The sequence below is a fragment of the Peribacillus sp. SIMBA_075 genome (assembly GCF_046534585.1).
Genome location: NZ_JAWRYN010000004.1, coordinates 57,672 through 173,014, shown reverse-complemented (window position 1 = coordinate 173,014; position 115,343 = coordinate 57,672). Strand labels below are relative to the sequence as shown.

General features: G+C 39.9%; 118 protein-coding genes, 1 tRNA gene, 3 pseudogenes and 2 riboswitches (2 of these 124 cut by a window edge). Of the genes and pseudogenes, 40 read left to right on the top strand and 82 right to left on the bottom strand.

All coding sequences use genetic code 11. The features are described 5' to 3' along the window. Together SB775_RS05660 and SB775_RS05655 are read right to left on the bottom strand one after the other, a co-directional pair. On the bottom strand, positions 1–910 hold the 5' portion of the coding sequence (locus SB775_RS05660; protein ID WP_061462189.1) for an ABC transporter ATP-binding protein. It extends 17 nt beyond the left edge of the window; only the first 910 of its 927 coding nucleotides appear in the window; the start codon lies at positions 908–910; its stop codon lies off the left edge, out of view. Further along, positions 888–1,913 carry an ABC transporter ATP-binding protein gene (locus SB775_RS05655; RefSeq protein WP_410860796.1) on the bottom strand — a complete coding sequence of 342 codons (1,026 nt, stop codon included), beginning with the start codon at positions 1,911–1,913 and terminating at the stop codon, positions 888–890. Before SB775_RS05655 ends, SB775_RS05660 begins: the two co-directional genes overlap by 23 nt. Before the next feature lie 493 nt (positions 1,914–2,406). Here SB775_RS05655 and SB775_RS05650 point away from each other — a divergent pair, with 493 nt between their 5' ends. Next, positions 2,407–3,042: a Bax inhibitor-1/YccA family protein gene (locus SB775_RS05650; RefSeq protein ID WP_089364152.1), complete on the top strand. Its 636-nt coding sequence runs from the start codon at positions 2,407–2,409 to the stop codon at positions 3,040–3,042. Positions 3,043–3,235: 193 nt separating this feature from the next. Here SB775_RS05650 and SB775_RS05645 read toward each other — a convergent pair whose 3' ends face one another. The 6 genes from SB775_RS05645 to SB775_RS05620 form a co-directional block, all read right to left on the bottom strand. Continuing rightward, complete coding sequence (locus SB775_RS05645) at positions 3,236–3,778, bottom strand: acyl-CoA thioesterase (protein WP_061462186.1); 543 nt, start codon at positions 3,776–3,778, stop codon at positions 3,236–3,238. A 124-nt stretch (positions 3,779–3,902) separates the two neighbouring features. After that, positions 3,903–4,442: a M15 family metallopeptidase gene (locus tag SB775_RS05640; RefSeq protein WP_410860795.1), complete on the bottom strand. Its 540-nt coding sequence runs from the start codon at positions 4,440–4,442 to the stop codon at positions 3,903–3,905. 74 nt (positions 4,443–4,516) lie between these two features. After that, positions 4,517–4,906, bottom strand: a complete 390-nt coding sequence (locus SB775_RS05635; RefSeq protein WP_410860794.1) for a hypothetical protein — start codon at positions 4,904–4,906, stop codon at positions 4,517–4,519. Further along, a complete protein-coding gene (locus SB775_RS05630; RefSeq protein ID WP_410860827.1) occupies positions 4,831–4,992 on the bottom strand; it encodes a DinB family protein in 162 nt (53 codons plus the stop codon). The genes SB775_RS05635 and SB775_RS05630 overlap by 76 nt, the downstream gene beginning before the upstream one ends. 381 nt (positions 4,993–5,373) lie before the next feature. Next, positions 5,374–5,682, bottom strand: coding sequence for an MFS transporter (locus SB775_RS05625; protein WP_410860793.1), 309 nt, complete (start codon positions 5,680–5,682; stop codon positions 5,374–5,376). 126 nt (positions 5,683–5,808) lie between these two features. After that, on the bottom strand, positions 5,809–6,510 hold the full coding sequence (locus SB775_RS05620) for a DUF459 domain-containing protein (protein WP_410860791.1): 702 nt from the start codon (positions 6,508–6,510) through the stop codon (positions 5,809–5,811). 223 nt (positions 6,511–6,733) lie between these two features. Here SB775_RS05620 and SB775_RS05615 point away from each other — a divergent pair, with 223 nt between their 5' ends. Further along, a complete protein-coding gene (locus tag SB775_RS05615) occupies positions 6,734–7,240 on the top strand; it encodes a GNAT family N-acetyltransferase (RefSeq protein ID WP_061462182.1) in 507 nt (168 codons plus the stop codon). 70 nt (positions 7,241–7,310) lie between these two features. On the opposite strand, the gene SB775_RS05610 is transcribed toward SB775_RS05615, so the two are convergent. Together SB775_RS05610 and SB775_RS05605 are read right to left on the bottom strand one after the other, a co-directional pair. After that, positions 7,311–7,505: an aspartyl-phosphate phosphatase Spo0E family protein gene (locus SB775_RS05610; protein WP_125160892.1), complete on the bottom strand. Its 195-nt coding sequence runs from the start codon at positions 7,503–7,505 to the stop codon at positions 7,311–7,313. Positions 7,506–7,756: 251 nt separating this feature from the next. Beyond that, a complete protein-coding gene (locus SB775_RS05605; RefSeq protein WP_061462181.1) occupies positions 7,757–7,945 on the bottom strand; it encodes a Fur-regulated basic protein FbpA in 189 nt (62 codons plus the stop codon). Between the two features lie 176 nt (positions 7,946–8,121). Continuing rightward, a riboswitch (SAM riboswitch) is annotated at positions 8,122–8,226 on the bottom strand. 159 nt (positions 8,227–8,385) lie between these two features. Next, positions 8,386–8,490, top strand: a riboswitch (TPP riboswitch). Between the two features lie 94 nt (positions 8,491–8,584). Here SB775_RS05605 and tenA point away from each other — a divergent pair. From tenA to thiE, 5 genes are read left to right on the top strand one after another with little or no spacing between them, the layout of a single operon-like run. Next, positions 8,585–9,274 (top strand): thiaminase II, encoded by a 690-nt coding sequence (tenA, locus tag SB775_RS05600; RefSeq protein WP_089364158.1) that lies wholly within the window; start codon positions 8,585–8,587, stop codon positions 9,272–9,274. A gap of 14 nt (positions 9,275–9,288) precedes the next feature. Continuing rightward, positions 9,289–9,810 carry an energy coupling factor transporter S component ThiW gene (thiW, locus tag SB775_RS05595; RefSeq protein WP_410860826.1) on the top strand — a complete coding sequence of 174 codons (522 nt, stop codon included), beginning with the start codon at positions 9,289–9,291 and terminating at the stop codon, positions 9,808–9,810. Beyond that, positions 9,779–10,585, top strand: coding sequence for a bifunctional hydroxymethylpyrimidine kinase/phosphomethylpyrimidine kinase (thiD, locus tag SB775_RS05590; RefSeq protein ID WP_410860790.1), 807 nt, complete (start codon positions 9,779–9,781; stop codon positions 10,583–10,585). The genes thiW and thiD overlap by 32 nt, the downstream gene beginning before the upstream one ends. Continuing rightward, a complete protein-coding gene (gene thiM, locus SB775_RS05585) occupies positions 10,582–11,397 on the top strand; it encodes a hydroxyethylthiazole kinase (RefSeq protein ID WP_061462177.1) in 816 nt (271 codons plus the stop codon). The genes thiD and thiM overlap by 4 nt, the downstream gene beginning before the upstream one ends. Continuing rightward, positions 11,378–12,010 carry a thiamine phosphate synthase gene (gene thiE / locus SB775_RS05580; protein ID WP_061462176.1) on the top strand — a complete coding sequence of 211 codons (633 nt, stop codon included), beginning with the start codon at positions 11,378–11,380 and terminating at the stop codon, positions 12,008–12,010. The genes thiM and thiE overlap by 20 nt, the downstream gene beginning before the upstream one ends. Before the next feature lie 35 nt (positions 12,011–12,045). Here the strand turns inward: thiE and SB775_RS05575 are convergent, their stop codons facing one another. Continuing rightward, positions 12,046–13,251, bottom strand: a complete 1,206-nt coding sequence (locus tag SB775_RS05575) for an MFS transporter (RefSeq protein ID WP_089364160.1) — start codon at positions 13,249–13,251, stop codon at positions 12,046–12,048. 274 nt (positions 13,252–13,525) lie between these two features. Here SB775_RS05575 and SB775_RS05570 point away from each other — a divergent pair, with 274 nt between their 5' ends. Continuing rightward, complete coding sequence (locus tag SB775_RS05570; protein ID WP_061462174.1) at positions 13,526–15,013, top strand: aldehyde dehydrogenase family protein; 1,488 nt, start codon at positions 13,526–13,528, stop codon at positions 15,011–15,013. A gap of 413 nt (positions 15,014–15,426) precedes the next feature. Beyond that, positions 15,427–16,659: an aminopeptidase gene (locus SB775_RS05565; RefSeq protein ID WP_061466007.1), complete on the top strand. Its 1,233-nt coding sequence runs from the start codon at positions 15,427–15,429 to the stop codon at positions 16,657–16,659. Between the two features lie 512 nt (positions 16,660–17,171). On the opposite strand, the gene SB775_RS05560 is transcribed toward SB775_RS05565, so the two are convergent. Continuing rightward, on the bottom strand, positions 17,172–17,459 hold the full coding sequence (locus SB775_RS05560; RefSeq protein ID WP_089364723.1) for a hypothetical protein: 288 nt from the start codon (positions 17,457–17,459) through the stop codon (positions 17,172–17,174). Positions 17,460–17,843: 384 nt separating this feature from the next. On the opposite strand from SB775_RS05560, the gene SB775_RS05555 reads away from it, so the two are divergent. Next, complete coding sequence (locus SB775_RS05555) at positions 17,844–18,011, top strand: hypothetical protein (RefSeq protein ID WP_164855016.1); 168 nt, start codon at positions 17,844–17,846, stop codon at positions 18,009–18,011. A gap of 124 nt (positions 18,012–18,135) precedes the next feature. On the opposite strand, the gene cspC is transcribed toward SB775_RS05555, so the two are convergent. Continuing rightward, positions 18,136–18,336, bottom strand: a complete 201-nt coding sequence (cspC, locus tag SB775_RS05550) for a cold shock protein CspC (protein WP_010331195.1) — start codon at positions 18,334–18,336, stop codon at positions 18,136–18,138. Between the two features lie 330 nt (positions 18,337–18,666). On the opposite strand from cspC, the gene SB775_RS05545 reads away from it, so the two are divergent. Then, positions 18,667–18,927, top strand: coding sequence for a hypothetical protein (locus SB775_RS05545; RefSeq protein WP_089364722.1), 261 nt, complete (start codon positions 18,667–18,669; stop codon positions 18,925–18,927). Between the two features lie 55 nt (positions 18,928–18,982). On the opposite strand, the gene SB775_RS05540 is transcribed toward SB775_RS05545, so the two are convergent. The 3 genes from SB775_RS05540 to SB775_RS05530 form a co-directional block, all read right to left on the bottom strand. Continuing rightward, positions 18,983–19,549, bottom strand: coding sequence for a YdcF family protein (locus SB775_RS05540; RefSeq protein WP_089364727.1), 567 nt, complete (start codon positions 19,547–19,549; stop codon positions 18,983–18,985). Positions 19,550–19,706: 157 nt separating this feature from the next. Further along, a complete protein-coding gene (locus SB775_RS05535) occupies positions 19,707–20,492 on the bottom strand; it encodes a serine hydrolase (protein ID WP_410860789.1) in 786 nt (261 codons plus the stop codon). Between the two features lie 179 nt (positions 20,493–20,671). Beyond that, complete coding sequence (locus tag SB775_RS05530) at positions 20,672–20,836, bottom strand: YezD family protein (RefSeq protein ID WP_081108733.1); 165 nt, start codon at positions 20,834–20,836, stop codon at positions 20,672–20,674. A 522-nt stretch (positions 20,837–21,358) separates the two neighbouring features. Here SB775_RS05530 and SB775_RS05525 point away from each other — a divergent pair. After that, positions 21,359–22,747, top strand: a complete 1,389-nt coding sequence (locus SB775_RS05525) for an amino acid permease (protein WP_061462169.1) — start codon at positions 21,359–21,361, stop codon at positions 22,745–22,747. Between the two features lie 41 nt (positions 22,748–22,788). Here SB775_RS05525 and SB775_RS05520 read toward each other — a convergent pair whose 3' ends face one another. The 20 genes from SB775_RS05520 to SB775_RS05425 form a co-directional block, all read right to left on the bottom strand. Further along, on the bottom strand, positions 22,789–23,766 hold the full coding sequence (locus tag SB775_RS05520) for an aldose 1-epimerase (RefSeq protein ID WP_410860788.1): 978 nt from the start codon (positions 23,764–23,766) through the stop codon (positions 22,789–22,791). Between the two features lie 484 nt (positions 23,767–24,250). Continuing rightward, positions 24,251–24,550, bottom strand: coding sequence for a YxcD family protein (locus SB775_RS05515; protein ID WP_089364719.1), 300 nt, complete (start codon positions 24,548–24,550; stop codon positions 24,251–24,253). Then, positions 24,538–24,984, bottom strand: coding sequence for a hypothetical protein (locus SB775_RS05510; RefSeq protein WP_410860824.1), 447 nt, complete (start codon positions 24,982–24,984; stop codon positions 24,538–24,540). The genes SB775_RS05515 and SB775_RS05510 overlap by 13 nt, the downstream gene beginning before the upstream one ends. Positions 24,985–25,191: 207 nt before the next feature. Continuing rightward, a complete protein-coding gene (locus SB775_RS05505) occupies positions 25,192–26,574 on the bottom strand; it encodes a C40 family peptidase (RefSeq protein WP_410860787.1) in 1,383 nt (460 codons plus the stop codon). 514 nt (positions 26,575–27,088) lie between these two features. Continuing rightward, complete coding sequence (locus tag SB775_RS05500; protein WP_410860786.1) at positions 27,089–28,153, bottom strand: sulfate/molybdate ABC transporter ATP-binding protein; 1,065 nt, start codon at positions 28,151–28,153, stop codon at positions 27,089–27,091. Between the two features lie 10 nt (positions 28,154–28,163). Then, the gene (cysW, locus tag SB775_RS05495) at positions 28,164–29,030 is read right to left on the bottom strand and encodes a sulfate ABC transporter permease subunit CysW (RefSeq protein ID WP_410860823.1); all 867 of its coding nucleotides are present in this window, start codon (positions 29,028–29,030) and stop codon (positions 28,164–28,166) included. A gap of 29 nt (positions 29,031–29,059) precedes the next feature. Next, positions 29,060–29,890 carry a sulfate ABC transporter permease subunit CysT gene (gene cysT, locus SB775_RS05490; protein WP_375166307.1) on the bottom strand — a complete coding sequence of 277 codons (831 nt, stop codon included), beginning with the start codon at positions 29,888–29,890 and terminating at the stop codon, positions 29,060–29,062. Positions 29,891–29,966: 76 nt separating this feature from the next. Then, positions 29,967–30,998 (bottom strand): sulfate ABC transporter substrate-binding protein, encoded by a 1,032-nt coding sequence (locus SB775_RS05485; protein WP_410860785.1) that lies wholly within the window; start codon positions 30,996–30,998, stop codon positions 29,967–29,969. Positions 30,999–31,279: 281 nt separating this feature from the next. Beyond that, the gene (gene nadD, locus SB775_RS05480) at positions 31,280–31,933 is read right to left on the bottom strand and encodes a nicotinate (nicotinamide) nucleotide adenylyltransferase (protein WP_410860784.1); all 654 of its coding nucleotides are present in this window, start codon (positions 31,931–31,933) and stop codon (positions 31,280–31,282) included. Positions 31,934–32,408: 475 nt separating this feature from the next. Beyond that, entirely contained in the window at positions 32,409–33,254 is an 846-nt protein-coding gene (gene kynA, locus SB775_RS05475; RefSeq protein ID WP_089364713.1) for a tryptophan 2,3-dioxygenase, read from the bottom strand. Positions 33,255–33,271: 17 nt separating this feature from the next. Beyond that, positions 33,272–34,633 carry an amino acid permease gene (locus tag SB775_RS05470; RefSeq protein WP_089364712.1) on the bottom strand — a complete coding sequence of 454 codons (1,362 nt, stop codon included), beginning with the start codon at positions 34,631–34,633 and terminating at the stop codon, positions 33,272–33,274. A 1-nt stretch (position 34,634) separates the two neighbouring features. Then, the gene (locus SB775_RS05465) at positions 34,635–34,844 is read right to left on the bottom strand and encodes a kynureninase/PvdN C-terminal domain-containing protein (RefSeq protein WP_141133703.1); all 210 of its coding nucleotides are present in this window, start codon (positions 34,842–34,844) and stop codon (positions 34,635–34,637) included. Positions 34,845–35,321: 477 nt separating this feature from the next. Continuing rightward, positions 35,322–35,636, bottom strand: coding sequence for a hypothetical protein (locus tag SB775_RS05460; protein WP_410860783.1), 315 nt, complete (start codon positions 35,634–35,636; stop codon positions 35,322–35,324). A gap of 6 nt (positions 35,637–35,642) precedes the next feature. Next, positions 35,643–37,157, bottom strand: coding sequence for a carboxylesterase/lipase family protein (locus SB775_RS05455; RefSeq protein WP_410860782.1), 1,515 nt, complete (start codon positions 37,155–37,157; stop codon positions 35,643–35,645). 227 nt (positions 37,158–37,384) lie between these two features. Next, a complete protein-coding gene (locus SB775_RS05450; protein ID WP_410860781.1) occupies positions 37,385–37,798 on the bottom strand; it encodes a MerR family transcriptional regulator in 414 nt (137 codons plus the stop codon). Between the two features lie 84 nt (positions 37,799–37,882). Beyond that, a complete protein-coding gene (locus SB775_RS05445) occupies positions 37,883–39,523 on the bottom strand; it encodes a SulP family inorganic anion transporter (RefSeq protein ID WP_410860822.1) in 1,641 nt (546 codons plus the stop codon). A 625-nt stretch (positions 39,524–40,148) separates the two neighbouring features. Continuing rightward, a complete protein-coding gene (locus tag SB775_RS05440) occupies positions 40,149–41,558 on the bottom strand; it encodes a glycoside hydrolase family 1 protein (protein WP_410860780.1) in 1,410 nt (469 codons plus the stop codon). 477 nt (positions 41,559–42,035) lie between these two features. Beyond that, entirely contained in the window at positions 42,036–43,157 is a 1,122-nt protein-coding gene (locus SB775_RS05435; protein WP_410860779.1) for an NADH-dependent flavin oxidoreductase, read from the bottom strand. Between the two features lie 21 nt (positions 43,158–43,178). Next, positions 43,179–43,487, bottom strand: coding sequence for an iron-sulfur cluster assembly accessory protein (locus SB775_RS05430; protein ID WP_061462152.1), 309 nt, complete (start codon positions 43,485–43,487; stop codon positions 43,179–43,181). Between the two features lie 109 nt (positions 43,488–43,596). Beyond that, positions 43,597–44,583 carry a Gfo/Idh/MocA family protein gene (locus tag SB775_RS05425; RefSeq protein WP_061462151.1) on the bottom strand — a complete coding sequence of 329 codons (987 nt, stop codon included), beginning with the start codon at positions 44,581–44,583 and terminating at the stop codon, positions 43,597–43,599. 205 nt (positions 44,584–44,788) lie between these two features. Here SB775_RS05425 and SB775_RS05420 point away from each other — a divergent pair, with 205 nt between their 5' ends. Together SB775_RS05420 and SB775_RS05415 are read left to right on the top strand one after the other, a co-directional pair. Continuing rightward, the gene (locus SB775_RS05420) at positions 44,789–45,574 is read left to right on the top strand and encodes an SDR family oxidoreductase (protein ID WP_089364705.1); all 786 of its coding nucleotides are present in this window, start codon (positions 44,789–44,791) and stop codon (positions 45,572–45,574) included. 262 nt (positions 45,575–45,836) lie between these two features. Next, positions 45,837–46,244: pseudogene (locus SB775_RS05415) on the top strand (transposase); the annotation flags it as partial. A gap of 148 nt (positions 46,245–46,392) precedes the next feature. Here SB775_RS05415 and SB775_RS05410 read toward each other — a convergent pair. Further along, positions 46,393–47,616, bottom strand: a complete 1,224-nt coding sequence (locus tag SB775_RS05410; RefSeq protein ID WP_410860820.1) for a multidrug effflux MFS transporter — start codon at positions 47,614–47,616, stop codon at positions 46,393–46,395. A 400-nt stretch (positions 47,617–48,016) separates the two neighbouring features. Further along, positions 48,017–48,994 carry a 2-hydroxyacid dehydrogenase gene (locus SB775_RS05405; protein WP_410860778.1) on the bottom strand — a complete coding sequence of 326 codons (978 nt, stop codon included), beginning with the start codon at positions 48,992–48,994 and terminating at the stop codon, positions 48,017–48,019. Between the two features lie 342 nt (positions 48,995–49,336). Here SB775_RS05405 and SB775_RS05400 point away from each other — a divergent pair, with 342 nt between their 5' ends. The 3 genes from SB775_RS05400 to SB775_RS05390 all read left to right on the top strand — a co-directional run bounded on the left by SB775_RS05400 (position 49,337) and on the right by SB775_RS05390 (position 52,436). Then, complete coding sequence (locus tag SB775_RS05400) at positions 49,337–50,293, top strand: MBL fold metallo-hydrolase (RefSeq protein WP_410860776.1); 957 nt, start codon at positions 49,337–49,339, stop codon at positions 50,291–50,293. A 290-nt stretch (positions 50,294–50,583) separates the two neighbouring features. After that, positions 50,584–51,786 carry a M14 family zinc carboxypeptidase gene (locus SB775_RS05395; RefSeq protein ID WP_410860774.1) on the top strand — a complete coding sequence of 401 codons (1,203 nt, stop codon included), beginning with the start codon at positions 50,584–50,586 and terminating at the stop codon, positions 51,784–51,786. 440 nt (positions 51,787–52,226) lie between these two features. Then, the gene (locus SB775_RS05390; protein WP_410860773.1) at positions 52,227–52,436 is read left to right on the top strand and encodes a DDE-type integrase/transposase/recombinase; all 210 of its coding nucleotides are present in this window, start codon (positions 52,227–52,229) and stop codon (positions 52,434–52,436) included. 214 nt (positions 52,437–52,650) lie between these two features. On the opposite strand, the gene SB775_RS05385 is transcribed toward SB775_RS05390, so the two are convergent. Both SB775_RS05385 and SB775_RS05380 read right to left on the bottom strand, forming a co-directional pair. Next, positions 52,651–53,622 carry a TRM11 family SAM-dependent methyltransferase gene (locus SB775_RS05385; protein ID WP_410860772.1) on the bottom strand — a complete coding sequence of 324 codons (972 nt, stop codon included), beginning with the start codon at positions 53,620–53,622 and terminating at the stop codon, positions 52,651–52,653. A 157-nt stretch (positions 53,623–53,779) separates the two neighbouring features. After that, a complete protein-coding gene (locus tag SB775_RS05380; RefSeq protein WP_410860771.1) occupies positions 53,780–54,871 on the bottom strand; it encodes a CotH kinase family protein in 1,092 nt (363 codons plus the stop codon). 151 nt (positions 54,872–55,022) lie between these two features. On the opposite strand from SB775_RS05380, the pseudogene SB775_RS05375 reads away from it, so the two are divergent. Next, positions 55,023–55,076 (top strand): annotated as a pseudogene (locus tag SB775_RS05375) (hypothetical protein); the annotation flags it as partial. Positions 55,077–55,098: 22 nt separating this feature from the next. Further along, entirely contained in the window at positions 55,099–55,542 is a 444-nt protein-coding gene (locus tag SB775_RS05370; protein ID WP_410860832.1) for a hypothetical protein, read from the top strand. A gap of 124 nt (positions 55,543–55,666) precedes the next feature. On the opposite strand, the gene SB775_RS05365 is transcribed toward SB775_RS05370, so the two are convergent. Genes SB775_RS05365 through SB775_RS05355 form a run of 3 tightly spaced genes read right to left on the bottom strand, consistent with a single transcriptional unit; the run spans position 55,667 to position 58,409 of the window. Further along, the gene (locus SB775_RS05365) at positions 55,667–55,978 is read right to left on the bottom strand and encodes a DUF3870 domain-containing protein (RefSeq protein ID WP_410860770.1); all 312 of its coding nucleotides are present in this window, start codon (positions 55,976–55,978) and stop codon (positions 55,667–55,669) included. Between the two features lie 23 nt (positions 55,979–56,001). Next, positions 56,002–57,207: an acyl-CoA dehydrogenase family protein gene (locus SB775_RS05360; RefSeq protein WP_410860819.1), complete on the bottom strand. Its 1,206-nt coding sequence runs from the start codon at positions 57,205–57,207 to the stop codon at positions 56,002–56,004. Between the two features lie 14 nt (positions 57,208–57,221). Next, positions 57,222–58,409, bottom strand: coding sequence for a CaiB/BaiF CoA transferase family protein (locus SB775_RS05355; RefSeq protein ID WP_410860769.1), 1,188 nt, complete (start codon positions 58,407–58,409; stop codon positions 57,222–57,224). Positions 58,410–58,878: 469 nt separating this feature from the next. Between SB775_RS05355 and SB775_RS05350 the strand changes: the two genes are divergently transcribed. After that, positions 58,879–59,817 (top strand): DHH family phosphoesterase, encoded by a 939-nt coding sequence (locus SB775_RS05350; RefSeq protein WP_410860768.1) that lies wholly within the window; start codon positions 58,879–58,881, stop codon positions 59,815–59,817. 155 nt (positions 59,818–59,972) lie between these two features. Here the strand turns inward: SB775_RS05350 and SB775_RS05345 are convergent, their stop codons facing one another. From SB775_RS05345 to SB775_RS05330, 4 genes are all read right to left on the bottom strand, one after another. Then, the gene (locus SB775_RS05345) at positions 59,973–60,986 is read right to left on the bottom strand and encodes an aliphatic sulfonate ABC transporter substrate-binding protein (protein ID WP_061462139.1); all 1,014 of its coding nucleotides are present in this window, start codon (positions 60,984–60,986) and stop codon (positions 59,973–59,975) included. Between the two features lie 35 nt (positions 60,987–61,021). Next, positions 61,022–61,780 carry an ABC transporter permease gene (locus tag SB775_RS05340; protein ID WP_061462138.1) on the bottom strand — a complete coding sequence of 253 codons (759 nt, stop codon included), beginning with the start codon at positions 61,778–61,780 and terminating at the stop codon, positions 61,022–61,024. Beyond that, the gene (locus SB775_RS05335) at positions 61,713–62,555 is read right to left on the bottom strand and encodes an ABC transporter ATP-binding protein (protein WP_061462137.1); all 843 of its coding nucleotides are present in this window, start codon (positions 62,553–62,555) and stop codon (positions 61,713–61,715) included. Before SB775_RS05335 ends, SB775_RS05340 begins: the two co-directional genes overlap by 68 nt. A gap of 297 nt (positions 62,556–62,852) precedes the next feature. Beyond that, on the bottom strand, positions 62,853–64,955 hold the full coding sequence (locus SB775_RS05330; RefSeq protein WP_410860767.1) for a YhgE/Pip family protein: 2,103 nt from the start codon (positions 64,953–64,955) through the stop codon (positions 62,853–62,855). A gap of 577 nt (positions 64,956–65,532) precedes the next feature. On the opposite strand from SB775_RS05330, the gene SB775_RS05325 reads away from it, so the two are divergent. Next, a complete protein-coding gene (locus tag SB775_RS05325; protein WP_410860765.1) occupies positions 65,533–66,225 on the top strand; it encodes a YetF domain-containing protein in 693 nt (230 codons plus the stop codon). 110 nt (positions 66,226–66,335) lie between these two features. Here SB775_RS05325 and SB775_RS05320 read toward each other — a convergent pair whose 3' ends face one another. From SB775_RS05320 to SB775_RS05305, 4 genes are all read right to left on the bottom strand, one after another. Beyond that, positions 66,336–66,860: a type 1 glutamine amidotransferase domain-containing protein gene (locus SB775_RS05320; RefSeq protein ID WP_061466002.1), complete on the bottom strand. Its 525-nt coding sequence runs from the start codon at positions 66,858–66,860 to the stop codon at positions 66,336–66,338. A 110-nt stretch (positions 66,861–66,970) separates the two neighbouring features. Further along, positions 66,971–67,708 carry a tRNA pseudouridine(38-40) synthase TruA gene (truA, locus tag SB775_RS05315; RefSeq protein ID WP_089364811.1) on the bottom strand — a complete coding sequence of 246 codons (738 nt, stop codon included), beginning with the start codon at positions 67,706–67,708 and terminating at the stop codon, positions 66,971–66,973. 965 nt (positions 67,709–68,673) lie between these two features. Then, positions 68,674–68,745: transfer RNA gene (locus SB775_RS05310), tRNA-Val, on the bottom strand. 457 nt (positions 68,746–69,202) lie between these two features. Next, on the bottom strand, positions 69,203–69,760 hold the full coding sequence (locus tag SB775_RS05305; protein WP_410860763.1) for a phosphatidylglycerophosphatase A family protein: 558 nt from the start codon (positions 69,758–69,760) through the stop codon (positions 69,203–69,205). A 192-nt stretch (positions 69,761–69,952) separates the two neighbouring features. Here SB775_RS05305 and SB775_RS05300 point away from each other — a divergent pair, with 192 nt between their 5' ends. From SB775_RS05300 to SB775_RS05280, 5 genes are all read left to right on the top strand, one after another. Beyond that, positions 69,953–70,675, top strand: coding sequence for an alpha/beta hydrolase (locus SB775_RS05300; protein ID WP_089364810.1), 723 nt, complete (start codon positions 69,953–69,955; stop codon positions 70,673–70,675). A gap of 90 nt (positions 70,676–70,765) precedes the next feature. Then, a complete protein-coding gene (locus SB775_RS05295; RefSeq protein ID WP_089364809.1) occupies positions 70,766–71,281 on the top strand; it encodes a YjcG family protein in 516 nt (171 codons plus the stop codon). Positions 71,282–71,285: 4 nt separating this feature from the next. Next, a complete protein-coding gene (locus SB775_RS05290; protein WP_061462129.1) occupies positions 71,286–71,714 on the top strand; it encodes a GNAT family N-acetyltransferase in 429 nt (142 codons plus the stop codon). Positions 71,715–71,873: 159 nt separating this feature from the next. Beyond that, entirely contained in the window at positions 71,874–72,137 is a 264-nt protein-coding gene (locus SB775_RS05285) for a hypothetical protein (RefSeq protein ID WP_061462128.1), read from the top strand. 234 nt (positions 72,138–72,371) lie between these two features. Then, positions 72,372–72,860 (top strand): spore coat protein, encoded by a 489-nt coding sequence (locus SB775_RS05280; RefSeq protein WP_410860762.1) that lies wholly within the window; start codon positions 72,372–72,374, stop codon positions 72,858–72,860. 55 nt (positions 72,861–72,915) lie between these two features. Here the strand turns inward: SB775_RS05280 and SB775_RS05275 are convergent, their stop codons facing one another. Beyond that, on the bottom strand, positions 72,916–73,212 hold the full coding sequence (locus SB775_RS05275; protein WP_410860760.1) for a hypothetical protein: 297 nt from the start codon (positions 73,210–73,212) through the stop codon (positions 72,916–72,918). A 150-nt stretch (positions 73,213–73,362) separates the two neighbouring features. On the opposite strand from SB775_RS05275, the gene SB775_RS05270 reads away from it, so the two are divergent. Next, entirely contained in the window at positions 73,363–75,636 is a 2,274-nt protein-coding gene (locus tag SB775_RS05270) for an ATP-dependent helicase (protein ID WP_410860759.1), read from the top strand. 344 nt (positions 75,637–75,980) lie between these two features. Beyond that, a pseudogene (locus SB775_RS05265) lies at positions 75,981–76,244 on the top strand (transposase); the annotation flags it as partial. 83 nt (positions 76,245–76,327) lie between these two features. On the opposite strand, the gene spoVIF reads toward SB775_RS05265, so the two are convergent. The 9 genes from spoVIF to SB775_RS05220 form a co-directional block, all read right to left on the bottom strand. Continuing rightward, positions 76,328–76,582, bottom strand: a complete 255-nt coding sequence (gene spoVIF / locus SB775_RS05260; RefSeq protein WP_061462124.1) for a sporulation-specific transcription regulator SpoVIF — start codon at positions 76,580–76,582, stop codon at positions 76,328–76,330. A 112-nt stretch (positions 76,583–76,694) separates the two neighbouring features. Continuing rightward, positions 76,695–76,847, bottom strand: coding sequence for a YjcZ family sporulation protein (locus tag SB775_RS05255; protein WP_410860758.1), 153 nt, complete (start codon positions 76,845–76,847; stop codon positions 76,695–76,697). Positions 76,848–76,949: 102 nt separating this feature from the next. After that, entirely contained in the window at positions 76,950–77,306 is a 357-nt protein-coding gene (gene spoVAE / locus SB775_RS05250; RefSeq protein WP_061462123.1) for a stage V sporulation protein AE, read from the bottom strand. Between the two features lie 16 nt (positions 77,307–77,322). Beyond that, a complete protein-coding gene (gene spoVAD, locus SB775_RS05245; RefSeq protein WP_089365068.1) occupies positions 77,323–78,348 on the bottom strand; it encodes a stage V sporulation protein AD in 1,026 nt (341 codons plus the stop codon). Between the two features lie 3 nt (positions 78,349–78,351). After that, positions 78,352–78,822, bottom strand: coding sequence for a stage V sporulation protein AC (spoVAC, locus tag SB775_RS05240; RefSeq protein ID WP_061462121.1), 471 nt, complete (start codon positions 78,820–78,822; stop codon positions 78,352–78,354). 18 nt (positions 78,823–78,840) lie between these two features. Next, positions 78,841–79,338 (bottom strand): sporulation protein, encoded by a 498-nt coding sequence (locus SB775_RS05235; protein WP_410860756.1) that lies wholly within the window; start codon positions 79,336–79,338, stop codon positions 78,841–78,843. A gap of 286 nt (positions 79,339–79,624) precedes the next feature. Further along, a complete protein-coding gene (locus SB775_RS05230; protein ID WP_089365066.1) occupies positions 79,625–79,990 on the bottom strand; it encodes a DUF1360 domain-containing protein in 366 nt (121 codons plus the stop codon). Next, positions 79,991–80,575: a hypothetical protein gene (locus SB775_RS05225; RefSeq protein ID WP_410860755.1), complete on the bottom strand. Its 585-nt coding sequence runs from the start codon at positions 80,573–80,575 to the stop codon at positions 79,991–79,993. Between the two features lie 11 nt (positions 80,576–80,586). Then, positions 80,587–80,907, bottom strand: coding sequence for a hypothetical protein (locus SB775_RS05220; RefSeq protein WP_061462117.1), 321 nt, complete (start codon positions 80,905–80,907; stop codon positions 80,587–80,589). Between the two features lie 165 nt (positions 80,908–81,072). Here SB775_RS05220 and SB775_RS05215 point away from each other — a divergent pair, with 165 nt between their 5' ends. The 3 genes from SB775_RS05215 to SB775_RS05205 are packed head-to-tail and all read left to right on the top strand — an operon-like array spanning position 81,073 to position 84,918. Next, positions 81,073–82,251 (top strand): GerAB/ArcD/ProY family transporter, encoded by a 1,179-nt coding sequence (locus tag SB775_RS05215; RefSeq protein WP_410860753.1) that lies wholly within the window; start codon positions 81,073–81,075, stop codon positions 82,249–82,251. Next, entirely contained in the window at positions 82,211–83,734 is a 1,524-nt protein-coding gene (locus SB775_RS05210; protein ID WP_410860751.1) for a spore germination protein, read from the top strand. The genes SB775_RS05215 and SB775_RS05210 overlap by 41 nt, the downstream gene beginning before the upstream one ends. Then, positions 83,731–84,918 (top strand): Ger(x)C family spore germination protein, encoded by a 1,188-nt coding sequence (locus SB775_RS05205; protein ID WP_410860750.1) that lies wholly within the window; start codon positions 83,731–83,733, stop codon positions 84,916–84,918. Before SB775_RS05210 ends, SB775_RS05205 begins: the two co-directional genes overlap by 4 nt. Before the next feature lie 33 nt (positions 84,919–84,951). Here SB775_RS05205 and fabI read toward each other — a convergent pair whose 3' ends face one another. Both fabI and mgtE read right to left on the bottom strand, forming a co-directional pair. Next, entirely contained in the window at positions 84,952–85,725 is a 774-nt protein-coding gene (fabI, locus tag SB775_RS05200; protein WP_410860748.1) for an enoyl-ACP reductase FabI, read from the bottom strand. 135 nt (positions 85,726–85,860) lie between these two features. Then, positions 85,861–87,201 carry a magnesium transporter gene (gene mgtE / locus SB775_RS05195; RefSeq protein ID WP_410860818.1) on the bottom strand — a complete coding sequence of 447 codons (1,341 nt, stop codon included), beginning with the start codon at positions 87,199–87,201 and terminating at the stop codon, positions 85,861–85,863. A gap of 145 nt (positions 87,202–87,346) precedes the next feature. Here mgtE and prpE point away from each other — a divergent pair, with 145 nt between their 5' ends. After that, positions 87,347–88,090, top strand: a complete 744-nt coding sequence (gene prpE / locus SB775_RS05190; protein ID WP_410860746.1) for a bis(5'-nucleosyl)-tetraphosphatase PrpE — start codon at positions 87,347–87,349, stop codon at positions 88,088–88,090. Positions 88,091–88,181: 91 nt separating this feature from the next. Here prpE and SB775_RS05185 read toward each other — a convergent pair whose 3' ends face one another. The 3 genes from SB775_RS05185 to yjbM are packed head-to-tail and all read right to left on the bottom strand — an operon-like array spanning position 88,182 to position 90,575. Then, positions 88,182–89,096 carry an RluA family pseudouridine synthase gene (locus SB775_RS05185; protein WP_410860744.1) on the bottom strand — a complete coding sequence of 305 codons (915 nt, stop codon included), beginning with the start codon at positions 89,094–89,096 and terminating at the stop codon, positions 88,182–88,184. Positions 89,097–89,113: 17 nt separating this feature from the next. Further along, positions 89,114–89,908 carry an NAD kinase gene (locus SB775_RS05180; RefSeq protein ID WP_089363683.1) on the bottom strand — a complete coding sequence of 265 codons (795 nt, stop codon included), beginning with the start codon at positions 89,906–89,908 and terminating at the stop codon, positions 89,114–89,116. Between the two features lie 46 nt (positions 89,909–89,954). Continuing rightward, the gene (gene yjbM, locus SB775_RS05175; protein WP_061462108.1) at positions 89,955–90,575 is read right to left on the bottom strand and encodes a GTP diphosphokinase; all 621 of its coding nucleotides are present in this window, start codon (positions 90,573–90,575) and stop codon (positions 89,955–89,957) included. Positions 90,576–90,898: 323 nt separating this feature from the next. Between yjbM and SB775_RS05170 the strand changes: the two genes are divergently transcribed. From SB775_RS05170 to SB775_RS05155, 4 genes are all read left to right on the top strand, one after another. After that, positions 90,899–91,477, top strand: coding sequence for a CYTH domain-containing protein (locus tag SB775_RS05170; RefSeq protein ID WP_089363682.1), 579 nt, complete (start codon positions 90,899–90,901; stop codon positions 91,475–91,477). 32 nt (positions 91,478–91,509) lie between these two features. Further along, positions 91,510–92,160, top strand: a complete 651-nt coding sequence (locus SB775_RS05165) for a lytic transglycosylase domain-containing protein (RefSeq protein WP_410860742.1) — start codon at positions 91,510–91,512, stop codon at positions 92,158–92,160. A 233-nt stretch (positions 92,161–92,393) separates the two neighbouring features. Further along, complete coding sequence (locus SB775_RS05160) at positions 92,394–92,798, top strand: globin domain-containing protein (protein WP_061462105.1); 405 nt, start codon at positions 92,394–92,396, stop codon at positions 92,796–92,798. Next, positions 92,795–93,685, top strand: a complete 891-nt coding sequence (locus tag SB775_RS05155) for a ClpXP adapter SpxH family protein (RefSeq protein WP_081108725.1) — start codon at positions 92,795–92,797, stop codon at positions 93,683–93,685. The genes SB775_RS05160 and SB775_RS05155 overlap by 4 nt, the downstream gene beginning before the upstream one ends. Before the next feature lie 1,038 nt (positions 93,686–94,723). Here SB775_RS05155 and SB775_RS05150 read toward each other — a convergent pair. The 7 genes from SB775_RS05150 to SB775_RS05120 all read right to left on the bottom strand — a co-directional run bounded on the left by SB775_RS05150 (position 94,724) and on the right by SB775_RS05120 (position 102,999). Beyond that, positions 94,724–94,924: a helix-turn-helix domain-containing protein gene (locus tag SB775_RS05150; RefSeq protein ID WP_410860740.1), complete on the bottom strand. Its 201-nt coding sequence runs from the start codon at positions 94,922–94,924 to the stop codon at positions 94,724–94,726. A gap of 206 nt (positions 94,925–95,130) precedes the next feature. After that, on the bottom strand, positions 95,131–96,948 hold the full coding sequence (pepF, locus tag SB775_RS05145) for an oligoendopeptidase F (RefSeq protein ID WP_089363678.1): 1,818 nt from the start codon (positions 96,946–96,948) through the stop codon (positions 95,131–95,133). Positions 96,949–97,126: 178 nt separating this feature from the next. Beyond that, complete coding sequence (locus tag SB775_RS05140; protein WP_410860738.1) at positions 97,127–98,338, bottom strand: competence protein CoiA; 1,212 nt, start codon at positions 98,336–98,338, stop codon at positions 97,127–97,129. Positions 98,339–98,438: 100 nt separating this feature from the next. After that, positions 98,439–99,947 (bottom strand): cardiolipin synthase, encoded by a 1,509-nt coding sequence (gene cls, locus SB775_RS05135; RefSeq protein ID WP_410860736.1) that lies wholly within the window; start codon positions 99,945–99,947, stop codon positions 98,439–98,441. 114 nt (positions 99,948–100,061) lie between these two features. Next, the gene (gene mecA / locus SB775_RS05130; RefSeq protein ID WP_061462101.1) at positions 100,062–100,730 is read right to left on the bottom strand and encodes an adaptor protein MecA; all 669 of its coding nucleotides are present in this window, start codon (positions 100,728–100,730) and stop codon (positions 100,062–100,064) included. A gap of 467 nt (positions 100,731–101,197) precedes the next feature. Continuing rightward, complete coding sequence (gene spxA, locus SB775_RS05125) at positions 101,198–101,593, bottom strand: transcriptional regulator SpxA (RefSeq protein ID WP_061462100.1); 396 nt, start codon at positions 101,591–101,593, stop codon at positions 101,198–101,200. A gap of 824 nt (positions 101,594–102,417) precedes the next feature. Further along, complete coding sequence (locus tag SB775_RS05120) at positions 102,418–102,999, bottom strand: GNAT family N-acetyltransferase (protein WP_061462098.1); 582 nt, start codon at positions 102,997–102,999, stop codon at positions 102,418–102,420. A 98-nt stretch (positions 103,000–103,097) separates the two neighbouring features. Here SB775_RS05120 and SB775_RS05115 point away from each other — a divergent pair, with 98 nt between their 5' ends. After that, on the top strand, positions 103,098–103,286 hold the full coding sequence (locus tag SB775_RS05115) for a hypothetical protein (protein WP_061462097.1): 189 nt from the start codon (positions 103,098–103,100) through the stop codon (positions 103,284–103,286). Positions 103,287–103,342: 56 nt separating this feature from the next. On the opposite strand, the gene SB775_RS05110 is transcribed toward SB775_RS05115, so the two are convergent. After that, on the bottom strand, positions 103,343–104,521 hold the full coding sequence (locus SB775_RS05110) for a putative glycoside hydrolase (protein WP_410860735.1): 1,179 nt from the start codon (positions 104,519–104,521) through the stop codon (positions 103,343–103,345). A 531-nt stretch (positions 104,522–105,052) separates the two neighbouring features. Here SB775_RS05110 and trpS point away from each other — a divergent pair. Continuing rightward, positions 105,053–106,039, top strand: a complete 987-nt coding sequence (trpS, locus tag SB775_RS05105; protein ID WP_061462096.1) for a tryptophan--tRNA ligase — start codon at positions 105,053–105,055, stop codon at positions 106,037–106,039. Between the two features lie 35 nt (positions 106,040–106,074). Here trpS and SB775_RS05100 read toward each other — a convergent pair whose 3' ends face one another. The 4 genes from SB775_RS05100 to SB775_RS05085 form a co-directional block, all read right to left on the bottom strand. Further along, positions 106,075–106,830, bottom strand: coding sequence for a YjbA family protein (locus SB775_RS05100; protein ID WP_410860734.1), 756 nt, complete (start codon positions 106,828–106,830; stop codon positions 106,075–106,077). A 109-nt stretch (positions 106,831–106,939) separates the two neighbouring features. After that, positions 106,940–107,710, bottom strand: coding sequence for a DUF2268 domain-containing putative Zn-dependent protease (locus SB775_RS05095; RefSeq protein ID WP_061462095.1), 771 nt, complete (start codon positions 107,708–107,710; stop codon positions 106,940–106,942). A 132-nt stretch (positions 107,711–107,842) separates the two neighbouring features. After that, complete coding sequence (gene fabF / locus SB775_RS05090; RefSeq protein WP_061462094.1) at positions 107,843–109,081, bottom strand: beta-ketoacyl-ACP synthase II; 1,239 nt, start codon at positions 109,079–109,081, stop codon at positions 107,843–107,845. Positions 109,082–109,133: 52 nt separating this feature from the next. Continuing rightward, positions 109,134–110,069: a beta-ketoacyl-ACP synthase III gene (locus tag SB775_RS05085; protein ID WP_061462093.1), complete on the bottom strand. Its 936-nt coding sequence runs from the start codon at positions 110,067–110,069 to the stop codon at positions 109,134–109,136. 201 nt (positions 110,070–110,270) lie between these two features. Between SB775_RS05085 and SB775_RS05080 the strand changes: the two genes are divergently transcribed. Next, positions 110,271–110,492, top strand: a complete 222-nt coding sequence (locus SB775_RS05080) for a hypothetical protein (protein ID WP_410860733.1) — start codon at positions 110,271–110,273, stop codon at positions 110,490–110,492. A gap of 42 nt (positions 110,493–110,534) precedes the next feature. On the opposite strand, the gene SB775_RS05075 is transcribed toward SB775_RS05080, so the two are convergent. The 3 genes from SB775_RS05075 to SB775_RS05065 all read right to left on the bottom strand — a co-directional run bounded on the left by SB775_RS05075 (position 110,535) and on the right by SB775_RS05065 (position 112,649). Next, on the bottom strand, positions 110,535–110,717 hold the full coding sequence (locus tag SB775_RS05075) for a ComZ family protein (RefSeq protein ID WP_061462091.1): 183 nt from the start codon (positions 110,715–110,717) through the stop codon (positions 110,535–110,537). Between the two features lie 273 nt (positions 110,718–110,990). Further along, positions 110,991–111,824: a Rossmann-fold NAD(P)-binding domain-containing protein gene (locus tag SB775_RS05070; protein ID WP_410860731.1), complete on the bottom strand. Its 834-nt coding sequence runs from the start codon at positions 111,822–111,824 to the stop codon at positions 110,991–110,993. A gap of 102 nt (positions 111,825–111,926) precedes the next feature. Further along, complete coding sequence (locus SB775_RS05065) at positions 111,927–112,649, bottom strand: hydrolase (protein WP_410860729.1); 723 nt, start codon at positions 112,647–112,649, stop codon at positions 111,927–111,929. A 296-nt stretch (positions 112,650–112,945) separates the two neighbouring features. On the opposite strand from SB775_RS05065, the gene SB775_RS05060 reads away from it, so the two are divergent. Further along, on the top strand, positions 112,946–113,137 hold the full coding sequence (locus SB775_RS05060) for a YjzD family protein (protein WP_061462088.1): 192 nt from the start codon (positions 112,946–112,948) through the stop codon (positions 113,135–113,137). A gap of 80 nt (positions 113,138–113,217) precedes the next feature. Here the strand turns inward: SB775_RS05060 and clpB are convergent, their stop codons facing one another. After that, positions 113,218–115,343, bottom strand: the 3' portion of a protein-coding gene (gene clpB, locus SB775_RS05055) for an ATP-dependent chaperone ClpB (RefSeq protein WP_410860727.1). It continues 466 nt past the right edge of the window; the window shows 2,126 of its 2,592 coding nt (coding positions 467–2,592); its start codon lies off the right edge, out of view; its stop codon occupies positions 113,218–113,220.

The following is a 115,343-nucleotide window of genomic DNA, read 5'->3' as shown; positions in this document are numbered from 1 at the left end:
TATGTGTTGCCGAGATTGGCTTCAAATCGTAAGCACGTCCATTCTCATCGAAATATTTCGAGTAGGTTGACTCATATTCTGAAGTGAGTTTTTTTCTAAGCCGCACTTTATCCTCACGAACTTCTGGCTCTAAATCCGGAATGGCGGCAATCAGGCGTTTCGTATAAATATGTTGGGGATTTTCATAGATTTCCTCACTTTTACCTTCCTCTACCAATCTACCTCGGTACATAACACCCATCCGGTCACACATATGCCGGATTACGCCTAAATCATGCCCGACAAATAAATAAGTCAAATTGAACTCCTGTTGGAGATCCTGAAGGAAATTCAAAACTTGTGCCTGAACGGAAACATCCAGGGCTGATACCGGTTCATCAGCAATGATCAGCTTAGGCTTCAATGTCAATGATCTGGCTATTCCAATCCGCTGGCGCTGGCCCCCTGAAAATTCATGAGGATACTTGTGAATCGATTCAGGACTAAGCCCGACTTTGTCCAAGAAGTCCTGGACGATTTTCTTTTCCTCCGCTGGTGATAACCGTTCGAAGTTCCTCAGCGGTTCGGCAATGATGTCCAGCACCCTCTTCTTGGGATTCAATGATGAATACGGGTCTTGGAAAATCATTTGGATATCTTTTCTAAATGGTTTAATCTCTTTTCTACTTAATGATGCTAAATCCCTGCCTTCAAACAGGATTTGTCCGGATGTCACATCATTCAGCTTAACCACTGCCTTGCCTGTCGTGGACTTGCCGCTACCGGATTCTCCTACCAAACCATATGTCTCCCCTTGCTGCAGTTCAAAGGAAACACCGTCCACAGCCTTTACGTGATCGACCACCCTTCGGAAAAAACCGCCCCTTATTGGAAAATGCACTTTTAAATTATCTACTTTGAGTAATGTCATGTGTCGATGCATCTCCTTCAGCTTGAAAATAAAATTCCTTATAGCAGGTACATCGTACAAAATGATTGTTGCCCACATCGTGAAGTCGGGGCGCCTCTTCATGCGCATGTTTTGGTATCCAAGGGATTCTATCCTGGAAACGGCAACCTATCCTATCCATTTTCGCTATCGATGGGACGATTCCCTCAATAACGTGCAAACGGTTTTTCTCATTTGTAGCCGAAGGAATCGAATTTAATAACGACCTCGTATATGGATGCAGCGGATTATTGAATATCTCTTTAACAAATCCCGTTTCCACTACCTGTCCGGCATACATGACAACGATCCTGTCAGCGACCTCTGCAACGACGCTCAGATCATGTGTAATTAAGATGATCCCCATTTTTGTCCTGCTTTGGATATCTTTCAGCAAATCAAGTATTTGCGCTTGAATCGTAACATCCAGTGCCGTCGTGGGTTCATCGGCAATGACCAGTGCAGGGTTGCAAGCAATGGCAATCGAAATCATCGCCCTTTGCCGCATTCCACCCGAGAGCTCATGTGGATATTGCTTGTACGTCCGTTCAGGATAAGGAATTCCGACTTGTGTCAAAAGCTCTATTGTCCTGTTCTTTTTTTCATCCCTGGAAAGTTCAGTATGGTAATCAAGATTCTCCTCGATCTGTTTTCCAATGGTCATGAGCGGGTTCAAAGCCGTTAAAGGTTCCTGGAATATCATGCCCATTTCCTTACCACGGACTTTATTCATTTGCATATCATTCAACTTTAGTAGATTTTGGCCTTTATAATTTATGGTTCCTTCGGATTTCGTTCTCTGCTTATTATGTAATTGCATGATAGATAAGGCCAATGCACTCTTTCCACAACCTGATTCACCAACAACTGCAACAATTTCATTTTCATTCACCGTAAATGAAACATCATCCACCGCTGCATGATATTTGTTACGGATTCGAAATGAGGTAGTTAGGTTCTCTATTTGCAAAATAGCTTTCTTCATCCTTGATCCCCCTAAACTATTTTATCGAGAAAATAACTAATCTTCTGATAATTATTTAAAATTTTAATCAATTTTTTACATTTATACAATAGTTTTCATCCAAAATAATCACATTTTTTTCATATTTTATAACTACAGGAATATTTTTCTGCAATAAAAAATCATTTTCTTTATGACTGTTATACAGTAAAGTTATGAAGCCCGGTTATTTGTGCAGAACGATTATTTAAAAATTTATTATTCTTAAATAACTATCGATAAGTTTATATCTATTTATTGAACATATCGATTTACATACCTTAATATGATTTAGAATAAAAATATTTTAATATTTCAGAAAAGTTAGTTTAATTGTAAGGATATCATAAAATAGGTAATTATTTCATATATATTTCGATACTTTCGAAAAAACAACTAAATTTATTAAATGTAATGAAACCTTTTTAAAACAGATCCGTAGAAATCGGTAGCAAATAAATGATGAGGTGATTGAATGTATTCACAAACTGTACAAACATATATGCCTTCCGTGATGAGGACGTTCGCGTTATCTCTAGCAGTTTCCGTTTTAGGGATGGCTCTCGGCACTTTTATTCCGCCATCCTTGTTTCTTCCCTTAGCGATCCTCGAGATCGCCATGTTGATTGGAGCATTCATCATGCGGAGGAAAAAATCTATCGGGTACACATTCTTGTATAGTTTTACGTTAATTTCAGGAATAACCACCTATCCGATCATTGCACACTACTTAGCAGCTGCAGGGGCAAATGTGGTAATCTTAGCCGGTGTTACGACGACAGTTGTATTTGGAGGACTGGCGGTTTATGCGACAACCACCAAAAGGGATCTTTCTTTCTTGGGAGGCATGTTATTTGCAGCCTTGCTGGCTTTAGTGGTCATTAGCCTTTTCAACATTTTCTTTCCATTAAGCTCTACAGCCATGCTGGTCTTTTCATTTATTGGTATTTTAGTTTTCAGTGGTTATATTTTATATGATTTCAATCGAATGAAGCATTACGGGGTAACAGCCGAAGAAGTACCACTCATGGCCCTGAATCTATATCTTGATTTCATTAACCTTTTCATTAACATCTTACGTTTCTTTGGTATTTTAGCAAGTGATGACTAAAAGGATGGTATCCAATCCTACATGGTAACAGAAAAAGACGCTTGGCTGTCCAAGCGTCTTTTCACGTATGTGCCCCATTTGGGTAAAAAAGCATCTATCAGGTATTTTATATAAATCACTGTATAAAACCAATTCATGAGAGTTCCCCAAAAATTTTGAACCCCTGGCAATGAACTGCTGAAGGTACTGTATCTTATTTATATAATCCTGGATTTGATTGATCGGTCCATGGCAGTTTCACACCGAAGGTACTTGCAATGAACTGTGTATCTTCTCTTCTTTTTTTCCTTATTTGGGCCCGTTGTTTTGCCGATTCATTTAAATTCATTTCCATCTCTGTTTCGGGAACCAAACGCGGAACCGGAATTGGTTTACCTACTTCATTAATGGCAACAAAGGTCAAAAAGGAAATGACGCATAAATTCCGATCTCCTGTAACTAAATCCTCCGCAATCACCTTTACGATGATTTCCATTGATGTTCTGCCCGTATACGTCACGAAGCTTTCAAGGCAAACTGCATTTCCTTCGTGAATAGGGTGCAGGAAATCGACAGAATCAGTTGATGCCGTCACGACGTTGCTTCTCGCATGCCGCATGGCGGATATAGCCGCTACATCATCAATGTATGCCATTAATTTGCCTCCGAACATCGTACCAATATTATTTGTATCCGGCGGGAGGACAAGGCTTGTTTTTATGACCAAAGAATCCCGGCAATGTTTTATTTCTTCCATGGTGACTGCACTCCTTTTTGTCTGATTTCTCACTAGTCCACTTTATCGAATTCTTACCTGTAAAGCAATATACATGCTTATTTTCCTGCTATTAGTCAAAATTATTCGGCCTTAAAATAACCTTTCACTGCCCTTTTGGTTGCTTGCCTTGTTGCAGCTCACGCAGGCTCAAGCCAAATGTCATTTGTAAATGAGGATAATCCTTAAACCCTGCCCAATCCCCGCCCCAATCAAAACCTAACCCTTTAGCGATGGTTACGACTTCCATCCAATCCGACTTCCCATTATGATTGCCATCATAACCCATATCCCAAATGGCCTCGCCTTGTTTGTTAAGGAGGGCAAAATCTATCGCCAAACCGAAATTATGAAGCGACTCCCCTCCTTTTGCATTCGTTACGACTTTGCCCTTGGTTAATCGGCCTTTTTCATAGAGTTCATTTTGCTCGGCTACTGACCGGAACCCCGCTGTAATGATTACCGGGATGCCTTTGTCATTAGCCTGTTGAATGAGCTCATCTTTTTTTTCGGCGACGATCGGATTAAGCTCGTCAGTCAGTTTGATTTCATCTAGATCAGGCGGCAGCATATACTTGAACAAGAGCCCCAACAATAATCCGAAAAAGCCCAATACCAAACATGTCCTTACCCAAGTAGCTTTCACTGAAAAATCCTTCCTTTACGAATAACAGTCAGAAAGTGAAAAACTCAACCAAAGAAGGATGAGTTTTTCTTCTATTATAACTTTGATTTCAATTCTTCTATTTGCATTAAATGCCGTTTTTCATGAAGTCCCACGAAAGTAACCCATTGCTTCAAGCCTAATTCTTTAAACAAAGGGTGAGGAAAAGACTTTTGTTCGAGATCATTTCGTTTTGCATGATCAACGACTTGTATAAAGGCTTTGCGGGATTCGGACAACTTATCCTTAACCTTGCTCAAAGTTTGGAATGATTCTGACGGAATGACAAATGGCGGGGCCAGAACCTTCAATTCTCGATTTAAAGTAAGCTCGATTGGTTTATCCACAGCTGGAATGCTTTCATCGCTTTTCAATTTATCGGCAATATCCTTGTTATGGCCCTCTCCATTAAATATAAATGATCCAATATCTGAATGATGCTCCAACGTCCTTCTTCAGGATGGGCGTCCAGTTGTTCATCCGATAGTCCTTTGACCCCAATTAAAAGTTCTCCCCTGATATTTTCATTTATAGCATCTCCTCTTATGGCCTAGCTAATCTCCTTTAATTATTCCATTTTCTATATGAATGTGTAAAATAATAATGCTTTTTGACGAAACGAACCGATTTATAGTTGTCTCTTTTTCAAAAAGCTCTATGATAGTCATAAAGGTAAAATTTACCTAATACAAATAACTTCCGAAATTCCATATAGCTCCAAATAGCAATGACTTTGCGATGTTGTAAGCAATAATAAAGAACATAAAGAAAAATTATTACAGCTCACATACTATATATACAAAACTATAGGTAGTATGTGAGGAGACAATACCTATAGTGAAGGAACCTAATGCCACACCTAAATCATTGAATAAAAAAAACGTTGAAGTTGCTAACCCTTTTCGCTCAGTATTTACTGACTGAACAGAAGAGTTTGCATAGCAGGTTGAAGAACACCAAACTCTTCCCCTATGATTGCTCCCGCACTTAAAAATGCATTCATGGAATGTGCTTGACTCAAAATGATCATACCTATGATAAAAATTAATACGAATGGATAGACTATATGATTTGCTCCATTACGATCAAATAGTTTTCCAACAAATGGACGTGACAGTTTTATAAAGAGTGCGAAGATTACAAAGAAATAACTTGTAATAGATGTCATACCTAATGCCTCAGCATAAATAGGGATAAAAGTAAAATACGCCCGCATAAGCAAAAGTAAGAACAGCAGCCATTAAATCAATGGGAACAGTCTCAATCTCAAAAAAACCCGGATAAGGGACACTTTTTTATGTATGTCCGTTATCCGGGGTATAATTCAGCCTTCTGTGCATTTTTACTTTCATTTGAAATGATAACTTTCCAAAATCCGATTCGTAATGAGCTGATATCCCTTTTCATTGGGATGAATCTTATCACTGAAATACTCGGTTTTCTTTTTATTCTCAAAAAGATCATTTGTAGGAATGAATACCATCCTTTTATCCTTTTTCGATATTCCCATTATTGATTGGTTATAATCTTGGATGTGCTTTTCAAGTTTTTGATTATCTTTAATCGGATTATACAGTCCCACTACAAGTATATCCGCTTTATCGTTTGCCTTTATCAGTGTCGAAGTAATCTTATCAAGATGGTTGATATACTCCCGTTTACCCTCATCGATTTTTCGATCACTTATTTTCTTCAAGTCACCGCCGTTACTATTGATCAAGTCATTGGTTCCAATATAAACGATGAAAGTATCGGCTTTATCAAGTTTCGATTTAATGCGGTAATCATCAAGCTGATTCATGATCCCATCCGTTTCCTGACCTTTTATCCCGTAATTCCAAAAACTCACTTTTTGTTCCGATTCCGGATTATTCAATTCATCCTCCAGACCTTCTACATATCCCTCCCCGTCCTTATCCCCTTTTCCATAGGTTAACGAATCTCCAAAAGCCATTACCCTTTGCACATCTTTCGACTCCGAGGCCTGAAATTTATATGCAGCAAAACAAATAACTAGTACAATAATTAACAAACCTGCTACTTTTTTCATTGGTTTCTCCTTTTGTCTATTTACTATGAAGTATTTCATCATTTTAAATACCCAAAAATCTGTAGTTTTAACATACAAAAATGAATTGTCAGATAAATAGTAAAGAGTGTATGATAATATAAAACTTTCAATGGATTGGGCTTCATTCTCCGGCCTTTATGTAAGCGGGATGATACCCATTATTCTGGAGATTGAATATAAATGATAGATAGGAGTTTAAATGATGGCAGAGCACATAGAGTTTAGGGAGGCAGCACTTTCGGATTTACCCAGAATCGTTGAAATATATAATTCGACAATTGCTTCAAGAATGGTCACGGCAGATACGGAACCTGTATCCGTACAATCGAGGGTTAAATGGTTTGAGGAACATCATTCAGAAAGTCGACCGCTATATATCATTACTATAGAAGGGCAAACTGCAGGATGGATGAGCTTTCAATCTTTCTATGGCCGGCCAGCTTATGATTCTACGGCCGAAATCAGCATTTATATCGATGATTATTTCCGGGGAAAAGGAATCGGACAAATTTCGATTCAAAAGGCAATTGAAGTGAGCCCTAAATTAGGGGTGAAGACTTTATTAGGTTTCATTTTTGCCCACAATATACCTAGCCTGAAGCTTTTTTCAAAATTTGGGTTTGAAAAATGGGCAAATTTGCCTCGAGTTGCAGAGCTCGATGGCATTGAAAGAGATTTGATTATACTTGGGAAACGTGTCGATAATTAAAATATTCATTTAAAAGCTATTGCCTTGAGCAGTAGCCTTTTTCAGATTAAACGAGGCCGAAATGGAGAATTTAGAAATACCTATATACTTTCTTAAGGGAAAAATATTCAGAATCTCTTTTATTTGTTAAAGCATTCAACAGCGTATCCAATTCTTGGCTTGCTTGAACAGTTAGAAGACTTGTTAAACCATAAATTGCCGCCAATTTAATCATTTCTTGTCTCTTCTCTTCTACTTTTTCTACAGTTACCTTCTGGCAAAGCATCAAGCCACCTCCCATTTATTCAATTTTTTTACACCTTCATCATAATGAAACTTATAGTTAAAATCAACTATTTTTTTGAAATTAAATGTGTAATTTTACAGTTTAAATGTGACAAAAAGCCTATTTCATTTTCTAAATATGTATATATTGTGTCATCCCCTATATAAACATAAATAAAAAAAGCATCCACAAGTATAGACTGCGAATGCTTACATCATATTCCTTATCCCAAGATTATAGCCTATCGGATACTATGTCATCCATTCCGAAGGAGACTCATTATTTGGTCTATTTATTACAATCTTATATTCATTTTCAAGTACTTTTAACGGGGCATCATAAAGGTGCCTTTCATCAGAGGTTTTGTATACTCCATTGGCCAATAACTCTTCAATAAGCATTGCCTTCCTCTGTTCAATCCTCTTAAATAATTCTGCCATGTAAATGGCTCCTTTCCTAGTCATCATAGAGCCCGCTTCTAGTTGAGCTAAACTGTATTAACCGGTTTGATTTCACCAAATTATATATACCTTTTCTAGTATGCCACTAAACGTTATTCCGCAAAAATAAAAGCCTCTTCTAATTCAAGAAGAGGCTTACAGTGTCCGTACGGCTCTTCTTATCTTCCAAGCAAATGCTTGTTGGATTTAGCACAGTTCCCAAAATGGGTCTGCTGCCGAGGTTTCTTTGGGCCAAGTCCCTCCACCTCTCTGGATAAGAATTCAATATATAAATGATGTAGAAATGATTTTATCCCAATAAACATCAAAAGTCAATTACCTGGTTCTTCCTTTTCCACTTGCCATAAATGGGTTTCCCCTTTCAAATGTGGGTTGCATTTTCTTGTCTTTCTGATATGATGTCAGTAATTACATACAATTCACACCACTAGGGGAGTCTTTTTTTAGACTGAGATGGAATTAGTTCCGGACCCTTTGAACCTGAACCGGCTCATACCGGCGGAGGGAAGTGGATGATATCGTCCATTTGCAGACTTTATCCATCTACCCCGTTCCGTATTCAGGAGCGGTTTTTTTTATGGATGTAAATAGGGGATCTATTCTAAAGGAGGATGAACAATGGAGAATACTAAATTAGAAACCTTCAGTGAAAGACTTCATGGACGGGCAAAAGAAATTTGGAAAAGGAACCATTCACATCCCTTTGTCCAGGCAATTGGAAACGGCACGCTACCTGAAAAGAAGTTTTCTTATTATTTGAAGCAGGACTATATCTATCTCATGGAATATTCCAAGCTTTTTGCTCTAGGTGTCATCAAAGCTCATAATATCGAAACCATGGCAAGATTTTCCAGTATTTTAAACGAAACTCTTCAAGTGGAAATGGATATCCATCGGCAATATGCTTCGGAATTCGGAATCAGTACCAAGGAATTGGAAGAAACAGAACCTACGCCTACCACTTTAGCCTATACGGGTTACATGCTAAATGCAGCTCAGCATGGGACTTTGGCAGACCTCATCGCTTGTCTCCTACCATGTGCTTGGGATTATTACGAAATCGGTTTGATATTAAAAAAACAAAATGGTGAAGCATTGGAAAACAACCGCTACGCAGATTGGATAAGGTCCTATTCATCTCCTGAATTCGGTGAGGCACACAAGTGGCTGATTGCTTTATTGGAAGAATTAACAAGAGGCATGCCTGAAAAGGAACTTCTGAGATTAGAAAAGCACTTTTTGGTGACTTCCCGATATGAATATTTATTCTGGGATATGGTTCAAAATGAACAGGATTGGCCACTGTAGGTATTGACATGATGATGAATCCAATCAAGAAAATGACGTTGACTGCCATGATCACGGGTATAACGACTCTGACCAGTTCAATTATTTTCATCCCTGTCGGATTTGCTAAAATCTTCCCGATACAGCATCTGGCAAATGTCCTGACAGCCGTTTTATTGGGACCTGCCTATTCGGTAACACAAGCTTTATTAGTTTCCATCATTAGAAACATGTCTGGTACCGGTTCAATTTTCGCCTTTCCTGGCAGCATGATAGGTGCACTATTGGCTGCCGTCCTTTATCGAAAAACACAAAGCTTGAAATTCGCCTGTCTAGGGGAAGTGATTGGGACCGGCATTCTCGGATCCCTGGCCTGTTATCCACTTGCACTCCTCCTATTGGGGGAAAAAGCTGCTCTTTTTGGTTTTTTACCAGCTTTTATGCTTAGTTCATTCGCAGGTGCGCTTTTAGCTTTCATATTACTTAACATACTTCTAAAAAATAATTATATGAAGGGGATTTTTTATGAAAACAGCATTAACCATCGCAGGCTCTGATTCAGGGGGCGGTGCTGGAATACAAGCAGATTTAAAAACATTTTCTGCACATGGTGTCTTTGGAATGTCTGCCATTACAGCCGTTACTGCACAAAACACAATGGAAGTGCGTTCAGTTCAGGCCATCGAAACAGCTATCATCTCGGATCAAATTGCTGCCATCTTTGAGGATATTCATGTCGATGCAGTAAAAATAGGAATGCTTGGATCAAAAGAAATAGTGAAAACAGTCGCTGCGTCCATTAAAACCTACTTACCTTCCATCGTTATCCTTGACCCAGTCATGATTTCAAAAAGCGGCCACCATTTGCTAGACGAAAAAGCTGTCACTGCCTTAAAAATGGAATTGCTTCCGCTTGCAACACTTGTAACCCCGAATGTACCAGAAGCGGAAGTCCTTACTGGCTTGTCGATTCGAACGAAACAAGATTTTTACAGGGCATGCATATCCATACATGAACTAGGTTCTAAAGCCGTTTTACTTAAAGGGGGCCATGCAGCAGGAAATCCAAACGATCTTTTTTATGATGGAACTGACTTCCAATGGATCAAGGGAGAACGCATTCATACACAAAACACACATGGTACAGGCTGTACCCTATCATCCGCCATTACATCCAACCTGGCAAATGGACTGCCATTGAAAGAGTCGATTGAACAGGCCAAAACCTATATTTCCGAAGCGATACGTAATAGCTTTTCAATCGGTAGGGGGCATGGACCTGTCCATCATTTTCATTCATTTTCAAAAAAAGAACGGAGTGACTTAATATGAATGTTGCTGCAGCCGATTTATTCGTGAAAGTACGAGAAAGAAAACCTCTCGTTCACCAAATCACCAACTTTGTTACGGTCAACGACTGTGCCAATGTCACCCTTGCCATCGGTGGCTCACCTGTAATGACATCGAGCCCCAGTGAAGTGGCGGATATGGTCAAATTAGCGAATGCATTGGTCCTGAATTTCGGTACGATTGATGATAAAGCCTTAGAAGCAATGGAGATTGCCGGCAAGACGGCAAATGCCCTGAATATCCCAGTCATTTTGGACCCGGTGGGAGTGGGTGCCACCTCCTATCGGACAGAGAAAGTCACAGAGCTCCTAAGTAAGGTTACTTTCCAAATCATTCGCGGAAATGCGAGTGAGATCCTTCGATTGATGGGGGGGGATATCGTTACACGCGGAGTGGATTCAGGGGAACTAGCGATTAGCAATGCAGAGCTGGCTGCACAAGCAGCAAATAAATTGAATAGTATCATCGTGGTCAGCGGGGCTAAGGATGCGGTCAGCGACGGAAAACATACGTCAATTATCGACAACGGGAATCTCCTTTTAACTAATGTTACTGGTACCGGATGCATGGCCACTGCTCTTATCGGCACCTTTTCCGGAGTCACGGACGATTTCTATTCTGCGGCAATTGCTGGTATCTCGACCATGAGCATTTCAGGGGACCTGGCAGCTGCAAAACTTCAAGAAGATGAAGGGACAGGAACGTTTCGAGTGCGATTAATGGATGCAATATCAAGAATGGATAAGGAAATTTGGATGCATGAGGTGAAAATAAATGAAGAAGTCCCAAATTGATTTAAGTCTATATTTAGTTACGGAAGAGTCGATAGCAATAGAAGAATTGACCAAAATCATTGCAGAATCGGTTTCAGGAGGAGTTTCGATCGTACAACTTAGAGAGAAAAACAATTCCTCTCTCTCCTTTTATAAAAAGGCTTCTGCATTAAAACAGTTATTGAGCGAGCTGTCCATTCCCCTTATCATTAATGACCGGGTAGATATAGCACTCGCTGTTGAAGCGGACGGAATTCATATTGGGCAAGATGATCTTCCACTGCCTGTCATCAAACAAATGGTTCCTGACGATATGATTGTCGGTGTTTCAGTCTCCACACTTGAAGAAGCTCTCGAAGCCGAACAAAATGGAGCAGACTATATCGGAGTCGGTTCCGTTTTCCCGACGAAGACCAAACAAGATGCAACGCTAATGGCCATTGAAGATTTGGAGGAAATTTGCCGCAGCGTATCGATTCCTGCCGTAGCAATCGGGGGTATCACAGCCGATAACATTTCCTCACTTTCAGATAGCGGGCTATCCGGTACCGCAGTCGTTTCAGCCATCATGAATGCAGATAGTCCAAAGATTGCCTCCGAACTCCTTTTAAAAATAATAAAAGACTTTAAGTAAAGAAAAGAGGGGACTGATTGGTCCCCTTCCTTCGTTTATGTCAAAACGGTATTCTTTGTTTCCTTCCCAAAAGCCACAGCAGCGGCTCCCACTAGAATAGCAATTGTAAATATGGTGAAAATCGTTGAAATCGGGGTACCGGCAGCAACTAAATACCCTACAAGCAATGGCCCCAGGACACCGCCAATCCTGCCAATACCAGCAGCTAGCCCTGTACCGGTTCCACGAACTGCAGTTGGATACTGCTCAGGTGTATACGCATAAAGCGCACCCCATGCCCCTAAGTTGAAGAAAGATAGGAACATTCCAGAAACTATCAGCAGTGCCAACCCCTCTGCCGATCCAAAGAAAAAGGCACTGATGGCTGTTCCAATTAAGTATGTGATCAAAACGAATTTACGACCCATCTTCTCTATCAGCCATGCAGCTGAAAAATAGCCCGGAAGCTGTGCAAGCGTCATGATCAAAACATATTCAAAGCTTTGAATCATACTGAATCCTTTTAAGACCATCACACTTGGCAGCCATAAAAACATCCCATAATAAGAAAAGACCACGCAAAACCAAAGAATCCACAAAACAAGGGTCTGGCGAGAATATTCCTTTTTCCAGACACTTTTCATGTTGCTTATTACTGTTGGTCTCTGCTTCTTTTCAAGTTCCGTAAATTTCGGTGAATCTGGTAGCTTCAAGCGCAGATACAGTGCATATAAAGCGGGAACTGCACTTAATATCAACGCAACCCTCCAACCATAAGCCGGAATGATGAAATAGGAGATGAGTGCTGCCAATATCCAGCCAACCGCCCAAAAACTTTCAAGGAGGACGACAACCCTTCCCCTTTTACTAGCATCAACACTTTCAGAAACCAATGTCGATGCAACCGGAAGTTCGCCTCCAAGTCCCATTCCAATCAAAAATCGCAATATCAAGAACAAGCTGAGTGTACCGACTGCTGCAGACAGGCCACTTGCGATTGAAAACAATAATAATGTAATGATAAAGACATTCTTGCGTCCGACCCTGTCAGCCATCGCACCAAAGAAAACAGCTCCGACAGCCATCCCTATAGAGTTTATGCTCCCTATCCAGCCAACCTGTTCACTGGTTAAGTTCCATTCCTGTTTCAAAGCAACTATAATGAAAGAAAGCATACCGACATCAAGTGCATCGAACATCCACCCAAGACCCGCAACACCTAATAATTTACGCTGCGATATCGTTTTAACATCATTTCCCATATATTCCTCCTGAAGAACTTTAGACCTTCTAGTTATTTTATCCCTATTCATTTTAACTATTAACTTTAATTTCCGCTATAGTATTTACACATGTCATGACAAAAAACTTCATCGTTAATAAAAGAAGAATGACTCTTGATTGGGGTATTATGTCGAATGATAAAGATTGAATATTCCCTTTTTTTCATTTATTATAAAAATTGGCATAGATCATAGCGTTATCAAATAAGTCATCATGTTTTGCCCAAGATATTCATTATTCAGGAGGGTACTAATGACAAATCTAACGTTAGAAGTAAGTGGAAAGCTGCAAAAATTTTTAACAGGACCAAAAAAGCTTTATATTAATGGTCAGTTTGTAGAAAGTGCTTCAAAAAAAACCTTCTCCACTCCTAATCCTGCTACAGGACAAAAACTTGCCGAAGTATATGAAGCAGATAAAGAAGATATCGACTTAGCCGTCAAAGCTGCACGCAAAGCATTCGATGAAGGTCCTTGGTCAAGGATGAGCGCCGCTACCCGCAGCAGGCTTATGTATAAGCTGGCAGATTTAATGGAAGAAAACAAAACTGAACTTGCTCAATTGGAAACGCTGGATAATGGGAAACCAATCAGTGAAACTACCAATGCTGACATTCCTTTAGCTATAGAACATATGAGATATTTTGCTGGCTGGTCCACCAAGATTGTTGGACAAACCATTCCGGTAAGCGGAAATTACTTTAACTACACAAAACACGAGGCTGTTGGTGTTGTGGGACAAATCATCCCATGGAACTTTCCGCTTCTTATGGCGATGTGGAAACTTGGAGCGGCACTTGCTACAGGCTGTACGGTCATATTAAAGCCTGCTGAACAAACACCGCTTTCCGCACTTTATTTGGCTGAATTGTTCGCTGAAGCCGGTTTCCCTGATGGGGTGGTCAATATCGTTCCCGGCTTTGGTGAAACCGCGGGACAAGCACTTGTCGACCATCCGCAAGTAAATAAAATTGCATTTACCGGGTCGACTGAAGTTGGAAAATTGATCATGCGTTCCGCTTCATATTCATTGAAACGGGTCACATTGGAACTTGGTGGGAAATCCCCAAACATCATCCTACCCGATGCGGATTTCTCAAAAGCCATACCTGGAGCTTTGAATGGGGTCATGTTTAACCAAGGGCAGGTATGCTGTGCCGGATCCAGGGTTTATATTCAAAAGAAACATTATGACAACGTTGTTGCCGATATGGCCAGCCATGCAAAAAATATCAAACAAGGGGCAGGTTTAGATCCAAGCACACAAATTGGACCGCTTGTTTCCCAGGAGCAGCAAAATCGGGTAATGGGCTATATTGAAAAAGGGAAAAACGAGGGCGCGGAAGTTCTTGTCGGCGGTAACAAACCGGGTGAACAAGGCTACTTTGTTTCTCCTACCATATTCGCTGGTGTTGAAGAGGAAATGACGATCGCTAAAGAAGAGATTTTCGGGCCGGTCATTGCCGCAATGCCATACGAGGATTTAGACGATGTCATTAACCGCGCAAATGCCAGTGAATATGGATTGGCTGCTGGCTTATGGACAAGCGATTTAGCCAATGCCCATTATGTTGCAGGAAAACTCCGTGCTGGTACAGTGTGGGTGAACTGTTATAACGCTTTCGACGCGGCTTCCCCGTTCGGCGGTTACAAACAATCAGGAATCGGACGTGAAATGGGATCTTATGCACTTGATAACTATTCGGAAGTGAAAAGCGTCTGGATCAATTTGGGTAAGTGATTTTTTGAATATTAGAAAGGGGGTCTCAAAGAGACCCCCTTTCTTTCAGTCCGTGATGAACTGAGAAACAACAAAATATTGCGACTGCTCAAACCTTTCCGATAGTCTTTCCTTCTTTAGTTTTGGTAGGTTGCAACATGGACAAAAAGAATGTTGAAGGCACCTTTACTGCTGGAGCTAGCGCGGGTGTACGTGTTCAAACCCCGGTGATGGTGTTGAGGCGGCCATTAATCACCTAAGTGAAATTAATTGGGAATGTTATGTGGACCATGATTTACTGAAAAGTTGTTTTTGATCTTATAATCTTTCATTGAACTATAAAGTTTTTCCATACAACGATGTAAAAAGTTTCTTTTTTATCTGACAATAAGTACAATTATAGATGTAGAAAATGGAAAAGGAGTTTTTAAATGATGAGTGATTTTCAGACGAATTTAGAAAAATATGCAGAGCTGGCCGTTAAGGTCGGCGTTAATATCCAAAAAGATCAAACCCTGGTTGTAAACACTACATTAGAGGGAGCTGACCTTGTGCGTCTCATCGTAAAAAAAGCATATGAGAACGGCGCGCGGAATGTCATCGTTAATTGGAATGATGATATCGTTGCACGTACCAAATATGAACTGGCTCCGGATGAGGTGTTCCACGAGTATCCAAAGTGGCGGGCAGAAGAAACGATCGAACTTGCGGAAAACGGAGCTGCGTATCTGTCCGTCATCTCCTCAAGCCCTGACTTATTGAAAAGTGTACAACCTGAAAGGATTGCCAACTTCCAAAAAGCATCCGGGACTGCTCTGAAGAAGTGGCGTCAGTATATGCAATCGGATAAAGTAAGCTGGTCCATAGTCGCCGTCCCTTCAAAGGCTTGGGCTGATAAAGTATTTCCTGAAGAAGCAGAAGGAAAACGCGTTGATATGCTATGGGAAGCCATTTTCAAGGCAGTTCGTGTTGATGTGAAGGATCCTGTAGAGGCTTGGAAAAAACACGATGATACCCTGCATGAAAAGGTTGATTATTTAAATGATAAGCATTACCAAAAATTGCATTACACGGCTCCTGGAACCGACCTGACAATCGAGTTGCCTGACAAACACCTCTGGGTCGGAGCAGGAAGCGTTAACGTACAGGGTCATGAATTCATGGCTAACATGCCAACCGAAGAAGTGTTTACGGTTCCATTGAAAACAGGTGTTAACGGTACGGTTTCCAGTACGAAACCCCTTAGTTATGGCGGCAACATCATTAATAATTTTTCCGTAACCTTTAAGGAAGGACGGATCATTGAAGTAAAAGCTGAAGAAGGGGAAGAAATCCTAAAACAATTGGTTGAAACGGATGAAGGTTCACACTATCTTGGGGAAGTGGCACTCGTTCCATTCAACTCACCGATTTCCCAATCGAATGTTTTATTCTTCAATACATTATTCGATGAAAACGCGTCAAACCATCTCGCTATCGGCAGCTCCTATGCTTTCTGTATTGAAGGCGGAAAAAATATGAGTCCAGAAGAGCTTGCAGAAAATGGGCTGAATGAAAGCCTTGCACATGTCGATTTCATGATTGGATCCGTGAAAATGAACATCGACGGCATCAAACAGGATGGCACTTCAGAACCTGTCTTCCGTAATGGGGATTGGGCGTTTTAATTAAAGCGTTGATATAGAGGGGTTTTTAAGGTCCATAGCCTTGAGTTGTCAAAGAATTGGTCACATCACATTTCATTAGATTTAAACAAATTATCCATCTCATTGGCCACGTGTTTCTGCATACTAGGAAGCACGTGGCTATAAAGTGTACAGTTTATTTTGGAAGTCCCTTTAAATAGTCACCTGTTGATGCTCTTTAATTAATTTGTCTAGTGTTGGTCTTGATCCACCTAATTCCTTTGCAAGCTGAGAATTCTCGAATGGTATATCTTTTATATTGCTTGTCGAAGTCTGGAATCAATACTTCTTTCCTTCCTTACAACTTTCCTGCTGCTTTACCTATATGATACTCATGGAAAACAAGCCATTTATATACAGGTTATGAATAAAATTTTGTATATAAACAGCTTATTAAATATTTGTGTTATTGAACTCAAACCAGCGTCTAATAAGGCAAATGTTCATTTTAAATTAACGTCATGTGCAAAATTAACTAATATTACTTAATGAGGCTAGTAACAACCATGTCCATGATGACCGCCATAACCCATACCGTATCCAGAATGACCGCCATAACCCATACCATAACCAGAATGACCGCCATAGCCCATACCATATCCAGGATGACCGCCATAGCCCATACCATAACCATGATAACCACCATAGCCCATACCGTATCCAGGTTGACCGCCATAACCCATGCCATAACCGCCTAAACCGCCATAACCCATGCCATAACCGCCTAAACCACCATAACCCATACCATAACCAGGATAACCGCCAAAGAATTGTCTTTCCATTTATATCTCCTCCTCAAATTGCTTCAAAAATAGTGTATGTGTCCATATTCAAAAGGGAATAGACATTTGCCTATATTAAAAATTCACAAGTGTTTACAGACAATTAGCCAGTCAAAAAAGGTATGGGGAGAATATGAAGAAGCATTTAGTGGGCAATGGATTAATATTTATTTTCCCGATCCTAAAATTAGTTTTAGGCATCCTCATTCCTTTTATAATATCCGAATGTGCAGAACCTTTTTAAATATGCTCTGTTCAAGGCAAAAGATCTCACAATACGTCCACTTATCACGTTTAGGAAGCTACATAATATATCATTGGAATATCTTGAACACATTTTTTATTCCCAAATATGTTATACTATTAATAAAGAGGGTGCATAAATTGAAAAGCAATAAGTATAATACTGGCGAAACAGTAACTATTCAGGATACTAATGAATCAGTAACCATTAATAAATGGGCATACGTAAAGAACATGAAAAGATATTCTTATACGGTAAAAGAACATCCAACTACTTTTTTCTTTGAAGAAGAATTAAAAAAAGCTTAATAACACGTCCCTAAAACCCTACTCCGCTCAGAGTGGGTTTTTTTATGCCTTCATTTTTTAAAACAATAAAAAACAGACTCCAGTAGAGGAGTCTGTTCATATAGGTTACGATTTAATTTTAAAATTAAGCTTTTTGAACGTTAGCAGCTTGAGCTCCACGAGCACCTTGCTCAACGTCGAAAGTTACTTTTTGACCTTCGTCTAAAGATTTGAAGCCTTCGCTTTGGATAGCTGAGAAATGTACGAATACGTCGTCTCCGTTTTCACGTTCGATAAATCCAAAACCTTTTTCTGCATTAAACCATTTAACTGTACCTTGTTCCATTTTTGTTGCCTCCTAGTGCATAACACACATGTTATTACTATTTTTAACCATTTGGAAAATAACTAGTATCCTCTTCCACAATCAAAAACAATTCTTTATTAGATTAACATGAAATGATTAATATAGCAAATTATCTAGAGATATTTTAAAAATACAAGGATTACATCTTCTTCGCCTTCCTATTGGATAGATTTTTTCAATTGCCCATTTCCCTCTTTCCTTTATTTACTTTATTTATCCAATAGAATGATTCAGATAATGATGAAAGGGTATATCAAATAAGAAACAGTACCATTTCACTTAAAGAGTAAACAGCAAGGAGGTCAATCAATGAAATATTACAAAGTTTCCAATAGCGGTTTTGAAAGCAAGGTTATTGTAGCCTATAGCGGGTATGAGGCACTTGGATTCTATTTAATGGAAATCAATGATCAACTTGGTTTTGTTGATGATATAGATGTGGAAGAAGTAGATCCTGATGAACAAGTCGAGATTTCCTACACCGGGTATCCCGTCTATAAGACACTTAAGGAAATATATCAAGAAAACGATTTTTGGGAAATTCCCAATGTTGTCGTGGAAGTCGAATAATAAAAGAATCCCCCGTCTATAAGGAAAGGGAATTCGGATTATGCCCCTGGGATGGTTATCTCCCAATTAATTCAGTCAAATAATATTTGGTAATAGCAAGATATTCACGGGTATACGATTTCAACAATACCACTTTTGGTGTCTTTGCCGGTATTCCCTTCATGTCCAAGCCTTCTTTTTTTGCTATTTCAACTGCCCGGTAGATATGAAAATCATTACTGACAATCAATCCGGAAGCAGCTTTATCAGGAATGAGTTCTTTTGAGAAAACAATATTTTCGTGAGTTGTTGTAGATTTGTCTTCCATCATGATACGCGCTGCTTCTATTCCATGCGCGATTAGCCCCTGTTGCATTGCCTTTGCTTCCGAAATATCTTCCCCCGGACCTTTGCCGCCAGATACAATAACCACAGTATGTTCATTCGCCGATAAATATTCTGCAGCTTTATCAATCCGGTATTGTAAAGATAATGATGGAACCGAACCTTTGACCCTTGCTCCAAGAATTATGAGGTAATTGGCATTTTCCGGAATTGGCTGGTGAATGCTTTGTTGAATTTTCATATGTAAAAAACCAAAATAACCCAGTAACACCACAAATCCAATTACGCCAAATTTCATCGTCCTCTTCAATGTTTTTCCCCGCTTCGTTTTACTTTCATTATATACCACTTTCCCCTCATTTCCCCTTATAACTAATAATATGGAAGAGCGGGAATCATAATTGACTTCCCGCTCTTCTTCTTATTATAGTGATGACCATTCCAAATCGGATAATCTATTCTGAGACCATATCATCATATATCAACTTTCCAATTTTACTTATTACTTGACGGCTTTCTTCCTCTGATTTCATATCTTCAGTTAGAACTGCAGCATAAACTGTTTGTGTTTCTGACCGAATGATTGCACAATCATGGGCAACTCCCCGAATTCCGCCCGTTTTGCTTGCGACCTTAACTCCTCTGCCCATCAGTGATGGAAGTTTATCCCGTATTTGCTGATTATCAAATACACGCATTATTCTTTCCTGGCTTTCTTTCGTTAAAAAGTCGCCTGTATGTATGGCTTTTAAGCAGGTAATCGTATCTTCCGCCGAAATGGTATTGTCCCGTCCTTCCATTAATGCCTTAAAATCCTGCATTTTTCGTTCAAGGATGGTATTTTTCAAACCAAGTTCCTTGATGCATCGATTAATTTCATCAATGCCTAACAGGCTCATCATCATATTCGTGGAAGTATTGTCAGAAACGGTTATCATCAATGTCAATAAGTCCTCAACCGTTAAAAATACCTTATTTGATAAGGCATGCAGGACCCCAGATCCGCCGGTCACTTCATTAGGGGGGATGGTCACTGGTTGATTCAAATAGATTTTCTTTTGTTCACTTTGACGATAACCTTCGATGATCATTGGTATTTTGATTAAACTAGCTGATTGAAAGGATTCATTCACGTGATATCCAATAGTCTCTCCTAGACCATTTTCAATTTTATATGCAATTTTCCCATTAAATGATTCAACTAATGCCAAGATATCATGTTCTATGGTTTGTAAGGTCATAAATTCCCTGTTCCTCCTTATTATTTCATTTAAGTCCCTTTAAAAACTCCCTTATACCTTAACTTATTCTACCATGTTAAAAGCAGTACAATCTTCTACGAAATTCCAAATCGAATTAATTTGTATAAAAAGCAAAATAAAAGAGCCTTCGTCTTGAAAGCCCCCTTAAAAAGTGGTATTTATCTTGTTTTAACAGCCCGGCCCTTAACTGGGAATCGTTTCTTCTCAGTTGTATCCACCTGAGTGATTTCACCGTCATGTACGGTTATTATGACGGATCCATATTGTAGATCTTCCAAGCTTGAAATGATATGCCTAAATTTGAATTCTTCTTTCTTTTCCATAATCTCTCCCCTTCACTACTGGTAATAAAGATTCGTTTCATACCTAATGTTAAAAAGAGATCGTACGAACATCACACGTACTCTCCCCGCTTTCCATGTTTTCTTGAGGAACTTGGTTTACCTATCATATCCTCATCATACTTTGCGTATAAGAATAACCAGTTAATAGGAACTCCACATTCCCCTCCCCCCACTATAAAAATAAAAGGCACCCGCCATCTAACAGAAGTAGATGTAAGGGTGCCTTTAGTTGACTAATCGGCAATATTTGAGAGTTGCATATGTTATAGAAAAATACGATTTAAAGCAAAAACCGCATTATTCTTACCAACTAACTTGGTATTTACTAATATAATCCAATTCCCTCGTTTTGTCAATATGAATTAGAATTTTCTGATTAGTATGTGTTTTACATTTTACCTATTTACCACTTTACCAAACTAAACTATTTAAGATATACTATTTTAGTATAAGTTGTCGGTATTAACACACACTTTGTATTTAAGAAAGGTTCGATTATAAATGGTAAATAAAAAATGGGGTTTATTGATTTTGACCACATTCGTAATCGGGAATATGGTCGGCGGCGGAATTTTCATGCTCCCTGCTCAATTAGCACAAGTATCCAGCCCATTAGGGGCCACATTGGCGTGGGTGGTTACTGGACTGGGAGTTTTTCTAATAGCTCTGGTGTTTGGTAACTTGGCAGTCCGGAAACCGGACTTGAAGGCTGGACCTCAAAGTTATGCTCAAGCATTATTTAAATCTCCGGCTAAAGGAAGGGTTTCAGGATATAGCATGGCTTGGGGTTATTGGGCTGCAAATTGGGCTGCGACAGCTTCTGTCATCATTTCATTTGCTGGTTACCTATCAACATTTTTCCCGGTCATGCATAGTACCAAAGTGATTTATACTGCTGGTTCATTTGATCTCGAAGTGGGTAAAGCACTAACATTTGCGGTATGCTCCATTGCACTTTGGGGGATCCAGGCAATCTTGGTAAGAAATTTTAACAGTGCTGGAAAACTGAATCTTTTTGCTACGGTTACCAAAGTGCTTGGATTCTTATTTTTCATCATTATCACGATATTCATCTTCGATTCTTCCAATCTAGGGAACGGTGCTGAATTTTATGATAAAGCAGGTTCAGCCATCTCTTTAGGTGCTCAAGTGAATGCTGCTGCAATTTCAACATTATGGGCCTTCATCGGTATTGAAGCTGCCGTCATGCTTTCAAACCGTGCTAAGTCACAAAATGATGTAAAGAAAGCGACGATTCTTGGTTTACTTATCGCTGTTTCCATTTATATCGGCATTACCTTATTGACGATGGGTGCCATATCTCAAGATGATTTGAAAATATCCCAAAAGCCACTTGTTGACGCACTACAAGCTATAGTTGGTTCAAGCGGCACGTATTTAATGGCCGCTCTTGCCGTCATTTCCTTATTGGGATCAACAATCGGGTGGATTGTCGTTGCATCTGAAGTTCCTTACCAGGCAGCGAAATCAGATCTGTTTCCGGCCTACTTTGCAAAGGCAAACAAAAATGGCACACCCGTCCGTTCTATGACAATAACAAATATCATGACACAGATATTCTTATTCTCCACTATTTCGGGAACGATCCTGGAAGCTTATAAATTCTCAATGATTGTCGCAACACTCGCTTACTTGATTCCTTATCTTGCATCAGTTCTGTACCAGTTAAAGTTAGTCATGACTGGTGAAACATATGACATCATGAAAGGCTCAAGGGTACGTGATGGCATCATCACCATCTTAGCGTTAGTCTACTCGATCTGGGTCATCAAGACCGGTACAGCCGATATGAATACATTCATACTTGGCATTGCCTTATATGTATTTGGAATCGTTCTATACCCACTCTGGATGAGAAAGAAAGCATAAACTTAAACACCTTGGCATTCAAAAGTGCCAAGGTGTTTTATTTATATCTCTTTCATTATCAGTCTAGTCTTCAGCTGAACCATTTCCCCTGAGCTTAGCTCCCGCAATCCAGTCAAATCCGCCGATAAATCCAGATTAGGAGCATTCGTTACCCATGTATATGGTTCCGGACAGACGAACCCCTCCTGATTGAACAATACCCAAAACTTAAAACGTTGATCGCCTTGATAAATGACTTGTATGCCAGCATCTTGATCAGTGAGAACACACTCGTTTTCCAGAGCACTTTCCTCATCATAGCCAAAAAGATCATCAAACCGCCGACCTTCCAAGCTAAATCCATTTTGGATTTCCAACGTATTGGCCGTTTCATGAATTTCACCAGTGGGCAATGACCTTTCATTCAACTCCCATTGTTTATTGACGGGAAGTGATATTCTGCAATCCTCCATTTTGCTCCCTGGTCCAAATGGAAAATTGAATACAGTGTGATAACCTGCTCCCCACGGAAAGGGTTCAATGCCCTTGTTGGTGATTTCCAATTGGATATCCAATGTATCATCCATTAAAGACAAAGACATATTCACAGTGATATCTTGTGGGAAGCTACCTTTTAGATTAGTAAAATCACTGCTTGAAAATTCAGTATTAATGACGATTTCATTCCCGTTCACTTCCTTTTTGCAGACTCGCCACGGCTTGTCATGCAAAAGACCATGAATATGATTGTATTTTCCCATTTCATTGATTGGAAACTTATAAGTATTCCCCTTATATGTAAATTGACCATCTTCAATTCGATTGGGAGGAAACAAGATTGGCATACCGTATAATATGGGGTCCTTTTTATAATCTTCCAAACTATCCGGAGTTCGCAGCACCTCAATATCCTTTCGCTTGTACTTCAACGAAAGCAGATTGCTGCCTAAAGATGGTGCAAGCATCGCTTCCACATTTGCATTGCCGAACTTTATGGCCTTTTCATTTAAAAAAATGATATCCTCTATATACCCTGTCACTTATTCTCCCCCTTTGGCTTGAACATATATCCATCCTACTTCCAATGACCACTTTTTGCAACAAATGGAAAATACATTTCTTTCTTAATATTTCCCTGTTTGAATTAAGTGTTGGTAATCTAGGATTTTGCTTAGTTTGCTTTACTATTTTTCTGTTTCTCTTTTATACTTTTTACTGTGCACTGCTCGACTACCGTTACTTTATTAGGTACCTTATTAAATAAAGGCTGTTTTCACATACTTTGTTGCTATTTACGAGGTAGTGAGTTGTGGTTGATTTCCCCTCCAGATGCTCGCTTTCCTTGGTGCGGGCGGTGAGCCTCCTCGGCGTAAACGCCTGTGGGGTCTCACCTGTCCCGCTGCTCCCGCAGGAGTCTCGCACTTCCGCTCCAATCAGCCTTAAATAGTTTCGTTTTAAAAACAACAATCTTTACGAAAAGAGCCTAAATAAAAAAGGATGCCTTTTACGGCATCCTTTTTCATATTATCGATTACTTTCACTTACTAATGCCACTATGCCCTCTTCATCATCCAAAACAAGTTCAATACCTGAATATGGATCTATATTCAAATATTCATCGAGCCATGAGCGAAGCGCTTCTATCAAGTTGATGGTAATTAACACTTGTTTCCGGCCATCTACAAACGTTTCAGCCGAAAAGCCATAATCATCATCATACATTAACTCCACTTCTACCTCATTAGGTTCTACCTGCTTTTTACGGGCAATGTAAACACAAACCGCATTGATGATATCTTGTTCGGAAATCTTTAGCCTCTCCATGGGTTTGGATCCTCTTTCTTCTTCTTATCTTTGAAGTATGTGAATATTTTACGGATTACAACGATTAATGCAATTACCGCTAACACGTTGATCATTAGTCCAAGTATAGAACCAAGGGCTCCCATATTGGCGAATAGGCCACCAAAAAGTAAACCTGCTAGTCCTCCTAGCATAATTCCTTTCATTAAGCCGCCTTTAGAGAATGATTTCCCACTTTTTGTATCAGTCTTTGCTTTATTAGTGGTAGTGACATCGGATTTCTTCGTTTCTTTGTTTTGGAAAATCGATTTATTATTGTTGTTGCTATTAAAGCTTCTTTTCCCAGACTTGTAACCCCTTGCATCGACTGACTCCGAATGATCCTTGAAAACATAAGTGCCGACTGGCGAGAATGCTAGTGTAATTGTAAGTAATGCTGCCATAAATTTTTTCATCATTTTTTTTGCCTCCGTTTAATAGTATGGAATGTTGTTTCATTATATGTCTTCCCAGATTTACTGAAAGTCCACATCACCTATCCCTTGTTTTATCTTATAGTATTTACGTTTAATATCAAAATAAGTTTCACTTTTCTCGATATTTTTCAAAAAAAATATAAAAAAAAAGCAGGAGCGTTTACTCCCCTGCTTATTAATGAACTATTAATTTACACGAACGACACGGCCATTGAATACCCCTGCCCAATATCCACTATTCATATTGGCGATAGCAACACCTGTTGAACTTTGAGAACCGATAAACTTGCCGCCGCCGACATAAATACCGACATGCCCATCAGTTTTATAGGTATTGAAAAATACTAGATCTCCAGGTTGCATTTGGCTTTTAGATACTTGACGTCCTGCACTTTTCAATGCATCCGTACTTGGTGGAAGGTTCACACCAGCCTGTCTATAAGCCCATGCAACGAACGCTGAACAATCGAATCGGCCGTTAGCAATATCGGAAGCCGTTCTTCCGCCACCAAATTTATATGTGGAGTTACCGATATATTTATACCCTGCTGTAATTGCAGAGCCAGTGTTTGCACTGCTTGGCTTACTTGATGTTTCAGTTTTACTCGCTGCAGGTTTATTAGCAAAACTGTTTTTAGATGAATTTGAAGATGATGATGATTCACCTTTAGACGAACCTGATGCAGATGCTTCACCTTTAGGCGAACTTGATGATTCTTCACTAGAAGAATTTGATGATTCTTCGCTAGAAGAGTTTGAAGAACTCACTTCTTTAGCAGCACGGTCAAGTTCTGCTTTCTCTGATGCTTTACGTTCTTCCTCTTTTTTGATATCTTCACGAATGGATGCTATTTGCGCTTCCAAACCTGCATCTTTATTCTCTAAAGATTGTTTAAGGGCAGCTGTTTCCGATTCCTTCTTTTCACTCTTTGCCTTCATCTTCACAGTTTCTGCTTTTTGATCTGCAATTTGGGATTGCATGCCTTTAAGCTCCACTTCCATATCCTTCAGGCTCTGCAATTTTCCCTCAACAGTCGCTTGTTTTTTTTCTAAGTCAGCTTTATCCGCTTCCTGCTCCTTAAGAATCTGTTGGTCAGCTTCCACAATGGTAGCTACCGCTCCAACACGATTAACGAATTCACCAAAGCTTTTAGAACCTAAAACAACTTCTAGGTAGTCAACGTCTCCACCGCTCTCTTGGAATGAAAGGGCACGCTCTTTCAAGACTTCCTCACGTTTTGCGATTCTTTCTTCCAAAGCTTTAATTTCCTTCTTTAAAGAATCTATGTCTTTTTCGGTGTCATTAATTTCTTGTTTAGTGTTTTTAATTTTTTGGTCATTTTCTTTCATTGCCGTTTCTATCTGGGCAATTTGGGAATTCATTTTCGATTGTTCATTTTTCAATTCCTTAATAACCTGTTCTGCCTCTGAAATATCTGATTGTACTCCTGTGCGTTGCGATTGAATATCCGAGATAGATTCAGCTTTAACCGACGGGATGGCAAAAGCGCTTCCTAAGCCTAGCATAATTGTCGTGTTCAAAACGATAAGTTTTTTCTTCAAACTCATTTCCCCTGCTTTCCTCCCCTTGCATTTCCATCGACCCACATCTTTTTCTCTATGAAAAATAATTAGTCAAAATAAATTGCTGGGAACTCTTCTCTATTTTTTTTACTCATTATGTAATCTTCTAAGGTTGTAATACTATTGAATACATTGCTGAAACTCTTCTATGTTTTTACCTAAGTCGTAGTATATCATCAGATTTTGTCAAATACGTAATAACAATGTTACATTTACATTTCATTTTTAACATAATATATAAAAATTCGACTTTTTCCTGTGATAAACCAACCAATATTTTACATAAGCATCTTCGTTTTTTGATGCAAGACTTTCTATCTAGTGTTTAGAACCAAGGGACCATAGACTATTGGCGGTAAAAACTCACCAAAATCCAAACCGCATATCAACTCTGTAGCTGATGCCAGCTTATAACCTTTCATATAGGGTAGTCACTAATATCCTCATTAAAAACTAAAAAACCGCTCTCAGCGGTTTTTTCGTCAATATTCGACCCCTGCTAAATTCCAGCCATATAGTCGACAAAGACTTTCAATTCTTTTGGTCGGACAAACACCCTTTCACCTTTCCTTATTTCCAGATTCATATAATGCTCTTTTGTCAGTTCGATTTCTAGCGGTTCGTTTGTATCCTGACGAATCACTTCTATCCGGACAATGGGGCCAATTGTATGAATGTGATCAATAATGGATGCAATCGAATCCTTTCCTGATGATTCTCTTTCTATTATAAAGTTATGAGCCCTTACATAACCCGTACTCTCTCCATCTTCACTGTCCGGAGCATTCATTTCCACATTCCCAGTTACCAATTTCCCTTGGTGAACGTTGCCCTTAAAAAGATTGACACTGCCGAGAAAATCATAAACAAATGGATTTTTCGGATGATCATACACTTCTTCCGGAGTTCCAATCTGTTCAATTTTCCCTTCATTCATGATAACGACCCGATCAGCAACATCCATCGCCTCTTCTTGATCATGCGTCACGAACACACTCGTAACATTGAATTCATCATGAAGCCTTCTTAGCCAACGCCGAAGTTCTTTTCGAACTTTAGCATCCAATGCCCCGAATGGTTCATCAAGCAAAAGAATATTCGGTTCAACCGCAAGTGCCCTTGCCAATGCTACACGCTGGCGCTGCCCCCCTGATAATTGGGATGGGTAACGATCTTTATAGCCTTCCAGCTTGACGAGCTGAAGCAATTCGGTAACCTTTTGTTCAATCACTTTTTTACTGGGCCTTATTTTTCTAGGGCGGACCTTTAATCCATAGGCAATATTATCAAAAATGGTCATATTACGAAAAAGGGCATAATGCTGAAAGACAAAACCTACATTCCGATCTTTTACATGCTTATGCGTGTAATTCTCTTCATTGAAGAGGATCTTTCCGTTCTCTGCCTGTTCAAGCCCCGCGATGATACGCAATAATGACGTTTTTCCAGATCCGGAAGGGCCAAGAAGGGCTACGAGTTCCCCGCTCTTTATTTCCAAATCGATGTTCTGGAGTGCTTGATAGGACCCGTAATATTTTGTAACATTTTCAATGATGATACTCATTTCCTTCCTCCTAACTCGCTTTGGTTGATTTAAAGTCGGTTTTCCATTCTATGAAACTTTTAATGATCAAGGTTATGATTGCAAAAATGGACATCAGGGATGCAACGGCAAAAGCGGCCGAAAATTGATATTCATTGTATAAGATTTCAATATGAAGCGGCATCGTATTTGTCATCCCCCGTATATGGCCCGATACGACCGATACAGCTCCAAACTCCCCAATTATCCTTGCATTGCAAAGGATGATTCCATATAGAAGTCCCCATTTTATATTGGGAAGCGTCACATACCAAAATGTCTTGAACCCTCCCGCCCCCAGCGTGAGTGATGCCTCTTCTTCAGACGTCCCCTGACTTTGCATGAGCGGGATCAATTCACGCGCAATGAATGGGAAGGTAATGAAAATGGAAGCGATGACAATCCCTGGTATTGAAAAGATCACTTTAATGTCAAAGGTTTGCAGCAATGGACCAAGTGTTCCATGTAGGCCGAACAGAAGGACAAATATCAACCCTGCAATGACGGGTGAAACGGAAAAAGGCAAATCAATCAACGTTATTAAGAAGTTTTTTCCCTTAAAATCATATTTTGTAATTGTCCACGCAGCCACTATCCCAAATATGGCATTGAGTGGCAAGGTGATGAGAACAACTATCAATGTTAATTTAATTGCAGCCAATGTATCAGGGTGTGCAATAGCCGCAAAATAAGCTTCAGCACCTTTTTCAAAGGCCTTTACAAAGATTGCGATTAATGGGACAACTAAAAACAAAGTCAGAAATAGCAATACAATGGAAATAAGGACCCACTGTATGGATTTAGGCTCTTTTGTTGTGTTTCTCGTTATAATGACTGGATCATTCGTATTTACAACCACTGAATTATCATGTTCCAACATGTCCCCTCCTACTTCCCTGAATATCTTTTGCCAGTCCACCATTGTAAGATATTGATGGTGAACAAAATTATAAATGTAATAATGAGCATGACGGCTGCTACCGCTGTTGCACCTTCATAATCATACTGTTCAAGCTTTGTCATGATGATCAGCGGGGAAATCTCCGTTTTAAATGGCATATTTCCAGCAATGAAGACAACGGATCCATACTCTCCAAGTGCTCTCGCAAAAGAAAGTGCAAAACCCGTCAATATTGCTGGAATCAATTCCGGAAAGATAATTTTAATGAATGTCTGCATTCGATTCGCCCCTAGAGAAGCAGATGCTTCTTCCATCCCTTTTTCTATATTTTCAAGTACCGGCTGAACCATCCGCACCACGAATGGGAGACCTATAAATATAAGGGCGATGATGATCCCGGTAGGGGTGAAAGCGATTTTAAAGTTGAAAAATTGCCCAATCCACCCGTTCGGTGAGTACAAAGTGGTCAAAGTAATCCCTGCCACAGCAGTCGGCAGGGCAAAAGGCAAATCCACCAGCCCATCGATGATCCGTTTGCCGGGAAACTCATAACGAGTAAGCACCCAGGCAATTAAAACGCCAAAAACTGCGTTCACGAAGGCCGCAGTTAACGCTGATAAAAAACTCAATTTATACGAAGCGACAACCCTTGGTTCAGTTATGGTCGCCCAAAAATCCTGAAATCCCATTGAAAATGTGTTTAGAAAAACCATGGATAATGGAATCAAAACGATGATGGAGAGATACAGCAACGTAAAACCCATCGTCAAACCAAAACCGGGTATAGTCCTCTTTTTCTTCTGTTTACCTTCTGTCATTATATTCATCGCTTCGCCCCAGCTCTTCTTCTTATTATGAAGGAGAAGATGTGTCTATCCATCTTCTCCCCCCTGCTTATTGCGGTTGATAAATTTCGTCAAATGTACCACCGTCATTGAAATGTGTTTCTTGGGCTTTTTTCCACCCGCCAAACGTATCATCAACGGTCACCATATCGATATTTGCAAATTGGTCTTCATATTTAGCGAGTATCTTCTCATCCCTTGGACGATAGAAGTTTTTCGCGGCAATTTCCTGACCGGCATCCGAATATAAGTATTCCAGGTAGGCTTCAGCCACTTCCTTTGTTCCTTTTTTCTCGGCCACCTTGTCAACAACAGCTACCGGTGGCTCTGCTAATATACTGATGGAGGGATTGACGATTTCATATTTGTCATCACCGAATTCTTCAAGTGTTAAATAGGCTTCATTCTCCCAAGCAATAAGTACGTCACCAATTCCCCTTTCTACAAAAGTGGTGGTTGCACCCCGTGCCCCTGAATCCAGAACCTCAACATTCTGATAAAGCTTTTTCATGAAATCCTTAACCTTTGTTTCGTCACTACCGAATTTCTTCTCTGCATATGCCCATGCAGCCAGATAATTCCACCTTGCCCCTCCGCTTGTCTTTGGATTTGGTGTAATGACGGATACATCCTTTTTGATTAGATCATCCCAATCTTTAATGCCTTTAGGGTTATTTTTTTTCACCAAAAATACAATGGTTGATGTGTAAGGTGTCGAGTTTTCCGGTAAACGTTTCTGCCAATCCTCCGCTAATAGGTTACTAGCTTCATAAATGGCATCAATATCATAGGCCAATGCCAATGTAACGACATCCGCTTCCAATCCATCAATAACGGCCCTGCCCTGTTTACCAGACCCGCCATGGGATTGTTGAATCGATACATCCTGACCCGATTCTTCTTTCCAATGCTTCACAAACGCTTCATTGAATTCCTGGTACAATTCACGTGTCGGATCATATGACACATTCAATAGCTCGACTGGCTTTGATGTTCCGTCCCCTTCCGTTTTTTCCGAGTTGCATCCTGCGAGTACACCGAAAGCCAATATCAAACTTGTCAATATCATCAATTTTTTCATGAACTTCCTCCCGTTTTTCACTTTTTGCAACAAAAAAGGCATACTATTCCCTTCTTAATTTTATTCAAGGAGATAGTATGCCTTCAGTTCTCTGATCAGCGAATATTCTGATTTTATGTATCATTACCATAAAACAAAGTATACCAAGTTGTCAACTATGTTTTTTGTTTTTCACCAGTCCTTTATTTAAACTTATTCACGTATATAAGGTTAATGCATTTTCCAAACGAAAGGAGCTCGATCCAACGGAGAGATCGAGCCCATTCATCCCCAGCTAACACTTAAGGATTTGATTCTTTTTTATATAGCTTATTGTCCACAATATACTGATAACACTGATCAGGCAGTAAATATCTTGGTTCCCCTCCCATCGCAAGTTCATCCCTTATATATGTAGAACTAATTTCCATTGAAAGGCCTTTATCTATAAGGTGGAATGTATTGCCATCATCATAATTCCTAAGCAACGGACTTTTCGATATGATTTTTAACATATCGATCCCATCCCGTGCCATGACGATGAATTTATGATTGGCAATCAATTTTTCCCTGAATTTCCATCGTAAGTGTACCGGTAACTCCTGATTGTCAATATCCTCAAGTAAATCTGCACCCATAATGAAATAAACTTCATCCTTTGGATATCGTGATTTAAAATATTCCATCGTATACCAAGTATATTGTTTACTCATTCCAGCGCGTTCATTAATTTCATAATCACTAACTTCGAATAACGGGTTGCCCCCTATTGCGAGCCCAAGCATCTCCCAACGGTGTTCATTGCTCGTTTTCATCTGTTTATCGATACGTCCATTTGCACATGGCAAAAAAATCACCTTGTCTAGCTTAGCACGATGCGCAATGGTGGATGCTGTCCATAAATGCACATTGGTGACTGGATCGAAGGAAGATCCATAAACTCCAATTTTGCCCATTCCCATATCCCCCTTATCAGCCTATCTTTTTCTCCACGGCCTTGACCGGACTGCCATCCTCTCTTTCTATTGCAAGCGGCAAAGCAGCCAAATCGTACAACCCAGACTCCACCTCGTCAAGAACAAGCCCTTCCAGGATAGGAATCCCTCAGCCTAAAAAAAAGGGGTCAGGTTGCTTTGGCTGGATTTACTTCAACCGGTGGAATCCATTCAGGAAAACGGCTAAGGTCATAGTATAAATCAAGATCAAGTTCGGTGATGTTTTTTTCCTATCCATCAAAATGAAAGGGAGCATCCAATATGGATTCCTAAATGGGTACTCATCCGAATTTCCCCTACGTTGACGGATGACCCTTCCGTTAATGAATTCAACCAAAATGAATATTGCGTTTCTCCAGGCCAATATCGCGAACTTTCATTAAGGTGCTGGAAATATCTAACCATTGACTCATGCATATTCCCCTCCAGTCAAATCTTACAGCTTGGTCCTTAATGTCCAAAGCTCAGGAAAAAATGGCTGTTCGACCACTTTCTTCAGATAACTTACACCGGATGATCCGCCCGTTCCCGTCTTATTACCGATGATACGCTCTACAGTGCTCATATGATTGAATCTCCAGAATTGTTGCTGACTTCCAATATCAACGAGTTTTTCGGCCAGCTCATACAAATCCCAATATTTATGCACGTCACGGTAAACTGTCAGCCACGCGCTTTCAACACTGGCATTTTCCCGATAGGTTTCAGGCCAATCCCTGTTCAAGACCGATTCATCAACAGGAAGCCCTCTTGCAGCCAATGCCCCTATAGCCGCATCATAAATACTAGGTTTATTCAAAGTTGCTTTCATCGACTCATAAAGCTCAGGCTGATGACGGAAAACGGCCAATATTTGCGAATTCTTTTGACCCATCGCAAATTCTATCAACCTGTTCTGAAATGATTGAAACCCTGAAGAGTTTCCTAGTTTCTCCCGGAACTCCATATAATCAGATGGCGTTAAGGTCGAAAGCACATTCCAGGATTGAATAAGTTGCTGTTGGATCCTAGCCACTCTGGATAGCATCTTAAAGGATGGCTCCAAACGTCCTGCCTCAATATGGTCCTTTGCTGCAGTCAATTCATGGAGGATCAATTTCATCCATAATTCACTTGTTTGGTGAATAACGATGAACAACATTTCATCGTGATGACCGGAAAGCCGATGCTGACTTGATAATATTTGATTTAATTGCAGGTAGTCCCCATAGGACATATCCTTATCAAAATCAGTTACCATACCTTCTTCCAAACCATCTTTATCCATTGGTCCCTTATCCATACCATCCCTCTTTCCCTTTACCTTCTTTTGATTTTCGACATTAATAAATAGACGATGCAAAGAAAGACCAGCCAAGGTACACCGAACTGGAGAACGATTTTAAACGGGCCAGTGAACCAAGTAGATACCGTCAAAGCAAACAAAAGTAATGCACCAAGAATCGTTAAATACGGAAAGCCATACATTTTAACCGGTAATTTACGCCCCCCTGATTTCTCCCACCTCTTTCTAAAAAATAAATGGGAGATGAACACCATGAACCAGGTTAAAATGGCACCGAACATCGATACCCCCATCATGAATGCATATGAAGTATCCGGGAGAAGGACCTTTACTCCTGCAGCAAGAAATATGCCCAAAGTGGATATGAGAAGGGCCCTTATCGGGACTCCTTTCCGGCTTACTTTTTGAAATAGGGCTGGAGCCTGCTTTTGCTCGGATAATGAAAATATCATTCTGGTGGAGGCATATAATTGACTATTCATTGCAGATAAAGCCGCCGTTAAAATAATGAAATTCATTATCCCCGATGCTCCAGGAATATTCAGGATTTCCATCACCCTAACAAATGGGCTTTTATCAATACCAGCGGATTGCCAGGGTACAATTAGTAACATGAGCCCGATTGTCAGTACATAAAAAGTGGTAAGCCTTAAGACAGTTGCCTTCAAAGCTTTAGGGACGGCAATATCAGGGTCCTTTGCTTCTCCCGCCGTAACCGCAATCAACTCCGTTCCTAAGAAGCTGAAGAGAGAAATAAATATAGCGACCCAAAGCCCCCAAAACCCAAAAGGCATAAAACCTCCATCATTGGCATAGTTCTCTACACCGATCCCGCTTGAAGGTTCGGCGCCAATCACCACGTAGGCGCCCAGTAGAATGAAAATGACAATGGCGCTAATTTTGATCATTGAAAAAATATACTCAAAATTCCCGAATGTATTGACACTCGTTGCATTTACATAGATAAGCAATGCAGCAAAAAGGAAGATCCAAATGCTTCCTGGTACATCCGGGAACCAATATTTCATATATACAGCGATGGCACTCACTTCGACACCAATGGCCAGGACATTCGCTATCCAATATGAATACCTCACAACAAAACCCGCAAATGGACTTATATATTTTTCAGCAATGGTTCCAAAGGATCCCGATGTTGGATAAGCTACAGTCATTTCCGCCAAACAGCCCATCAATAGAAGGACAATGAATGCACCTATTGCATAGCTGATCAGTACACTTGGACCTGCCGTCGAAATCGCAAGGCCACTTCCCAAAAATAATCCGGTGCCTATTGCACATCCCATGGCAATCATTGTGATTTGATTCGATGATAATTCACGTTGCAGTTTACTTTTCTCCATATGGTGCTCCATTCTAGGCAATGATTCCCCTTTTATTTTCATAGTTTTCATATAACCTGCCATCCATGATCTTTTTAAGGACCTGTACCGTTTCATAAGCTTCCTGAAAAGAGGTATAAAGAGCAACAGGTGCTAGACGAATCATATTCGGTTCACGATAATCGGGTATGATAGCGTCTTGTTTCAATGTTTTACATATTCTTGCAACCTTCTTGATGTTCAATGATGATATGACCTCCCCTTTTTGATTCATCTCTTGGGCTGCCAATTTCAAATCCCTATCCCGATAATTCCGAATCGATTAAATCCATAAGATATTGAGTCAACCTCAAAGATTTTTTCCGGACTTGTTTTATTCCTACTTCCGTAATCATTTCTAGCGAGCCCAAAAGGCCTATGCTTAATATATGGGGGGGCACTTCCCACTTGTCAAACCGATGCGGAATGGCACCCACGGAATGACAGGCATCGAATCCAATCTCGATTATACGCGCATGGGCTTCCTTTGTTAACCTCTGACCGCTACGAAATAAGATCGTCGGAAGTACAATGAACGCTTTTCCTCGTTCATCTCTGCAGATCTACCCTTTCCCAGTGATATCTATGCACTCAAAGCCGCTTCAATTACATGGACTGAATCCTTCGACACATTTAACCCAGGTGAAAAGCCGGGGTGGTAAATTCCATGAAGAATATGAAATCATTCCGCCAAAATCTTATTCCTGCCAGCTCTTGGTTCAAAAAAGGTGGCCGCAAGCTGATGCAGATTAGCTGTAGTTAACACTGCCATCACTTCATCACCTGCAGCCCCTACCAATTGGGCGCTCAATTCACCCAATCTCTCAAAAAAGTAAATTAGTGCTCGGCACCGTCCGTCCACACATCGATTCCATGCCTTTTCCAATCCACCAATGACTTCATTAAACTTTTCTAAAGCCCGCTTCGATAAAAGGGCCAATGACTTCGTTAACATATTTATTGATGCCCATGTTCTCCTCGCTTTCTTCCGATCCACTACATTTCACTTGTAAATCCCTACTCCTTCCCATGCCAACCTTATCATTCTGTTAGGATCTTTTTCAATATAATCCTTTTTATCAAAAATCATTGTGTAGTGATTGGTTTCATCATATTTTGGCCATACTTCACCTTCCGGGGGATTTGGGTTTCCACGCTTAGCAAAGTTGACCCAATGGCCCTGGATTCTATTGGATACCTTTAAAGCCGCTGGCCTGGAACCATATGAAGTAATCTGTTTGCCCAATGACGAGTCGAAAGTCTGGAAGGCAAAAGGAATTTCCATACCATGTGTCGCCCCTAATTTACTTATGCGCATTGCCGCCGTTTTATAATCAAAACGGTACATCCATGTTTTTTCAAAGCGACTGTATGCCTCCGCATACCAAACCGAGGGAATATGGAAAGTCGCATCACGGCCAATGCCTAGCAAAGCCTCCTTTTCCGGGTAGTTCAAATAAGCATTCGTAATTCGCTCTTTTGCCTCAGGATCAGTATTTTCGAACATTTTATGAATCATCTCTGGATTAGTCGGGATTAACGGGTGATCCATCTGGTCGAATAATGTAGCTTCATCCCTATTTGTTCCTATAAGCAAGGGTTTTCCCTTTGCTTTTCCTGATCGAATCGAATCTAGTGGATAATCAGGCAGGAAGTCACCATCCACGACAGGTCCAAATGATAGGGAACCCGGCAAGGCTTGTGAGTTCTGCCGTAAGAGTTGGTAGGACGCCGTGACAATTTCTTGAACTGGAAGTGTTTTTAATCGATGGATTTCTTTCATTCCAATGCCCAAGATTTCAAGAAACCTTTCACTGAATTGGCGTGCAAATCCTTTTCCGTAAACAGATGTCGGAGCGGGACTTTCTGCAATAGCCTGTTTAAAAAGACCCCTTGCAGAAGGGACAGTAAGTAAGGTCGTTACGGCATTCCCTCCCGCTGATTCTCCAAATATCGTAACATTTTCAGGGTCGCCGCCAAAGGCTTCTATATTCTCTTTAACCCATTTCAGAGACGCCACTTGATCACGTAAACCTAAATTGGTTTCGAATATTTCACCATCAACTGATAACTCGGTAAAATCCAAATAACCCAGTGCACCCAGCCTATAGTTTATGCTTACAACGACTACGTCTCCATTCTTAGCCAATAAATGTCCATTGTACATATCAAGAGATCCGGCTCCCGTTAGATATGCTCCACCAGGGATCCACACCATTACAGGACGTTTTTTATCATCAGCTCTAGGTGACCAAATATTCAGGAACAAGCAATCCTCATCCATTTTTTCATTTCCTGCCATTCCTGTTCTTACAGCCCGATCCATCAGCTGTGGGGGAATGGGACCAAAATCCACTGCATCCATGACACCGCTCCAATTCTCAACGGGCTCAGGTGAGCGGAAACGCAGAGAATCAACCGGCGCTTTCGCATACCTGACTCCACGCCACACGCAAATATCGTTTTCCAAAGTGCCTTGAAGATGACCTTTAGCCGTCGTTACTATTGATCCAATCATTCACTCTCACCTCTTCATATAGTCGTAGATACTTATGTTCTTCTTTTTCCATTCCCCAGTATCCTTCATCTTTATCGAAAAAGATTATTTGGCCATTCCAACAAAGTACCACTATCTTATATAAAAGTTAAAGTCATGCCTAGGATTTGAAAACGTTTTTGAGGATATTACCCCATGTAAATAAAAGGACAAAAAAAGACCCAATCAGGTCTTATTTTGGCAAAATCTTAAGAGAACATGGCAATGATGCTCAATAAAGAGCTGCCCCGAACGGAAAGCTGTTTTGCAGCATATGTTAACTGCCGTTCATCGAGCTGTTCCAGTAAAGGCTTTAATTCAAGCAATTCGTTCTCCAGTCCTTTAAGGTCTGTAGATAGCTTGTCCACCATCAAGAGCACTTGCTCAGAATCAACAGTGGATTCAGACCAAACAAGTAACCGTTCCTTGATTTCAGTCAACGGCATATTCTGTTCTTTATACCGATTAATCATTTGAAGACGATTTAGAGCATCTTCGGTATAATATCGATATCTTGACCCAGTTTTTTCATAGCTCAGCATTCCTAATTGTGTGTAATAGTCAATGGTTCTCCTCGAAACATTCGCAAGTTCAGCAAGCTGGCCAATCCGATATACATTCACCCAGATAGTCACCTTCTTTTAAAATCTACTGTTAACGATACTATAACATAACTATCCTATAAGGTGACCTCGAGGATGAATCTATTAGACTACTTTATCAGAATTGCCCTTCAACTGCTTCTTGGCAAAATACAAGGCATCTTCTTTCGATTTAAAAAAGTGCTGTTTTTCTATCTTATGATACAAACCAGTGCTGAGTAACAATTCCTTTGGTTGCTGCTGGATTCCGGAAATGATTAATTTCCCCTTATATTTTCCGATTCGATTAACAATCGCCAATAGTGCAGCCTCTGCTGAAGTGTCCATATATGTTACCCGGCGCATGCTTAATACCAACACTTTCGTCTTATTATCCAGGTTCGCCAATATCGATGACTCCAGGACGTCTATCGAACCAAAGAAGAGGGGACCTTCCAAGTTATACACGTTGATCTTTGAATCCGAATTATCAATTGGAACAATCTCAGTGATCTCATTACTTCTTTCCCTAACCTTTAACGTTTGGCTCATTTTTGCAATGAAGGTGATGAATGCAATCGATAAGCCGATTCCCACTCCCATGATTAAATCAGTGAAGACAGTGATGAGGAAGGTGACTAGCAAAACCGTCGAATCCGCCGTCTTCGTTTTCAATACATGAGCGAATTCCTTTCTTTCACTCATATTCCAGGCAACAAACATCAATATGGGCGCCATGCTAGCCAAAGGTATATGCGCTGCATATGGAGAAAGTACTAGCAAAACCAGTAAAACGACAATTCCGTGAATGACTCCGGACATCGGGGAGGCTGCCCCGCTTTTTATATTGGTAGCTGTCCTGGCAATAGCACCTGTTGCCGGTATCCCACCGAAGAATGGAGTCGTGATGTTCGCAATCCCTTGGGCAACCAATTCCTTATTACTATCATGCTTGGTTCCCCCCATATTATCGGCCACTGTAGCTGATAACAATGACTCGACACCGCCCAACAAGGCAATGGTAAAAGCAACGGGAAGGAGGGTGATAATGATCTCCACTGAAAGCTCCGGCACTTGGAATTCAGGAAAACCTTTCGGAATCGCTCCATACGTGGAACCAATTGTAGCCACCTTATCGGGAAATAAAAAGTAAGCTGCCATTGTGGATATTAGCAGACCCAGGAGCGGTCCTGGCACTCGTGGCAGGAGTCTAGGTGCCAGCAGTATGACGACAAAACATATGATCGCAACAAACACACTATATATATTGATCGTGTCTGCTTTAATCACCAGTTCCTTCATGTTATCCATGAATGCTTCATGTTTTTCCACTTTCATACCAAAGAAGTTGGCAATTTGCCCCGAGAAGATTATTATCGCAATTCCTGTTGTAAATCCAATGATTACTGGACGGGGGATGAACTTCATCAAATTGCCTAACTTAAGAAGACCCATCAAGACTAATATCATTCCCGCTAAAATTCCGGCAATTAGCAGACTTTCATACCCATATTGCATAACGATTCCAAATAATAAAGGAACAAACGCCCCGGTTGGTCCTCCAATTTGATACTTGGAGCCACCCAAAATCGATATGAGAATTCCAGCTATGATGGTCGTATATAACCCGTATATCGGTTCGACACCTGAAGCAATTGAAAAAGCCAACCCTAAAGGAATGGCTATAACACCTACAACCAATCCTGCCGTTACGTCTTTTTGAAAACCCTTCATGTTATATCCCTGAAATCTAGAATCTTTTATCATCTTTTTCAAACTCACATCCTTATTCGTTTTTTAAGATTGGAATCTACCATCATCAGGAAAAATGACATTCTTTCATTTAAGAGGGAGTTACACGATCGAAAATAAATTAACTATTGTAGAGGATACTATCCTTTCAACGGGACTGATTCGTTCACTACAAACATGCGGGGGGCCTTTCCAAAACTAAGGAATAATCGTCATATGCACTCTCCTTTTGTAAGGTTATTTGACATGGTTCTTGCCACGCTTCAACATTATACAGTAAAACGTAAAACTGTACATTGTTAGTAACGTTAACATTTGTTTACAACTTTTTGCATCTTTTTACATTTACATTACAATCCGGGACCATACTTCCAGCCTGGTAAATTTGAAGCCGGAGATTTAGACTAGGAATCAGGAGGTTTGACCTTTCGACTAATTCCCCATTCAGCTCATGGTGTAGTTTTGAAACTAATTTGGATCAAATTAAGACCAGGAATCTTGATTAATGAACAATAGAAAGAGCATGTTTGAAAAGGTTGCTCAAACATGCTCTTACCTTAGTCCGACTAAATGATGCATTCAATCATTACCTTATAAATAAGAAAACCTCTTGATTGAAATCAAGAGGTTTTCTTATTATTTACAGCTCTTCCCCTCTCGTCTCGATAATATGCTTATACCAATGAAACGACAGCTTCTTTTTTCGTTTTAACTGATCATGATGATCCACGTAAATAAATCCGTATTGCTTCTTATACCCGTTTAACCAACTTAATAGATCAATGACAGACCATGCATAATACCCTTTTATATGGATGCCTTCTTTGATTGCACGCTTAATCACTTTTAAGTGTTCCTCAATATATTTAATACGGGGAACATCCACTATTTCACCATCGATAATCGGATCCTCATCACCAAGTCCGTTTTCTGTAACATACATTTTAATATCACCATAACGCTCTTTTAACATATGCAGCCCATCTAAAAATCCTTGAGGTGAGATTTCCCAGCCCCATTTTGTATATGTTTTATCTTCCATTTTTACGGTCCGATAAAAGCCATCAAAAGACGGGTTCCCTGGAGCGAGGGTAGATGTTTCTCTTGAATGCTCCACGTTTGAAACAGCTTCGCGATTTTTTTCCACCCGAATGGGCTGGTAATAATTTAGTCCAATAAAATCATTGTTCTCCGCATTTCTTTTTAACGTATCCAGTTCTTCTTCAGTCCAACTTGGCGTCCAGCCTTTCTCCTTTAATTGCTCAACCACATAAGATGGATATTCACCTTTTAAAATTGTGTCATAATACCAAAAAGTTTCATATTCATTGGCATGCCGAGCAGCTAATACATTCTCATGTTTATCATCTATACTGTAAGCTGGCAGGAAAACATGGGTAATCCCAATTTCTCCGTAATGATTCAGTGCCTTGTATACCTCTACCGCTTTGGCATGTGCATAAAAAACATAATGTGTCGCTTGAAAGTATTTATTTTCATCGTTTTGGATTCCAGGCGGGTGCGCTCCTTTTAAATACCCTAAACCGCAAAACATAACCGTTTCATTAAACGTGATCCAATGTTTGACGCGGTCTCCGAATGCGCGAAAACAAATCTCCGCATACTTGACGAATGCTTCAGCTGTTCGCTTATTCGTCCATCCCCCATCTCGTTCAAGCGTCAAAGGCAAATCCCAATGATACAGCGTAACAAATGGAACAATCCCATATTTTAAGCATTCATTAATCACATTATTATAAAATTCCAAGCCTTTTTCATTTACTTCCCCATCACCTGTTGGCAAAATACGGGCCCATGAAATGGAGAAGCGATATGATTCAAGTCCCATCTCTGCCATTAATTTAATATCCTCTTTGTAACGATGATAATGGTCTATGGCTACATCCCCGTTTGTACCTTCAAAAGTTTTCCCCGGAATCTTTGAAAAGACATCCCAATTCGTTACACCTTTTCCATCCTCATCCCATGCACCTTCTATTTGAAAAGAAGCAGAGGCTGCTCCTAATAAAAAATCGTGCGGAAACTTCATTGCAACGCCCCTTTTTATACCATCTTATTAAATTGATAATAATACATTTTATTTATTGGTACAAATATTAATGCAATTATATAATTTTTTTCAGTATATGACTACAGAATCTTCGTAAAAACATATGTGTTATAGATAGTATTCACTGTAATGAAATGATTAAATCGAGTGCCAATACTAAAATAAACGTTTGTTCGTTCTGCTGATTCAATGCTTCTACTTTGGCCGAAGTTGATATTCTTTTTTGAACTAATAGAATAATAAAGCAATTTGCCCTAGAAACAAGCTTTTCGGCAATTAAATATACTCGGTTTCGAATGTGCGTAATATACGTATGACAGTTACATTTTAATTGAATTCCACATCAGATATTTTATCGGTTTGCCCGTTTCTCAATCTCGGTTTATTGTGTGAATGCAACAAAAACCCGTCCACCTATAGAGGACGGGTAACTCATCTATTCATGGTGTTTCATCATCACTCCACAACCGGGAGCCAACCTTTTATCCCGATCAACTTTTCCCAAAGCGGATCTGGAATGACAAGTTCTTCCTGATCTTTTTTCGAAAGGGTTGTCCGTATTTCCACTTCTTTTCCAGACCTGATTTTTTCAATCCAATGCGGTTCCATAAGAAGCTCACGGCCAAGGGCGATAAATGGGACACCCGTTTCCATAGCTTCTGCAACTTCATCAGGGGTATGCAGGGCCCCTACACCGACAACCGGGATACGATTCCCAACTTTGTCGTAGATCTTAACGATGCGAGACTTTGTCCTATCACTCTCACGGAAAGACCCATTCCAGAAGTGACCTACCGATATATGTAGATAATCCAGGTTTTGATTCGCTAATCTATCAACAAACTGGAGCGTATCATCCAAAGTGATTCCAGGATTGCTGCCTTCTTCTGGAGAAAGGCGGTAGCCAATTATAAACGGCTTTTCTGCATGGTCGGCAACCGTTCTCTCGACTTCATTCACAATGGTAAGCGGGAAAATCAATCGTTTTCCCAATGTTCCGCCCCATTTATCCGTACGGCGGTTCGAGTGTGGCGAGAAGAATTGTTGAAGCAAGTAAGTATTGGCACCATGGATTTCCACACCATCAAATCCTGCTTCGATGGCCCTTCTTGTTGCTTCTCCAAATGCCTTAATTACGTCTTGTATTTCATCCTCACCCATTTCCCGCGGTACCGGTGCTTCATCGTTGGAAGCAATGGCACTTGCAGAAACAGGTTGGCTATCTGGCAATAATTCCGGAGGACTTTGCCGGCCTCCATGATATATTTGCAATATCGCTTTTGACCCATTAGACTGAATCGTTTCCGCTAATTTTCTCAAAGATGGGATAAATGAATCGTCATCTGCACTAAATTGACCCGGGAATCCCTTTCCTCCGGCAGATACATAGGCACATGCCGTGACCACCGCACCTACACCAGCCGAGCGTTCAGCGTAATAGGCCAGTTCATCATCGGTTACAACACCTTGATCATCCGAAGAATAAGTGGTCATAGGAGCCATCATGATACGATTTTTCACTTCTACCCCTGATGGAAATTTATATGGTTGAAAGATCTTTTCGTATTTTTGATTCATGCCAAATCCTCCCCCTTAATCTTAATTGTGATGATGTCCGTGCGGCTCTTTAGAAGGGTTCGTGATTTCAAAGCCTTCTTCAGGTACATAAAAATATTTAATCCAGACGCCATCCAGAAATTCCTCACGTGAATCAAGCAAGATATCGATATCTTTATCTGTTTTGACGATTTCATCATGCTCTGCCGGTGTATCTAGTTTCATCTCATAATGGGCATGATCGCCATGCATATGCGTGATATATACACGAATCATTTTCCCTTCGGCTTCATCAGTGCCCAGCATTTTTTGTAAGACCTTTGCTGCATTACGATTAATTTTGCAATTCATGTCCATTCCTCCAACAATAAAAATTTCCATGTACTAAATTCTACCCAATTAAGGGGTAACAGTAACATCCATTTATATCCTTCCTGCTTGGCCATGTCCAATTAAGTTCTTATAATCGGTCTGAAGGAAAGACGACGCCAATTTGCTTTCTTGCTTCATCCATGATTTCCATAGTCAACAGTGAATTAGAATATGAATTTATATCGGACTCCATTTTCCCCTGCTGTATCAATTCAACAAATTCTTTCGCTTCATAATACATGGTAGGCATATCCTGTTTAGCCGAAATGCTTTCAGTTGTTCCATCCCGATACTGGATTTCCACCGCTTGCGGTCCTGAAATTTTCTGAATGAGGATGCTTCCAAGTTCACCTTGAATTTCCGATGGCAAATTGGATTCGGTAATCTTCGAAAACATGACGACCGCCTCCATTTCATCATAGGAAAGCAAGATCGTACCCTGTCCATCAACTCCTGATTCAAGCATCGTTCCTGACGCCTGCACCTTATTTGGTTTACCGAATAGTACAACAAGTGGATAGAGGACATAAATACCTAAATCCATTAAAGAACCATTAGAGAATTCAGGATTGAATGCATTCAGCACAGTGCCTTGTTTATACGAATCATAGCGAGATGAATATTGACAAAAGCTTCCCGAAAAACGTCGTATCTTCCCGATTTTATCCAGATTCCCCTTTATACTTTCGAAATTCGGCATGATGGTCGACTTCATCGCTTCCATCAATAGCACTTCATTTTGTTTTGCAGCTTCAAACATTTCCATTACTTCTGCCGCATTTGAGGCCATTGGTTTTTCACATAATACATGTTTTTTATTTTGTAAAAACAACACGGCTTGCCTGCAATGATGAGAGTTAGGGCTGGCAATATATACAGCATCGATCTCATCGCTGGCCGCCATTTCTTCTAAATTTGTAAAAATCGTATGTACATCGTATTTATTGGCAAATTCCTTGGCTTTCGCTTCTGTACGTGAATACACGGCGGTTAAAGATAAATCCGCTACATGCTTTACAGCCTCCAAAAATCGTTCCGTGATCCAATTTGTACCTATTACCCCTATTCGTATCAACAGCCTATCCCCTTTCAAGCTAACTTATCATGTCCTCAATATACAGACATTTCCTTGAAAAACAAAGAATAATGAACACTGGCAACCGTTTAAATTGGATTTTTCAGGCAATATTCGTTTATAATTTTCCTATATAACCACTGCCATGATGTTTCTACATACTCCCTAAACGGGAAAGAAAACTTAAAAGGAGCGTGTGAAGTTTATGACAGATTTAATGAGAAACAAAGTTGCCATCATTACCGGTGGAGGATCTGGAATTGGCCGCGGTGCAGCACTTAAACTTGCTGAAAACGGCGCAAACATCATCTTTTTTGACCGTACAGTCGAAAATGCCGAAAAGGTGAAGGAAGAAGTGGAAAACCTGGGCAGAGAGGCTTTAATCATTAAAACGGATGTTTCCAAGGCTGAGCAAGTTGAACATGCCTACAAGGCCGCCTATGACCATTTTGGCAAAATTGATTTTGTATTTGCAAACGCAGGCATAAACGGAGTGATAGCCCCTATTGAAGATATAAAGCCAGAAGATTGGGATCAGACACATACCATCAACCTCAAAGGCACCTTTCTCACCATCAAATACGCCATTCCCTATATGAAGGAAACGGGTGGCAGCATCGTAATTAATAGCTCCATCAACGGAAACCGATATTTCAAGAATTTTGGATTTTCCGCCTATAGCTCATCCAAAGCTGGTCAAGTCGCTTTTGGTAAAATGGCTGCACTCGAATTGGCAAAATATAAAATCAGGGTGAACACCATTTGTCCCGGCTCCATCGATACGAACATTCACGATAACACTTTCCCGGAAGATGAAAACTTAAAAAAAATCAGGATTCCAATAGAATATCCGCAAGGTTCTCAGCCCCTGGCGAAGAAAGCAGGGACTACCGAACAAGCTGGTGATCTCGTATTGTTTCTAGCATCAGACATGTCCTCCCATATTACGGGCACGGAAGTTTATATCGATGGAGCAGAATCTCTATTATAATTCATACTTCCCCCTCTAGATATTCCATTAAAAGGAAAAAGCTGAAATCCCATTTAGGATTTCAGCTTTCAGACTGTAGCGTTGATTTCCACTCCAGGCACTCGCTTTCCGCCGGCGGTCCGGGAGCCTCCTCGGCTTGCGCCTTTGGTGTCTCCCCTAGACGCGCTTTTCCCGCAGGAGTCTCGCGCCTTCCGCTCCAATCAACTTTGTTATAAAATTTAGATAAAATCTCTTTTGCCTACAGTCTTTTTTGTTTTAAAATTTCTGCAAACATGACTATGTTTACGATGAACATTTTTTTTGCCCATCGGCGAGATTTTAAAGTACTCAACAACGAATTACGAGGGCTATCGCGAGACAAAACACCAAAACACATTTGTGTGACATGTCCATTTTTATCAAGGTGACCGAAAGTACTGACCATCAAAAAGTAGTGACACGTCATATCTGGCAAGATTATATGAAAGAAGCCGATCATCTGCGTCATCATCAAGATGTAAAACCTATCTATGCGGAGCGTGTTTTCGCAGATGCAAAAGAAAAGCATGGCATGCGTTGGATTACTTTAAGGGGACTTAAAAAATTGTCGATGCAGGCGATGCTCACTTTCACTGCCATGAATGTAAAGAAGATGGCCAATTGGACATGGCAAGGTCCAAAAATGGCCTAACATAGGGGGCTCATAGAGACCCAATTCCTTAATATTGAGCAAAATTCAAAGGGAATTTCAAAAGGGGTTCGGAATGTTTTAATTCCGAATCCCTTTTGTCTACAAACTGAAAGCTGAAAGCCCATATTAGGATTTCAGCTTTTCCTTTTTAAGTAACTTTCCTTAACCCACGACGGGCAAGAATCAAATAAGCGAACATGGCAACGAAATGACAACTTACCATCACAATTCCCATCGGCAAGGATGACTCACCTGAACCTAGGCCTACCAGCGGAGCCATTAGTGATCCCAATATAAAAGGAAGCAGTCCGATTAGAGCGGAAGCACTGCCTGCTGTTTTTTTCTGATTTTGCATCGCTAACGAAAAACTCATTGTACCGACGATACCGACGCTGGAAACGGAGAGGAACAAAGCGACCAAGATTCCTGCCAGCCCAATTTCGAGAAAGACTGAGGCAAGAAGGAATATTCCTCCAAACAAAGCAAGACATAATCCCATTTGAAGCAGCTTTTCTTCTTTAACCTTCCCCGCCAGCTTTCCGGCAACTTGGGAAGCAATGATGATTCCCATTCCGTTTATTGCAAAGATCAGGCTGAATGTCTGTGGGGAAACCCCATAAATATTCTGGAGAACAAAAGGCGATCCGGAAATATAAGCGAACATAGCGGCACTTATGAACCCTTGTGAAAAAGCATAGCCCATAAACACCCTATCCTTCAATAAATTCCCAAATGTCTTGATTGTATCGTTTATCCCACCAGCACTCCTGAGATTAGGCGATAAAGTTTCCCTTATCCCAAAAAATGCAGCCGCAACCATAAGGACACCTAATACACAAATGACTATGAAAACTCCCCGCCAAGAAGTGAATTGCAAAAGTTGACCGCCAAAAACTGGTGCCAAAATCGGTGCCGCCCCATTTACCAGCATTAACATGGAGAAGAATTTGGTCAAATCCGTTCCTGAAAAAAGGTCACGAACTATGGCCCTTGAAATGACAATGCCTCCTGCTCCAGCAATACCTTGGATCAAACGTAATAATAAAAGCAATTCAATGGATGGAGCAAAAGCACATAACAATGATGAAATACTATAAATGGATAATGATATGATTAACGGTGTCCGTCTTCCTTTTGCATCACTTAGCGGCCCTAAATAAATTTGGCCTAAAGCTAATCCTAACAAGCAGGCAGTCAAACTCAGCTGGGCTAAAGACGTACTGCTTTCCAGATCCACAGCTAGTCTAGGGAGACCCGGTAAGTACATATCAAGTGACAATGGTCCAATCGCTGCAAAAGACCCAAGCATAAGAGCCATCAACAGCCTTTTGGATTTAGTCATTTCGTTGCCTGTTGATATCGTTTCTTTCATTTCAATCATTATTACCCTATCCCTTTCAACTAATTGTTTTTTTCCCTAAATAAAACCCGACTTTCTTTATTTTACAAAAAACCCGAACAATTTACGATAAGTATGCTTCACTTGAATTGGATGCTTACTGACAGCAATCCTTCAATGTGGTTCCCTATTAATCTGCCTATGCTTCGAAACTCCAAAATCTCAGTGAAAAGAACAAAATCAAATATCAGGATACTTGATTTTGATACTGCGAACCTAAGGCAAACATGGCCCTCATAAAACAAATTCCACCTTTTAAAGGCGAAACAATTCCCCACCTTCAGATGTGACTTCATTTAAACATTATTTTCAACTTCGGCTTATGACTAAGGTATCGATTGAAATTCCCCATAAAAAAGACCCCATTTTGGGGTCATTTTCCTTTATTCAACAATACTAAATTACGGGGAGAATCACCAGATAATCCTTCCTTCAAGTTTTGTACAGCAAGAGTTGCCATTTTTAATCTTGTGGCAATACTTGCACTCCCGATATGGGGTAATGTAACCACATTGGGCAATGTAAGCAGAGGGTGATCCAAAGGAACGGGTTCTTCTTCAAATACATCCAGTCCAGCCGCCCAAATCTCCTGATTTTTCAGCGCCTGATATAACGCGTTTTCATCAATTATCCCGCCTCTTGCGGTATTAATGAGCACAGCCGTCCCTTTCATTAATCCCAGCTGCTCCTTGCCGATCATATAAGCGGTTTCCGGTGTGAGCGGCAGCATGACACAAACGAAATCCGAGATTTGGAGCAATTTTTCAAGGGGCTGATATTCGATTCCCAATTCTTTTTCCTTTTCATACTTTCGGCTACGATTAAAATAAACTAAGTTCATATCAAATCCCTTTGCTCTTTTTGCAAGGGCTTCACCAATCCTCCCTAACCCGATGATACCCAGCGTCGCACCGTTTACATCTTGTCCGGTCAGTTGCATTGGCGACCACGTTTCCCATCTCCCACTCCTTAAATAATCTTCTGCCTCCATCAACCTCCTTGCCGTTGCAAGGAGCAAGCCGAAGGTTAAATCGGCTGTCGTTTCCGTTAAGACCCCCGGTGTGTTCGTTACCATGATGCCCCGTTTAGTTGCACTTTGAACATCAATATTATTATGGCCTACTGCCATATTCGCGATGATTTTCAGATTAGCCGCCTTTTCAATCAGTGACTCGTCGATTTGTTCCGTCAACAAACAAAGCAGCCCGTCTACTTCTTGCATTTCTTGTTCAAGGACTTCTCTAGGGACCGGTATATCCTCTTGGTCCCACATCCTGACATCATAATTCCCACTAAGACCATCGATGATTTGTTCCGGCAATTTCCTTGTAATATAAATTTTAGGCTTCAAACCATAACCCCCCATACCGTTTTTTTATTCATGGAGCCACACTTGCTTCATTCGTCATGCATTCAGATTTCATTTCATATAAGACTTCAAAATAAGTAATGATAATATTGGCTAAGTAACCGGCTTGTTTATTCAATTTTAAAATAAACTAGATAATTAGACCATTCATTTCCAATCATTCTTACTATTAAATTATTGTTTATCTGAAAGCTTCCGCTTGACAGTTTCATTTCATTCAACTAATCATAAATAATAACCTTTTAATTCTATTCTTACTTTATTTAGTAATGTCGCAATTTTTCAGATGAAGTTTATCTCGATTTAGGAGGATATGGGACGTTCATGAAAAACAATAAAATTTATCCAATTATAGCTCCAAGCGCTTTATCTTTAAAAAGTATAAACTTTTATTTAGTCAAACAGGATGAATCTTTAACATTAGTCGATGCTGGTATGAATGATGACGTTTGCTGGAATGCACTGCAGCAAACCTTAAAGGAAAATGGATTTACCGTTGGGGATATCACGGGAATTTTATTAACCCATCATCATGGGGACCATGTTGGTTTGGTCAACCGGATTACTGAACTCCATCCTATTCCCGTCTATGCCCATTCTAAATCCGTTCCCCGTCTAAAACGGGACCCTGACTTCTTAAATATGAGAATAGAATTTTATAAGCAGCTTTACATTGAGATGGGCTGTGGCGAACTTGGAGATAAACAAGTAGCATACCTTTTCAACGCGGTCGACAATAATAAAGATCAAAAACTGAATTGTGACATCATCGCAATCACAGGAAAACAATGGCTGAATTTTGAAGTGATCGAATTTCCCGGGCATGCCCCGGATCAAATTGCTTTCCTTGACCAAAAAGGGAAACTGCTTCTTTCCGGTGATTTATTGATTGAACATATTTCAAGTAACGCCTTGATCGAACCTGATGAAAACGGCAATAGGATGCTGACCCTTGTCGATCATATCGATTCATTAAAGCGATGTTTAGCATTACAGGTGAATCTCCTCTTACCAGGTCATGGCAACATCATGGAACAACCTGGTCCATTGATTGAAAAAAGACTCAATAGCATTGAGAGAAAGTCACAAAAAATCCTGGCCTTAATAGAATCTGGAATTTCTACAGGAAATGAACTGGCAAAGGAATTTTACAAACAAAAGTATACATCAGAATTCCCGCTCGTCATGTCAGAAATCATCGGCCATTTGGATTACTTGGAATATCAGGGGAAGGTCAAGAAACAACTTATCGAATATGTAGTTCATTATCAAACTAAGTGACAATCAATAAGGCTGAATAGATATTATCCCCACTGTCCCCTCAGTGAGGATTTTACTATGTCTAGAAAAAATAATAGCTTCTTGAAAGTTAAAGATTCAAGCAGTTCAAGGTTATCTAAATGGTATGGATACCGTCGGATGAAAATTGCGCTGCGTGGTGAACTGTCATTTTGGATTGAATTTTTCTTTTCACATTTATAGGCCTTTTTAGGTGTTTTTAATAATCCAACAGGAAAAAGAAGAGAAAACGAAGAATTTATCTGAATATTGGATATTTTCAAAAAAGGAGAATGAATGTGAAAAATAAGCTTTTTAAGGTTTTAAGTTCAACAGTAATAGCAGCAGCATTACTTGGCCCTAATGTCAGCTTTGCTGAACGAGGACCAAACCCGACAGGTGGAACGAATCTTTCTACTGAAGCATTCCTTAATTATGACGAGCTTGTAAAAAAATTAAATCAACTTGAGCAAGTGAGTAAAGGGAAAGTAAAAGTAGAAGTGGCTGGACAAACAAATCAGGGGCGTTCCATTCACAAGGTAACGGTCGGTCATGGTGACAAAGTCGTTCTTATTCAAAGTGAAATTCACGGAAATGAAAAAACAGGAACTGTTGCGTTATTGAACATTCTTGAAAACCTTGGTCAAAGCAACTCGCCTGAGGTAAAGAAAATGCTTGATGAATTAACAATCGTTGCTATTCCAATGATGAACGTAGACGCCTCAGAGCTTGATCGCCGTGGAAATGAGATGACATGGTCAGAGGTTGTAGGGAAATTCCCACAACTTTCAAATGTGAAACCCGCTTGGAACTATTACACGATTCCCAGATCTGGAGACGACTATGCTAGCAAACCGGGATTTGATGTTAATCGTGACTTTAATCCAAACCTTAACTATGTACCAAAGCCTCAAGACTTCCCGGGGGCATCTGAAAAGCCGGGCTGGTTTATTACACCTGAATCGCAAACGGTACGTGACATATATAAAGGGTTAAAATCGAAATTTGGTAAAGTGGATGTTTTTATCGACCTTCATCACCAAGGGTTCCCATATATCGAAGGAACTGATGATCGTGTAACAATGTCAATATCCGGAAAATTCGTTGCCAACCCAAGCACTCCTGCAGGGGCTAAATATGCAGAGTATGCAGATAATTTTAAATATGATTTCTCCCGTCAGTTGACACTTACTGCGTATAACGCACTACAAGCAAAAGGGAATTCCGTGTTTACAAATATTTCATTGTACGATCAATCTATCGACCTGCCAGGTACTGCTTTAGGAACGTTTGCTTTAAACGGAAGTGGTACGGTTCTATTTGAAGTAAGTGGACAAACACAAAACTTTGGGCAAAAAAAGAAAGGCCAGCTAGTAAACACGGTTGAAACGGGTCTAATGGGTATTATCAATGGTGTAACAGATGGATCGGTTCATAATCTTAATCCATCAGACTATGAAAATATTCCTGAAAGTTCATCTACACCGGGATTCTAATCACGTTGAAACTTAAATTTAAAAGCGGCTATCTCAATAGATAAATTGATATTATCCCCTCTAAGTGGACAGTGTAAAAAACGTTCATTCTTGGAGAGGGATTTTATTATGCCTGGAAAAAATAACGCTACTCTTGTGAGTTAAAGATTCAAGCAGTTCAAAGTTTTCTAAATGGTATGGATGTCCTCGAGTGAAAATTGCATTGCGGTCGAGGCTTTTTCGTCATTCACAAAAAAGTATATGCTTAATGTGGGAATTACAAGTACAGTCCATTATTAGAAGGGAAACCGCGTTTCTTTAAAGGCGAATACTCTAGAACCTATCCACATTTGAACGGAAATTTCAGAATAGAGCCCACTGAAGTACTCGTTAGGGATATTACCTATATTTGCTGAAGTGTGGATTTTCATTATTTATCTGCCGTATAAGACATTATAACAATGAGATTATTGCTTGGAAGTTGTCTTCACGGAAGGGATTTACATCTTGTGTTGGATAGATTAAATTCAGTAACAGAAAAAAGAAATGTGTACAGAACCATTCTCCATTCGGATCAAGGGTTTCAATACACATCTCACGCCTATCATAAGCAATTAGCACAACTGGGTGTTATTGGAAGCCCCTTTCGTAAGGGAAACTGTCATTTATAATGCTTGTATTGAATCAGAATGTATTTTTGTAAATCACTTTGAATCTGAAAATAACTACAAGCAGCCATTGTGAACGATTCCAAATAAGACTCTGCCACATCGCACCGATAGAATATCGATGCCAGATGGCAACTTAGCCTTTTTAGTTGTCTGTTTTACAGGGGTAACTTCAAATTCTTAAAGATTTCAGCTTTTTTCACCTTGCTGACGAAACTTATACACACACTACAACTTGTCTGGAAAAAATGCCTTTCCTCGCTACACAGCGATCAGCAATTTCAAATCCTGCTTCTTCAATCATATGATCCATCGTGTCAATCGTAACGACAACGACCTTGTCAGCAAAGCCCCTCGCATGTTTAAGGATCGATAGCTGATCTTCCGGCGTCGCATGCGTATATAAATTGTAAGGCATATCGATAATCGCTACATCATATTTACTGGTGACCTCCGAAATCGGACCTGTAGTTACGTCACCTTCGAGTCCGAAATAGGCAATGTTCTCCCTGGAACCGTCAGTAACAAGTGGGTTGATATCTCGGCCAACAATATTTATCCCCATTGATAGTGCTTCCACCAATACCGTTCCAATTCCGCAGCATGGATCAATGGCCTTCACTCCATCTGGATGTGGAACGGCTATGTTGGCAATGGCCCTCGCCACTCGTGTGCTAAGTGCTGTTGAATATTCACGCGGCTTCTTCATATGATGTAACCAAACCGCTTCAGGTTTTACATACTTCCCAAAATACCAACGGCCGCCCAGGGTCACTATTCCATAAACCTGATCAGGATTTCTCACATCGGCATCCCCCTGAATGTGCCAGCCAATCTCCCGTTCAATTTCACGCTGTCCATCATAATCTATTTTTTCTTCTTTATTAAGATCATTAATTTTTACGAATAACACTTTGAACGTCGAATCAGGCAATTTTATATCCTTCACTTGCTCAACAATTTCGGATATGCTATCCCCTTCAAACATGACATCGACCCGTCCTTTTATAAAGGGACTTCTGCTCGGTTCAATTTTTATATCACTTTTTAGTATATTTTCTGAAGCCTCAAAGCCAAAGAACGAGCGCATCTCCATTTTAGATAATGAGCGTTCGTCAGGGCTGCACGTAAAGGTGTATATATATGCCGGTATACGGCTTTGATTAGTCAATCCATTCCCATCCTTCATTTGCTATAGATTATATCTTTCTATCAAACATAGCTGTAATAGGATGGAAAAGCAAATGGAATCGTACAGAAAAAACAACAGGAATGCTTTTCTTTCATGCTCCCGTTATTTTTTCCCATTTCCAATTATAATTTTCAAAGTTAAAGTATGGAAATCATTAATCTAATTTATGCAGCCGACCCTTTATATACTTTGCACGGCTCTCTATGAATTTCAGGATAAAATCAGGCTCATTATCAAAAGTTTTCTTATTATCCTTGATATATGGATCTTTTGAAACATAAGGACTTATTTGATCATGCATTCCCTGAATGATGGGTTTCATATGCTTAACGTTAAACCGGGTGTTCAAAATCCCCTTTAGGAGTCTTTGGTATCGAACACGAAATGCCCTTACATCAAGGATTCTAGCAGTCAATGTATTGAATCCCTCGATTCCCACATAATCCTCTTCCATCACTTTTCCGTTAACATCCCTGCCCCATGTCGCATCATAATCCCATGGAATCATTTCAAAGAGTCCAGTATCTCCATTTCGATACAGGGCATAGTTGTGAACAAACCCATCATAGTTTTGCGTGAATATGACACCAGCCAGCCAGCGCAGGTACTTTTCCACATCGACATAATTTACGATTTCCCTTTCAAAATCCGCCCTTGAAATTGTATTGATTTGGATAATCAATTCTTGTAAATATAATTCATCCTTTGCTGACCCGCATTTTTTTTGATATCCCATTTCCAATGATTTTTTGATTCCTTTATCCAAATCACTCATCAATGAAAAATTTGCATCACCGTCCACTGCATAGAAAATTGATCCCTTAGGAAGATCCCTATTCTTCAAATAAAATTCATCCACTGATTCCAATTCTAGATATATTCCCTCGTCCTTCCCGTTCAGATTCAGGAAAACAAACTGGGATTTCGGTGATAAAGTCCCGATATCCGCAAAAAAGTCTAAAGATAATTTATTTCTTAGTAAAGATTTATCCTTATACTCAGCATTTAAATGAACTTCCTTAGCATTCCTAAAAGTATTAGGTTTATAAAAGACTACATTATAAGACTTTTTCTGGAAACCGCGGATATGTGAGCCACGGTAAACAATATCAATATCCAATTTTTTTCTGTTAATGGTTAACTTTGCAGGTAAAGGATCATTGCACCATATATCCCTGCGAAGTTCCTTTAAATTTACCGGTGGAATAAAAAGCTGATATACAGGCAGCTTCTGGTCATTATTCATATAGCCCTTCCCTTTCACTTTCCTATTAAATTATGGGAAAAAGCGAAGGACGTCACAAAAAAACAACTTTTTTTTTCAAAAAAGTTGTGCGTTTATCACTAGCACATTACGTACAAGCCGAATAGTCTAACGTATAGAAAGGAGGATATATATGTCAAACATCATTCGTGATATACAAAATGCGGTGGATAGAGCCAATTCCTTCGGGTTAAGCGATTTCATGTTTAATGACCCACGTTCAAATTGCCGTTCTTCACGTAAAAGAAACAAAAAAAGACGGTCCACTTGCAGCACTCGAAGACGCACTAGCAGGAATCGGTCCACTTGCAGCACTCAGAGGCGCACTAGCAGAAATCGGTCCACTTGCTGGAAAAGGTCCACTTCCGGCACACGATGGGGATCTTGCTGGAAACGGAGATCTACTTGCAGCACGCAAAGGCGCACTAGCAGAAATCGGAGATCTACATCCAGAAACCAAAGGCGCACTAGCAGAAATCGGAGATCTACATCCAGAAACCAAAGGCGCACTAACAGAAATCGGAGATCTACATCCAGAAACCAAAGGCGCACTAACAGAAATCGGAGATCTTCTAACCACGGCAGCGGCAACAGGAAATGGAATTGGAGCTTCTAGTTTCATCGTCCCTTTCATGTATTTTAATAATTTATAAGACAAAGAGGTGTTTACATCAACGCCTCTTTTTTATATCCTGAAAACGAAAATTGAATGATTTTTTAATCCTCAAAAAAGGATCCTATCGGTTTCACATACCGGTAGGATCCTTCCATTTTCCCTTATTTGACGGAGACCAACTCGAACTGTGCATACACATCCTTCAGTCCTGCTTGAATGGCTTGACCAGCTTTCCCACGATAATACTTTTGTACACGATCAATCAATTCTTCGATACCATCTGTCAGGCAATACCCTCGCAGCAGGTGACGAATGAATTCCCTGCCATGTTCTGTAGCAAGTGTACAGGAAGCCTCGACAATGACACCATGTTTAAAATCAAGTTCTACCGTGATCGTGATGGAATCATATATATTTCTCGCTGCCATCCCTTGTGGAAGTTTTGCATGCCCTGCAATAAAGTATGTGTTCATCATCTGATCTCCTCTATCTATAATTAATGTACGGAAATTTGCTCGAAGGGCCATGCAGGCAATTGCTTGCGAAGCCCTTTATCTTGTCTGTAGCCAAGAGCGTATTCACCCTGCATTACAGTATGAATCTCACGGGTTCCTTCATAAATGACCGGAGCCTTTGAATTCCGGAGAAAACGTTCGACTGGATATTCATCCGAGTAGCCATAGGCACCATGAATTTGAACAGCATCATTGGCCGCTTCGTTAGCAGCATTACATGATATCCACTTGGCAAGTGATGTTTCCTTCGTATTCCTTTTTCCTTGATTTTTTAAGGTACCCGCTTTAAAGACCAGCAATCTTGAAATCTCTAAATTTGCGGTCATCTTGGCAATCATCTGTTGAACGAGCTGATGCCTGCCAATCTCTTTTCCGAAGGTACTTCGTTCATGGCAATACTTCAAGCTTGCTTCAAGGCTTGCTTCAATTAAACCTACAGCACCTGCGGCCACTGTAAACCGGCCGCTGTCCAATGCCGACATGGAGATTTTAAAGCCCTCACCTTCTTCACCAAGCCTATTCTCCACCGGAACTTTTACATCCGTTAAAAAGACTTCGCCTGTATTCCCCGCACGGATTCCTAATTTCCCTTTAATGGCTTTCGACTCCACTCCCTCAAAAGTCCGTTCCACTATAAAAGCGGTAATTCCCCTTGAGCCGGCATCATGATCCGTCTTGGCGAAAATAAGGAAATGATCTGCATAATCACAGAGCGAAATCCAAGTTTTTGATCCATTCAGGATATAATGGTCCCCAACACGTTTTGCCGTTGATTTCATTGACGCTACATCAGATCCTGCATTCGGTTCAGTCAGCCCAAAAGCGCCAATCTTGGTCCCTTTTGCTTGAGGAACTAAGTATTTCCGTTTTTGTTCTTCCGTCCCCCATTGCAGCAGGGTCATGCTATTCAACCCTGTATGTACAGAAACTGCGGTTCGGTAAGCCGTATCGCCTCGCTCCAGTTCTTCACAAACGATGGCCAGGGTATTATAATCCATTCCGACTCCACCGTACTCTTCTGGTATACAAACGCCCATCAACTGCAATTCCGCTAATCTTTTTAAAATATGTGGCTGGAATTGACCCTGCCTATCCCACTCTTGAATATATGGGATAATTTCCCTATCCACGAATTTCCTTACCACTTTCTTTACACTTTGCTGCTCTTCTGTTAATTCGAAATTCATCATTAAAATTCCTCCTAAATAATTTTATTTTCCTTGAATTTGCTTATTTGGTCTGGACTATATCCAATTTCAGCCAAAATGGAATCGGTATGCTCACCATACAACGGCGGATGCTTTCTCATCGTAACCGGCGTTTTCGAAAGGTTCAGGGGCGATCCCGTCACTCTAAGATTTTCGATTGTCGGATGTTCCATGTTCACCAACATGCCTCTTGCGATGATTTGTGGATCCTCGAACATCTCTGCGATATCATTAATCGGACCATTGGGTATCCCTGCATCATCAAACAGCCTTTTCCATTCTTTCTTTGTCTTTCCTCTCAACGAATCCTCTATAATCCGTATTAATTCTTCCTTGTTTTGCAAACGTTTTTCATTATGCTTAAACTGTTCCTGCTCGGCTAAATCAGGTCTGCCTAAAACGGTTGTGAATCTCCTGAACTGATCATCATTTCCTACAGCCACGACAAGCTCCCCATCCCTTGTCCGGAACGTCTGGTATGGAACGATATTGGGATGTTGGTTTCCCATTCGTTCTGGGGTCAAGCCACTGAATAAATAGTTGCTGGCAACATTCACCAATGAAGAAACCTGACAATCCATTAACGAAATATCAATTTCCTGTCCTTCCCCCTCTTTATCCCTATGATGTAAAGCGGATAGAATGCCAATGCCTGTATACAAGCCAGTCAATATGTCAGCTATGGCCACTCCGACCTTCACGGGGCTTCCATTTTTTTCTCCTGTGATACTCATCAAACCACTCATTGCTTGAATGATATAATCATAGCCAGGCAAATCTTTATAAGGACCGGTTAAACCAAATCCCGTAATCGAGGCCATGATCAATTTAGGGTTAATTTCCTTTAAGTCTTCATAACCTAACCCCACTTTTTCCAATGTACCCGTCTTAAAATTTTGAATCACTATATCCCCTGAAGACACTAATTTTTGGAAAATCTCTTTCCCTTGTTCAGATTTTAAATTCAAGGTCATGCTTTGCTTATTTCGATTGGCACATAAATAGTAAGCGCTTTCTCCTTGGGCGAATGGCGGACCCCACCCTCTCGTTTCATCACCTGATTCATGATGCTCAATTTTAATTACATCCGCACCCAAATCACCGAGAATCATTGAACAGAACGGTCCCGCCAAAACACGGGATACATCGATAATCCTGACTCCTTCCAAAGCTCCATTCATATCATCACCCCTTTCAAACTATCAGGATACACAAAAAAAGAGCCAGTAAAACCAACAATGTCATACATTGATGTTTCACTGACCCTTATCCACGAACTGTCTTCCTGCAAAGGAAGATCAAGTGAACCAAGTCAATTTTTATGAATTCCAGTTTTATGACAAGCCGGCCATGCAACAAGGTAACTTGTTGTCATCGGTTTGGTAAATTAAGTATAGTTTCATTTTTTGAATTTTGCAATAATTTTGTTTAGGTGTTTTTATTACTTCCACTGAAATACTCTTTAGCATACTTCCCGTTTAATATAAAAATACTTCCAGGACTCCCTCAAGCTAAAGTAATTGGAATTGCCTTTATTCGTGAGGCATGTGATGATTGGATATACATAACTGTCTATATTTAAAATGAGAATTTTCCATACAATCAATTATCGGTCGACAGACAAGGAAAGATTCAAAGGGAGATGGCAATATGGTCAATAAAAAAAAGGAAATAATCGAAGCGATCAAGAAATACCCAACCATTATCATTCACCGCCATGTTAATCCGGACCCCGATGCATTGGGATCACAAATCGGCTTACAACGGCTTTTGAAGCACTCCTACCCTGCCAAGGAAGTTTTTGTGGTTGGCGAAGAAGTGGAAAGGCTTTTATTCATTGGTGAAATGGATGTCATTACCGATAAAAAATACAAAGGGGCCTTAGTGATTGTTTGTGATACTGCCAACCTTTCACGGATAAGTGATTCCCATTATGATCACGGGGACCTGCTGATCAAAATTGACCACCACCCCGAATATGAACAATTCGGTGACCTTTCTTGGGTCGACCCTTCTTATAGCTCTGCAAGTGAAATGCTTGTTGATTTATTTTTGCAATTTCCAGAAGGCTTTATCATGAATAAAGAAGCAGCTAAATCATTTTATGCAGGAATTCTAGGTGATACAGGGAATTTCATGAATGGAAATACCACTCCTAGGACATTAAAAATGGTTTCGTACTTAAGAACTTATAATTTTCAGCCAGAAAGAATCCATAACTGGCTTAATATAAAGTCGAAAAACTCTTCAAGACTTCAAAAAGACATTCTCATGAGCTTCAAGGTAACCGATAAAGGGGTAGCTTACTTCATTATTACGGAGGATCTGTTAAATATGTATGGATTAGATCGAATCGAAGCTTCGAATTTAGTAAATACTCTATCAAGTGTAAGGGGAAACAAGATCTGGGCTTTCTTCATCGAATATCCTTCTGAAATCCGTGTCAGGATTCGTTCACGGAGTATTCCCATCGCTTCTGTCGCACGTCAATTCAATGGAGGAGGACATTCACTGGCGTCAGGTGCTACCATCCATTCCTGGGAAGAGGTTGATCATGTTATTCAGGCATTGGATCGAGTCTGTCCATAATACAGGAGTTCATGACAGTGCCGTGTTTATATGTATAATCATCTTCTCAGCCCATTATAACGGATTAATCCGACCTAAACTAGATTTTTTCGACCTTTACCGGAATACAAAAACACGCCCAAGCCTGGATGGCTGAGGCGCTTTCTCATTACAATTTACTTGGACACTTTTTCAAGAGTTGATAGATCGATCATGCCTTTTATATCACTGCTAGGAATATAACCGGCTTCTTTGCTTATGTCAGCCATTTCCTGGATGACTTGCTCATTAACTTCAGTTGTCACTTCCAAGCGTGAAAATGCTGAGGCCACTTCTTCTTTACTTAATTCTTTTCCAGTCAGTTCCTTCAAATGCTTAATAACCAGTTTTTGGCTTTCTTCAGGGTTGTCTTGTATAAACTTCACCGCTTTTTCATGCGCTTTCAAATAGGAAGCAGCGAGCCCCTTTTTATCCAAGAACTTCTGGCTTGCAGCCACTACCGTATTAGGTGAATCTTTTCCCCATGCAAATTGATCCCAGTCAAGCACTAACTTTCCTTTTGCCTGGTTTTCCAATACATACCCCCATGGTTCCTGGGTAGCAGCTGCATCGACTGATTTTTGGACAAAGAGAGCGGTTGTGTCAGCAGGGGCTGCCGCATACAACTCAACTGTTCCCCCATTTGTAGTCGGTTTTAAATCAACATCTTGAAGGGCTTTCCTAAGCATGACATCCTGTGTGCTCCCAATGACGGGAATCGCTACTTTTTTACCGTCCAAATCTTTTAAATCCGTTACCTTGCTGTTCTCGCTGGCCACAAGAACGGCACCGCCATTAACAGCGCCAGAGATCAGATGGTATTCAGGGTTTTTCACGTAAAAGTTAAGCAATGGACCAGGTCCAACCGTTCCGACATCAATAGCGTTTGTAGCCATTGCTTCCATGAATAATCCGCCATTGGCCACCGTTTTGGTTTCAATCTTAACATCTTTACCGAACTCTTCTTCAAAAAAGCCTTTTTCAAGTGCAATGATCGTTGCACTGTGAGTTAAGTTAGGAAAATATCCAATTTTCACAGTTTGTTTACCAGAGCCTTTTTCCTCTTCTTTACTGGTGGATTGTGTGCATCCGCTTACTATTCCGATTAACAATACGGACATAATAAGGGCAAAAAATGATTTTTTCAGCATATTTTCCTCTCCTTTTAAACTATAATCTTATTAATCTACCGTTGGTTTACTCCCCATTTCAGTTGAACATTACGCTCTAGGCGTGAGAAGACAACATTATCCACGATTGTTCCAATGATTGCGATAATGATCATTACGGAGATGACCAAATCCATTTGTCCAAGTGATCTGCCCATTTCCAGCAACTGTCCAAGACCGCCGCCACCGCCAAGTAATTCACCTGCCATCAATGCACGCCAAGAAAATGCCCATGCAATTCGCAGCCCGGATATAATTTGTGGAACAGATGCTGGTAAAATTACGGTACGCAGAAAATGAAAACCGGTTGATCCATATGTTTTGGCAACACGTTGATACAGCTGGGGCACATTCCGGAATCCACTTGTTGCATTAACTGTCATCGTCCAAGTTGCGCCGATCGTGACGATAAAGAGAATTGAAAAATCATTCAATCCAAACCAAATTATTGCCAAAGGGAACCAAACGATACTCGGGATGGATTGTAAAGCAGTCACTACGAATCCAAGCGTATCCTCAACCAGTTTAAAGCGCCAAATGAAATATCCTAAGATTAGACCTATTATAATGGCAATCGTGAAGCCGATTAGGATACGGCCAAGGCTTTTTCCGATGGCTTCGGTTATTTGTCCGCTTACTAGTCCATTAAACAGAGTTTCCAACACTTGAGTCAGGCTGGGAAACATGAAGTCCGGAAGACTGGAAAGTCTAGATGTGACTTCCCATATCCCCGCTATCATCGCGATGAATATGATTCGTCTTAAAGCTGTAATCATTCCCCATTTCCTCCTTCAGCACTTTTTCAATTTCCTCCTGCAAGATCGATAGAACCCTTTGTTCAGTATGCAAAGTTACACTATCCGGCATAACTCCATCTTTCATGGAAGGGACGGAAATCGTCTCTTTAATTTTCCCGGGACGGGTTGCAAAGACGATAATTTTTTCGGAAAGCTGAACAGCCTCACGAATATTATGGGTAACGAAAAAAATGGTCACTTTAGTTTTTCTCCAGATTTCGAGCAGCTCTTTATGCAAGACCATCCTCGTTTGCTCATCAAGAGCAGAAAATGGTTCATCCATCAACAGGATATCAGGTTCCATCACCAGCGCTCTTGCGATGGCTACCCTCTGTTTCATCCCCCCCGAGAGTTGATGTGGATAGGAGTCAACATATCTGCTGAGGTGAACCATTTTTAAAATGTCCAATGCTTTGGCTTTAGCCTCTTCTTTGGGAATCTTCTTTAACTTCAATCCGTATGTAACATTTTCAAGAACCGTCAACCAAGGAAATAACCCAGCCTCTTGAAACACTACAACCCGCTCCGGACCTGGCTTCATCACCTTTTTTCCAGCTACACGTATTTCACCTTTATCAGCCTTATCAAGGCCGGCAATTAGATAAAGGAGTGTCGATTTGCCACATCCTGAAGGTCCGACGATCGAAACGAAGCTTCCTTTCTCGACCTCTATATTAATCTCATCGAGCACCTTTATGCTTTCTTTCTTTTCATTCGAAAAACTTTTTTCAATGCCATCTATTGTTAAATACATAAAGTCACCCCACTTTTATATCGCACCGATTAACTAAACATTATTTCTTAATAATGATTAATCCAATGGTTTTTGTCAACAATAAAAATGCAAAAATTCTAATTTATCGGTATCTTTCTATTAAACTGTCAATGTATTGATAAATATTCCAATTTTACATAAAGGTTCATATAAACAAATTCCATTCAACAAATAAAAAACCTGAGCCCTTTTCAAGGTTCAGGCTGATTTTTCAGTATCCAGTTTCATGCCTTCATTTCAGTTATGTTAACCCAGGTCACCGCTCCATTCAGTAACTTAAAAAATCCTGCTTCCATACAATTTATCCTTCATCTTTTGCGTCCTTTCATGCAGTGGCTTTTTCAATATGATGCCAAAGCTGAGCGTGATTATTAAATAGAGGAATAAGATGAATATATCCTTGCCAGCGACACTCCAGGTTATCCCTCCAACTGATTCACGAAGTAAACCAACGGCATAGGTAAACGGCAGGAAGGGGTTGATATGTTGGAAAAATGGCGGTGTTACTTGAATGGGGAAGGTGCCTCCCGAGCCTGATATTTGAAGCACCATCAGAACTACGCTTATTCCCTTCCCAACATTCCCCAGAACCGATACGAAGGTGTAGACCATTAAAGTAAATACTGTACTTATCAAGACGGAAAACATGACGTACTCGAATTTATCTACTGCATATACATCAATCAGAAAAAGGTTACCGATGGATACGGCTAATGCCTGCATCAATCCAATGATGAAGAATATAAGGTACCTGCCAATATAAATTTGATATGGACTGTAACCCTTTTGTGTGACGCTCACGTTAAGCATGGAAATCAATATTGTCCCACCCACCCAGAGGGAAAGTGCCGTGAAGAAGGGGGACATGGCAGATCCATAGTTCGGAATGGGAAATAAACTGTGTTTATTGAGCAATACTGGCTCCGAGAAAAATTCACTTTCCTGTTCAATATCATTCTTTAGGAAATCAATCACTTCTTCCATATTATAAGATTTATCGATTTCTCTCATTTTAGAAGCCAGAGCCTTGATTTTTCCCTCGATCTCCGGAAATTTATCCTGTAACTTATCGATATCTCCCGTACGAGTTACTAACGTTCGATTCGTCTCATTCAACAATGTCTTCACTTCAGGAAGAGCTTGGCTTCCCTCCTCAAGCATACGCTGGGCATTCTGTAATATAGTATCCGTTTCAACCCAGATTTCATTGAATTTTGGTCCTGTCTCCTTTGAAAAGGTACCCTGGAAGCTTCCCAAGACTTCATCATTATTTTCACCAAGATTTCTAAGTGAGTCGAAGGAATGGTCATTCAGTGCTTGAAGTTGATCCGAAGCATTATCCCGTAAACCATCCACTAGATTTATTTCTGGCTGAAGGCGGTTTTTTTCACTAAATTGATTGACGCTCACCAATAAGTTATACATACTGTCCAAAAGATATAACTCTTTATTTATCCTCGTTCTCCCTTGTTCAACTAGCTGATTCCCCTCATTATCGGGCAAATCCTGATCCGCTAACCTATTTGCAAGCACTAAAATCGATTCATTATCACTCCTGATGCTCGCAATATCATTTTTCAAGAGTGGATGGATTTCGGCAAATGCCTGCTTGGTTGAGTCTACATAATTGGAAACACCTGACACCAATTTGTCTTTTTGTGATGTTAAACCTTCTATTGAATCCAGACCATCATTGACCATTTTAATGATTTCTTCTGCTCTTTTCACATGTGTTTGTACGATTTTCAGATTTTGTTCAAGCTCCGGAAGTTCTCCCTCTAATAAATACACCATATTCTTCATTTTCTGAATTGTCGGCAACTCATTTTGCAAGGTGATTCCCAGTTCATTAAAGATTGCAAGAATACTCCCGCTAGCTGATTTGATAAAGCTTTTGCTCACATTTCCCACAATGCTGTTGGCCCCCGCTGCCGTAATTTTAGGAGCAATGGAATTGATTTTTTCATTCACATAATAATCAATCTCCGCTTTAATAGGGTCATCGGTCATGATTGTCGCAATATGCTCCGAAAAATTCTCAGGAATGATGATGGATGCGTAATAATCCCCCTTTTCCACTTTTGCTAACGCCTCTTTTTGAGTTGTGAATCTCCAGCCCAAATCTTTGTTTCCCTTTAACCCCTCTATGACTTCCTTGCCTATGTTTACGGCTTCGCCATTTAACTCCGCACCTTTATCATTATTTGAAACACCGACAAGGATTCCTTCCGTATTTGCATATGGGTCCCATGATGCAACAATATTAAACCACGCATAAATGGATGGGATGAACATAAGAAACACAACAACGATACAAATAAAGAAATTTTTATAAATGCATTTTAAATCGTCAATGAATATCTCCCGAATATTACTCAAAACATACCCCCGTGCAAAAAGTATTTTGATACTATTATTCGAAAAATGTTCTAAATCAATACTAAGTAAACATATCCATGGATTTTCGACACCAAATAAAAAGAAGCAAGTAACGATATGCTACTTGCTTCCTATTTCACCTATTTTGAATGCCTGATTTATAAGGAAGTACGTTTCATAATTATGTTGATTTTTGAAACACACAGTGATGATACTGATTCAGGAATGCATATTGAAACAGTGAACGATATAAAAAAATGTAAGGCCGAAAACTATAGGGTCCCTTTTATTGAAAAGGGACATGTAAACTGGTATACCTCATTTTTAATAGTTGATCAAATTAATTACAAAAAAATCCAATTAGTTTCCCTACCTATTTTTTACTTATGCCTTCGTTCAGGAAGAAAACCAATCCTTATTAAAGAATCGCTCCCTTTATGGAATATTTAAAATATGGCCACGACCCTAAAAAACTTAATTCTTCTTCAACTTTCGCACCCAAATTACAGAATAATGGGCTTGCTGTAAGAACATACTATGACAAACGAACTGGGATTTTTAAAAGGGAGAAATAGTCATGCCAGGATCTGTTGAAATCATCTTTCGAACCTTTACAGCTTTTATTTTATTATGGGTATTTGTCCATCTGCTCGGTAAACAGACGATTGCCCAAAGGACCTATCACCTTTATATCGCTTCAATTACGATGGGGACAATTGCAGGCAATCTAGCATTCAATATTAAAATTAAATTCTTGTATTTTATCCTTGCAATGATTATTATGGGTGCCGTCGTTTTTATACTGAATCTTGTAACGGTTCGAAATCCGCGCTTCGGAAAATGGATTGCTGGAGAACCTGTTGCCTTAATTCAGAAAGGACAGATTCTTGAGGAGTCCATGCAGCGAATGGGGTATTCACTGGATTCTCTTAAACAGGCTTTGCGGGGCAAGGATATCTTCCATTTTGATGAAGTGGAGTGTGCCATATTAGAGATAAATGGCTCCCTTTCTGTATTAAAAAAAACACAATACCAAAATACCACCAAACAGGATTTGGCTATACGGTCCTCAGCTGGAACTATACCGATAGAGATGGTCTATGATGGGAAGATCCTATACGAAAACTTATCCAAACAAACCTACGATGACGAATGGTTAATGGCTGAACTTAGAAAAAGAAACCTTTCTGTTATTGACATCTCTTATGCTGTCGTAGGGACAAAAGGAAATTTGTCTATTGACTTGTTAAAGGATCAATCAAGGGAATGATCTTTAGCATTTCAGTAAGTATCATAATCAGTATTAAAAATAAATTCGGGTATGGAAAGAAAAAGTGGTTTTTCCAGAAGGAAAAACCACTTTTTCACCGTACTATGGATTTAACCCTTTTCAATCACGTTTATCAATTCTCTTAAATAATCCGGCAGATCAGGTGGACGTCTGCTTGACACAAGGTTTCCATCTACGACGACGGGCTCATCTATCCAAGTTGCCCCTGCGTTTTCCATATCATCTTTAATGCCAGGTGTACTCGTTACATTCTTCCCCTGTAAAATTTTCGCGGATATCAACACCCAACCAGCGTGACAAATTTGCCCAATGGTTTTTTTATTTTCTTCCATGCTTTGAAGGAGCGATAACACTTCAGGAAACCGGCGAATTTTGTCGGGTGCCCAACCGCCCGGTACAAGAATGGCATCATATTCTCTAGCATTGATACTGCCATACTCATAATCAGAAATGGCTGGTACACCATATTTTCCAATGTATGTTTCATTCGCCTTTTCACCAGCGAGGTGAACAATCGCCCCTTCTTCTTTTAAACGTAAAATCGGATACCAGAGCTCTAAATCTTCAAAATCATGGTGCACAAGACAGATTATTTTCTTTCCTGCTAATCTCATGAAAATCTCTCCTTCTTTCGTACTTTCCGCTTTACCATTCTTCCCTATTACTTCCCTTTTTCTACTGCCTGTACACTTAACATACAATTACCGATGCATCAACATCCGGCCTAAAAATCAACCTTTACCAAGTACAAACCAGCTGCCTCCGCCATACGACCCGTTTGGATTCTTTCTTTTGACTCTAAAATACTTGGTATATTTTCAGCATCTATTTCACCCAACCCAACTTCTATCAACGTCCCGACAATCTTTCTAACCATATTATAAAGAAATCCATCGCCTCGCACTGCAATTTCGATAAAACCGGCATTTTCTTCTATATCAATGGAATATATTTCACGCACCATGGACTTTTTCTTAGACTTTGCATTTGAAAAAGCAGTGAAATCATGTTCACCTATAAAATGTTGACATGCATTTTTCATTCTTGTGATATTCAGCTTTTCCTCTACATGCATACTGTACTTTCGCATGAAAGGATTTGTATATTGCTCGTTCCAGATCTTATACAAATAGGTTTTATCCTTAGCATTATAACGGGCATGAAAACGTTCAGGAACTAGCCTAACCTCGACAATGCTGATATCCCGTGGTAAATATCTATTCAAATAATTCATGATTTCAACTTCAGTCAGATTTTCACCGATCTTAAAATTGGCTATTTGGGCAAGGGCATGTACACCGGCATCCGTTCTGCTGCATCCGATGATTTCAATTTTTTCCCCTACCATTTCCGTTAATACATTTTCAATTTTCCCTTGAATCGTATCATCACTATTACCGAGTCGTTGCCAGCCTCTATAACGCCCGCCATCATATTGAATGGTCAATTTATAATTGTTCATTGCTTCCTCCTTATATTATTCCTGTATAGTCATCTAAACAGAAAATTCTTGATAAATTACAAGCCCACATACAACCCCTGCTTTATGAGAAAAGATGTTTCTTCTTAGAAACACATCAAATTGTTAAGTTTTTATTTTTGTAATGTATTTTTGTACATCCAAAAATTATTCCTTAGAAGTTTCACTGCCCCCTGCCGTTCGAGTTAAATTAAAGAATTCTTACTTTTTTGGGAGAGGAGAGAAGGAAAAGATAGAAAAAGGATAGACATGAAAAAGATCCCCACGAAATTAGAGTTAGCATCGGGACCCTGTATGATTGGGTTACACTTTTAAAACTGATTTGACACACACTCCACATATGGAAAATGTATGTGTGATTCATGGGTTATTTCTTTTTATAAAGCTGTATCCCTTTCTATTCTCCTACTAAAGTGAGATGTCCCAAACGAAACCTGAAAATGGGAAGCTCTATGCCGTTCCATAGTAAATCCTAGCCAAAGTCAAATGTACTTCTGCATAGTCTACCAAAGAGGCTAACGTCATGCAACGAACGAGTCATTCAAAAGTTTTTGCGTCTTTATTCCTTAGAGATGACTACCTGAGTATAGTAATGCTTAACAACTTTCAAATTATATGTCCAGCATACTCGATACTGTAATAGAAATGCCCTTTGGAAAATCCATACTGCAATACAAGGAAAAGAAACTGATGTTAGCAGTAACATCTTAACATTTACAAATTCATTTTCTTCACAGTAAACCTAGCATAATTGAATGTTACTTAAGTGCTTTCTCTTCATGAAATTCTTGAATTCGAAATTTAAAAGCAAAAAAACCACCTCACATATTTTAGCGTGAAGTGGTTTTTAGGCATTCTATGGTGTTTACCTTGAACCCATCATACAGTCGTTGATTTAAAATAAAAAACGGCAAGAACATTGCTTAGCAATGCTTTCGCCGTTCGGATGACCTGTGAGGGATTCGAACCCACGACCCCTTCCCTGTCAAGGAAGTGCTCTCCCACTGAGCTAACAAGTCGTATGTAATAACTGATGATTAGTAAAATACTTAAGTACATAATTTATTATATGTTTTTTTGTTAAAAAGTCAACGCATTATATTAAAAAAGTTTTATTTTCATCTTATTTTTTATTACCTATCCGCAAAAAAAGAACCGGCGTTCCCTTTTCTCTTGCATAAGAAACGTACGTTCGCATATAATGATTGCAAGTAAGTCAGCAAAGGAGTGACAAGGAATGAAATATATACTTCGAAAACATATGGAAGAAAACGCTCCATTAGAGATAATTTATCTCTCCGAACAAGGAAAGATTACGCAGCGGAAAATCCAGGTGCTTGAAATTTATCCAGGCAATTTTCACGCATTCTGCTTTCTAAGGCAGACAAAACGGACATTTAAAATGGACAATATCCTTTCTGCCCGCCTCATTAAGGCCAGGTTTGATAGGTCGGGATGAAAATTGGTCGACAGGATTCAACCGATCAACTCTTCTTCTTCCTGAATGTCCTTTTCCTGTTCAGTTAACGATTCTTCTTCATCTCTCAGACGATGAGCTAACCTTGAGGCGGCACTCGCGGCAATACTTGCAACGATATCATCCAGGAAGGTATGCACGATTCCTTCTTGCTTCTTATCGAGTTCGTGAATGACGCCTATTTTATTTTTATCCAAATGGCCAAAGGTCGTTACAGCAATGCTACCGTAACCGAGTACTGCACCAAACGCAATCGTTTCATCCACTCCGAATAACCCTTCATCAGATTCAACAATCGATTGCAGGGGCTCTGATAGCTTTTTTTGCTCTGCCAGTCTATCCAGCTCCACACCGACTAAAATGGCATGTTGAATTTCCCTTTTTAACAGGACACGCTCGACGCTGTGGATGCATTCCTCCAGCTTAAGATCAGCTTTATACGGGAACTGCAATTCAAAAACGATTTTTGCAATTGCCTCCACACTTACACCACGCTCTATTAATGTTCGTTTAGCCGCCTTTGTTACTTCCCTGCTGTGTACTTTTACATCTGCCATTTTATTCTCCACCTCTTTTATTGTATTATTTTCCTATATGCTAGTATTATAGCACCTTATAATTTAAATTTTTAGAAAATACAATGAAAATATTCTATTCTAAATTCTTCTCACAGGAAAAAATCGCTAGGCTATGCTAAAATAGTCAAGTAAGTTGTTTTTCATTATTAATTATCATCGAGGTGCGGGAAAATGAGTTTACGCAAAGGCACAATTAAAGAGTACATGTTTAAAAGCGAAGCTTTAGCAGAAGAGTTGGAACTACTTGTTTACCTGCCTGCTAATTTTTCGCCACTGTATAAATATTCGCTTGTGATTGCTCAGGATGGCCGTGATTATTTTCAAATGGGCCGAATTGGTCGCGTAGCCGATGAACTATTAGGGAACGAGGAAATCGAGAATATCATCGTTGTCGGCATTCCCTATAAAGACCGCTTTGACCGCAGGAGCAAATATCATCCGGACGGGGAACAGCACATTGCATACATACGTTTTCTTGCCCATGAACTTGTCCCGTTTTTAGATGATGAATTTCCGACCTATCAAATGGGACATGGCCGAGCTTTGATAGGTGACTCTCTTGGTGGTACAGTTTCTTTATTGGCCGCACTAAAGTATCCCCATACATTCGGGAAATGCATCATGCAGTCGCCACTTGCCAATGAAGCAGTAATGGATGCTGTACGTAATTTTGAGGATCCGCATCTCCTCGAACTTTACCATGTGATCGGGACTGGGGAAACTGATGTTCCGACGACTGATGGCAACAGGGCAAACTTCATAGAACCCAACAGGGAATTGCATAAATTATTAAACCAAAAAGGATTTCCATGCTTCTATGAAGAATTTGAAGGTAATCATACCTGGAAATATTGGCAGGCGGATTTAAAAAGAGCACTATTGGAAATGTTCTAACTTACTCGTAATCATCTCTTTTGAGATGGTTTCAAGAAAAACATGTCCAACTATAATACAACAATAAAAAAATATCAGGAGGTTTTATTTATGAAATATGGTGTTGCAATTTTCCCTTCAAAAAAACTTCAAGATTTAGCTAACTCCTATCGAAAAAGGTATGATACGAAATATGCTTTCATTCCACCGCATTTAACGCTTAAACCAACATTCGAAGCGACGGATATGGAAATTTCGACGATTGCGGAACAATTAAAAGGCATTGCTCAAAAGTGCAGTCCTTTTACGATGAACGTAACGAAAGCGAAGTCCTTCCAACCCGTAAGCAATACTATTTATTTCAAAGTGGAATTATCCGAAGGGCTTCAAGAGCTGCATGATGCACTTAATAATGAGGAATTCATGAAAAGTGAAAATGAACATGCATTCGTCCCGCATATTACCATCGCTCAAGATTTATCCGATAATGAGCATTCTGATGTTTTAGGCCAATTAAGCATGCTTGACGTTAGCCATGAAGAAGAGGTGAAACGAGTTCACTTGCTGTATCAGCTTGAAGATGGGGCATGGACCGTTTATGAAACATTTAGATTAGGAGCTGAATGATTTCGTGTTTGTAAAAATTGCAGAGAACAGCCAAGAGCTTGAAAATGCTTATATGATTCGAAAAAAAGTATTCGTCCAGGAACAAAAAGTCCCTCTTGAAGAAGAGATCGATGAATATGAAGAAGAGTCTGCACATTTCGTTTTATATGATGATCAGGATCAGCCAATAGGTGCCGGCCGCTTCAGGGTCATCGACAACATTGGTAAAGTACAGCGCATTTGTGTACTATCATCGGGCCGAAAGAATGGTGCCGGTGCAATGATCATGAACGCTATTGAGGAATACGCAAGCGAACGGGAAGTACCTCAATTAAAGCTTGATGCCCAGGTGCACGCGATTCCTTTTTATTCAAAGTTAGGATATGAGATCGTTTCCGACGAATTCATGGATGCTGGCATTCCACATAAAACGATGACGAAGACCATTTTATGATATAAAAACGCTGTCCTTTCAGTTTTCTGATTGGACAGCGTTTTTTTGTTCGTTCATGATCTTAAATTATCGTTTTATAAAAAAACCATTTCTGTTCAATGGCAATCTCCGCAAAAATACATAGACTATATATAGAAAGCAAGAAGGAGGGAAAATTTTATGGGCAACAATGAATTTAACCTGGAGGAGTCTCAAAAAAGATTAATGGAACTGCTGGTTTCGAGGACTATGAGAAAACATGGTTTCAAAAAGGAAAAAGTCGATCTAACTGAAAAAGAAAGAAATAACCTTAGAGAAACCATTCGCTATTTACAAGAGCAATCGCAAAAAATCATAAACCAAGACAAGAACATCACGGAAAAAGATGTTAATCCAATTACAAATTCCATTCACAACAAATTCACGGATTCCAAAGATAAATGATTCACCATTTCACCTAATCAAACCCTACTTGCTGGGGAGAAATAAGTAACAGAGACATAGCAGCACTTACATTTCATTCCTGAAGATCCAGCTTCTTTTATCATTCATCCCCCACACACTAATACTTTCCCTAAGTATTAAAAAATAGACGAATTAACTGATTTATTCGTCCAACCCGATTAACCATCAAAGCATATTTTAATAGGGAATAAAACCTAAGGAGGAAAAAACAACATGAACCAAAATGTATATCGTAGCAACTGTAACACTCATGAAGACTCTGAAAGATCATGGTCAGCCCTAGATTCCGCTTCACACCACCCGCTGACAGGATTCTGCAATAACGAAGAAGACTCGATCGAACAAGAGGCAAGACAAGACAATTCTCAGGTTCAACTTTCCGAAGAACTAATTTACATTAAAGATTCCTGTAATGTAAATATCACTTCAACAGATGTTAAAGCGGCTCTTTCTCTACAATCCGCTCTACAAGCAGCTATTGCGATCATCGTAAGCATTTCCGTTGCAGATAATGATAATGCTGATAGGATTACCCAAGAATTAATCCAATCTTCTAATGTTAAACAAATCACGCGCCAAAAAACAATTGTTGAAAACAGCCGTGATATCGACGTTGTAACAACTGATGCACAAATCGCTCTTAACATTCAACTTTTACTACAATTATTGTTAGCTCTAATCGTGGAAATTGACGTTCTCTAAGAGATCAACACAAAAAGGACACTTCACGTGTCCTCTTTTGTTTTTCTTTGCAAAACTAGACACTTTCGTTGAAATACCACCCTTTTCCTGTCATTTCAGCCGTAAATTCTTCACTAACCCCCATGCCCTTTTGATTTTTATTAGCTCCTGCTCCATTCGTCCTTTCCCGATTATGATATTGAACTTGATCGAATCCTTCAAAGCTTCCCATTTCCTCTTCCAACACTTGATCAAAGCGGATTGGTTGAATGGGTTTCGTTCCTTTGACAATTCTTACTTTCTCTTCAGCTCCGACCGTCAGGTTGGCATATTGAATAAAATCAAATTGTGTAACAGGTGCTATGTATCCCATAGGAATCCCACCTTTATTTACATAGTTATGTTGTCATTTAAATACCCGTCTGGAATGAGATTTAAACACTATTTCCGCATTCTTTTTTCCTAATCTTCTGGTATGATGAGTATTGCCGATATTTTTAATAGATTAGAGGTATCCATTTATATGAATCAAGCAAAATCTGGCAATGAAATCGTACATTTACATACCGTTTCAGCTGGTGAGCTGCAGACACTTTTTGAAAAAGGAAAACGTGATCAGCTTTCTTGTATCATTTGTCATAAACCAGTGAAATTATTTATTGGAATCCATGAGACACCCTATTTTTATCATAGTGACCCATCGCAGGCTCACTGCGAAATGCCAAATTCAGAACCGATAAATGAGGACAGACCATTAGAATATATGGAACAGAATGGATTTAGGATTCCTACATCTCGAACCATTACAGAAACAAAAACCATTACGGAACCCTTCCTTAAGAGCCGGACCATAACTGGCAATCCGAAGTATTCAGATAAACCTTCTGCCCTGGAACAATCAGAGGAACCATACTTTCAGGAACTATCCTCATCCGGGGTTGTTCTAGATGCAGATCAACTCAAAGCGGTAATGACCATCGATGGACCAATTCTCGTCCTATCAGGAGCCGGCAGTGGGAAAACCCGGGTATTAACGGTACGTACTGCCTATATGCTCACAGTGAAGAAGATTGATCCAAAAAGTATCATGCTTGTAACATTCACGGCAAAATCTGCAAAGGAAATGCAGCAGCGTCTGCTCGGCTATCCCTATATGACGCCTTCCCTTGTTTCTCAAATAGTTAGCGGGACCTTTCATAGCATCTTTTATAAAATCCTGATTTTTCACGAACCATCCAAATGGCAGCGCGATTTCCTATTGAAGTGGGAATGGGAAAAAGAAACGATATTGAAACAGGCTGGCAGGGAATTGGAACTTGATGATAAGGAATTTGCATATGATCAAGCTCTTCAACAAATTGGGCTTTGGAAAAATTCCTTGGCCTTTCCAGAAGATATTAAACCGACTGACGAGTGGGAGAAATCCTGTTTATTTTTATATAAGAAATATGAAGAATATAAACAGCAAACAGGAAAATATGATTTTGATGATATGCTTGTAGGCTGTTATGTATTTTTAAAAAACCACCCGGATTTTTTGAAGAAATATCAGCAAAGATTTAACTATTTTTTGGTTGATGAGTTTCAGGATATCAATAAAGTCCAATATGAATTGATAAAACTCCTCTCTGCTGAATCAAAAAATGTATGTGCGGTTGGGGATGATGATCAATCCATTTATTCTTTCCGCGGAAGCGATCCGAAGTATATTCTGAATTTCAATCATGATTTCCCTAGATCCCAAGTGGTAAAGCTGACCGAGAATTATCGCTCTTCTCATGAAATTGTCGCTACAGCGAACCGCTTGATCAAGCGCAACCAGAACCGGATGGAAAAAAAGATGACAGCACAGCATGATTCTGGTAATCCCCCTGTATTATTTTATCCTTATGATGAGGAATTGGAAGCAACGATGATCGTATCCGACATCCAAGAAAAAATATCCAAGGGAGCAAACCCTGGGGACTTTGCAGTTTTGTATAGGACACACACGATGTCCAGGGCCATTTTTGAACGGCTAGCCGCTTCAAACCTGCCATTTGTCATTGAAAAGGATGCAGATTCGTTTTATCAGCGCAGGGTCATTCGCGGCATGCTTGCCTTTATGCGCCTGAGTTTGTTTCCCCATGATAGCAAGGCAGCATCTGATGTCCTTTCCTCCTTATTTTTAAAGCAAAGTATATTACAGGAGTTAAAAGCAATGACAATACTGCAGGATTGTGATTTTATCGATGCATTTGCTTTTGTTAAGACAGGACATGCTTTTCAAGAACGAAAATTAAAAACGATTCCGGGACAGATTCGGTCTTTAAAAATTATGTCGCCACTCGTAGCGTTAGAGATCATCGAGAAAGATTTAGGATACCAGGAATATGTAAAAAAACGCGGTAATGATGCGAACCTAGAAAAAGGATCCGATGACATCCGCGACCTAAAGGTGGCGGCAAATCGTTTTCCAACCGTCGCCGCTTTCATTGAACATGTCGATCATATGACTGCGATGGTCCAAGAGATTAAACAGCTATCGAAACACTTTAAGGATGCCATACAGCTTACCACCATACATCGTTCCAAAGGGCTTGAATATCAAACCGTATATGTCCTTGCTGCTGTCGATGGCAGCATTCCTCATGATTTCGCACTTGAATCATACCGAAAAGGGGAGCTGGCCCCTCTTGAAGAAGAAAGACGTTTGCTCTATGTTGCAGCAACCCGGGCTAAAAAGGATCTTTACCTTTCCATTCTGCAAACTAGACGGGGACGGACCGCTTATCCATCACGTTTCTTGAAGCTTTGACCAAAAGTGAATAATATCTCTCTTTGAAATACGAAATGGGAAAGGCCTGTACTTTAGCAGGCCTCAGACTGTAGACAAACTCGATGAAAATCGAGTTTGTCTACAGTTTTTTTTTGAGGGTTTTAAAAATTCGAACGTTGATTAGAACGTAGGGCACTCGCTTTCCGCGGGCGGTCGGGGAGCCTCCTCGGCTTTCGCCTTTGGTGTCTCCCCTAGACGCGCTTTTCCCGCAGGAGTCTCGAACACCCGCTCCAATCAACTTTGTCTTGCCTTTTAGATGGAACACTTTTGCCTGGAGTCATTTTTGTTTTAAAATAAAAGTATTAAAACTTGAGGTGATGAGGATGCTTTCTAAACATGATTCTATTCAGCGAGATCAACTTGAAATGATTACTTTAGATCAACTGGTGCCACCGAACCATTTGGTTTGTAAAATGGAGGCTGCCATTGACTTCACTTTCATTTATGACTTGATGAAAGATATGTATTCAGAGGTAGGACGCCCAAGTATTGATCCAGTTATTTTAGTTAAACTGACTTTCATTCAATATACCTTCGGTATTCGTTCCATGCGTAAAACGATTGAAGAAGTTGAAACTAATATGGCTTAGGAATTTCAAAAGGGGTTCGGAATGTTAATTCCTAACCCCTTTTGTCGACAAACTGAGGCCTGCACTTTAAGGCCTTTTTTTCACTTTTTATTTATCATATTGGAAATGGTCCCGAAATCCAGTTTATTCCCTTCAGATACAATGGAATGGACGATCTTATCTTCCGTTTCCTTATTGACCGGCTTATTTGCTATTTTTGAAACGCGCTTGATGACGCTTCTAACTGTTGTTTCATCTTTGAAATTGGCTCCCTGTAGAGAGTTTGCCAACTCTAATACATCTTTCATATTTACGCCCGTTTTACCTTCTATGTTTTTAAAAAAGTTATTATCCATACCTAAGCCCCTCCCTTTTCTGTACCTATCCTATGTATTAACAGAAAAATGGTGCTAGGCCCTCACAAATAAAAATAAATGGAATAGGCTTCTTCTGCCTATTCCATTTACGTTAGCAGCAGAAAGAAGCCCCTACAATGATTAATAGGATAAACAAGACAACGATTATCGCGAAACTAGAACCGCCGTAACCATAGCCTCCGCCATAACCGCCTCCATAGCCATAACAGCTGTTGCCACAACCGTAGCCACCGAAACCAAACATACTAAATCACCTCGCTTTCGCTAAAGCTTACTGATAACATATGTAGGTCTGGACAAATATGTATAGGCCATGTCCTAGTCCAGGCTGCCTATTTCCGTTATTTTAACCTTTTGGTCTGAAAACTAACGCCCCGATAAATCCAAAGATGATAGCTGCAGAGATACCGGAACTCGTAATTTCAAACATACCTGTCAGTACGCCAACGAGACCGTGTTTTTCCGATTCCATCATTGCCCCGTTCACGAGCGAATTCCCAAACGAAACGATTGGTATGGTTGCTCCAGCACCGGCAAAGTCAACAAGCGGTTCGTATAATTCAAACCCGCCAAGAACAGCTCCTATTACAACGAACAGGCTTAATGTATGTGCTGGTGTCAGCTTGCCAACATCGAAAAGAAGCTGGCCGACTACACATATCAAGCCACCGATGACAAAGGCCCAAAAAAACATTGCTAACATCCAAATCTCTCCTTTTTCATGATTTCATCCCATATTCAATGGCTACCGCATGGGCAATGCACGGAATGGAATCTTTTTGCTGGACGGATAGCGGTGACAATAATGCTCCTGTTGCAACAAGCAGGATTCTTTTATATTTACCAGAAATCATTTCATTTAGTATATGGCCATATAAAACCACAGCCGAACATCCCGCACCACTCCCGCCTGCCAAAGCAGGCTGATCCTTTTTAAAAATCATCAATCCGCAATCTTTGAATTTTTCCTGATTGATATCGCAGCCCTTTTGTTTTAATAAGTCAATGGCTGTCCCTCTGCCTATTTTCCCCAAATCACCAGTAATGATGTAATCATAATCATCCGGGGTCAGACCAGTATCTTTGAAATGGGCAAGAATTGTATCGACAGCGGCCGGGGCCATCGCTCCCCCCATATTGAAGGGATCTTTCAATCCCATGTCAATGACCTTTCCGATGGTGGCCGAGACGATATGGGGAAATTCCCCTTGAATGCTTCCATTAGGAGCTACCAGTGCCACCCCTGCTCCTGTTATCGTCCATTGAGCTGTCGGAGGTTTTTGCCCTCCATATTCAGTTGGATAGCGAAATTGCTTTTCAACAGCTGCATTATGGCTCGAGGCGCCTGTCAACACATAGTTAGCCCCGCCATAATTGGTAATGAAGGCAGCTAGAGCGAGACCTTCCATTGAGGTGGAACAGGCACCAAACAAGCCGAAGTATGGAATGCCGTTGGTTCTGGCTGCAAAACTTGTGGGTGTAACCTGATTGATTAAATCACCCGCCAAGAAAAATTGTACCTGCTCCTTGTCAATCTTACCTTTCTCCAGTGCAAGCTCAACCGCTTTCTCCATCAAATGGCGGTGAGCCTTCTCATAAGAATCCTGTTCCATCCACAAATCATCGTATAGGATATCAAAATCACCGGCGATTTCTCCATTTGCCTCGAAGGGCCCACCTGTTACTCCAGTTTCCAAGATGACCGGTTTATTGGTGAACATCCATGTTTGTTTTCCCTTTAACATCGCTTAGCCCCCTATCATTTGATAAATCGTTTTTATCAACGCCACGACAAAGGCTGAAAATACTCCAAATAAAATAACCGATCCAGCCAATTTAAACATATTGGCTCCAACACCAAGGACAAATCCTTCAGTCCGATGTTCGATAGCCGCCGAAATGACTGCGTTACCGAACCCTGTAACAGGAACGGCACTTCCTGCCCCACCGAACTGTCCAATGCGGTCGTAAAACCCGAAGCCGGTCATTAGAAGAGCCAGAAATACCATGGTAGCAGTTGTTGGACTACCTGCTGTCTGTTCCGTAAAGTTAAAAAAGTAAATATAGAAGTAAGAAATGGCTTGTCCCACTATGCAGAAAATGCCACCTACTAAAAAGGCTTTCAAACAATTCTTCACTATCGGCCTTTTAATTTCATGCTTCCCTTGGAGCTCTTTATATGCATCCTGTTGTGGGGTAGTTTTCTCCTTGCCGCTCATAGTGCTGAACCTCCCTTTCTAAATTAATTCTTTTTGAAGTCCTTCAATCTCCTTGAACTTCCTTTTCGCCTTTTTCTCGGGAACATCTTTTTCCTTGAGTAACTCGTTCAATCTTACAGATTCCAAAAAGATTTTATAATCGCTCGAAACGATAAAACTATACTTGGGAAACTGCTTTTCAAGATTTCCAGTCACAGTTTTTTCAATTTTCTTCATATGAAAACGTTTTAAGTGCTTAACCTTATATGCGACGATAATCTTTTTGCCATTTTTCACGACGATCACATCATAGATGGCGTCTTCGTTAGCAACGGTTTCCTTGACCTTTGAGATCAGTCCCTTTTCATCCTTTTCATCCATCCCATTAATGATGTCCATCGGTTCAGGATTCGTACGTTTAATCAATGCTAAATTCTCTGTTTTTCCGTCACCCTGACTGCTGCAGGCAGTAAGCAAACACAAAACAAACATAACAAACAGCCATTTGCCCTTAAAATATCTTCCTTGTCTGAACATAGAATCACATCCTAATTTATCGTTCTATTATTATTTTCTTGTTTCACTGGTTTTTATGAATGGTAGGATTAGGAAATAAAAAAAACCTCTCCGAATTGGAAAGGTTTTTTTTTAACTTAATATCCTTTGTTTTTATTGTTACAGCCACAGTCCTTCTTGATTTTGACCGGCTGATCTTTTTTCATCGGTTTGGCATAAGCCCACGGACTCTGTTTCTTATTCAATTCATGACTCCTCCTTAATGTCTATAACTTACTATATGAGCGAAGAGACAAGTTGTTTCCAATCAAATGTCCATAATTCTGCTGATTATGACCTCAATTATCGCGCCCACTGCCGCTACTGCAAGGGTTAGAATCAGTACGTAGCCTATAAACCAATGTTGTATATAAAGGAGTACCAGTAAAAGGCTGACCCATACACCAACACACCAAAAACAGCTAAGCAGTTGCCCACCCCAGCCAAGCAGGCCCTTTTCTTTGGGCATTAAAAATATTTCCACATCTCCTTCTTCATCTTTTTCCTCTATCTCTTTAAAAAAGGGGCGGCGTATCGGTTCCATGATTTTATCGAATACGATCAAGCGTGTCAGCCTGAAAGAAGCCAAGCCTATTATTAGAAATAAGGTGAACTCATTTTCCGGGAGAATCATTCAATATTGCTCCTTCTTCTTGGATTCTCCAATTATTTTGGCATCAATAATATCCGGTAGACCTACGAAACGAATATGGTTCCCTCTTTTAATCTTCACTGATTCCCCCTTCATTCCCAACACCTGAAACTGAAGCGTTTCTCCGTTAATAACAGCCTCACATAATGGCTTTGGAAAACCTTGATGATTGGATAGTCGGGAAATGATGTCCCCAGAAGATTCCCTTTTCTCCACTTTCTTTCTTTTTTTCTTAACTGGCTTTTCGGTTTCCTGTTCTGATTGTTCAGGATTTTCCATGTGTTCAACTGGAGTTTGTTCTGGGACATATTGTTCGGTAATTTTCCTTATACCCGTAATCTCTGTTTCAATTTCCTTCATGACATCATAAACACCAAATTCGCGTTTGATCTTTTCGATTTTTTCTTCTTTATGCCCGTCTTCCTGAAGAACCGGCTCAACGTTTTCTTGCGATGTTTCTTTTTTCGTTCGAAAATCACTTTGCATATTCCCTCGCAGATCGGAGATTTTTGCCTGATCTACATATAACAATGGTTTGGATTCCTTATCGCCATTATTCTCTGACATGAAAATCCTCCTTAATATTTCAGAATATCCACAGACTGCAGCTGTTTCATATGGTATTGAACAACCTTTTTCCCGAATTTATGCCTTATGAACAGACTGGATTCTTTCTTATGTTCCAATTTTCCAAACAGTGTGCGGTCATTGATGATGAATTTACAAACAGGCTTAGGTGCAAAGGCAGGGAGTCGGGACAATAGCTCCACCAATTCCTCGGCAGTATATGAAGTGCTGAATTTTTTTTCATCCAAATTCAAATTCGTATGTCTCTTCAGCATATTGTGTATGTTTTGTTTTCCAACAGCACAAGGCAGGTCAACTTTCTTCACGTCCATGATGCCCCTCCTTCTTTTTCACGAATAGGGTTGAATGCAGGTTTATACTGATTCTCACAAACTGTTTAATATCTACTCTATGTATCATTTATATGAAATTCACCCTTTTTTATGCTGGAGTTGTTAAATAATGACGGTAACTAATTTTGGATATGTTGGGGATTAATGGAGAAAACTAAAGATAATGATATGTTAAAAGGAGTAAATGAAGATGAAAAAAATGGAAAGATTTCAACCGTACAACTATCTTTAATCATGATGACGGCTGTCGGCTTGAAAAATCATGTAACGATCCTCCCGCACTTACTGCCAAGCGCAAAACGGGATGGATGGATTTCCGTTTTACTTGCTTTTGGATTGATAATGATTTGGTGTTTACTTTTATTTTACATCCATAAATCCACCGGTCAGACCAACATATTTGTATGGGTGGAAACGAATATTGGTAAAGCGCCAGGCAGAATGTTATCCATTGTCATAAGTATTTGTTTCGCTTCATTAGCTGCAGTTTCGTTGAAAGAGATGGTTGTATGGACAAAAGTATCCTACTTGCCCGTAACTCCACCGATTTTTGAAATAATCCTTTTTACGGGATTTTGCTTTTTCCTTGCCTCAACAAACATCCAAACGATTGCTATTACCAATACATTCGTATTATTTGCCGTAATCCTGTTTGGTTTTTTTGTGGCAATCGCAAATATTCAATTTAAAAATTATTCACTTTTGCAACCGATTCTTGAACATGGCTGGTCTCCTGTTTTCTCTGGGATGATCTATCCTTTGTCAGGGCTTATTGAGTTGATTGTCATACTTTTCATGCAACAAAAAGTTCATGGGAAAATAAAATATAAGGTATTTGCATTGAATACCATTATCCTTACTTGGCTTATCCTTGGCCCCCTTATTGGCTCCATTACCGAATTCGGTCCGCTTGAAGCTTCAAGACAAAAGTACCCTGCATTTGAGCAATGGGGATTGGTCACCTTGGGAAGGTTCATTGAACACCTTGACTTCTTATCCATTTATCAATGGTTAACCGGGGCATTCATACGAGTCTCCTTTTTACTGTTTTTATCGCTTGAAGTCCTATCAATAAAAAAACCGCTGAACAAAACGATATTGCTCATTGCCTATTCAGTGATGCTTATCGTTTCCAATTCATTCAGTTTCAGTGATGTCATATTATATTACATTATAAAAACAATTGTCTTGCCGGTTACATTCTGGTTCTTTTTAGCGTTTTCCATCCTTTTAAGTATTTTTGTTTTATTCAGTAATCGTAAAAAAAGGAGGTCCTCATCCGATGTTCAAAAAAACGCAAAAGCAACCGTCCAAACAGAATAGTAAAATTGAAAAATCAGAACATCTCATAATAAAAAGCGAAAACGATATAAAAGGAATTTTTCATAATTCAGAAGATGTATTCTTCCAAAGCAGTTTATATCGTGATGAGTCTCCGATTAAAATCACATTAATTGGATGTGACGGTCTTATCGATACTGAATTGTTAAATAATCTTGTATTTGAAAGGCTATCTTTATTTTTCGAAAAGCATCCAAGAGGAGCTTTAAAAATTGATGACATAAAGGACTCCCTTCATCTTCCTCACCTTGCCGATGTAAACACAAAGGAAGAGTTGTTCGCAGATATCTATTCTGGGAAATTATTGATTTACTTTGAAGGATACAACTATCTGGTGTCTACAAATATTGCTAATCGACCGCAGCGTACTCCCGAGGAAACAACTACAGAAGTAACGATAAAAGGGCCGAGAGATAATTTCATAGAAGATTTATCCATAAATGTCGCTTTAATACGAAAGCGAATGCGAACAAACTCCTTGAGTGTGAAATATTTCGAAGTGGGAAGGCGAACATTGACTAAAGTCGCCCTTTTATATATGGATGATATCTCTGATCCTGAAATGGTTCAAACTATCACTAAAAGTATTGAAGCAATTGATATAGATGGGATATATGGAGGAAATCAATTTATGGGGTTAATTGAAGGACAGCCCTCCCTTCTCTTTCCAAGGCATGACTACACCGGTAAACCGGATTTTGCCGTGCAATGCCTTTTAAAAGGCAGACTATTAATTCTGATTGATGGTGTAGCCTACACAATGATCACACCCACCAACCTATTTATTGTGTTAAAAGCATCTGAAGATCATGAGTATACGTCCATTTATGCTTCCTTCGAAAGGGCCCTTCGAATATTTGGCATTTTTATCGCTGCCCTTCTGCCAGGATTTTGGGTTGCATTAACCACCTTTCATCAGGATCAGCTCCCGCTGATTTTGTTGGCCACAGTTGTCGAATCAAGGAGGGGATTGCCATTACCAACCGCATTGGAAGCGATAACCATGGTGATCGTTTTTGAAGTGTTCAAAGAAGCAGGGATGCGTTTACCCACTTCAGTCGGACCGACATTAAGTGTATTGGGTGCTTTAATCATTGGGGATGCAGCCATTCGTTCCGGTTTGACAAGCCCTGCCATGCTTGTAGTGATTGCTGGTTCAGCTGTCGCTACTTACACACTCGTCAATCAATCCATCAATGGCGTCATCAGTTTAATAAGGCTCCTAGCCATTATTTCTGCTTCTTTTTTAGGACTTTTCGCATTTATACTGTTAGCACTGTTTCTTTGTGCATATGTAAGTAATATCCGAATATTGGGTGTTCCTTATATGGAAGTGACCGCCAACTTAAGCTTGTCCAATATCGTTAAAACTCTTTTTCAGATACCTCCCTCTTTGGATAAAAGACGCCCTCCCATCTTTTCTACAAAAGATCCGACGAGGAAAGGCGATGATGAACAAAAATGAAAAAGATCAAAAACATACTCATCCTATCGTGTTGTATTTCTATACTGTCAGGATGCTGGGATTCGAATGAACCTGAACGTCTCATTTATGCAAACGGTTTAGGAATCGATTACAAGAACGGGAAGGTCATTGTCTACCTTCAAATCATTAACATGAGAGGGTTAGCAAAATCCGAAGCAGGCGGTGACCCCAGTTCCTTTAGCTCAGCTGATGTTGGGAAGGCGTCCGGAAGCACATTGGACGAAGCCATATTTAATTTGTATCATACGGCTGACCGGCGTGTTTACTGGGGTCACATCTCTTTTGTGATTTTTTCGGAAGAAGCCATTAAAACGGGCGGCCTTAAGTATACCGCTGATTTTTTAGACCGCTACCGCGAAACACGCTACCGAATTTTCTTTTTCATGACTAAAGACTCAATTAAAGATGCGATGCTCATAAGTCCTATCGAAAATGTTTCCGTGGCTTTTTCAAAATTAAGTGACCCAGATGATAATTATAAACAAAGCTCTTTTATCCCGCCCATTAATTTAAGAGAGATAATTATTAATATTGATGAACCTGCTCATCAAGTGGCGATTCCACAACTTAAATTAACAGAACAATGGAACAGTCAGGAAAAAAAGAAGAAGGATTTATTAATGGAAACAGTCGCTATCATCTCAGAGAATAAAATCAAAGCAATTCTCCCAAAGAAGATGTTGAATGGCGGAAGATGGTTCAATAAAGATTTTGTTCGGGACAACCTAACCATTTTCCCAGAAACGAAAAATGACGTATTTGTTGTCATTTATGATAAAAAGAATAAAATTACACCCGTTATAGAAAAAAACGGAAAAGTGCGTTTTGACATTAAGATGAAAGTTAAAGCTAGTGTTGAAATGTTGATAAAAGGGGCAACACGTGATCAATATGAAAAAGAAATAAAACGTGCAATCAAAAAGGAAATAAAGACAACCTATCAATATACACAAAAAAGGGATATTGACCTTTTCCGGCTTTCTGAAAAACTCTATCGGGAGGATATTAAAGCTTGGAAGAAGGTTGAAACCAACGGGAGAATTCCATTGGAGGAAGACACACTCAGGTCAATCCAAATTGATGTGCAAATTCAAGATACTGGAAAGCACAGATTAACACCGATCTTTGAAGGGCAGAGAGACAAAGGATGGGAAAACCAATAAAAAAAGGGGGACATAGAAGCCCCCTTTTTATTGTCATCCGATTATATGATAACCCGAATCCACATGGATATTTTCCCCGGTAACTCCGCGGGACATGTCACTTAATAAAAATACCGCAGTATCCCCTACTTCTTCCGGAGTCGTTGTACGGCGGAGCGGTGCTTCTTCTTCAATCTTCTTCAAGATTGTATTGAAGTCCCGGATACCTTTAGCGGATAACGTACGGATTGGACCAGCTGAGATTGCATTCACTCGAATGTTATCTTTACCAAGATCATTTGATAGGTAACGGACATTGGCTTCAAGTGACGCCTTAGCCACTCCCATTACATTATAATTTGGCATGACACGTTCACCGCCAAGATACGTCATCGTGACAATGCTGCCACCTTCCGTCATGATTTCTTTCGCAGCTTTAGCTACAGCGGTTAAAGAGAAAGAACTGATATTATGGGCAAGCAAGAACCCTTCACGGCTCGTGTTGAGGAACTCTCCGTCAAGTTCCTCCTTGTTGGCAAATGCGATACTGTGTGCCACGCCATGAATGATACCTGTTTCTTCCTTAATCGTCGCAAAACATTTTTCAATGCTTTCATCCTTCGTTACATCACATTGTATAATGGCGGAAGGCTTCCCTTCCAATGTAGAAGATAGTTCCCTAACGCTTTTTTCTGTACGATCTTTTCCGTAGGTGAATATCAGCTTTGCACCTGCCTTATGTAAGGAACGGGCAACTCCCCATGCAATACTTCTTTTATTCGCTACACCCATTATGACAAACGTTTTTCCCTCTAATGAAAAAGTCATCGTATGTGACCTCCTAATTTTAATACAAGTTATTAGTACCTGCTACTAATGACAGTATACCAAATTTCCTCTGATAAAAACACCGTTTTCTGAAGTCCCTTTGGAATATCGCTTCCCCAAAAGGCCTGCTTTAACTTATAGTAAATAACCCATGAATAATGTAGCTAATCCAAAATAAATCAGAACACTGATAATGTCATTGATAGTTGTAATGAATGGTCCTGAGGCTACCGCCGGGTCAATCTTCATTTTATGCATGAGGAGCGGTACAAGCGATCCCGCGAGTGTGGCAACTATTAAAGTAATGAAAATCGATATTCCAACCAATAAACCCAGCATTAGATCACCTTGCCAAATATATACAATGAAAATGATGGCTGTTCCACATGTCAGGCCAGTGATGAGGCCAGTCCCCGCCTCCCGCATGACGAGCTTCCACTTGCTTGCCTGCTCCAATTCCCCTGTTGCAATTCCCCGTACCGCCACGGCCAATGCTTGTGTTCCTGTATTGCCAGCCATGCCGCCAATCAATGGAATAAATACAGCCAGGATCGCTTTTTGGCTAAGTGTCTCCTCGAAACGACCAATAAGGCTAGCGGTCAATAAGCCTAAGAACAAGAGAATGATCAACCATGGCAACCGTTTTTTTGCAGCAGAAAAGGGACTCTTATCAACATGATCGAGATCTGGTACACCCGCTAATTTAGAATAATCATCGGATGCCTCTTCATCCATGACATCAATGATATCATCAACTGTAATGATCCCTAACAAATGGTTTTGAAAATCGACGACTGGCACGGCAAGGAAATTATAGTCCCTTATTTTACGCGCAACCTCTTCCTGGTCTTCAGATACAGGTACGGATACTACCCGGTCATCCATTAGATCACCAATTAAAGCATCTTCTTCAGCTATGATCAATGTCCTGAGCGATAAGACACCAAGAAGTTTCTTATCCTGATCGGTAACGAACACATAATATATCGTCTCCGCTTGCGGAGCTTCCCTTTTTAAGATCTGCATGGCTGATCGAGCCGTTTCGTTTGCTTCAATGGCGATGAACTCTGTCGTCATGATGCTTCCCGCTGTATACTCTTCATAGTTTAGAAGCTCTTGGATTTCACTTGCCGCTTCATCATCCATGATGGTCAAATAGCTGACGGCCTGCTCATCATTGATTTCATTTAGGACGTCAGCCGCGTCATCTGCATACATATGGGAAAGCATATCAGCTACGTAAGAAGGATTCATTTCAGCCAGCAGGCTTTCGAAATCCTCTTTATCTATTTCTATATTTTCAAAAAGGCCAGCCATTTCTTCCGGTGACAAATATCTATATACGACGGATCTGAATTCATCTGACAAGCTTGTATAAAATTGGGCTTGATCATATGGATGCATTTCAAGGAACTCCGTACGGAACTGATCCAGATTTTCCGTTTTAAGCGCTTCAAGCAAAAGCCCGTTATTCATTTGAACACGTTCCCTTTCCTTCATCTCCTCCATAACCTGCACCTCCTAAAACATATTTTTTCATTTCCTCGTTTATATTTTATTTTTTTAAATAATACTATACTAATACCATAAACATATACAAAACAAACAAAGGGTGTGTCAAATGAACATCGATATCATAGGGGACATTCATGGATGTTTCGCCGAATTCAAGCAACTGACGGAAAAAATGGGCTATACATGGGATACTGGGATTCCTGTCCATCCCTCTGGAAGGGTTCTCGGCTTTGTAGGGGATTTAACCGATCGCGGCCCTAATTCCCTTCAAGTAATCGAGGTTGTCCATGAATTAGTCATTAACCAAAATATTGCAAGGTATGCCCCAGGAAACCATTGCAATAAATTGTATCGTTATTTTTCAGGCAATAAAGTTCAAATATCACATGGTTTAGAGACTACAGTAGCTGAATATGAATCCCTAAACATTCGGGAGCAGAAGAAAATCCGAAAAAAATTCATGGATCTGTATGAACGTTCCCCACTATATCAACTTATTGATGATGGACGACTGATCATTGCCCATGCGGGAATTCGCAGTGATTATATTGGCCAATATAGCAGTAAGGTAAAAACCTTTGTCCTCTACGGTGATATCAATGGCTCCAAACATCCAGATGGGTCTCCGGTCAGGAAGGACTGGGCTCAATCCTACAAAGGGGAAAAGTGGATCGTGTATGGTCATACACCAGTCTCTGAAGCAAGACGAGTCAATCATACTTACAATATTGATACAGGCTGCGTCTTCGGTGGAAAACTAACAGCTGTCCGTTATCCTGAAATGGATCTTCAAGAGGTGCCTTCAACCATGCCATATATAGCGGAAAAATTCAGGACATCTTTTGATTAACCAAAAAAACTCGCCATCTTGGTGAGTTTTTTTGCGTCTATGGATTTTTGCTAAAATCTTGTTTTCGGCTTGATGCGGGCCGGTTATAAAATCAGGAATCCCGGCCTATACTTCCCTCGAGCAATCGGGTCATATCTTCAGGTAGCTCTTCTTGAAACAACATCATCTTCTTTGTGAAAGGATGTAAAAATTTCAATTCAAAACAATGAAGGGCCTGGCGAGAGATATCCCTCCTGCTCCCTCCATATAAATCATCACCAGCCAATGGATGACCAATATGGGCCATATGGACCCTTATTTGATGTGTCCTCCCTGTTTGGAGTTCCAAATTGAGGAATGTGTGCGACCCAGTGTGTGCCAATACCTTAAATAGAGTACAGGCATACCGGCCATCGTCCCTGACTTCCCGTTCAATGATGCTGGTCGACTTTCTGCCAATTGGCGCAACTATCTCCCCTTCAGGTCCATCAACGAGTCCTTCGGCTATGGCTTGGTATCTCCGTTTAACCTTTCCTGATTTTTGTTGTTCACTTAAAAGGTGATGGATATGCCGATGCTTGGCAATTAAAACCAACCCCGATGTGTCGCGGTCAAGCCTTGTAACAATATGGATCGTTGCCTGTATTCCCTTCTTCTTATAATATCCCGCCAAGCCATTGGCCAGACTGCCGTTGGGATGCTCTCGGGAAGGAATGGTATTCATGGAAGAAGGCTTGGCCACCACCAATACAAATTCATCTTCATACCTGACATTCAGGGGGATGGGTTCTGGCAAAAGGCCTTCACTTGCCTGCTCCGGCGGAAATATGACGGTGATGATGTCGCCGGTTTCAATCCGTTCCCTTACGGTTACTTCTTCACCGTTCAACTGGATATATCCACCTTTAAACTTAATATCCGTTAATGCTCGTTTTGAAATATCGCATTTGCTGAGAAACTCTCGCAATAAAGAGCCAGAATCCTCTTCAAAAACCGACCAGGTCAAAGAAAAGTTTTGATTTGACATAAGGTGAGTCTATCTCCTTAATTAGCAATAAATGAATCATGCACTCTTTTCCAGAAAGGAAAAGGGCGGAATCTGGCAAATCGGATCTTTTCATCTGCAACTCGGCACTGTATCGACTTGACGTCTTCTTGAAGCAGGGTCAAATGATCGATCGTAATTTGAAAATTGACAGCATTGACCGGCCGGAACATACATGTATGATGTGCCGGCAGCAGCAGAGGAGATCCGACCGTCCTAAACACCCGGTTATTAATGGATGCCAATTCGGTAATCTGAATGGCATCGATTGATGGATGGACGATGGCTCCACCAAGCGCCTTATTATAAGCCGTACTTCCAGATGGCGTCGCAATGCATAGACCATCTCCACGGAACGTCTCAAAATGCTGGCCGCGTATCTCAACATCCATGACAAGCGTCCCTTCAACACTTTTGACTGTCGATTCATTCAAAGCCAAAAATCTGGTTTCGCGTCCTCCATGCTGATAACGGACGATTGTTTCGAGCAGTGGATACTCCACTACTTGAAATGGGGTTTTTGCTAAAGCTATCACTAATTTTTCAATTTCATCAGGGGTCCAATCTGCATAAAAACCAAGATGTCCTGTATGTACACCAACAAAGGCGGTTTTGTCCAATCTATTACTATAACGGTGAAATGCATATAATAATGTGCCATCACCACCGACAGAAATGACAATATCCGGCTGCTCTTCGTCATATTCCAAATGAAAGTCCTGAAGATACGTTCGCATCCTTTGCATTAAAGTATTCGATTTCGCATCTCCTTTTGACGTAATCGCAAATTTCATGTAATCCCACCTTACAATTTAGATTTCTTTTTGTTCATTTATACGTTTAAGAATCTTTCTTCCTGGAAAAAAGACGCTGTGCTTCCTGGATTTCCGTACGGATTTGCGACATCTCTGCATCAAGCAGGAAGGCGGCTTCAGCTGCGCGTTTTAGCCGCAGTTGAATATCTTCCGGAAAAATGCCTTTATATTTATAATTTAAAGAATGTTCAATCGTAGCCCAAAAGTTCATCGCAAGTGTCCTGATTTGAATTTCGGCAAGTATATTTTTTTCGCCATGGATCGTCTGGACCGGATAGCGGATGACAACATGATAAGAACGGTAGCCGCTTGCTTTTTTATGGGAAATATAATTCCTCTCCTCGACTATCTCAAAGTCATTGCGACCTCGTAAAAGTTCAACTACCTGTTCGATATCATCCACGAACTGGCACATCATGCGAAGTCCTGCAATATCCTGAATTTCGGTTCCCAATTTATCAATGGCAATATCCTTCTGACTCGCCTTATCCAAAATACTGACAATCGGCTTTACCCTGCCTGTTACAAATTCGATCGGTGAGTGAATATTCTCTCTCTCAAACTGTTTCCTTAATCCCTTTAGCTTAACCTTTAATTCTTCGACAGCCTGAGTATAAGGCGCCAAGAAATCGTCCCAACTCTCCATTGCCACACCACCTATATCTATCTAAAAAGCGTCTGTTCAACTCTGGTATGGGCAGAACGCTCTCCTATATCCAGCAGTCCTATGACATACTGCCAATTCACCACTGGATCCTATTGAATCTTTCTCTAAAAACAAAAAGTATGTATTAATTTCTCTATAATCGGTAATTCACTTCCCGTGTTCAACGTTTTTATTTTATCATATCCTGCAATTGATTCCTAAATATTCAAGTACAATAGCAAAAAATTATTGTATTCAATTTGACAGCTTGAATGGTTCTTATATGATTAACCTAAGATATTTAGTCAGAAAGGAAGGGACACATGAGCCAGCATATTGAAATTGAGTTTAAAAACCTTTTGAAAGAAAACGAATTTCGACAACTGATCAATTATTTTCATATCGGGACATCGAACTTTAAATCACAGAAAAATCATTACTTCGATACATTCGAATTCCATTTGAAAAATCTGGAGTCTGCGCTTAGGATCCGGGAGAAAAACGGCTGTTACGAGCTAACTTTAAAACAGCCTGCTCCAGAAGGATTATTGGAAACGAATCAAGATATCTCTAAAGAAACCGCTTATGCGTTTCTGAATCAAAACATTTTCCCTGAAGGGGAGATCCAGCAGCTTATCATTGAATGCGGAGTTAATCCAAAGGATTTTACCTGTTTTGGGACATTAAAGACCGACCGTTATGAATTCCCTTACAAGGAGGGTTTACTTGTTTTAGATCATAGTTCATATATGAATCAGGAAGATTTCGAGCTTGAATATGAAGTGACGGATGCAAAAGCCGGTAAAGAAAATTTCCTGACTCTCCTTGAAACCCTTCAAATTCCGGAAAGAGAAACCGAAAATAAAGTTAAGAGGTTTTATCGCGCCAAATTCCAGGAATAATCCTGTTTGAACCATATTCGGAGGTGGGAAATTTGATAATCCAAGATTTCAAGACTTTTATGGAATTGCAGGCAATCCAGCAATTCACAAATGGAAACATCCCTAAAACTGTTTCATCTCGATCCGTTTTCCAGGACATGCTGTCGGAACTGGTTTCGGGTGATGCTCTTGAAGGCAATTCACAGACATTGGGTTCCTTATTAGCCAATGTGGAAACGGAAACGACGTCCTTTCTTCAATCCAGCAGACTGACATCCAGTAACCAGATAGCTGCTGCCCATACTAACGATGAGACTTGCGAAGCCGTCACAAATTACGATCAAATCATCAGCCAGGCGGCCAGCTTGTATAATCTCCCGGAAAAACTGATTAAGTCGGTCATTAAACAAGAATCGAACTTTAACCCTGAAGCAACCAGTTATGCTGGTGCAACTGGCCTTATGCAGTTAATGCCCGCAACTGCAAGGAGCCTGGGAGTTGATGATGCAACCGACCCTGAACAAAACATCATGGGCGGGAGTAAATATTTAAGTCAAATGATGGCCCGTTATGACGGGGACATCCAGGTTGCCCTTGCTGCTTATAATGCCGGACCAGGAAACGTAGATAAATATAATGGAATTCCGCCCTTTAAAGAAACTCAGAAATATGTCCAAAAAGTATATGGCACATTTTCAAGCTAATGAAAGCTGACCCTGATATTTTTGATGGGTCAGTTTTTTTCATATGTGTACATTTATTTCTTATCCAAAACCGCACAAAAGTTTAAGTCCCCAAAAGCGGTCTTTTCCGTTCATTCCCCTGTGTCATACTACAGATGTGAAATTTTCTTCAAGCTATATATTTGTTATATCAGTACGTCATTGATAAAATATGTATAAACATCAACCATCTTTCAATAAAAGGAGTAATCAACATGATGCAAGGGAACCCTACACCATATGAATTAATTGGAGAAGGGCAATTACACAGGTTAATTGATGTGTTTTACTCCAACGTTAGTCAACACCCGGATCTACTGCCGATTTTCCCTGACGATTTAACAGAAACGGTCCGTAAACAAAAACAATTTATGACTCAATATTTAGGTGGTCCCTCTTTATATACTGAAGAACATGGCCATCCTATGTTGCGGGCTCGACATATACCTTTTGAAATTACGCCAGAACGAGCGAAGGCATGGCTCTCATGCATGTATCAAGCTATGGACGAAGTGGGCCTTGAGGGTGAAATAAGAGAGTTTTTCTATCACCGCCTTTTTTTGACGGCACAGCATATGATCAATACATCCGGTACTGATGGGAAAGGAGAAGACAGTTGAGCGCACATAAACCAGTTTTCAATATTTCCGATTGGATCAAGACGCAGCATTGCTATGATATAGGAAAAAAGCCAATTGAAATTTATGTTTTTGTTGATCCGCTTTGTCCCGAATGCTGGGGCTTGGAACCAATTATTAGAAAATTACAGATAGAATATGGCCAATTATTCAGTTTACGCCATGTTTTAAGCGGTAAAATCGATTCTCTTAATATGGGGAAAAATAAAAATTATGAAAACCTTGCTCATGTTTGGGAAAAGACAGCCAGCCGCTCGGGAATGTCCTGTGATGGTAGCCTTTGGTCTGAAAACCCAATCTCTTCTCCATATACAGCTTCCATCGCAATAAAAGCAGCGGAATTGCAGGGCCGTAAATTGGCCATTCGCTTTTTAAGGCAGCTTCAAGAATATGTATTCATTGGGAAAAAGGATATATCCAATATCGAGGTCTTGACCGAGTGTGCCAAAACGGTTGAACTGGATGTGGAGGAATTCCTTGATGACATCAATTCTTCCAGTGCAGCCAAAGGTTTTCAATGTGACTTGAAAATAACCAGCGAAATGGAAGTGACTGAAATACCTTCCCTTGTCTTTTTCAATCAAAATATTGAAGAAGAGGGAATAAAGGTTTCGGGTGTCTATTCTTACGAGGTATATGTTCAAATTTTAGAAGATATGCTTAATGGTCTTCCCGCCCCTGCAAAACCACCCTCTATCGAAGAGTTTTTAAGCTGTTTCAAACTGGTGGCCACCAAGGAAATAGAAACGGTTTATAATATGAATAAGAATAACGTCGAGTTGGAAATGAAGAAACTTGTTTTAAAACAGTTGGCAGAAAAAATTCCGGCTAAATACGGGACGTTTTGGAGATATACAAAGAAGCAGTAATGTTTTGACTGCTTCTTTGCTATTCAAAAAAAAGGGAAAAACCATGCAAATCAAATAATTGCATGGTTTTTATTATAAGAAATAAGGGGATGGGAGAAATTTTTTTCACGATCAAACAAAGGGGTAAATGTTTGTTTGTGATTTATTTCACAATAAATAATATAACAGATAATCCATTTATGTTTCAACTATATGTATTACTTTTCACAAATTGTTCATAATATATACTTTTCTATTATCATTATCCCTTAGGTGTATTGTAAAATAAGAGCGTCTTTTTAATTTAAAGGTTTATTGCTATCTTCTTTCTGATTGATTTCTGATATGTAAGGATATACATTAAATTGTGAAAAACATCACATTTTAATGCATATCCTTTTCAAACATTTGTCACTTTTTTTACAACTGGCCTCATTTCACTTCAACAACATGAAAAAACCCCAGCAAATCGCGAAATTTGTTGGGGTTTTCATCTATTTATACGAAAAAGGGGATGGGAGAAATTTCACGACGAACAAACAAAGGGGTATATGTTTGGGATGTGATAACTTCTTATCTGTACTATATCAGATTATACACATTAATTGCAAGAACTTTGTGCGCATTTTCACATTATTGTCATATTCTTAGAATACTGCTTATTCTAAAACATAAAATCTAATAAAGGAGCAGATGACCATATACTGCTGTCAGGTTGGAGGTGACCAAATTGAAAGGCTTTATTCTACTCATACTCTTAATAGGGTCGCTATTCGTCCAGCTACTCGGTATCATGCACCTCATTCCTCTGTATTTCACCTCCCCAATTTTATTTTTTGTTTTCTTCATTATTCTTCACAGCTTAAATCAAAGAAATCGTTTTAAAGGATTATAACGGATATTCATATAAGAGAAAAAGGGACCAAAACTGAAGTAAACCCAAAAAGTTAGACATTTATTTAATTAGGCAGTCTTGAGGAGCAAGAACCCGGTAATCTACCGGGTTCTTGAACTAAGGCTCTCAACTAAATATGCATTCTCTGGACGTCAACGTTCATTTCAGCCTGTAAACCCTCTAATGAATCCTTCTACTGGTATTTTCTTCGTTTCTTTTTTCATGGATGGACGCCCCTTTTTATTCGGTTCAAGATCTTCAACCCCGTTCTCCTCAAATTGCTTTAGCCACTTATCCATAGTATAGGGAGAAGCAATATTATACACAGCACCCACTTGGGTATTAGTCACTCCAAAATCGTTCATATAGTTTTACTACATCCATCTTCATATCATAATTGGTATTAAATTGGTTGGCGACAGGTCTAAATGAGTCAACTCCTTCTAAATAAGCAAGGACAGCTTTTAATTATAACTCTAAAGAATATTTTGTCATAAAAAATAGCACCCCAATTGTTAGATGGTGTCTAACAATTGGGGTGCAGTTCAGCCGCTCGGGTCCCTTTCGAATCCTATTTATTCAAAAGCTCTTCCAACTCATTTAATTTCTCTTCGAATACATTCATGGCTTCTTGTACAGGCTCGGCTTTTGTCATATCGACCCCTGCCTTTTTTAGTACTTCAATCGGATAATCAGAACTTCCTGATTTCAGGAACTCCAGATACCTTTTGACAGCGGGCTCTCCTTCTTCAAGGATTTGCTTGCTTAATGCTGTTGCTGCACTTATTCCAGTCGCATATTGATAAACATAGTAATTATAGTAGAAATGTGGAATACGTGCCCATTCCAAACCGATTTCTTCATCAATTGTCACATTCTCACCAAAGTATTTCTTGTTCAGCTCATAATATTCCTTAGTTAACATATCGGCTGTCAACGCTTCCCCATTTTGAGCTTTTAAATGTATGGAATGTTCAAACTCCGCAAACATCGTTTGGCGGAACAATGTTCCACGGAAACCTTCTAGATAATGATTCAATAAATAGATGCGCTTCTTTTCATCCTCGATTTTATTTAGTAAGTAATCATTCAGCAGGTTTTCATTACAAGTCGAGGCAACTTCCGCTACGAATATAGAATAATTACCGTATGGGTAAGGCTGATATTTACGCGTATAGTAGCTATGGACCGAATGCCCGAACTCATGAACGAGCGTGAATAAGTTATTGACGTTATTTTGCCAGTTCATTAAAATATATGGATTCGTCCCGTATGTACCAGAAGAATAGGCACCGCTTCGTTTCCCTTTGTTTTCATGGACATCGACCCAACGGTTTTCAAATCCCTCTTTCAAAACATTCAAATAGTCCTCCCCAAGCGGAGCAAGCCCCTTTAGGACATAATCTTTGGCCTCCTCATATGTCACTTCCATCTTCACTTCTTTAACAAGCGGAGTGAATAGATCATACATATGAAGTTCTTCCAATCCTAGTACTTTTTTACGTAAATCAAGATAACGGTGCAGTAACGGCAAGCTGTCATTGACTGTTTTAACGAGATTATCGTATACTGTCTCCGGAATGTTATTGCTACTTAACGCCGCTTGGCGTGCTGAATCATATTTTCGGACTGTGGCATTGAAATTATGGTTTTTCACCTCACCTGACAGGGTTGAAGCAAATGTATTACGGAACTCACCATACTTGCTGTATACCCCTTTAAATGCCTCCTCACGTACACGGCGATCTTCACTCTCAAGAAAACTGATATACCTTCCATGAGTTATTTCCACTTCATTTCCCTCTTCATCCTTGATGGTCGGGAATTTCAAATCAGCATTGTTAAGCATACCGAAAGTATTGCCTGATGCATCGAGTACTTCTGAAGCTTGTGCCAATAATTCTTCCTGCTCGGCAGATAGGATATGGGGTCTCTGAAGATTGATTTCCTCTAATGAATGTTTATATAATTTCAATTCTTCTTTTTCTTCCAAAAACCCTTCCACTTTGCTTTCATCAATACTCAATAGCTCAGGAACCATATATGAAAACGCAGCCGCTGCCTGGGCGTATAAAGCTTTTGCCCGATCTTCCATCCCTTGATAAAAAGGATTGGTTGTATCTTGGTCATTGCGCATATGTGAATAAGAATAAACTTTCCCTAGCTTCTCAAATACTTCATCTTGGAGTTGAAGAGCCGAAAATAACTTTTCTGCGCTTTCGCCCAAAGTCCCTTTATGTCCCTCCGCTTTCTTGAGATCTTCTTTTACTGCTTTGAAAGCAGCTTCCCAATCTTCTTCGGTGGCGAAGATATCTTCCAGTCTCCAAGTATCTTCCGCAGCTATTTCACTTCTTGAGGGTAATGCATTCACTTTTGTTTCTTGTGCCATTAAAATTCCTCTCCATTCTATAGAAAACTCGCCATTCAGCTAACAATCACCAAACCGGACCAATGCTTCAAACAGCTTCATGCTTCCTTAAAGATTTTAAATCCTCGTTCCTATTACTATTTCTCCATTAACAAAAATAATCCTGCCAATTCATCTGAATTCAAGATAAATAGAGATGTTATCCACGATTATACTGGATATTCCCCTTTTCCATCATCAATTTATGCTTATCATAGAAATTTTTTTCCATCATTTGACCGTGGTCACTGGTGAAGGGAATGGAAAATGCCTTTTCAACTTTAAATACCCCCTCTTCCTCCTTTGAAATGTAACCCAATTTCTCTAATAGCTTGATATATTGATCTAAAGGATATTCCACGGGTTTTTCATGAAGCAATGGTAACGGTCTGAACTTTATTTCCCCCTTTTTTGAACGCTTCTTAAAAAAGTGGATAATATCAGCCATAGAAATCTTTTCCCCAGGTTTTTTCTCTTGAAACACATCCATGTAAAACCATGCCTGCCATTCAATCGGGGAAGTTTCGATCAACAGCATCCCTCTGACAGGAACACCCACTTCAATGGGAATTGCCGCAGGTGTAATATGATGTAAATAGAGCCCTTCGAAAAAAGGATCGCTTCTCCGTGCAGTTTTCACACGATGAAGGGTCCAGTCTTTTCGTTTGTTTCTCCACTCAGGCAGAAAAGGGAAATGGAAGCAGTTTTGGGGCAATGCCCGACTAGGGGGTAGGAGCGTTAAAGACGCAGTCGTCAATTCGGCAAAGACGGTTCTAGGGGTAAAAGGAGTGAGGTTCTTCAATACTGATAAATGATTAGTTTCCGGACAATACATCCAAAGAAACGGATGGTGGTAACTGCCGGTGACGAAGAGCCATTGAAATCCGGATAAACTGAATTCATACATGCTTTTCCTTTTTAGGTGTTTTGCAGCGAGGACCCAAATTGGTATGATGCCTACGCTTTGATAGGCTCTTGTCCGTTCAATGAATTCAATCTCCGGAATAACTGAGCATTGAAATTCTATTGCATAGCGATTACCTCCTATCGTAGCTAAGATATCAGCCCTTTTCTTGATTTCGGGCAGGTAGGCTTCTAGATCCACTTGATAACCGTGTGATGAAAACCACTGAAACAATTTTCTTTTTCCCATTAAATGATAGGCGGATTCCGGTTCTGAAGAAGCACGGCATGAAGAATTATTTTTATGGGCGAAATGCGGGACCCTGACGTTTCCTGCTTTAATGGACATTTCCATCTTGCAGCACGGACAATAATAATCTGTTGACTTCCTCCATTCAGCAAGCAAGTTTGCCGGTATCTTTTCAGGAAGGGTAATCCAAGTCCCATCACTCTTTATCGCAGTTAACATACATCTCCTCCTCACCCCCACTACATTCGCTTGCATAGCAATGGATTCCTTTTAATTTTCAAAAAAAAAATGCCTGATCGGCATAAAGGAAAAGTAATATCTAAAGAAGGGGGGAAAGCAATCGGCAAGTGGATTCCAACACTTTCAATCCGAAATTCCGTTTGGAAAACGCATTGATTTCCACTTCTTGGGATACCTTTATATCTTCCAAAAAATCATTTACCAGCTGTTGTGTACTTTCCGTCCGGTAGAGAAAGGCATTGACTTCGAAATTCAAGTGAAAGCTTCTCATATCCATATTGGTTGTCCCAATTGAGGCCATTTGGTCATCAACGATGATGATTTTACTATGCATGAATCCTTCATTGTATTGGAATATACGAACTCCCGAAGTAAGCAATTCGGGAAAATAGGTTCTCGAAGCATGAAATACAATTCGCTTATCTGGGTTCTTTGGGACGAGAAGCCTGACATCCAAACCACTTAAAGCAGCTACCTTCAATGCTTGAAGGATATCGTCGTCAGGAACGAAATAGGGAGATGCAATCCAGACAGACTTTTCTGCTGAGGTAATCATCTTAAAAAAAATGCTCTTGATGATCGTCCACTCACTATCCGGCCCTCCGCCAATCAATTGAACTCCGCCATGCCCATCATGGATCGGCATGCCGGTCAGGAGGTATTCATCCGTTAAAAAGCTATTATTGGTGCTATAATACCAATCCTGCAGAAATATGAGCTGTAGAGTCCTGACCGCTTCCCCCTTTACGAGAAGATGCGTATCACGCCAAGAACCGAATTTCGGATCATGTCCCAGATATTCATCCCCAATATTGAGGCCACCCATGAAACCGACAGAGCCATCTATCACAATTATTTTACGGTGGTTACGAAAGTTGAATTTATTATTTAATAAAGGGAGCTGCAACGGACCAAAGGCGACCATTTCGACTCCAGCATCCTTCAGTTCATCGATATAGGAGCGAGCGAGCTTCCAAGAACCAACCGCATCATAGAGAAAACGGACCACTACTCCTTCTTTTACTTTTTGTATCAAGACATCCTTTAGAATACCGCCAATGCGGTCATCCCTAACTATATAATATTCTAAATGAATATGATGTCTGGCTTTTTTTAATTCTTCGATGATATTAGAAAAAGTTTCCTTACCATTCCTTAAAATCCGGGTTTCGGTCGTAAATGAAATAGGACTATTCCCTAGCCTATTTGCAAGCTTGAATAACTGCTGTGAGTTTTCTTCCATTTCCTTAATTCGATCATTATATTCCGCCTCTCCGCTTATTTTCACGAAACTTTGCTTATCCAAAAAGTACTTCTTGCGAAATATCCTCTCTTTCCGATAATTATGGCCAAACAAAAAGTAAAAAATGAAACCGATGAATGGGAAAGCGCCAAACATAAGAAGCCATGTTATGGTCTGGATGGGATCCCGATTTTCCAGGAAAATGGCTGATCCAATTATCACCAAGAACAGGGACATTATAAGACTGGAGTAAAATTCCAGCCTACCATCGATTTCATTTATCAGAAAATACCAAGGGCCGACCAACAAGAGAATTAGCAGACTTATGCCAACTATATTCTTCACCTGGACTACCTCCAATTAACAAACACAGGCACATTTAAAAACCTCCCTGCCTAAGGTAAAAACTTTTATTCTTGGACGAAAAGGCCGATTTCTACTGAAATCGGCCTCAACAGTCTATGCGAAATATTTATCGACCGTTGTGAATACATCATTTTCGATGACTATTTTCCCGTACTCTTCAAGCATGTGCACCGTTATTGGTGACTCCTGACTATATTCCAATAAGAGGCTTAACACATTATCGATTTCTTCCTCGTCTATTTCCGCCTCGGAAAACTCGATATAAAGATAATATTTATTTTGATAAACATAAAGTTTTGTCGTCCAGTCATCCAAGCCATGACGCTTGCTTAATGAAATGACATCTTCAAAATCCTCGAATGTCGTGATGAATTCAATCATACCATCTTCGAATGTTATACCGCTTTCTTCATCCTTACCATGAAAATGTTGATCAAGAAGGGTATCCATCTTATCTGATACATTCAATTCCTTAAACTTATCATCTGAAAGAGGCAGCTCGAGTTTCTGACCATCTTTGGCAAGCTGGGCTTTTGTGACCAAAACCTCCAAGCCTTTTTCAAGGGCTTGAACTTGAATCCATAAAGGTCCTTCAATCATGAATTCTTCTTCTTGATGCACTTCATCCATCATTTCCCAAAAAAGTTCCTCACTTCTCTCACGACTGTACCAAATCTCTTCGCGATCGAAGCCTCTTTCCTCAATATCTATATAGGAAATATAAAATTTAACTGTATCGTCATTAATGCGTTCGATTTCCATGATTCCCCTCTCCCTTCCTTTCTCATTTTGAAGGGATAATAACCCCCAAGCGAAAATTGCTCTTAAAAGCTCTTTACCCGTAAGTGAATACTGTAAATCATGATAGTCATTAAAACATACTATTTTACATCATTTTATGACAAAACCTTGAAGAAGGGAAATAAAAAACATTACTTATCTAAAAAACAATTGTTTGCCTAATATTCCATTCATTCTATAAAATAATTCATCCGTATGCAACTATCACAATGCATGCTTTAATTTTAATCTTACCGCCGTTTATGCCTTATTATATACATGCGATGGTTAATTGCATTCTTATTTTATCTTTAAATGATGAAAGGCTATAGGGACTTGCTTGAGATGCCAAACATCCCTGTCGCCCATGGATCTAAAATTGGACGAAAAATCGGTTTTGTATAAAGAAAAAGCCCTGCACAATTCCTGGCAGAGCTTGAAAGACATTATTAGTTGACCATACGTTGCGCTTCCCGTAACTGGAAGGTTCGGACTTTACGTGGTAAAAAGCGTCTTATCTCATCTTCGTTATAACCTACTTGAAGCCGTTTCTCGTCAAGGATAATTGGACGTCTCAACAATCCCGGGTTTTCCTTGATCAATTTATATAATTCTTGAAGAGGCAGGCTCTCTAAATTTACGTTTAACTTTTGGAAAGTTTTAGACCGTGTTGAAATGATTTCATCGGTTCCATCTTCTGTCATTCGAAGAATTTCTTTAATTTCATCAATTGACAACGGTTCAGAAAAAATGTTTCTTTCTTTATATCCAATCTCATGTTCCTCTAACCATGCTTTTGCTTTTCTGCATGAAGTACAACTAGGTGATGTATATAATGTTACCATGTTTACTCACACTCCCTAAATATAGAATCGGTGATCTATGAGGGGAAATCTACTATTAGTATTCATAAGTACCACTCTAATTTGAAATAATTTTAAATAAGTATTTCATATTCTTTATTATACACTAATTCATTTAAAATGAATACCCTTTTTGATATTTGAAAAAATCCTTTTAAACTTCTTGTTTAGCCTGTACTATAGCTATTTCGTTTTTTTATGTAATACATTGAAATCACTTTTTCTAATTGAAAATACCTACCTACCATTCTCATTTAACTCTCAATTCAGCCCTCATGATTTTTTCAATTTGCTCGTTACTTTTATTTACCCCCAATCCTTGTCAATAAACAAGATCATGTTAATATATTTTCTTTAATAAAAAGCAAATTCCTCCTTTTACAAGAAAAACCATTCTTTTAGCACATATAATACCAAAAGTGAAAAAGGGAATTCAAAAGAATCGGCAAGTAGGGAACAAACTACCATCCAGAAGTTATAGATATTCATTTTCCTTCAATGTACAGGTGAACAACCGGCACTTTCATACTGTAGCATATCAAAAAAAAGCCAGTTTCCTCTGTTTTTTTCTTTAAAAAAGGTTCCAGTTGATTTCAGAAATTCGCTCCTGCCGACTAACTGCCAAGCCTCATCAAAGCAAGCATCTGCGGGGTCTCGGCAAGCCAGTTATTCGACAGGAGTGTCGCAAATTTCAAGCGCAAAAATACATGAAGGATAACCAAGTCTTGTTTTAAAATTACGGTTCGGGGTGAGACACTTCCGAACTTATCGACAAAATGAAAGGGCCGCAAAACCGGCCCTCTTTCTCAGACTTCCATCTCTTTAAAAATATCCGTTTCCTGACCAGCATTCAAGCTTAGTACATCCTCTACATCCTGATAAGACTTTCCATAAAGGTCGTCATCTTTGTAGGTATGGATTTCAGAATAAATCTCTTTCATGAAATCAAAAACGTCTTCTTCTTCAACAGATGGATTTGCCGGCCAATATAAGATTTCCATTGGAGTATTCTCTTTGGTGGCAAGCGATTTTCTGCTGTAGGAAATCGAAGAAGCATGCTTGAATCCTTCCCTTTTATAAAATCTCAGCCTTTTAAATGTATCATCATCATTTTCTTGAACTGGTTCGACTTCCAGCAAAATCGTTTTCTGCTTTTTTTGCAATTTCTGGATCAATTTCCTTCCTAATCCCTGCCCCCTTGATTTCTTTGATACAAATAGGTAATCAACGAATATAAACTCTTCCCCTTCCACATACAATAAAACATGGTCGGGACCTTCATCCTTTATATATATTTCCTGCTTATCTTCTAAGAGAACTTCAATATGTTCTTTAGACTTCATTTCTTCAATGGGGAAATACTGGTTTAGTTTTTCATACCAATTCATGATTTAATCTCCTCTTTTGCTAGTTTATTCTTTCCAGATTTTCTCTTATCCACTACAATGGAACTTAAATAGCTTTAAAACAATATTGGGGGGGTTGGATGTTCAGTTACTTTATTGACTTTGTTTTAGTTGCAGCTTGCGTTATTGGCATCACTGCCGTGAATGGCGTTGTGACGAATGGTATTGGCGAAAAATGGTTTGGAGGGAAACGTCACTCTCATATTTTCGATCAATCGAGACGAATTCAGTCAGGGTGGAATCAAGTTGGCGGGAATAAAAAGCGGTAATTTTAGAAAAAAATCGGATGACCGGAAGGATATTCCTTAAGGCCATCCCCTTTTTTTCATGGGGTATAATCCACTCCCTTTGTATATCGATTTGCTGCATTCCATAATAAATATTCATCAATCCCATTATCATTTAACGCTTTTATTTGGGCTTCCACTTCTTTCTTGCCATACCTTTGGTAATTCCCTTCTCCTAAATACGAAGCAGTAAAATCTTGAAGCCAAGGTCTTGAAGTTGGCGGGGTTTTTAATTCCTTCAGCTTCCCATTTTCCAATTTCGCATATTCCTTAACGAGATTATAGGGCTCCAAATCAGGCTTATCGATACCAAAATAAGATGTCCAATGACTTGGATAGATCATTGAGGAAATAACATCCACGTTCTCAGAGATTTTAGTGAAGTTCTGTCCAATTCCGGGAGCTTCAGGTAACGTAGCCGCATATCCAAAAATATCCACCGACACTTCCACACCATATGGCTCCAGTTGTTTCTTCGCATAACTTACAAAGTCCGTCACTGCCTGAACCCTTTTAGCTGAATGACTCACTTTCGCTTCATCATACTCACCGATATCATATTTCAAATCATTTTCTTTATTTTCGAATCCTTCGGGAAAACGGACATAGTCAAATTGAATTTCTTTAAAACCCATTTTTGCCGCTTCAATGGCAATACCGACATTATAATCCCAAACCTCTTTTAAGAATGGGTTAACGAAGGCTTCACCTCGACCATTCTTCCATACCTCTTCGCCATCTAAAAATGACAATTCAGGCTTCTCTTTAGCCAGAAGTGAGTCTTTAAAGACAACTACCCTTGCAATCGGATAAATCTGCTTATCCTCTAATTTTTTCAGCATTGCCTTAGGATTCTTTATGTAGTCTTTACCAATCCCGGCATATGGAGAATCGGGATTTTTGGTCTTATACGTTACGTTCCCCCAATCATCCTTAATATCAATGACCATCGCATTCAAATCGGTTTCATCTACATATTTAATAAGTTCATTCAATTTATTGCCACCCGCTGCAGGCCCTGTCACATATATTCCACGCACAGCATCCGGATAGGCGAATTTCAACCCCGAATCAAAAACAAAACGCGGTGCATTCACAGGCAGTTCTTTATTTTCTAATGCTACCTGCCTGGTTTCGTTCATGTCCTGTGCATGAACTGGCTGTTGAATCAGGAATATGCACATACCTGTCATCAACCATTTACTTCTTTGTTTCATTTCCTCCACCTCATTCGCTATCAGTCATCAATATTCAATAAATAAAAATAGACCCCTTTCTTTAATACCACAACCATTTAACTTTACTCCTATATATTATAAATAATTAAAAAAACTCTGCCATAAATAAACACACTTGAATGCAAACACGTTTCCAACACGTATTCCCATGAATGTATCTTTCCCTAAAATCGCCTGCTCAAGGTGAAATATATAAAACGGTTTTATTTACCTTGATGCTTTCATTGATCGATACAAACAGACGGAAAATCCGTTCCAATGGCGTTATTGCCGTTTCGATTATACATTTAATATGAATAAATGCTAAAATACAGTTATAGTGGACAATTCGTATTCTCAGAATGGCATCGATACAGGACAAAACGGCCTTCCACGAGATTTAAATGAGCGTTCCCCTTTCAAGGCGCACATTTCTTTCAAAGAAAGTGGATTCATTTTCTATTTATCCTTACAATAATGAAGAGCGAATATCCATTGATCAATAAACGCATTTAGAGGAGTGACTAGCAGTTGAAAAGGATTTTCTCCGGCATACAGCCATCCGGTTCCGTTACTTTAGGAAATTACATCGGAGCCATGAAACAATTCGTTAACTTACAAAATGAATATGAATGTTTCTTTTGTATTGTTGACCAGCATGCAATTACAGTTCCACAAGATCGCCTTAAATTAAGGAAAAACATTAAAACATTGGCCGCTTTATATTTGGCCATTGGCCTCGATCCAGAAAAGAATACAATCTTCATTCAATCAGAGGTACCTGCGCATGCTCAGGCAGGCTGGATTTTACAGAGTATTTCCTATATTGGTGAACTTGAGCGAATGACACAATTTAAAGATAAATCAGCTGGCAAAGAGGGGGTTTCTGCAGCATTGCTTACATACCCGCCGCTGATGGCAGCCGATATTCTCCTTTATAGTACGGATGTAGTTCCTGTTGGGGAAGATCAAAGACAGCATCTTGAATTGACTCGCGATTTGGCTGAACGGTTCAATAGAAAGCACAATGATATTTTCAAAATCCCGGAAATCAGCCTCCCTACAGAAGGGGCACGTATCATGTCCCTACAAGAACCAACCAAGAAAATGAGCAAATCGGACCCTAACAAAAAGGCAACGATTGCCTTATTGGATGATCCGAAGCAAATCGAAAAAAATATCAAGAGCGCCGTTACCGATTCCGAAGGCATTGTCCGTTACGATAAGGAAAACAAAGCAGGTGTTTCCAACCTGATGTCCATATACTCCATCTTCAGTGGGAAAACCTATTCAGAAATTGAAGAGATGTATGAAGGTAAAGGTTATGGTGACTTTAAAAGTGATTTGGCTGAAGTGGTTCTTGGGGAAATCCTGCCAATCCAGGAACGCTATCATGAATTGATCGATTCACCAGAATTGGATGAAATTCTTGACCGCGGTGCAGAAAAAGCGAACATTGAAGCCAATAAGATGATTAGAAAAATGTATAATGGCATGGGACTTGGCAGAAAGAGATAAAAAAAAGACGATCCTCATCGGATCGTCTTTTTTGTTCATAATATCGATGGGCTATCGCCAGCCTCCACTTGCCAAAGCTTTTCAAAAAAAGGCTGCCCCTTCACCAAGTTTTCACAAAGTTGAAGGTGCTTCTCTGACCAGCCTTCCTTCATTTCTTCATATAATTCAAGCCATGCTATCTGAAAATCCATTTCTTGAATGCTTTCATATTTTTCAGGAGCCCATTCTGTATACCAATAGCGGATTTCAGGAGTGTTTTTCGCCGTGAATAATTGGTCCATGGCCATGAATAGTAATTGCTTAAGCTGTCTTTCTTTTCTTGTCAACCCATTCATGAATAAGGGAGACGGCGATAAAATATGATATTCTTTCTCAGATGTAGGTTTTTCAGCAAAGGTGTAATCCATCTCATCATGGTTTTCTATCATGTCATAAACAATTTGTTCCTGCCGGGGAATTATTCTACTTTTCCTAATCGGAATATGATAACCTATCGTATCAACAGCTAAAATCCCATTTCCATCAGTCACGATAAAACAATAGTCAAGCTGAATTCGTTCATGATTTTTCCTTGCATATGCTTTTTGATACACATCATTCAGCAATGGCTTAGGTAATTCTGACAAGTCGTTTTCTATGTAGTGGAACAATGTTGATGACACTTTCAACAAAGGAACTTGATCTAGTAGCTCGATCCCATCATCCTTCCTCCATTCATGAAAATGACAAATATTATAGCCGTTTTCTTCTCCTTCAAACCAGTTAACCCATACATCATGAAGATATAACATCATTCATCCCTCACTTAAACAAATTTCTGTTTGTCAATCAGTATAGGCAGGAACCATACAATTTATTCCTATTCCAGAAAACAGATTAAGAAAAAAAGAACGTATATAATTAGTTCTTTTTCGATAAGAATTCTTCAGATTGAATAATGAATGATTTTTTCACAGAGAGTTTTTCAGAATTTCTCACTAGGTAATAACCACTACAGTATCCAAGCATATGTGGGTATCCTTTCATTCCAAGCAGAAGGACATCATGAAGAGGATCTGTACGTTTTATTGTGTGCTTTTCTTGTAAATGCTTGCTCCAAAATTCTCGCAGTTTATCTTCCTGATATAATTTAGTCCATTTCGCTAAATATTTTGCTCCTAAATATTTACCCACAGTTCTTTCCGCCAGTCCTTCCATGATCATCGTATCAAGAAGAGTGAATTCTTTTTGATCCTTTTTCAAATGATGTAATCGGCAGACATGATGATATTCGTGAATCAATATGGCCTCCATTTCCTTTTCAGCTATACCCTTGTCGTAAAAAAGGAATAGTTTATCTTTAAATGCCAATCCTGACTTCGTTTCAACCATTTTATTCCACATCCCTGAAGACATGAGCGGAAAAATATATATGGGAACATCAGGCCCTCCCCACAGTTTCTTATAAGAAGTAAACAGGCTTTGTGTTTTTTCCCATGCATTATTTTCTTTTAAATGTTCCCATGTGAGTTTCGTTTTTTTATTTGGCGAATACATACCATGCTTCAATAAATGATGATAAATCATATTCGCATCAAGGGTATTGTTGAATGTACTTTTAAGTCTTTCCATCATCTGGACAGGGCGGTTGAAATCCTTTTTCATCCACTCATCAGTTAAAATAACTCCCATTTCTATACACCCCCGCTTCTTTAGACTATCGTATGATTTTAAAAAGGCGGTTGACACTTTTATATCCCTTGCATAACCTCTATAACACAAAAAGAGCAGATCCCAAGAGATCTGCTCTTCCTTCAATTTAATTTATTGATATTTTTTGAAAAGAATAGTAGCGTTATGTCCACCGAATCCAAGTGAATTGCTGATGGCGGCATTAATTTCGCACTTCCTTGCTTTATTCGGAACATAGTCCAAATCACACTCAGGGTCTGGTGTTTCAATATTGATCGTTGGAGGCAATATGCTGTCCCTGATTGCCTGAATCGTGAATATTGCTTCGACCCCACCGGCTGCCCCTAACATATGGCCTGTCATGGACTTAGTTGAACTTAATGCTAGTTTATTAGCATGATCGCCAAAGACTTCTTTGACTGCCATTGTTTCATATTTGTCATTGTATGGCGTACTCGTTCCATGGGCATTCACATATTGGATGTCTTCCGGATTCAAACCTGCATCCTCAATAGCAATTTTCATCGCCCTTGCCCCGCCTTCCCCACCAGGTGCCGGAGCCGTTATATGGAAAGCATCTCCAGTTGATCCATACCCAGCTATTTCAGCATAAATCTTGGCCCCTCTATTCAATGCATGTTCCAGATCTTCCAGAACGATAATCCCTGCACCTTCCCCGATTACGAATCCATCACGATTCAGATCAAAAGGACGGCTAGCAGTTTGTGGATCAGGGTTGGTCGATAAAGCCGTATTTGCACAGAAGCCCGCAACCGACATTTTTGTGATTGGCGCTTCTGCTCCGCCTGTGATCATCACATCGGCGTCGCCCCGTTGAATGGCTTTAAACGCGTCACCAATTGAATTTGTTCCTGTTGCGCAAGCTGTTACCGTACATGAATTGATTCCTTTAGCACCCAGTAAGATTGACACCTGGCCAGCAGCCATGTCCGGAATCATCATTGGTACGAAAAATGGGCTCACCCGCTTATACCCTCTGTTTAAAAAGTTTTCATGCTGTGTCTCAAGTGTCTCCAACCCACCGATACCCGAACCGATCCAGACTCCGACACGTGCTGCATTTTCATCCGTTATTTCCAGCTTACTATCATTATATGCCATAACGGACGCAGCAATTGCATAATGGGTAAAACGGTCCATCTTACGCGCTTCTTTACGATTAATATATGTCTCTATATCAAACTCCTTGATTTCAGCAGCAACTTTAACAGGGAATTCTTCAGCATTCAAACGAGTTAAAGGACCTATTCCTGATTTCCCCTCGATTATATTCTTCCATCCAGTTTCTGCATCATTACCAACTGGTGATATTGCTCCAATACCTGTTACAACTACACGACGATTAGTCATTAAAAATGGCTCCTTCCTTTTTTAAAGCTTTTATGTTTTGCTTCTTCTTTTTTTATTTACCCCATCTAAGAGCGATAGCGCCCCATGTAAGGCCACCACCAAAACCGACCATGATAATTAGGTCGTTGTCCTTGATTCTTCCTGCTTCCATTTCTTCCACAAGGGCCATTGGAATGGACGCTGAAGAAGTATTTCCATATTTATGAACCGTTTTTGTCATTTTTTCAATCGGGAGACCCAAGCGTTCCCTTGAGGATTCCATAATACGTATGTTTGCTTGATGCGGTACAAGCAAATCCACATCTTCTTTTGTTAATCCAGCTTTATCCAACACACTTAGGCTGGATTCCCCCATCTGACGGACAGCAAATTTAAATACTTCACGTCCATTCATATGAATGAAATCTCCATCCTGTAATAAGTGCTTCCCACCAGTTCCATCTGCGCCTAATTCAAAGGCAAGGATCCCTTTGCCTTCCGAAACAGGTCCAAGTACAGCTGCACCCGCTCCGTCACCAAATAGTACAGCAGTATTGCGGTCTTCCCAATTGGTTACCTTCGAAAGTTTTTCGACACCGACAATCAATACATGCTTATATGCACCTGTCTTAATGAACTGCTGTGCAGTGATCATTGCATACATAAAACCAGCGCATGCAGCACTTACATCCATTGCAGCTGCACTTTTCGCTCCCAATTTCTCTTGAATCATACACGCGACAGAAGGAAACGACTGATCCGGTGTAACAGTAGCTACAAGAATTAAATCTATCTCTTCAGCCGAAATTTTTGCATTTGCCAATGCAGCTTTTGCGGCTTCATAAGCCATATCTGATGTTTCAATGTCATCATTGGCAATTCTTCTTTCCTCTATACCTGTCCTAGTCCGGATCCACTCGTCAGAGGTATCCATCATTTTCTCTAAATCCGCATTTGTAACGATTTTATCGGGTAAGTAGCGGCCAAGCCCTAGTATTCCAGCGTTCATTTTGCCATCCCCTTATATTTTAATGAGTTATTATAAGCATCTATTATTACCTGGTACTAATTTTATATAAAAAAACACCTCCTTGCAAGAGATAACAGTTTGAAAGGATAAAAGAATCCGTTACTGAAGTCGGACAAATGCCTATGCCAAGGGATTTTAGGGACATACATTATAAATAAAAGGAGAAAAGGAGGAATTATTGTGGACATCTTCAATCACAACAACCGGAGTAACCAGGTTGATCATTTTTCGAATTTGATGTTTGGCAGGAAAAGTGAACCCCAACAAGAGGAATCGAATGTTGATTACATGCAATTGATGGAGAGCGTTGAAACATTGATGGGCTTATACGGTCAATACAAACCGGCCATTGATAAAATTAATCTGAACCCATTGATCGCCAAGTTCTTGAAAAAAGAATAAAAAAATGCAGGCTGTCCTTTAGTTTGGACAGCCTACGTTTAATTAACGCTGAGCATCTTGTTTCCCAAGCTCATAAGCTTCTTGCATTACGTTTTTAAAAAGCTCCATGAATGGCTCTGCCATCTCCATTGAGAATGGAATCCCGTTTGCTTCAAGCTTCGCTTTAGCCTCAGGGAAGTACTTCATGGCGATCCCCATAAATTCAAGAGTTTTATCTGAACTCATTTTGTGTTTCCCCCTATCATTTGAATATCAATATTATCATAATTCCAGATGTCCCTTTCGTAAAGGGCATAAATATAAAATCATGAATATCATTTGATATTAATTTCGGTCCTTGAACATTATAGTACAAAACATATAAGTTAGAGGCAAATATACAGTTTTGACCTTCTTAAATAACGAAAGTTCTCGATCACAAAAAAATTGTGATTCGAATGTTCTTTGTTCATAATTGCCCTCAAATTTGATTATCCGGATTATCCAGTCATTCCCTCTTCAATCACGTTTTCTCCACTTTTTAAGTAAGTTTAATCGTTTATTATGTTTTCTTTGTAAAGCAATGCCTTCTTCTGGATCTATTTTGCTAGGCACCTCAAATATTGATCCTTTATTGATTTTAGTTGTTGATCGGGAATTGAATGAACCCAAACTTTCACCAAATATTAACTTTGCACATTTATTCCAATGATCATCTATACTGCTGCACAATTGGATATCCCTATCGGAAGAGGAAGTAAGCACTTCTTCCAAAGCATTCACAAAATCAGTGATGAAAAGAGCATCCCCAGTATATTCGTTAGCAATCGCCGGTTTGATATCAGACTGACCAAGTTGATTGATCCCAGCTTCAAAGCTCATGCCTTCCGATTGCCAAGGTCCATAAATCGTGGGTAAAAATATGATTTTTGCAGAATCAATTCCACGAATCGAGCTTAATATGGATTGAAAAATACTGATCTCTTCTTCAATTGGCATGAAAACAACAAAATTTGGCGTTTCATTCGAGCCATTTTTTTTGCATTTTTCAATAAAGAAAACGATTTCGTCTATAAGAAAATCGATTTTACCCATCTTTCCGCTTTGAATATCGTAACAAGATATGAACACAGTGTCCTGCTTTGTAATATCCAATAATTTAAGCTTATTTATCGGAAAGTAAATATAATTTGAACTTCTACCTATTTCAAGTTCCTTTTCTTCCATAATATATTTACTTGCTTCGGAATCAGTCCAATCAATTCCGATTACTTCTTCCCCTTGGTTCAAAAAGTATTGAGCCACATAGAATCCCACAAATTGATAAGCGCCTATTACAATGTACGTTTGCATAAATACAGCCCCCTCGTATGCCATCCAGCCCACTTCATCCGGCACGTCTAGTTTTTTTAGATGCTGTATCGTATGCAAACTATTGTAGAAATATATCCATTCTCATAAAGACTCTTCATTCTCATTGAAAAACTTCTGTATTTGATAGGGTATTTTATACCGTTTTTCCGGTAATAAATACGTCAGCTGCAAGTCTGCTTTTCTAGCCAGTTGGATTTGCCGATAAAGGGAGGCTTGCTCTTTCCGCATGCTTCCAAAAACCTGAATCACTTTCATGGGGATTTTCTCAGCAATCACTGGATCTTCAGTGTCCATAATATGCTGTTCACATTCTGGTGGATTGAGCTCGTGTGCAGCAGAGACCTCAGACAGCCATTTTTTATAGAAGAACTTATTTTCCTTTTCCTTCTCCAGTTGTGCTTTCAAGGAAAAAACCGGATCAATCAATACAACTGAACGTATTTTATTTCCAAGTTCATTCATTAGCTTTAAGGCAAGGAGTGCTCCTGACCCCTCTGCCAATATATGAACCCTTTGATTGACTATTTCTTTTTTCATGAAGAGAATATATAGGTTAAGGGAAAGGTTCAATGCTTTTGGGCTTCCCCAGTTGGCTCCGTAAAAATTGGATGAAAATAGCGTGTATCCGTATTCCTTTAAATATTCCAATATCTCCAACCTGCCAGGATGCTGCAGCCAAAAGCTGCTGTCTTTATCGACAAAATGACTACGGTCTCCAATTACCAATACGGAAAAACCACTGGGCCGCTCTGGATAATAGATGATATTCCACTGGTCATCAATTTGAAAAGTTCGTTGTTCCATCGGTCAAACTCCTTTAAGGAATATTACTACTACTATATTAATTTATGACGAAAAATAGAAAGGGTCAGTGGAAATACCTAACTTCTTATCCCAAATTAACCAAATGGTGATGATTTTGTTTTATATTGGGTCCTATGATTTTCCATTTGACGTTTGGTATCAACTGGACTGTGCCTGAAAAGTTCTCTTATGATTTAATGTATGAATTATTTAAAGGTTATTATTAAAAACACGTTTTAACTGTATATTAATTATGGTAAGATAAAAATGAATGTAGTGGAATGAGGTGAAATTCGATGCGTTATGCTTGGGCAATTTTTTGGACATTCTTATTAGTGCATATGACTGTATATGTTGTTTCTTCCATGATCGGAGTTTCATACGATGCTAAACAGGGAACGATTTTAGGATTAGCTGCTGCTATCCTGATTTGCATCATCCCTGCTATTTTGCCTGCTGGGCCAGCAAAAGACTCTCATCAACATTAAGAAGCAAAAGAGGACATCCATTGAGGATGTCCTTTTTGTTATCCGTACTTTGCTTACGGTTAAACTCCATTTCAAATTTTTTATATGAGGACTAATTCATCATCATCATAATCAATCGTTATTCCTTCTTCATTCAGTCCAACTGTGCCAGCTATGATTTTACGGGCGATCTTCGTTTCCAGATGCTTTTGGATGAATCGCTTCAACGGTCTGGCCCCATATACAGGATCATATCCCTGGTCCGCAATGAATTCCTTGGCCGCTTCAGTGACATTAAGGTTTATATTTTGTTCAGTTAACCTTACCTGTAATTGAAAAACCATTTTTTCTACGATTTCAACGATTTCTTGTTTAGTAAGCGGTTTGAATAAAACAATATCATCTACCCGATTCAAAAATTCCGGACGGAAATGCCCTCTTAATTCTTTAAAGACTTGATCTTTTATCTCTTCTTCAATTCCACCATCCACTCGGTTGGACTGCAACAAGAAATGGGAACCGATATTTGAAGTCATGATGATCACTGTATTTTTACAGTTTATGGTTCTACCTTGGGAGTCTGTTATCCTCCCGTCATCCAACATTTGCAGCAAAATATTGAAGACTTCCGGATGCGCCTTTTCAATTTCGTCCAATAATACGACAGAGTATGGGTTTCTCCTAACTGCCTCCGTTAGTTGGCCTCCTTCCTCAAATCCAACATATCCAGGAGGTGCACCAACAAGACGGGACACGGAATGTTTCTCCATATATTCCGACATATCGATACGAATCATATGTTCTTCACTATCGAATAACGTTTCTGCCAAAGCTTTTACGAGTTCTGTTTTACCCACACCCGTCGGCCCCAGGAAAATGAATGAACCAATCGGTCTGTTTGGATCTTTAATTCCCGCCCTTGCCCTTAATACAGCATCGGATACGAGTTCCACCGCTTCCCCTTGACCTATTACGCGTTCATGAAGGATCTCAGATAGTCGAAGCAGCTTTTCCCTTTCACTTTCCACCAGCTTGCTTACAGGAATCCCCGTCCACCTTGCAACGATCGAGGCAATTTCCTCCTCCGTCACTTCTTGGCGAAGCAACCGTGATTCCTGTTTTTCCTTTTCCAATTCATCTTCCATGGCATCCAACTCTTTTTGAAGCTGTGGAATCCTTCCGTGCCGAAGTTCCGCTGCTCGGTTAAGGTCATAGTCATTCTCTGCCTGTTCCAGTTCATGACGCAACTTCTCAAGTTCCTCACGTTGATCCTGCACTTTTTGAAGCGCCGACTTTTCCATTTGCCACTTGGCTTTCATGCCATTCGCTTGATCCTTGAGTTCTGAGAGTTCTTTTTGAAGCACTTCCAGTCTAGCTTTGCTTTGAGGGTCCTCCTCATTCTTCAAGGCCGCTTCTTCAATTTCAAGTTGCATGACCCTTCTCGTGATTTCATCCAACTCAGATGGCATTGAATCGATTTCCATTCTGATCATCGCACAGGCTTCATCCACAAGATCTATTGCTTTATCCGGCAGAAATCGCTCCGTTATATATCGGTTCGAAAGGACAGAGGCAGCCACGATCGCCCGATCATGAATCCTGACACCATGGTGAATTTCAAACCGTTCTTTTAGCCCACGCAAAATTGAAATCGTATCCTCCACATCTGGTTCCGGAACCAGAACTTGTTGGAAACGACGTTCTAGAGCCGGATCTTTTTCAATATATTGTCGATATTCATCAATGGTTGTTGCACCTATACAATGCAGCTCGCCACGCGCAAGCATCGGCTTTAACATATTCCCTGCATCAAGTGCGCCATCCGTTCTGCCAGCACCGACAATTGTATGCAGTTCATCGATGAATAAAAGAATTTTTCCATCACTCTTCTTAATTTCATTCAATACCGCTTTAAGACGTTCCTCAAATTCACCGCGGAATTTTGCCCCTGCGACAAGTGCACTCATATCTAGTGAAAAAACGGTTTTGTCCTTTAATCCTTCCGGGACATCCTTCCTGACGATCCTTTGCGCCAATCCTTCGACAATCGCTGTCTTACCAACACCAGGTTCCCCAATTAATACGGGGTTATTTTTTGTTTTACGTGATAGAATCCGGATGACGTTTCTGATTTCCGCATCACGACCGATGACTGGATCGACCTTCCCTGATTTAACTTCAGCAACAAGATCTCTGCCGTATTTTTTCAGTACTTCATATGTGCTTT

What these genes read in the sequence shown, in the direction of transcription:
- SB775_RS05655 (WP_410860796.1), bottom strand. Translation starts at nt 1,913, where the DNA reads ATGAAGAAAGCTATTTTGCAAATAGAGAACCTAACTACCTCATTTCGA.
- SB775_RS05650 (WP_089364152.1), top strand. Translation starts at nt 2,407, where the DNA reads ATGTATTCACAAACTGTACAAACATATATGCCTTCCGTGATGAGGACG.
- SB775_RS05645 (WP_061462186.1), bottom strand. Translation starts at nt 3,778, where the DNA reads ATGGAAGAAATAAAACATTGCCGGGATTCTTTGGTCATAAAAACAAGC.
- SB775_RS05620 (WP_410860791.1), bottom strand. Translation starts at nt 6,510, where the DNA reads ATGAAAAAAGTAGCAGGTTTGTTAATTATTGTACTAGTTATTTGTTTT.
- SB775_RS05615 (WP_061462182.1), top strand. Translation starts at nt 6,734, where the DNA reads ATGGCAGAGCACATAGAGTTTAGGGAGGCAGCACTTTCGGATTTACCC.
- SB775_RS05610 (WP_125160892.1), bottom strand. Translation starts at nt 7,505, where the DNA reads ATGCTTTGCCAGAAGGTAACTGTAGAAAAAGTAGAAGAGAAGAGACAA.
- SB775_RS05605 (WP_061462181.1), bottom strand. Translation starts at nt 7,945, where the DNA reads ATGGCAGAATTATTTAAGAGGATTGAACAGAGGAAGGCAATGCTTATT.
- tenA (WP_089364158.1), top strand. Translation starts at nt 8,585, where the DNA reads ATGGAGAATACTAAATTAGAAACCTTCAGTGAAAGACTTCATGGACGG.
- thiW (WP_410860826.1), top strand. Translation starts at nt 9,289, where the DNA reads ATGAATCCAATCAAGAAAATGACGTTGACTGCCATGATCACGGGTATA.
- thiD (WP_410860790.1), top strand. Translation starts at nt 9,779, where the DNA reads ATGAAAACAGCATTAACCATCGCAGGCTCTGATTCAGGGGGCGGTGCT.
- thiM (WP_061462177.1), top strand. Translation starts at nt 10,582, where the DNA reads ATGAATGTTGCTGCAGCCGATTTATTCGTGAAAGTACGAGAAAGAAAA.
- thiE (WP_061462176.1), top strand. Translation starts at nt 11,378, where the DNA reads ATGAAGAAGTCCCAAATTGATTTAAGTCTATATTTAGTTACGGAAGAG.
- SB775_RS05575 (WP_089364160.1), bottom strand. Translation starts at nt 13,251, where the DNA reads ATGGGAAATGATGTTAAAACGATATCGCAGCGTAAATTATTAGGTGTT.
- SB775_RS05570 (WP_061462174.1), top strand. Translation starts at nt 13,526, where the DNA reads ATGACAAATCTAACGTTAGAAGTAAGTGGAAAGCTGCAAAAATTTTTA.
- SB775_RS05565 (WP_061466007.1), top strand. Translation starts at nt 15,427, where the DNA reads ATGAGTGATTTTCAGACGAATTTAGAAAAATATGCAGAGCTGGCCGTT.
- SB775_RS05560 (WP_089364723.1), bottom strand. Translation starts at nt 17,459, where the DNA reads ATGGAAAGACAATTCTTTGGCGGTTATCCTGGTTATGGTATGGGTTAT.
- cspC (WP_010331195.1), bottom strand. Translation starts at nt 18,336, where the DNA reads ATGGAACAAGGTACAGTTAAATGGTTTAATGCAGAAAAAGGTTTTGGA.
- SB775_RS05545 (WP_089364722.1), top strand. Translation starts at nt 18,667, where the DNA reads ATGAAATATTACAAAGTTTCCAATAGCGGTTTTGAAAGCAAGGTTATT.
- SB775_RS05540 (WP_089364727.1), bottom strand. Translation starts at nt 19,549, where the DNA reads ATGAAATTTGGCGTAATTGGATTTGTGGTGTTACTGGGTTATTTTGGT.
- SB775_RS05535 (WP_410860789.1), bottom strand. Translation starts at nt 20,492, where the DNA reads ATGACCTTACAAACCATAGAACATGATATCTTGGCATTAGTTGAATCA.
- SB775_RS05530 (WP_081108733.1), bottom strand. Translation starts at nt 20,836, where the DNA reads ATGGAAAAGAAAGAAGAATTCAAATTTAGGCATATCATTTCAAGCTTG.
- SB775_RS05525 (WP_061462169.1), top strand. Translation starts at nt 21,359, where the DNA reads ATGGTAAATAAAAAATGGGGTTTATTGATTTTGACCACATTCGTAATC.
- SB775_RS05515 (WP_089364719.1), bottom strand. Translation starts at nt 24,550, where the DNA reads ATGGAGAGGCTAAAGATTTCCGAACAAGATATCATCAATGCGGTTTGT.
- SB775_RS05510 (WP_410860824.1), bottom strand. Translation starts at nt 24,984, where the DNA reads ATGAAAAAATTTATGGCAGCATTACTTACAATTACACTAGCATTCTCG.
- SB775_RS05505 (WP_410860787.1), bottom strand. Translation starts at nt 26,574, where the DNA reads ATGAGTTTGAAGAAAAAACTTATCGTTTTGAACACGACAATTATGCTA.
- SB775_RS05500 (WP_410860786.1), bottom strand. Translation starts at nt 28,153, where the DNA reads ATGAGTATCATCATTGAAAATGTTACAAAATATTACGGGTCCTATCAA.
- cysT (WP_375166307.1), bottom strand. Translation starts at nt 29,890, where the DNA reads ATGACAGAAGGTAAACAGAAGAAAAAGAGGACTATACCCGGTTTTGGT.
- SB775_RS05485 (WP_410860785.1), bottom strand. Translation starts at nt 30,998, where the DNA reads ATGAAAAAATTGATGATATTGACAAGTTTGATATTGGCTTTCGGTGTA.
- nadD (WP_410860784.1), bottom strand. Translation starts at nt 31,933, where the DNA reads ATGGGCAAAATTGGAGTTTATGGATCTTCCTTCGATCCAGTCACCAAT.
- kynA (WP_089364713.1), bottom strand. Translation starts at nt 33,254, where the DNA reads ATGGATAAGGGACCAATGGATAAAGATGGTTTGGAAGAAGGTATGGTA.
- SB775_RS05470 (WP_089364712.1), bottom strand. Translation starts at nt 34,633, where the DNA reads ATGGAGCACCATATGGAGAAAAGTAAACTGCAACGTGAATTATCATCG.
- SB775_RS05455 (WP_410860782.1), bottom strand. Translation starts at nt 37,157, where the DNA reads ATGATTGGATCAATAGTAACGACGGCTAAAGGTCATCTTCAAGGCACT.
- SB775_RS05445 (WP_410860822.1), bottom strand. Translation starts at nt 39,523, where the DNA reads ATGATAAAAGATTCTAGATTTCAGGGATATAACATGAAGGGTTTTCAA.
- SB775_RS05440 (WP_410860780.1), bottom strand. Translation starts at nt 41,558, where the DNA reads ATGAAGTTTCCGCACGATTTTTTATTAGGAGCAGCCTCTGCTTCTTTT.
- SB775_RS05435 (WP_410860779.1), bottom strand. Translation starts at nt 43,157, where the DNA reads ATGAATCAAAAATACGAAAAGATCTTTCAACCATATAAATTTCCATCA.
- SB775_RS05430 (WP_061462152.1), bottom strand. Translation starts at nt 43,487, where the DNA reads ATGAATTGCAAAATTAATCGTAATGCAGCAAAGGTCTTACAAAAAATG.
- SB775_RS05420 (WP_089364705.1), top strand. Translation starts at nt 44,789, where the DNA reads ATGACAGATTTAATGAGAAACAAAGTTGCCATCATTACCGGTGGAGGA.
- SB775_RS05410 (WP_410860820.1), bottom strand. Translation starts at nt 47,616, where the DNA reads ATGAAAGAAACGATATCAACAGGCAACGAAATGACTAAATCCAAAAGG.
- SB775_RS05400 (WP_410860776.1), top strand. Translation starts at nt 49,337, where the DNA reads ATGAAAAACAATAAAATTTATCCAATTATAGCTCCAAGCGCTTTATCT.
- SB775_RS05395 (WP_410860774.1), top strand. Translation starts at nt 50,584, where the DNA reads ATGAATGTGAAAAATAAGCTTTTTAAGGTTTTAAGTTCAACAGTAATA.
- SB775_RS05390 (WP_410860773.1), top strand. Translation starts at nt 52,227, where the DNA reads ATGAGATTATTGCTTGGAAGTTGTCTTCACGGAAGGGATTTACATCTT.
- SB775_RS05385 (WP_410860772.1), bottom strand. Translation starts at nt 53,622, where the DNA reads ATGAAGGATGGGAATGGATTGACTAATCAAAGCCGTATACCGGCATAT.
- SB775_RS05380 (WP_410860771.1), bottom strand. Translation starts at nt 54,871, where the DNA reads ATGAATAATGACCAGAAGCTGCCTGTATATCAGCTTTTTATTCCACCG.
- SB775_RS05370 (WP_410860832.1), top strand. Translation starts at nt 55,099, where the DNA reads ATGACCCACGTTCAAATTGCCGTTCTTCACGTAAAAGAAACAAAAAAA.
- SB775_RS05365 (WP_410860770.1), bottom strand. Translation starts at nt 55,978, where the DNA reads ATGAACACATACTTTATTGCAGGGCATGCAAAACTTCCACAAGGGATG.
- SB775_RS05360 (WP_410860819.1), bottom strand. Translation starts at nt 57,207, where the DNA reads ATGAATTTCGAATTAACAGAAGAGCAGCAAAGTGTAAAGAAAGTGGTA.
- SB775_RS05355 (WP_410860769.1), bottom strand. Translation starts at nt 58,409, where the DNA reads ATGAATGGAGCTTTGGAAGGAGTCAGGATTATCGATGTATCCCGTGTT.
- SB775_RS05350 (WP_410860768.1), top strand. Translation starts at nt 58,879, where the DNA reads ATGGTCAATAAAAAAAAGGAAATAATCGAAGCGATCAAGAAATACCCA.
- SB775_RS05345 (WP_061462139.1), bottom strand. Translation starts at nt 60,986, where the DNA reads ATGCTGAAAAAATCATTTTTTGCCCTTATTATGTCCGTATTGTTAATC.
- SB775_RS05340 (WP_061462138.1), bottom strand. Translation starts at nt 61,780, where the DNA reads ATGATTACAGCTTTAAGACGAATCATATTCATCGCGATGATAGCGGGG.
- SB775_RS05335 (WP_061462137.1), bottom strand. Translation starts at nt 62,555, where the DNA reads ATGTATTTAACAATAGATGGCATTGAAAAAAGTTTTTCGAATGAAAAG.
- SB775_RS05325 (WP_410860765.1), top strand. Translation starts at nt 65,533, where the DNA reads ATGCCAGGATCTGTTGAAATCATCTTTCGAACCTTTACAGCTTTTATT.
- SB775_RS05320 (WP_061466002.1), bottom strand. Translation starts at nt 66,860, where the DNA reads ATGAGATTAGCAGGAAAGAAAATAATCTGTCTTGTGCACCATGATTTT.
- truA (WP_089364811.1), bottom strand. Translation starts at nt 67,708, where the DNA reads ATGAACAATTATAAATTGACCATTCAATATGATGGCGGGCGTTATAGA.
- SB775_RS05305 (WP_410860763.1), bottom strand. Translation starts at nt 69,760, where the DNA reads ATGGCAGATGTAAAAGTACACAGCAGGGAAGTAACAAAGGCGGCTAAA.
- SB775_RS05300 (WP_089364810.1), top strand. Translation starts at nt 69,953, where the DNA reads ATGAGTTTACGCAAAGGCACAATTAAAGAGTACATGTTTAAAAGCGAA.
- SB775_RS05295 (WP_089364809.1), top strand. Translation starts at nt 70,766, where the DNA reads ATGAAATATGGTGTTGCAATTTTCCCTTCAAAAAAACTTCAAGATTTA.
- SB775_RS05285 (WP_061462128.1), top strand. Translation starts at nt 71,874, where the DNA reads ATGGGCAACAATGAATTTAACCTGGAGGAGTCTCAAAAAAGATTAATG.
- SB775_RS05280 (WP_410860762.1), top strand. Translation starts at nt 72,372, where the DNA reads ATGAACCAAAATGTATATCGTAGCAACTGTAACACTCATGAAGACTCT.
- SB775_RS05275 (WP_410860760.1), bottom strand. Translation starts at nt 73,212, where the DNA reads ATGGGATACATAGCACCTGTTACACAATTTGATTTTATTCAATATGCC.
- SB775_RS05270 (WP_410860759.1), top strand. Translation starts at nt 73,363, where the DNA reads ATGAATCAAGCAAAATCTGGCAATGAAATCGTACATTTACATACCGTT.
- spoVIF (WP_061462124.1), bottom strand. Translation starts at nt 76,582, where the DNA reads ATGGATAATAACTTTTTTAAAAACATAGAAGGTAAAACGGGCGTAAAT.
- SB775_RS05255 (WP_410860758.1), bottom strand. Translation starts at nt 76,847, where the DNA reads ATGTTTGGTTTCGGTGGCTACGGTTGTGGCAACAGCTGTTATGGCTAT.
- spoVAE (WP_061462123.1), bottom strand. Translation starts at nt 77,306, where the DNA reads ATGTTAGCAATGTTTTTTTGGGCCTTTGTCATCGGTGGCTTGATATGT.
- spoVAD (WP_089365068.1), bottom strand. Translation starts at nt 78,348, where the DNA reads ATGTTAAAGGGAAAACAAACATGGATGTTCACCAATAAACCGGTCATC.
- spoVAC (WP_061462121.1), bottom strand. Translation starts at nt 78,822, where the DNA reads ATGAGCGGCAAGGAGAAAACTACCCCACAACAGGATGCATATAAAGAG.
- SB775_RS05235 (WP_410860756.1), bottom strand. Translation starts at nt 79,338, where the DNA reads ATGTTCAGACAAGGAAGATATTTTAAGGGCAAATGGCTGTTTGTTATG.
- SB775_RS05230 (WP_089365066.1), bottom strand. Translation starts at nt 79,990, where the DNA reads ATGATTCTCCCGGAAAATGAGTTCACCTTATTTCTAATAATAGGCTTG.
- SB775_RS05225 (WP_410860755.1), bottom strand. Translation starts at nt 80,575, where the DNA reads ATGTCAGAGAATAATGGCGATAAGGAATCCAAACCATTGTTATATGTA.
- SB775_RS05220 (WP_061462117.1), bottom strand. Translation starts at nt 80,907, where the DNA reads ATGGACGTGAAGAAAGTTGACCTGCCTTGTGCTGTTGGAAAACAAAAC.
- SB775_RS05215 (WP_410860753.1), top strand. Translation starts at nt 81,073, where the DNA reads ATGGAGAAAACTAAAGATAATGATATGTTAAAAGGAGTAAATGAAGAT.
- SB775_RS05210 (WP_410860751.1), top strand. Translation starts at nt 82,211, where the DNA reads ATGTTCAAAAAAACGCAAAAGCAACCGTCCAAACAGAATAGTAAAATT.
- SB775_RS05205 (WP_410860750.1), top strand. Translation starts at nt 83,731, where the DNA reads ATGAAAAAGATCAAAAACATACTCATCCTATCGTGTTGTATTTCTATA.
- fabI (WP_410860748.1), bottom strand. Translation starts at nt 85,725, where the DNA reads ATGACTTTTTCATTAGAGGGAAAAACGTTTGTCATAATGGGTGTAGCG.
- mgtE (WP_410860818.1), bottom strand. Translation starts at nt 87,201, where the DNA reads ATGAATAACGGGCTTTTGCTTGAAGCGCTTAAAACGGAAAATCTGGAT.
- prpE (WP_410860746.1), top strand. Translation starts at nt 87,347, where the DNA reads ATGAACATCGATATCATAGGGGACATTCATGGATGTTTCGCCGAATTC.
- SB775_RS05185 (WP_410860744.1), bottom strand. Translation starts at nt 89,096, where the DNA reads ATGTCAAATCAAAACTTTTCTTTGACCTGGTCGGTTTTTGAAGAGGAT.
- SB775_RS05180 (WP_089363683.1), bottom strand. Translation starts at nt 89,908, where the DNA reads ATGAAATTTGCGATTACGTCAAAAGGAGATGCGAAATCGAATACTTTA.
- yjbM (WP_061462108.1), bottom strand. Translation starts at nt 90,575, where the DNA reads ATGGAGAGTTGGGACGATTTCTTGGCGCCTTATACTCAGGCTGTCGAA.
- SB775_RS05170 (WP_089363682.1), top strand. Translation starts at nt 90,899, where the DNA reads ATGAGCCAGCATATTGAAATTGAGTTTAAAAACCTTTTGAAAGAAAAC.
- SB775_RS05160 (WP_061462105.1), top strand. Translation starts at nt 92,394, where the DNA reads ATGATGCAAGGGAACCCTACACCATATGAATTAATTGGAGAAGGGCAA.
- SB775_RS05150 (WP_410860740.1), bottom strand. Translation starts at nt 94,924, where the DNA reads ATGAACGATTTTGGAGTGACTAATACCCAAGTGGGTGCTGTGTATAAT.
- pepF (WP_089363678.1), bottom strand. Translation starts at nt 96,948, where the DNA reads ATGGCACAAGAAACAAAAGTGAATGCATTACCCTCAAGAAGTGAAATA.
- SB775_RS05140 (WP_410860738.1), bottom strand. Translation starts at nt 98,338, where the DNA reads ATGTTAACTGCGATAAAGAGTGATGGGACTTGGATTACCCTTCCTGAA.
- mecA (WP_061462101.1), bottom strand. Translation starts at nt 100,730, where the DNA reads ATGGAAATCGAACGCATTAATGACGATACAGTTAAATTTTATATTTCC.
- spxA (WP_061462100.1), bottom strand. Translation starts at nt 101,593, where the DNA reads ATGGTAACATTATATACATCACCTAGTTGTACTTCATGCAGAAAAGCA.
- SB775_RS05120 (WP_061462098.1), bottom strand. Translation starts at nt 102,999, where the DNA reads ATGAATTGGTATGAAAAACTAAACCAGTATTTCCCCATTGAAGAAATG.
- SB775_RS05115 (WP_061462097.1), top strand. Translation starts at nt 103,098, where the DNA reads ATGTTCAGTTACTTTATTGACTTTGTTTTAGTTGCAGCTTGCGTTATT.
- SB775_RS05110 (WP_410860735.1), bottom strand. Translation starts at nt 104,521, where the DNA reads ATGAAACAAAGAAGTAAATGGTTGATGACAGGTATGTGCATATTCCTG.
- SB775_RS05100 (WP_410860734.1), bottom strand. Translation starts at nt 106,830, where the DNA reads ATGTTATATCTTCATGATGTATGGGTTAACTGGTTTGAAGGAGAAGAA.
- SB775_RS05095 (WP_061462095.1), bottom strand. Translation starts at nt 107,710, where the DNA reads ATGGGAGTTATTTTAACTGATGAGTGGATGAAAAAGGATTTCAACCGC.
- fabF (WP_061462094.1), bottom strand. Translation starts at nt 109,081, where the DNA reads ATGACTAATCGTCGTGTAGTTGTAACAGGTATTGGAGCAATATCACCA.
- SB775_RS05085 (WP_061462093.1), bottom strand. Translation starts at nt 110,069, where the DNA reads ATGAACGCTGGAATACTAGGGCTTGGCCGCTACTTACCCGATAAAATC.
- SB775_RS05075 (WP_061462091.1), bottom strand. Translation starts at nt 110,717, where the DNA reads ATGAGTTCAGATAAAACTCTTGAATTTATGGGGATCGCCATGAAGTAC.
- SB775_RS05070 (WP_410860731.1), bottom strand. Translation starts at nt 111,824, where the DNA reads ATGCAAACGTACATTGTAATAGGCGCTTATCAATTTGTGGGATTCTAT.
- SB775_RS05065 (WP_410860729.1), bottom strand. Translation starts at nt 112,649, where the DNA reads ATGGAACAACGAACTTTTCAAATTGATGACCAGTGGAATATCATCTAT.
- SB775_RS05060 (WP_061462088.1), top strand. Translation starts at nt 112,946, where the DNA reads ATGCGTTATGCTTGGGCAATTTTTTGGACATTCTTATTAGTGCATATG.